Origin of the sequence: Dactylosporangium sp. CS-033363 (assembly GCF_050942475.1) — a bacterium.
Taxonomy (GTDB): domain Bacteria; phylum Actinomycetota; class Actinomycetes; order Mycobacteriales; family Micromonosporaceae; genus Dactylosporangium.
The window spans coordinates 9505806-9618192 of the sequence record NZ_CP192032.1; the positions used below are offsets into that span (position 1 = coordinate 9505806).

Sequence of the window (112387 nt, forward strand, 5' to 3'; positions counted from 1 at the left end):
GGAAGGCGGTGAGTGACGCGGCCTCCTCGTCGACCTGCCGCCGTACCGAATCCGGCAACTCGGAAAAGGCCTCCCAGGACAACGCCCCGTTGCGAAACGCCCAGGTCCCCGCGACCTGACCGTCGACCAGGAACGTCCCGATGGACTGCGGCATCCGCACGTGGAACACCTTCGAGCGGTGCTCCTCGGGCAGAATCAAGGACCGCCGCGCGTGTACGAGCAGAGCCGCGTCCCAGGTCGGCAGGAAGCGCACCGGCGCCGGGGTGTCCGGCGAGGGCAGCGGCAGGTCCGGCAGGTCGACCAGCTCGCGCCCGCGCGAGTCCCGGAACGTCCGCAGCGCCATCCCGGCCAGCACCCCCGCGATCACCGCGGGCGGCAGGCCGGCCCAGTCCGCGATCTCCTTGGGGTGCGCGGGCCCGAACCCGGTGAGGTACCGCCGCACCAGCAGCTCCCGAGCGGCGGAAACGTCGATGGCCGGGGGTCCCAGCCAGTCCTCGGCCAGCCCGTAGATGTCCGCCCGCCGCCGCTCCCACGTCCCCGACGGCGGCACCCGCACGAGCTCCAGCTGGACGTGCGCCATCTGCCGCACCTCGGCGGGCAGCTCGGTCCGCCGCAGCGGCCCGCCCCGCAGCCGCTCGACCACGAGCGCGAGCGCATCGACCCCCAGCACCGGCGGCCGGTACTCCCGCACGCCCACCGCGAAGGGCCAGTAGTCCGCCCGCGAGACGAGGTGGATGGTGCCCCGCAGCAGCGTCGCCTGCACGACCGAGCGCTCCTCCAGCATCCGCGTCAGCGCATCGCGGGAGAAGCCGGCCACGCGTGACCACAGCCCGATGTACATCGACGGCGCGTACTGCGCCTGCAGGCCCCCCATCGCCTCCAGCGCGGCCGGCACGCTCAGGGCGGCCCGCGCGAGCAGCAACTGCCGGGCCAGCAGCGCGCGGTTCAGGTCGCGCCAGGTCAGGACGGTCATGCGGCGTCGGCCAGCGCGGCCTTGACCGATGCGACGGCCCCGTTGTAGGTCATGCCCCGCTCGCGCAGCAGCCGCGCCCCCGGCCCGCGCTCCTCCTTGAGCACGCCCAGCAGCAGGTGCTCGGTGCCGATGTACTTGTGCCCGAGCGACAGCGCCACCCGCAGCGACAGCTCCAGGGACTTCTTGGCCCCGTTGTTGAACCGGGTCGGCAGCTTCGAGCGGCGGAACAGGAAGCCGCCCCGCTCCCCCGGCTCGGCCCGCTCCAGCGCGCCCTTGCCGAACGTGCTCTCCACGCTGGCCCGCACGGCGTCGAGGTCGATGCCGATCGAGCGCAGCGCCGCCGCGTCGTCCCCGCCCGCGACCGCCGCCCGCACGTCGGCGTGGGTCACCCCGGCCGCGTCGAGCACGGTGCGGGCGATCCCGCCGTCCTCCAGCAGCATGGCGAGCACCAGGTGCTCGGTGCCGATCACGGCGTGGCCGAGGTCGTCGGCCTCGCTCTTGGCCAGGCGCACCACGGCGCGGGCCCGGTCGGTGAACCGCTCGAACATCTACCCGTCCCCCTTGGTTGCACTGCGACCGGCGTGCTTCTTGTGTACGGCCTGGCGCGTCACATCGAGCGCGTCGGCGATCTCCTGCCACGACCAGCCCTGCCGGCGCGCGTTGTCGACCTGCAGCACCTCGAGCGCGTCGGCGAGGCGGCGCAGCGCCACCGCGGCCCGCAGCCCGATGCGCGGGTCGGCACTGGCCGCCGCCTCCGCGAGGTCGTTTGCCTCCGTCATGCGTCAACCGTAGTTGACAGCGCCCGGAGTGTCAACTGGAGTTGACGCCATGGCGGATGGGCCGGCCGCGCACCAACACGCCTACCGTGGCGACCATGAGCGAACTTCCCGTCATCGACATCTCCGGGCTGGTCGGCCGGGGCGAGGACGAGCGCGCCGCCCGCGAGATCGAGGCGGCCTGCCGCGCCAGCGGCTTCTTCTACATCACCGGGCACGGCGTCGCCCCGGAGCTGCTCGCCCGGCTCGACGCGGCCGCCCGCACCTTCTTCGCGCTGCCGGAGGCGGAGAAACTCGAGGTCGCGATGGCCCGCGGCGGGCGGGCGTGGCGGGGCTTCTTCCCGGTCGGCGCCGAACTGACGTCGGGGGTTCCGGACCGCAAGGAGGGCTTGTACTTCGGGCGGGAGGCACCCCCCTCGCCGCTGCCCCTGCACGGGCCGAACCTGTTCCCGCCCCAGGTGCCGCACCTGCGGGACACGGTCCTCGAGTACATCGACGCCCTCACCAGCGCCGCCCAGGCCACGCTGCGCGGCGTCGCCCAGAGCCTCGACCTGCCGCCGGACTACTTCGCCGCGGGGTACACCCGCAACCCCACCGTGCTGTTCCGGATCTTCCACTACCCGCCCAGCCCGCCCCGCGCCACCGACTGGGGCGTCGGCGAGCACACCGACTACGGGCTGCTCACGCTGCTGCTGCAGGACGACAACGGCGGGCTGCAGGTGCGCGGGCCCGGCGGCGACGACGCGTGGATCGACGCGCCGCCCGTCCCCGGCACGTTCGTGTGCAACATCGGCGACATGCTCGACCGGATGACCGGCGGGTGGTACCGCTCGACGCCCCACCGCGTGCGCAACACCAGCGGCAACGAGCGCCTGTCGTTCCCGTTCTTCTTCGATCCGGACTTCGCCGCCGAGGTGCCGCCGCTGCCGGGGCGCACCGGCACGGGACACACCCATCGGTGGGACGGGCAGGATCTGCGCGCGTTTACCGGTACGTACGGGGATTATCTCGTGGCAAAGGTGGGCAAGGTGTTCCCGGAGCTGTTTGCGGACGTCAACGAGGACGGCCGGGCACCGTTACCCCGGCAGGGTGTGGATCGGTAGACCTCCGGAGCGTCCACCAGCGGGTGGCACGTTCACGGGAGCAAACCTGTCCGCGGTGTTCGTAGCGTATGAGTCACCACACCGCGTACAGGAGGCGACGATGACCACCCCGACCCCCACCACGACCCGCAAGCTGACGCGACTCGACAGCGAGCAGGGCATGCTGGTCTTCCTGGCTGCTCTCGTGAGCGTGATCGTGATCGCGGTGATCGCCGTCGGCGGCTGACGAGGCCGCCGGCGGCGATCGCCGGCAAGACCTCGGACAGGAGCCGCGTGCTACAGCTCGAAGACCGCCCCACCGGGGAGAGCGCCGGGCTGAGCTCCCTGCGGCGGCGCCGCCGGGACCCGAAGTGGGCCCGCTCGCTCGTCGTCACCGGCGCGATCATGATGCTGCTGGCCGGCGGCGCGTTCGTCGCCAAGGACCTCTTCGTCGGCTACGTGACCGGCAACGTGCGGCAGGACGACCTGATCGTCCCGGCGGCCGAGCAGGAGGGCCGGCACGTCACCATCAGCGGGGCCAAGACCATCCTGCTCGTGGGTACGGACACCCGGCCCGACCAGAGCCCCACCGAGGCGGTCCGGTCCGACTCGATCATCATCGTGCACGTCCCGGCCGACCACCGCTCGGCCTATCTCATCTCGATCCCCCGCGACACGTGGGTGCGGATCCCGCCCTTCACGAACGGCAAGGCGCGGTACTACGGCGGGCACGACAAGATCAACGCGGCCTTCGCGGTCGGCGGCCTGAAGCTCACCGGCCGCGACCAGCGCCGCTACGGCATGACGCTGCTGGCCAACACCATCGAGGACAACTGGGACCTCGGCTTCGACGCCGCCGCGATCGTCGACTTCGCCGGGTTCACCAAGGTCGTCGAGGTGCTGGGCGGCGTGGACATGTACGTCGACCAGGAGACCCGCTCCGTGCACATCGGGCACGACGCCAAGGGCGAGACCAAGGTCCCCTACCTCCAGCGGTTCAACGCCTCCGGCGGCACCGACCTGATCCCGATCGCCGGCGTCACCCCGCAGACCTACCACGTGGGCTACCAGCACCTGGAGCCGTGGCAGGCGCTGGACTACGTGCGCCAGCGCGACACGCTGCCCAACAGCGACTACGACCGCCAGCGCCACCAGCAGCAGTTCATCAAGGCGCTGTTCCGCGGGATCGCCAGCCGCGACACGCTGACCGACCCGGCCCGGGTCAAGAAGATCCTCGACGTCGTCGGGCAGTCCATGACCATCGACTCCGGCGGCATCGACCTGCAGGACTGGATCTTCGCGATGAAGGGCATCGGCGGCGACAACCTGCTCACCGTCAAGACCAACAACGGCACGTTCCACGAGTCGGCCGAGCAGCCCGGGGCCGAGGCGCTGGACGACACCACCCTGGACCTGCTCGAGGCGGTGCGCACGGACACGGTGCAGGAGTTCGTCACGGCTCACGTGGACCTGGTGAGCAACTCCTGACCCAGCCGTGCCAGGATCGGCTCATGTCGCGGATCGTGGTCACCGGAGCCAACGGCAAGACCGGCCGGGTCGTCGTCGCCGACCTGCTCGAGCACGGCCACGAGGTGATCGCCACCGACGCCGTCGGCCCGGCCGGCCACCTGAGCATCCCCGAGCTGGGCGTGCCGCTGCTGGTCGCCGACCTGACGGAGTACGGGCAGGCGTTCGAGGTCCTGCAGGGCGCCGAGGCCGTCGTCCACCTGGCGAACATTCCGGCGCCCGGGATGTACACGCCGGCCACGACCTTCAACCGGAACACCGCGATGAACGCCAACGTGTTCCTGGCGGCCCAGGCGGCCGGGCTCGGGCGCGTGGTGTGGTCCTCCAGCGAGACCACGCTGGGCCTGCCGTTCGACACCCCGCCGCGCTACGCACCGGTGGACGAGGAGCACTTCCCGCTGCCGACGACGACGTACGCGCTGTCCAAGGTGGTCGGCGAGACCCTGGCCCGGGAGATCTCGGCCTGGAGCGGCATCCCGTTCGTCGGCCTGCGGCTGTCCAACGTGCACGTGCCCGCGGACTACGCGGCGGTGCCCGGCTACTGGGCCGACCCGCACGCGCGCAAGTGGAACCTCTGGGGCTACGTCGACGCCCGGGACGTGGCACAGGCGTGCCGGCTCGCGCTCACCGCGCCGGTGGAGGGCGCGACGTCCTACGTCATCGCGGCCGCCGACACCATCATGGACCGCCCCTCGGCCGACCTCATGCGCGAGGTCTTCCCAGGCGTGCCCGTCACCAGGGAACTCGGCGAGTTCGAGACGCTGCTCGCCATCGGCCGGGCGCGCGATGTGCTCGGCTACGCGCCGGCCCACTCCTGGCGCGATCACGTCGCACCCTGAGTCCGCGACAGGAGCTCCAGCAGTACCGCCAAAGCCGCCGGCGAATCGAGCGCCGCCCTCGCCAGCAGGGTGAGGTTGTGCTGCTCGCCGTCCGGGCTCACCAGCACGCCGGCGGCCGCCGGATGGACCCGCCGCCAGCCCAGCGCGGCGAGCGCCGACTCGGCCACGACCACCACCGAGGGGGTCCCGTCGAGCTCGTCGGGCTCGGCGGGCGGCTCGGGCTGGGCCGGCCAGTTCGCCGCCACCAGCTCGTCCATGCGGGTCAGCAGCACCTCGACCACCTCGGCCGGCCCGATCGGCGGGCGGCGCAGCAGCGTGCCCACCTGGTCGGTGATGGCCCGGGCCTGCCGGTCCAGCCAGCCCGGCCACTCCTCGCCCGGCACGGCGGCGAACGTGGTCCACTGCCCGCTGTCCCGGCGCAGGACCTGCCGGGCCAGCTCGCGCTCCAGGTCGGGGGCGAGCGGCCCCAGCGGCAGCGAGTCCACCACCCGCAGCGCCACGTGGGCCGGCGACAGCGACGCGATCGCCCCGGCCAGGCTCGGGTGGCGGGCCATCAGCGCGGTCCGGGTGTCGTCGTCCAGCGCGGCCACCACGGCCCCGGCCCGCACCGCCTCCCGCCAGCCCGCGTGCAGGTCCTGGACCCCGGCGCTGGTGCGCTGCCAGACCTGCTCCTCGACGTCGAAGGCGAGGTCGGCGAACTCGAACGCGGCCAGGTCGGCCTTGACCACGGCCCGGGCCGCGGTGTGCATCCCGGACGCGGAGGTGGCCGCCTGGTCGGCCTTGCGCTCCAGCGCCGCGGCGAAGTCCCGGGTGGCCCGGGCGATCGTCTCGGCCCGCGGTGAGGGCAGCACCGCGAGCGGGTCCACCGCCTCCTCGTAGAGCGCGCGCAGCCGCACCACCAGGTGCGCCCGCCGGTGGTCGACGACGGCGAGCTCGTGCGCGACGAGGGCCCGCACCTCGTCCACCGTCAGGCACTGCAGCAGCGGCAGCCCCACCAGCAGCAGGCGCCGCCGGCGGCTGGCCCACGACCGGATCAGCCCGAACCCGGTCAGCAGCACGGCGTCGGGCCGCGCCACGCCGACCCGGGCGGCCACCTCGGCCACCAGCGCCAGCAGCTCGGCCTGGGTGGCGGCCGGCACGCCGGGGTACAGCGGCTCTGCGAGCTCGCGGCCCCCGTAGCGCATCAGCAGCCACCGCGCGCGCCAAATGCTGATATTGCCGGGCAATCCGCTTCTGGGTTCTTCCACGACGGCAACCGACACAGCGAGCCATCCTCACGACGGCGCCGGGAATGGTCAACGAGGGCGGCCCACGCGCCCGGGGTGAAACCCGAAAGTCACCCGGATCTGCGCCGATAAGGCATGCAGTGACCCGGGGGTGAGATGTACCAGACGTTCAGGCCGCTTCTGGACGCGCTGAAGGAACGCGGTGCCGACGCGCAGGCCGTCGACCGCGCGGCCGAGGAGGCCGAGCGCACCGGCCGGTCGATCCGTGCTGTGCTCATCAACGACCACGTCGTCACCGAGGAGCAGCTGACCGAGGCGTCGGCCGACGCGTACGGGATCGCCACGCTCGACCTGGTCGGGCACCCGATCGATCCGGCCGCCGTCACCAAGATCCCGATGGCCCTGGTGCTCAAGCACCGCGTGCTCGGCATCGCCCTCAACGACCGCGAGATCACCGTCGGCATCACCGACCCGGGTGACGTGCTGGCCCTGGATGACGTCCGGGCCGCGACCGGCCTCACGGTGCGCCCGGTGGTCGTCGCCCGCTCCGAGCTGCGCAAGATCATCGACCGGCTGAAGCGCGAGGAGAACGACCTCGGCGAGGTCGCGGAGAGCCTGCGGGCCGAGGCGACGCCGGCCGTGTCGAACCTCGCCTCGCTCAACGAGGACGCGCCGATCGTCCGGTACGTCAACTCCCTGCTCGAACAGGCGATCGTCAACCGGGCCTCGGACCTGCACCTGGAGCCCGGCGAGCACAACATGCGGGTCCGCTACCGGATCGACGGCGTGCTGCACGAGGTCGACACGGTGCCCAAGCACGTGCAGTCGGCCCTCATCTCCCGCCTGAAGATCATGTCCAACGTCGACATCACCGAGCGCCGGGTGCCGCAGAACGGCCGCATCACGGTGGAGATCAACCAGCGCGCGGTCGACCTGCGCACCGCGACCCTGCCGACGGTCTGGGGCGAGAAGATCGTGCTGCGGGTGCTCGACACCAGCGGCATGGACCTGAAGCTGTCCAAGCTCGGCTTCAGCGCGGCCAACTACGAGCGCTTCTCGACCTCGTTCAACAAGCCGCACGGGATGCTGCTGGTGACCGGGCCGACGGGCTCGGGCAAGTCCACGACGCTGTACGCGACGCTGGCCGAGATCAGCAAGCCGACCGTCAACATCATCACCGTCGAGGACCCGGTCGAGTACCGGCTGCCGGGCGTGAACCAGGTCCAGGTCGACAGCAAGGCCGGCCTGACCTTCGCCGCCGTGCTGCCGGCGATCCTGCGCTCCGACCCCGACGTGGTGCTCATCGGCGAGGTCCGCGACCGCACCACCGCCCAGCTCGCGGTCGAGGCCGCGCTCACCGGCCACCTGGTGCTCTCCACGCTGCACACCAACGACGCGCCGAGCGCGGTGACCCGGCTCGTGGAGATGGGCATCGAGCCGTTCCTGGTCGGCTCGTCGGTGGACTGCGTGCTGGCCCAGCGGCTCGCCCGGCGGCTGTGCGACTGGTGCAAGAGCGAGTACCCGCCCACCGAGGCCGAGCTCATCGGCGCCCGCTGGCCCTACGACGTGCTCGGCACCCCGGAGACCCTGTGGCGGCCGGTCGGGTGCCGGTCGTGCGCGAACACGGGGTACCGCGGCCGGATCGCGCTGCACGAGGTCATGCCGGTGTCGCCGGACATCGAGAAGCTCGCCATCGATCGGGCCTCGGCGCACGAGATCCAGGCCGTGGCCTACCGCGAGGGCCTGCTCGACCTGCGCGTGGACGGCCTCATGAAGGCGGCCGAGGGCCAGACCTCGATTCCCGAGGTCGTGCGCGTCGCGGTCTGATGATTCCTCAGTTCGCGCGCGCGGCGGCCGATCCGGGAAGGGAAGTCCCTTACCCGCAAGGAGCCCGCGTGACACAAACCATCCCCGGCGCCGCCACCTCCCGCGCCGCGACCAGCGACGAGCGCGCCTCCCTCGACGCGATGCTCGTCTCGCTGGTCCGGGTCGGCGGCTCCGACCTGCACCTGACGGTGGGGGCACCACCCACGGTCAGAATCAACGGCGGTCTGCGGTACCTCCCGGGCTACGACGATCTCACCCGCGACGACTGCGCGATGCTGGCCCGCGCGGCCGTCACCAACGACGCCCAGTGGCGGCAGTTCCTGGAGGTGCAGGAGCTCGACTTCGCGTACGCCATCGAGGGTGTCTCGCGCTTCCGCGTGAACCTCTACAACCAGCGCGGCTCGTTCGGCGCGGCGTTCCGGGCCATCCCGCACAACATCAAGCCGCTGGACCAGCTCGGCGTACCCGAGCAGGTGGCCCGCTTCGCGCACCTGCACCGCGGCCTCGTGCTGGTCACCGGCCCGACCGGCTCGGGCAAGACCACGACCCTCGCGGCGATCCTGGACCTGGCCAACCGGACCCGCTCCTCGCACATCGTGACCATCGAGGACCCGATCGAGTTCCTCCACGAGCACAAGCGCAGCCTGGTCAACCAGCGCGAGGTCGGGGCCGACACCCAGTCCTTCGCGCTGGCCCTCAAGCACGCGCTGCGCCAGGACCCCGACATCATCCTCGTCGGCGAGCTGCGCGACCTGGAGACGACCTCGACCGCGCTCACCGCGGCCGAGACGGGCCACCTGGTGCTGGCCACGCTGCACACGCAGAGCGCGGCCCAGACCGTCGACCGGGTCATCGACATCTTCCCGCCGCACCAGCAGCAGCAGATCCGCGCGCAGCTGTCCAACGCCCTGCAGGGGGTGGTGACCCAGGCGCTCGCGCCGCGGGCCGACGGGCAGGGCCGCACGATCGTCAGCGAGATCCTGTTCGCCACGCCCGCGATCCGCAACCTCATCCGCGAGGGCAAGAACCACCAGATCCCGTCGTTCATGCAGTCCAGCGGCAACGACGGCATGCTCTCGTTCGACCAGCACCTGGCCGAGCGGGTCCGCCAGCAGCTCATCACCTACGAGACGGCACTCGAGCTCAGCCACTCGGCCGAGGAGTTCCGCCGGCTCGCGGGCCGGCAGTAGCTCTCCGCCGGGGCACACCGAAGGGTGCAGGAGACATGGTCGCCACCAAGACGTACGAGTACCAGTCGATCGACCAGGCCGGCAAGCGCGCCAAGGGCAAGATCGAGGCCTCCAACGAGCTGGCCGCGGCCCAGGCGCTGCGCCAGCAGGGGCTGACCCCGCTCGCCATCACCAGCGCCGACACGCTCATGAAGCGCGATCTGCGGGTGCCGGGGCTGGGCGAGCGCACGACGCTCAAGGACCTGTCGGTGTTCGCGCGGCAGTTCGCCACGATGACCCAGTCGGGCATGTCGCTGCTGCGCTCGCTGGCCGTGCTGGAGGACCAGGCGCCCAAGCCGTCGCTGAAGAAGGCGCTGGGCGAGGTGCGGCTGGACATCGAGGGCGGCACGTCGCTGTCCGGGGCGCTGGGCAAGCACCCGAAGGTGTTCCCCACGCTCATGGTGGCGATGATCCGGGCCGGCGAGACCGGCGGTTTCCTCGACAGCGCCCTGGATCGCATCGCGACCAACTTCGAGAAGGACGCGGCGCTGCGGGGAAAGATCAAGAGCGCGCTCACGTACCCCGTGATCGTGCTCGTCTTCACCGCGGTGATGATCAGCGCCGTCCTGATCTTCATCGTGCCCATCTTCGAGAAGATGTTCAAGCAGCTCGGCGGGGAACTGCCGCTGCCCACCCGGATCATCGTCACCGCCAGCCACACGCTGTTCTGGCTGGGGCCGCTGCTCATCGTGGGCGGCATCGTGATCACCGTGGCGTTCCGCCAGATCATGGCCGGCAATCCGGCCGTGCGGCTGTGGTTCGACAAGGTGAAGCTCAAGCTGCCGGTCTTCGGGCCGCTGTTCACGAAGATCGCGCTGAGCCGCTTCTCGCGCAACCTGGGCACCCTGCTGGGCGTCGGCGTGCCCGTGCTGCAGGCCCTCGACGTCGTCGGGGCCACCACCGGCAACTCCGTCATCAGTACGGCCATGTCGGACCTGCAGCAGGCAGTCCGGGAGGGTCGCCCCATGTCGTCACAGCTGGGCCAACACAAGATCTTCCCGCCCATGGTGGTCCAGATGGTGGAGGTCGGCGAAGAGAGCGGCCAAATCAGTCAGATGCTCGAAAAGGTTGCCGATTTCTACGACCGAGAGGTCGACAGCGCGGCAGAGGCGCTGACCGCGTCGATCGAGCCGATCATGGTGCTCGTCATGGGTGGCGTGGTCGGCGGCATGATCGTCTGCCTGTACCTGCCGATGTTCTCGATCTACCAGAACATCCAGAGCAACTGAACGGCAACGGAATCCGTAGCGCCGCCGCACCAATCGATTCCGTTACTGAGTACACCGCACCACCCACCCGCATCACCGGCGCCAGGCAGCGGAGCCTCGCCGCCACCACCCGAACACCCCAGGCCACTGGAGCAGGAGGCTCTTCATGACCAAGACGCTGCGCAGGATGCAGGAGAAGCGTGCCGCCGGCGACGGCGGGTTCACGCTCGTCGAGTTGCTCGTCGTCGTCGTGATCATCGGCGTGCTCGTCGCGATCGCGGTGCCGATGTACCTCAACTACCGCAAGGGCGCCGCCAACAAGTCGGCCGAGTCCGACGTGCGTGCCGCCGTCAGCGCCGTGGAGCAGTTCTACACGGAGAACAACAACAAGTACCCGTTCTCCGGCTCCAGCACCGCCGACAAGCTCGTCTTCGGCCTCACGGAGAGCAGCGCGTCGGTCACCGGCGACGGCACTCAGACCGCGACGCTCTCGCCGGGCAACAGCATGCAGTACAAGAACAACGGGGCCTCGTACCGCATCTGCGGCATGAACTCCGACGGCAAGACCATCTACGTCTACGACTCCTCGGTCGGTGGCTCGGTCAAGAAGGCGGCGGCCCAGGCCGACCTCGCCGCCTGCATCGCCAGCGCCACCCCGTAACACCGTCCGCGACGACGGCCCGCACCCGGCTGGTTCTCCGGGTGCGGGCCTCATCCGACTCGAAAGGAGAGCCGGCATGGCGTTCGTCCTCGTCGTCGCCGGCGTGCTCGGCCTGGCGGTCGGCTCCTTCCTCAACGTCGTCATCCACCGGGTCCCCCGCGGCGAGTCGCTCGTCCGCCCGGCCTCGCACTGTCCACAGTGCACGGCCCCGATCCGGCCCTGGCACAACGTGCCCGTCCTCGGCTGGCTCGCCCTGCGCGGCCGGTGCGCCGACTGCGGCGCGCGGATCAGCGTCCGGTACCCCCTGGTCGAGCTCGGCACCGGCCTGCTCTTCGCCGCCGTCGCCGCCCGCTTCGCCGGCACCAGCCCGCTGATGCTCCCCGCGTGGCTCTACCTGGCCGCGATCGCCGTCGCCCTCGCGCTCATCGACCTCGACGTGCTGCGCCTGCCCAACGCGATCGTGCTGCCCTCGTACATCGTGGCCCCGCTGCTGCTCCTGCCCGCGGTCGTCGTCGAGCGCGACTGGCCGGCCGCCCTGCGCGGGCTGCTCGCCATGGCCGCCCTGTGGACCTTCTACTTCCTGCTCTCGGTGGTCTACCCCGGGGGCATGGGCTTCGGGGACGTCAAGCTGGCCGGCGTCCTCGGGCTGTACCTCGGCTTCCTCGGCTGGTCCACGCTCGCCGTCGGCACCCTCGCCGCGTTCATCCTAGGCGGGGTGGCCGGTCTGGCGCTCATGGCCCTCGGCCGCGCCGGGCGCAAGACCGCCCTGCCGTTCGGCCCGTCGATGCTGGCCGGTGCGCTGCTGGCGCTCTTCGCCGCCGCGCCGATCACCGACTGGTACACCAACCTCCTCGTCCCCGCCTGAGCCCGGCTTTTCCCGAAGGAGCACGATGGCTGCAGTCAACCTGATCGGGCTGGACATCGGCACGGTGTCCATCCGCGCGGCCGAGACCAGCAACAGCAAGGACGGCCCGGTCATCAGCAACTTCGGGCACATCCTGCTGCCGCCGGGGGCCGTGCAGAACGGCGCGGTCCAGGACGAGCCGGCCGTCACCGCGGCGCTGCGCCAGCTCTGGTCCACGTTCAAGTTCAAGAGCCGCAAGGTCGCCCTCGGCGTGACCCACCAGCAGGTCGTGGTCCGCGAGACGACGGTGGCCAACCTGCCGGCCAAGGAGATGCGCAAGGCGCTGCCGTTCCAGGTCCGCGACGCGCTGCCGCTGCCGCCCGAGCGCTCGCTCATCGACTTCTACCCGCTCGAGGAGGCCACCGGCGACACCGTGCGCGGCCTGCTCATCGCCGCGCCCAAGGACCCGGTGATGGCCGCGATCCGCGCCGTCGAGGCGGCCAAGCTGCACGTGGTCCACGTCGACCTGGGCTCCTTCGCACTGCTGCGCGCCGCGTCCCGCCTCGACGAGCAGGTCGAGGCGCTCGTCGACATCGGCGCCCACGCGACCAGCGTCGTCGTGCACCACGACGGCGAGCCGCTCATCGTGCGCACCATCCCCCGCGGCGGCAACGAGATCACCAAGACCGTGGCCGACCGGCTCGACCTGCCGCTGCAGGAGGCCGAGGAGCTCAAGTGCCGCGTCGGCCTGCGCCCGGACACCGACCCGGCGAGCGCGTCCGCCCTGCGCGAGTCCGTGCGCCCGCTCATCAACGAGATCGGCAGCTCCTTCGCGTACCTCACCGCCGGCGGCCGCCAGGCCCGCGTGAGCCGCCTCGCCCTCTCCGGCGGCGGGGCGATGCTGCCCGGCCTGCTGGAAGCCCTGCACGAGCAGCTCGGCGTCGAGGTGATCGCGGTCGACCCGGTGATGCGCGTCCGCGGGCTGCGCCGGGTCCGCCACGGCAGCCTCGAACAGGTCCGCGCTTCGGCCGCGATCGCCGTCGGGCTCACGCTGGGGGCGTCATGACCGACCACCGCACCTCCGTCGGCGCTTCGGCCGCGACCGCCGTCGGGCTCACCCCCTTCCGCGCCTCGGCCGCGGCCGCCGTCGGGCTCGTCCCTGGGGGCGTCATGACCGACGATCGCACGCCCGCCGCGACCGCCGTCGGGCTCGTCCCTGGGGGCGTCATGACCATCTCCGTCGGGCTCACGCTGGGGGCGTCATGACCGACGATCGCACGCCCGTCCGCGCCTTGGCCGCGACCGCCGTCGGGCTCGTCCCTGGGGTCGTCATGACCATCTCCGTCGGGCTCACGCTGGGGGCGTCATGACCGACGATCGCACGCCCGTCCGCGCCTCGGCCGCGGCCGCCGTCGGGCTCGTCCCTGGGGGCGTCATGACCATCTCCGTCGGGCTCACGCTGGGGGCGTCATGACCGACGATCGCACGCCCGTCCGCGCCTCGGCCGCGGCCGCCGTCGGGCTCGTCCCTGGGGGCGTCATGACCATCTCCGTCGGGCTCACGCTGGGGGCGTCATGACCGAGGACCGCACGCCCGTGTGGAAGCAGGAGTCCGGCTGGAAGGAGCCCGAGGGGCGGCTGACCGGCATCGTGCTGCCCTCCTTCGAGGACCCCGAGGCCGAGCCGCTGGACGAGTTCGAGCGCGACCGCCGGGCCCGCGCGGCCGAGGCCTTTCCCGCCGCTCCGCTCGGCCCGCCGGTCCCGGTCGTGCCGTCCGGTCCCCCGCCGGCCTGGCCGCCGGTGGAGCCCGCGGCCACCGAGCCGCCGGTCGCCGCCACCGAGCCGCCGACCGCGGAGCCGGCCCCGCCGCGGCGGGAGTTTCCGCGCTTCATCCGGGGCGAGTTCGTGCTGCCGGCCGAGGACGCGCCGCAGCCGGAGACCGCCACGCTCGCGCCGCCACCGCCATCGCCGTTCGAGGGCTTCGACCCGCTGACCGCGCCCGTCGACGTCCTGGAGGCGCGGCTGCACCCGGCGGCCGCGACCGCGACCGAGGGGCTGCACCCGGCGGCCGCCGTCGCGCCCGAGGGGCTGCGCAACGCGCTGCCCTCGTGGGCCATGCCGCCGTCGCCGCCCGCCCCTCCCCCGGCCTCGAACTGGGAGCGCATGCCGGCGGCCGACCTCCCCCGGGAGCCACGCGCGGTCGCGTCGGCCGCCGTCGAACCGCCACGACCCGGGTTCGCCGCAGGAGAGTCGCCGCGGCCCGGGTTCGCCGCGGTCGAACCGCCATCGCCTGGGTTCGCCGCCGTCGAGTCGCCGTCGCCTGGGTTCGCCTCAGTCGAGCCGGTCACGGCGCCGCCCGCGAGCGTCTCCGAGCCGACCTGGCAGCCGGTCCTCGAGGAGCCGACCGATCAGTTCCCGCGCGTCCAGGCCACCTCGCGCGACGTCCAAGCCCCACCGCGCGACGTCCACGCCTCCTCGCGCGACGTCCAGGCCCCACCGCGCGACTTCCAAGCCCCACCACGCGGCGTCGAGGCCCCACCGCGCGACTTCCAAGCCCCACCAAGCGGCGTCGAGGCCCCACCGCGCGACGTTCAGGCCTCCTCGCGCGGCGTCGAGGCCCCAGCACGCGACTTCCAAGCCCCACCGCGCGGCGGCGAGGCACCGGTGCGCGCCGGGCAGGCCGAACCGCGCGGCGGCGAGGCGCCGGCGCGTGGCGTTCAGGCCGAATCGCCCGCCGCGCAGGAGCGGGCGCCGTTCGCGCGGATGCCGGTCGTACAAGAGCAGCAGCCGGACGCGGTGGAAGAGCCCGCCGCCGTCGTGCCCGCGGTGCCGCCGCCGCCCGTGGCGGTTCCCGAGGCACAGGCGCCCCGCAAGGCAGGCCGCGAGGGCGCGCCGCATCCCGCGTTCCCGGACGCGACCGCGCGCACGTTCCGCATCCTGCCCATCGCCGCCGATCTCATGCCGCTCGAGATCACCGGGACGCGGCACGTGCGGCGGGTCCGGCGCGGGGTCATCACCGCGGCGGTGCTGGTCGTCGCGCTCGTCGCCGGCTGGTACGGGTACGCCGTCCACGAGCACTCCAAGGCCGAGGACGACCGGCAGGCGATCCTCGACACGAGCCAGGACCTGACCCGGCAGAAGCACAAGCAGTACGACGAGCTGACCCGCATCCAGTCGGAGTCCGGCCAGATCGACCAGCGGCTGCAGCAGGTGCTCGCGTACGACCTGTCGTGGTCGACGATGCTCGCCTCCCTGCGCGAGACCGCCGCCGCCAAGAACGTCAAGCTCTCCGGCATCACCGCCGCGCTGAGCCAGGAGGCGCTCACCGCCAAGGCCGAGGGCGAGATCATCGGCACCGTCACGCTCACCGGCAAGGCCCCCTCGAAGGACGCCGTCGCCGCGTACGTGGACGCGCTCGTCGGCGTGGCCGGCGTGGCCAATCCGTTCCCGACCGACGCGACCCAGGAGAACGACGGCGTGTCGTTCACCATCCGCGTCGACATCACCAAGGCCGCGCTCGGCGGCCGGTTCACCAGCGCCGCGCCGTCGGCCAGCCCCAGCGGGAGCAAGTGATGCGACACGATCGGCTGTGGCTGCTCGGCGGCGCCTTCTTCGCGCTCGTGGTGGTCGCGTTCGGCTTCCTGTTCTTCATCCGGCCCAAGCAGCAGGACACCGACACCATCACCGCCGAGGCGGCCGACGCCCAGCTGCAGGTGGACAAGCAGCGCCGCGAGCTGGCGACGCTGGCCAAGCAGCACGACAACATCGACGAGTTCAAGGCCACGCTGGCCAAGGACCAGGCCGCCCTGCCCGACGCCGACCGGGCCTCGGACTTCCTGCGCGAGCTGCAGGACGCGGGCGAGCTGACCGGGGTGACGGTGAGCGGCGTCTCCGTCGGCAGCGCCGTGGACCTCAAGGCGCTCGTCGGTTTCCAGGTGTACGCCCTGCCGGTCTCCCTCACCGTCGCCGGCCCGACGGCCAAGATGAACCCGTTCCTCGACCAGCTGCAGGTCTCCCAGCCGCGGGCGGTGCTCATCTCCAGCGTCAACTTCGCCCCGTCCACCTCGACCAGCGCGGACAAGTCGAACGTGACCATCAACCTCCAGGCGTTCTACGCCCCGGCGAGCTAGCGGGCCCAGACGATGCAGCGACCGCCGCGGGACGAGGGCTTCACGCTCGTCGAGACGCTCACCTCCATCGCCATCATGGGCGTGGTGATGACCGCGCTCACCACGTTCTTCGTGTCCACCACGAACACCATCAACAAGGAGCGCGGCCTGCAGATGGCCATCCGCCTGGCCAGCGACGGCGTCGAGCTGGTCAAGTCGCTGCCGAGCACGTCCCTGGCCCTGGGCCGCAGCATCACCGACGCCACGAAGCAGCTCACCGGCAACCCGGCCGGCCTCAACCTGACGTCGATGGCCCCGGTCTTCGACCCGAAGCTCAAGAACCTCACCGACGTCAGCAGCGCCACCCCGACGCTGAAGTTCTCCGAGGTGGTCCCGATCAACGACGCCGTGTTCACCCGGCGCTGGATCCTCGGCTCGTGCGCGATGAACCCGGCCGTCATCACGGGCGCGTCCTGCGTCCTGCCGTCGCTGCTGAGCATCGCCAACCCGCTGCCCTACTACCGGGTCATCGTCGCCATCACCTGGCAGAACTCGCGGGCCTGCGCCGGCGGCGAGTGCTCGTACGTCACCGACACCCTCGTCGCCGCCAACACCACCGACCCGGTCTTCAACCCGAGCGCGACCGCCCCGAAGCCGCTGCCCGACAACCCCGGCAACCAGACCGGCGAGGTCGGCGTCCCGATCAGCCCGGTGACCCTGACCGCGAGCAGCTCGTACCAGCCGATCACCTGGTCGGGCGACCAGCTCCCGCCCGGCATCACCATCAGCGATGCGGGCGTCATCAGCGGCACCCCGACGGCTGCCGGCACCTACGTGGTCACCGTGACCGTGAAGGACCAGATCAGCACCAACGACGCCTCGTTCAACTGGATCGTCGTACCGCAACCGACGCTCCCGGTCCCGGACCAGACCTGGGACGCGGGCGCGGCGGTGTCGTACCAGGTGCCGGTCGTCGGCGGCACGGGGCCCTACACCTGGTCGCTGTCGACCACGCTGCCGACCGGCCTGAAGTTCGACACCAAGACCGGCATCATCAGCGGCTCCTCCACGGTCAACGGCGCGGCCGCGGCGACCCCGGTGACCGTCAACGTCACCGACGCGTTCGGGCAGAAGGCGACGAAGACGTTCGTCTGGAACACGAAGGTCGCGGTGCAGTTCCCCAACGCGAGCTACCCGATCGAGCTGACCCAGGGCGTGGCGTACTCCGGCAACGTGTCCGGGTACGGCGGAACTCAGCCCTACAAGTGGTCGGCCACCAACATGCCGGACGGGCTCGTGCTGTCGTCCGCCGGCGCGGTGAGCGGGAAGGTGACCAACGGCACGCGGTACCTCGTGACGCTCACCGTCACCGACGCCAAGGGCGTGAGCAACTCGCTCCTCGTGCCGGTCAAGGTGACCGTGAACTCCGGGCTGCGGGTCACCACGCCGACCCTGGCCGCGCCGGACAAGTCCAGCCCGAAGGGCACCTCGCTCACCTTCAACCCGGCGGCCACGGGCGGCACCGGGGCACTGACCTGGGCCGCGACGGGCCTGCCGGCCGGGTTGGCGCTGAATGCGGGTACCGGCGCCATCACCGGCACGCCGAGCACGGCCGGAACCTCCATCGTGGTGCTCACGGTCACCGACAGCGCCACCCCGGCCAAGGGCACCTCCACCTTCGCCTTCACCTGGACGATCACATGAGCCTGCGCGAACGCACGAGCCTGCGCGAACGCACGAGCCTGCGCGAACGCATGAGCCTGCGCGAACGCATGAGCCTGCGCGAACGCATGAGCCTGCGCGAACGCATCCGGCGCTCGGCCCGGCCCGGCGACGACCGCGGCGTGACCCTGGCCGAGCTGGCCGTCACCACCGGGATCATGTCGGTGGTCATGGCCATCTTCACGACCGCGATCGTGCAGCTGTTCACGGCCGGGAACAAGAACGAGCTCGTCGCGACGACGCAGGCCCAGCTCAACAACGCGTTCCTGCGCCTGGACCGGGAGCTGCGCTACTCGGCCGGCTTCAGCACGCCGCGGACCGACGGCGACGGCAACCAGTTCGTCGAGTACGTCAACACCGGCACGGCCGGCGGGACGCCGGAGTGCGCCCAGCTGGAGCTGTTCAAGGCGAACGGGACCCTGCGCCGCCAGGTGTGGGCGCTGGACGGGTCGCCGACGAACACGTGGGCGGTGCTGGCCAACAGCGTCGACGCCGGGCAGAGCAAGCTCACGCTGCTCAAGCCGACCGAGAACACCGCGTTCCAGCAGCTGCGGGTGGTGCTCGTGGTGGTCACCAACCCGGGCCGCGGCCAGACGACTGCGAACTCCGACGTGACGTTCACGGCGCTGAACAGCAAGGCCAGCACCGACCCGAACACCATCTGCCCGAAGGCGAGGTCGTGATGCTCCGGACGCTCCTGCGGGCCGCGCGGCGCCGCGGCGACGACGGGTCGCTGCCGCTGGCGATGATGCTGACCCTGGTCGGCACCTCGCTGTCGACGCTCATGGTGCCGATTCTCATCAACCAGCTGCGCGACACCGCCGAGACGGAGAGCCGGGCCAAGTCGGTGCACGCCGCGCAGGCCGGCATCGAGGTCGCGATGGGCCGCATCCGGGCCGCGACCGTCGCGCTCACCAGCGTCACCGGCGACCCGTCGAAGCTCTGCCCGGCCGACTTCCGCGGCGACGTGGGCGGCGGGGTGCCCGGCAGCTACCGCGTCACGGTGCAGTTCCAGAACGACAAGCAGGAGGTGATGCCCTGCACCCTGACGTCGGCGCCGGCCTTCGCGGTCATCACCTCGACCGGTGCGCCGAACGCGGCGCAGCTCGACGACAAGGGGATCGCCCGCAAGCTCACCGCCACCTACGTGTTCCGGACCACCAACGCCAACATCGAGGGCGGGCTGCTGAAGTTCCTCGGCGGGCTGTACTGCCTCGACGCCGGTTCCGGTTCGCCGGCCGTGGGCACCAACGTCACCACCCAGCCGTGCAGCAGCGGCAGCGCGCGGCAGACGTTCGCGTACACGAAAAACCTGACCCTGCTGCTGGTCTCCTCGAAGACCGCGGCCAACCCGCAGGGCATGTGCCTGGACTCGGGGGTGAGCCCGGTGTCGGGCGTGCTCCTCACGTTCCAGGTGTGCGGGACGCCGGTGATCCCGTACAACCAGCGCTGGAACCTCGACGACAGCTCCCGCTTCCAGAGCACCAAGTCCGACGGCAGCAACCTCGGCGGCCTGTGCTTCCACGCCAAGTCGGCCAGCACGGCGGGCGCGTTCGTGGAGGTGACGACGTGCGGAACCGCCGACAACACGCGGGTCTTCGCGCCGGAGGCCTCGGTCGGCGCCGGGGCCGCCGGCCCGCCCGCCCAGCTGGTCAACTTCAAGCAGTTCGGCCGGTGCATCGACGTGACGAACTTCAACGTGACGCTCGGGTACATCATCGTGTGGCCGTGCAAGCAGGCGCCGAACCAGAGCAGCGTGGGCTGGAACCAGCGCTGGGTCATCCCCGACACCGGCACCGGGCTCGGCAGCATCAAGGGGCAGATCAAGACCAACGACACCTCGATCACCAAGGGGTACGTCTGCCTGACGACCGCCGACCCGGCCCCCGCCGAACCGCACCTCGTGACGGCGAAGGCGTGCCCGGCCCTGACCGACGACACGGCGCTGTGGACGGTGTCGTACCAGGAGACGACGTACGGGGCGAGCTACGTCATCAAGGACTACAAGGGCAACTGCCTCTCCCCGACGAACCTCGACGACCCCAAGCTGCCGGCGGCCGACATCTTCAAGGGCAGTACGACGGTCAGCAAGCTCACCGTGGCCGCGTGCGACGGCTCGAAGCTGCAGAAGTGGAACGCGCCCGCGAACATCGAGGACCCGACGCCCCTGAAGAACATCGGGGAAAACTAGGGGCTCCGTGGGGGCATCGTCCGGATGGCACGTCTCCCGGTCCGGACGAGGCTCTACAGGCATGAGCATCACGGTGGGGGCGCCGCGGGACGAGGTGTCGCTGGGGCGCCAGGCGGGGATCGGGCTCGGCGCGGCTGTGGCGTACCTGACCGTGCGCGGCGCCGTGAGCGCGACCGACGGGCGCGCGCAGTCCAACGCGGACGCGGTCGCCGGGCTCGAACGCACGCTGGGGCTGCGGGAGTTCGTCGCCGCGAACCAGTTCGTCGCGGGCGCGGCCGAGTGGCTGTACACGTGGGGGCACTGGCTCGCCGCGGCCGCGGTGCTCGTCTGGCTGGCCCGGCGGCATCCGGCGCTGTACTACAGGGCGCGCGACACCATGCTGCTCACCGCGGGCGTCGCGGTGTTCGCGTTCGTCGTCTTCCCGGTCGCGCCGCCGGACCAGGGCGGCGGGCTCGCCTCGCTGCCGTCGCTGGACGCCGGGTGGGACGTGGTGCTGGGCCTCGCCGTCGCGGCGGCGGCCCGGCCGGTGTGGCTGCGCGCGGCGGGCGGGGGGCTCGCCGCGCTGATGGCCTGGTCGGTGGTGCTGACCGGGCACCACTATCTGCTCGACGTGCTCGCGGGGGCGGCGCTGGCCGGGGCGGCCTGGCTGTTCGTGCTGGTCCGGCGGCGGCCGAAGGCGCTGCGGGGGTACGCCGGATGGGACGGACTGGACCTGCACAAAACCGACAACGCGGCGTAGCGGTCGCGACTACCCTGTGCGCATGGATCACCTCAGCACGGAGTACACGGGCTTTCCCGCCGATGTGATCCCGCTGCAGTACCAGGCGCTGCTGCTCACCGACGAGCGCCGCATGAAGGCCTTCGCCGACGCGATCGAACGGGCCGTACACCCGGGGATGCACGTGCTCGACCTCGGCGCCGGCACCGGCGTGCTGAGCTACTTCGCGGCGCGCGCGGGCGCGGTCGTCACCGCCATCGAGCGCGAGCCGCGGGTGTTCGCCACCGCCCGGTCGGCGCTGCGGGCCGCGGTCGGCGACGCGGTGCGCATCGTGCACGCCGACGCCCGCGACTACCTGCCGGATGAGCCGGTCGACCTGGTGATGTGCGAGATGCTGCACGTGGGGCTGCTGCGGGAGCGCCAGGTCGAGGTGATGGGCGCGTTCAAGCGGCGGTACCTGCACCACGTCGGCGGCCCGCTCCCCCAGTTCCTGCCCGAGGCGTGCGTGCAGGCGGTGCAGCCGGTCGAGCAGGACTTCACGTACATGGGGTACACCGTGCCCGCGCCGGTGTTCCAGCTGCCGGAGAGCCGCCAGCCGCGCACCGTCGAGGCCGCTCCCCCGCAGGTGTTCCAGCAGTTCTTCTACGCCGAGCCGCTGCCGGCCCGGTGCGCGGCCGACCTGACCTTCGTGGCCGAGCGGCCGGCGCTGGTCAACGCGGTCCGGCTGCTCACCAAGAACCTGCTGACGCTGACGTACGAGCCGTCGGGCAGCGTCGACTGGACGATGAACTACCTCGTCGTGCCGGTGAGCGAGCCCGTGGAGGTGCTCACCGGCGACGAGGTGCGGGTCCGGTTCGCCTACGCGCCCGGCGACGAGATCCCGGCGCTGACCGACGACCTGCGCGTCTCGGTGCCGGCCCACGCGCGCTGAGCGCCGGTCGCGATCAGGAACAGCGCCGCGGCGTAGGTCGACATCACCACGAGGTCCCGGCCGGGGAAGTCGAGCCCGGCCGCCCCGACCCCGATGAGCAGGTCGGACACGAGGAACAGCGCGCCGCCGAGGCCGATGCGCACGGAGACGCCGGTCGCCGCGCACGCCATACCTACCAGGGCGAGGCTGTACCCGAGGATGGGCCCCCGCAGCGCGCCCAGCTGACCCCAGAGCGCGGCGTTGACCCCGGCCCACAGCAGCGCGTAGACGACGATGGCGAGCGCCTTCGGCCGGTCGTGCCTCAGGAACGCGACGAGCAGGGCGATCTGGGTGCCGAGGAACGCGACCATCCCCGGGATCAGCTGACCGGGGATCAGCAGCACGACGTCGCCGATGGTCGCGAACACGAGCGCGACCGTGACGGGTCCGGGCCTCATGAGGTACCAGATGAGCAGCGGCGCCATCAAGGGCTTGGCGATCCACTGCAGGACGTGCACATTGGTCGCCACCCCGACCAGCTCGACGGCGACGGCGAGCCAGAAGAGCTTGAGCTTGATGCTCTGGTTCATGAGGCGGGCTGCCAGCCGGGGCGGCCGAACACGAACCGCAGCCGGTCGCGCAGGCGCGTCGCGGTGCGCACGTCGTGCCAGATGGCCGCATATTCGTGGGTCGCGACGCGCAGCGGGTTGTAGGTGCCGATGTTCTTCGTCAGCCCGTACTGCACCCGGGCGCGCTCCGGCTCGAACGAGCCGAACATCCGGTCCCAGATGATGAGGATGCCGCCGTAGTTGCGGTCCAGGTACTCCCGATTCGCGCCATGGTGCACCCGGTGGTGCGACGGCGTGTTGAAGAACCACTCGATCGGCGCCCACATCCGGTTGACCCGCTCGCTGTGCAGGAAGAACTGGTACGCAAGGCTGATCGACTGCTGCAGGAACACCATCCACGGCGGAATCCCGATCAGCGGCAGGAACAACCAGAACGGCGTCGCGGTCATCGGCGTCCAGCTCTGCCGCAGCGCCGTGCTGAGATTGAAGAACACCGACGAGTGGTGCACCACGTGCCCGGCCCAGAACACGCGGACCTCGTGGTGCAGGCGGTGGAACCAGTAGTACGCGAAATCGTCCGCGAAGAAGAGCACCGCCCACGTCCATGGACTGTGCGGATCCATCTTCAACGGCGTCAGCACATAGAGCCCGGCAAACGCGAGGGCCACCAGGATCTTCCACGGCACGCCGATGATCTGGCTGCCCAGCCCCATCGACAGACTCGTGGCGGTGTCACGGACCTCGTAGCCGCGCTCCTCGTCATCGGGCAGGAACCGGTACGAGACCGCCTCCATGATGATGAGCAGCAGAAACGCCGGCACGGCGTAGAGGACGGCGGGAATCATACGGCGGCTCCGGGGGTGTTGACGGGGGCGTTGAGCAGCGTCTTGGCCTGGGCTTCCGCGGCAGCGGCGTCGCCCGTGTCGATGTACGCCCCGAGCCGGCGGTGCCCGGGGATGTCGAGCAGCTCGGCGGTGCGGTGCGCGGCGGGCACCCGCCCGACGGCGAGCGCCCCACCGACGAGACTGTTGAACGCGAGCAGGTACGCGGTGTTGCCACTGCCGCGCAGAACGGCCCGCCACAGCGCGATGTTGGCGGCACCCATGCGCTCGAGGTCGGGGGCCTCGTGCGCGTACTGCTCGATCGCCTCGTAAACGGCGTCCTTCTCCGCCGCGGTGCCCCGTTGCGCACACAGCCGCGCGGCGTCGGCGCCGAGGCAGGCCCGCATTTCGAGGACGTCGCGGACCAGGTTCTCGACCGGGAGGCGGTCCTGGGCGCCGGCGGCCATGGCGAGGTCGAGGCCGGCGTGCTCGCGCCAGTCGAGGACCTTCGTCGCGCCGCCCTGCGCCACCCGGACCAGGCCGAGCTGCTGGAGCCTTCTGAGCGCTTCCCTGACCGCGTGGCGGTTGACCTCGAAGATGGCGGCGAGCTCGCGCTCGGAGGGGAGGCTGCCCTCGGGCGCATAGTCACCGGCCAGGATCGCGTCCCTGACCTGGGCGAAGACGTGGTCGGAGACTGAGCTGCGGCTGGCGGGCACGAACTCCATGCCGCGCAGTCTGCCACCCATCAACTGGTTGGACCAGTGCCCGCAGAGGCCAATTTGGCCGTCCGTCGGACCACGTGCGGTCTTGAGGGGGTGTGGGTGGAGCGGAGCTCCCCCACCTGCTCCTGGAGGCACAGCCTCAGTCGTTGGCGGTCAGCTCGTCGACGATCTTCTGGGCCGTGGTGGCGTGCTTGGCGTAGGCGCTGGCGAAGGCGCTTCGCTGGACGGCCTGGGCCGCGCCCGTGACGCTCATTTTTTCCCAGCCGCTGACCTTCTGCAGCTTCGTGTAGAACTTGGCCGAGGCGAAGGCCGGGTCCATGAGCTGCTCCGGGGTGCCCCAGATGCTCACGCGCTGCTGGAAGATGCCGACCGAGTCGTAGTTGGTGCCGGTGCCCTCGTGCGGGAGCTTCAGCGACGCGGGGACCTTGGGGTTGGCCAGGTTCTTGAGGTAGGTCTCCTGCAGGGCGGTCGCGATCGCCACGACCATGGCGCGCTCCGGCAGGTTCATCTGCTTGGCGACCTCGACCACGATGTAGGCGTTGTTCGTCTGCGCCTGGGTGAGGCCGGCGACCGGCTTCGGGACGAGGGACTGGCCCGGCAGCGCGGCCTGCGCGGCGCCGCGCGCGGCGTTGGCGCGGGCGTGCGTCTCGTAGAACTTGGCGGTGTCGAAGCTGGTGTCGTCCGCGACGGGAGTCGGCTGCTCCGGGAACACGGCCCAGGACACACCGACACTGATCAACGAGGCGACGAGGCTGACCACGGCCAACAGCATCATTCTGCTCACGTGCAGACGACGTGCGGCCGCGCGCCTGCGCCGGGGGGTGGCGCCACGCACCGCGACAGCTTACGAACGTGGCGCCCGTACCGAAAGGTGGGATCTCGACCCTTTAACAAAACCTAAGGAAGATTAAGAAGTCCCCGGCGTTTGAGCAGCGGCTCGATCAGCGGGTCACGGCCGCGGAACGCGCGGTACACGTGCATCGAGTCGGCGCTGCCGCCCCTGGCCAGGAGGCCGTCGCGGAACGCGTCGCCGCTCTCGCGGTTCAGGCCGCCACGCTCCGTGAGCCAGTCGACGGTGTCGGCGTCGAGGACCTCGCTCCAGATGTACGAGTAGTAGCCCGCGCTGTACGCCGCCCCGCTGAAGATGTGGGCGAAGTAGGGCGTGCGGTACCGCGGCGGCACGAAGGGCGTGGCGACACCGGCGCGCTCCAGGGCCTCGGCCTCGAACGCCATGACGTCGGTGACCGCCTCGGCCCCCTCGGCGGTCAGGGTGTGCCAGGCGAGGTCGAGCAGGGTGGCGGCGAGGTACTCCGTGGTCGCGAACCCCTTGTTGAACTGCTCCGCGGCCTGGAGCCGGTCGACCACCTCCTGCGGCAGGCGGTCGCCGGTCACGTGGTGGCGGGCATAGTGCTCCAGCACCTCCGGCCAGAGCATCCACACCTCGTTGACCTGCGACGGGTACTCCACGAAGTCCCGCGGCACCCGCGTGCCCGCGAACTTCGGGTACTGCACCGCCGAGAACAGCGTGTGCAACGCGTGCCCGAACTCGTGGAAGAGGGTGCGCACCTCGTCCAGCGTGAGCAGCGTCGGCTCGCCGTCCGGGGCCCGGTTGACGTTCAGGTTGTTGCACACGACGGGCGAGGTGCCGAACAGGCGCGACTGGGCCACCAGCGCGTTCGCCCACGCCCCGCCGCGCTTGGAGGCGCGGGTGAAGAAGTCGCCGATGAACAGGCCGAGCGGCGCCCCATCGTGGTCGAACACCTCGAAGACGCGCGCGTCCGGGTGGTACGCGTGCAGGTCGGGCCGCTCCTTGAAGCTCAGCCCGTAGAGCTGACCGGCGGCGAAGAAGACGCCGTCGCGCAGGACCCGCTCGAGCTCGAAGTACGGCCGCAGCTCGCTCTCGTCGATGGCGTAGCGCTCGCGGCGCAGGCGCTCCGTGTAGTACGACCAGTCCCACGGCTGCAGCGTGAACTCGTCGCCGATGACCGCCTGCAGGTCGTCGGCCTCGGCGGACGCGTTGGCCATGGCCGGCGGGACGAGCTTGGCCAGCATCTCCTGCACGGCCGCGACCGAGCGCGCGGTGTTGTCCGAGATGTTGTACGCGGCGTGGTGCTCGTAGCCCAGCAGCCGCGCCCGCTCGGCCCGCAGCCGCACGATGCGCAGCACCAGGCCGGTCGTGTCGTTGTCGCCGCCCGCGCCCCGGCCGATCGAGGCGTTGTGCAGCCGCTCCCGCAGCGCCCGGTCGTGCAGCGCGGCCAGCTGGGGCTGCGCGGTCGGGAGGATCAGATTCAGCGCGTACTGCCCGTCGAGCCCCCGGTCCTTGCCCGCGACCGCCGCGGCGGCGACGGCGTCGGCGGACAGCCCGTCGAGGGCCGCCTCGTCCTCGACGATCACGGCGCGGGCCTTCATCTCGTCGCGCACCAGGTTGCCGTAGTCGGTGGCGAGCCCGGCCAGCTCGGCGTTGATCGCGCGCAGCCGCTCGTGCTGCGCCTCGGACAGCTCGGCGCCCGCGCGCACGAAGTCGGTGTGGTAGCGCTCCAGCAGCCAGGCGGGCTCGGGCTCCAGGCCGAGCTCGTCGCGCCGTTCGTAGAGGTCCTTGACCCGCGCGTACAGCCCGGCGTCGAGCATGATCGCGTCACTGTGCGCCGACAGCCGCGGTACGACATCCGCTTCTATGGCTTGAAGCTCTTCCGAACTGTGCGCGCTGGTCAGCGTGAAGAACGCGGCGGACACGCGCTGGAGCACGCGTCCCGAGCGCTCCAGCGCGACCAGGGTGTTGTCGAGGGTCGGCGCCGCCGGGTCGGCCACGATCGCGGCGACCTCGGCACGCTGCTCCTGCATGCCTCGCTCGAAGGCCGGCAGATAGTGCTCGAGCTCGATCCGATCGAAGGGCGGCAGCTGGTACGGCAGGTCGCTCGCCGCGAAGAACGGGTTGTCCGTAGTCACGTACCGACTGTATCGACCTCTGCTCCCCGGAAGGGCCCCGTGTAGCTGGCGCGCAGGCGGAGGCGGGTGGGGCTGGTGTACTCCTCGATCGCGTGGGCCAGCCAGCCCGCCGTCCGCGCGATGCCGAAGATCGCCTCGCCGGCCCCGCGGGGCATGCCGGCCAGGTGGGTGAGCAGGCCGAGGGCGAAGTCGACGTTCATCGGCGGCAGCGAGTGGTGCGCGGCCTCCCGCAGCAGCGCGTCGGCCACCGCCAGCCGGGGATTGCCGGGCATCGTGCGGCGCAACCGGTCCAGGAGCGCCTCGCCGCGCGCGTCGCCGCCCTTGTACACCGCGTGCCCGAACCCGGAGATCCGCTCGCCCCGCCGCAGCCGCTCCCCGATCGCGTGCGCGGCGCGGTGCGGCTCGTCGATCTCGGCCAGCAGCGCCTCCACGCCGAGCGAGGCGCCGCCGTGCAGGGCCCCGCTGACCACCCCGAGGCCGGCGGTGACCACGGCGTAGGGGTCGGCCCGCACGGACGCGGCGACCCGGGCGGCGAGGGTGGACGAGGCCAGCTCGTGGTCGGCCAGCAGCACCATGGCGAAGCGGAGCACGTCCTCCAGCCGGTCGTCGGCGCCGTCACCGGCGAGCTTTCTCCACAGCCGCACGTGCAGCTCCGGTACGAGCGGGCGGCGGGGTTTGCGGGCGCCGGGATCCGGGAGCGCGTCGACCATGCCGCCGAGGATCGCGGTGCCGGTCCGCTGGACGGCGGCCGGCTCGAAGTTCAGGCGCACCGGGTCGGCCGCGGCCATGGCGGCCACGATGACGTGCAGGCGCTCCAGGGGCAGCACTCCCGCGGGCAGGCCGCGCTGCGCGTCCCGGGCGGCGGCCAGGCCTTCCGGGCGCGCCGCGAACGGCGCGCGCTCGCCCGGCTCCGCCTCGCCGGTCCACAGCCAGGCGGCGACGTCCTCCAGGCGCCAGGTGGCGGCGAGCTCGATGGCGTCGCGGCCGCGGTAGTAGTGCCGGTCCTCGCCCAGCATGGTGATCGCCGACTCGATGACCAGGTCGGTGGTGCCGGCGCGGCGGCGCGGCCTTCCCCGGCGGGCGAGGGCCTCGATCTCGGCGGCGTCGAACACGCTGCGGCCGTCGGTCTTGCGGCGGGTCAGGACGCCGCGGCTGACGTACGCGTACAGCGTCGCCTGCTTGACTCCCAGCCGCTCGCACGCCTGCTCGACGCCGATCCACTCGCTCATTGCCCACCCAACACCGTATGTTGATTTTCGTCAACGTTGACACAAATCACGCACGAGAGTCAACCTTGACTCATGTCAACCTCAGTCAAGCCCCGAATCCACTTCCTGGACGTCACCAACCGCGACGGGGTGCAGACGGCCCGGACCGGGCTGTCGAAGTTCGGCAAGACGATGGTGAACTTCTACCTGGGCCGGCTCGGGGTGGCCCAGTCGGAGATCGGGTTCCCGTTCCTGTTCCACGAGGTGCCGTACGTGCGCGCGCAGACGGCCCTGGAGCGCGCGGGCGCGTTCGGCTCGCTGCGGCTGTCCGGCTGGTGCCGCGCGGTCGCGGCCGACGTCGAGCGCTCGGCCGGCCTCGGGCTGCGGCACTACAACCTGTCGATCTCGACGTCGGACCAGATGCTGCAGAACAAGTTCCGCGGGAGACTCGACCGCGGCGCGCTGATCCGGGAGATGACCGCGGCGGTGCGCGCGGCCAAGGACGCCGGCGCGGAGACGGTCGGGGTCAACGCCGAGGACGGCTCCCGCACCGACGAGGGGTTCCTGACCGAGTTCGCGCTCGCGGCCAGGGAGGCCGGCGCGGACCGGCTGCGCTACTGCGACACGATCGGCGGCGACACGCCCGGGCGCATCGGCGAGCGGTTCGCCAAGCTGGCCGGCGCCACCGGCATGCCGATCGAGACGCACTGCCACAACGACCTGGGCATGGCCGTGGCCAACTCGCTCGCGGGGGCGTTCGGCGACCTCGCCGCCGGGCAGGACGCCTGGATCAACACGTGCGTCAACGGCATCGGCGAGCGCTCCGGCAACGCCGACCTGATCTCCTGCATCCTGGCCCTGCGCCACGGCTTCGGGGTGCCGGAGGGCGCGGAGATCGGCGACGAGCTCGACCTGACGTGGGGGCGGCGGTTCGCGGCCTGGGCGTCGTACGCGTTCGGCCAGCCGCTGCCCAACAACCAGCCCGGCGTCGGGCCGAACGCGTTCGCGCACGAGTCCGGCATCCACGCCGACGGGGCGCTGAAGGACCACCGCAACTACGAGCTGTACGACGAGGAGCTGCTCGGGCCGTACCCGTCCGAACGGCACGCGCGGGCGGGCCGCATCGTGCTGACCGGCGAGTACGGCGGGATGGCGGGCTTCCGGCACGTCATGGACGACCTCGGCGTCGAGGTCACGGACGAGACGCGCACGTTCGAACTGGTGCAACTGGTCAATGCGAGCACGGGGCGGCCGCTGACCGACGACGAGCTGCGGCTGATCGCGGCCCACCCGCAGGAGCTTTCCCTGTTGTACCCCGGGCTGCTGTGACTACAGCATCGCGTGCCGGACGATCCAGCCGAGGCGCAGCGTCTCCTCGTAGGAGAACTCCAGCTCCATGATCTCGGTGAAGCGGCGGTCGACCTGCAGCGGCGTGAACCGGTGCACCGCACACTCCATCCACACCGGGATGCGGGAGGCGGGGTTGGCCAGGACGGCGAGCTTGCCGCAGCGGCGGGCGTTTCCCATGCCGGACAAGCTATCCAGGGCCCGTGCCGGCACCCACCCGGACACCTGGGGCCGGGGCATACACCAGATGGTGTACGCCCCGGTGTCACCGCCGAGACGACGACCGCGGGACCGCGCGTCCCTAGCGTCGGTGGCATGACGAAAACCATGCAAGGCGTACTGCAAGGAGTGCTGATCGGGCTGGCGACCGCGCTGCTCGGCGTCCTGCTGACCCAGGTGCACACCGATGGGCTCCTGGTGATCGGCCGTGCGACGGTGGTCACATGCAACCGCTGACCCGCACCGCCACGGCCGCGTTCGGCGCCGTCACCGTCCTGGGCGTGCTCAGCATGGCCGCGGCCGGCGGCGCCGGGCTCGCCGACCCGGGGCCGATCAGCCTGGCCTGGGCGCTGTTCGGGCTGCTGTGGCTGCAGCGGCGCTTCCCGCTCACCGGGCTCGGCGTGGGCGTCGCGACCATCCTGGCGCTGCGCGTCTCGCACCTGACCGACACCGGCTGGCTGTGGCCGGCGACCTTCCTCTACGTGCAGGCCGCCCTGGTCCGCGGCGCGCCGGTCATCGTGTCCATCGCGTCCGTGCACGCGCTCACCGCGTTCAACCTCGACTGGACCACGCTCAGCCACTCCGCGCGCACGGCGGTGGCGAGCGTCGGCACGGACGCGCTGTGGTTGTGCGCGGCGATCGCGGTCACGCTGTCGTACCGCAACTGGCGCCGCTTCCAGGCCGAGTCCCTGCAGCGCCTGCGCACCGAACTGGACGAGCAGCGCACGGCCGAACGGCTGCGACTCGCGCAGGAGGTGCACGACGCCGTTGCGCACACGCTCACCGTGGTCGGTGTCCATGTGAACGTGGCCGCGGACGCGCTGGACAGCGACCCGGACGAGGCGCGGGCGGCGCTGCGGCTGGCCCAGGACATCCGCCGGCGGGCCATGACCGACCTGTCCGCGCTGGTGGGCGTGTTGCGCACGGGCGACGGGATCGCGCCGCCGGTCGCTCCCCCGGCGCTGGAGGACCTGGTCGCGGGCGTCCGCGCGGCGGGGCTGGACGCCACGCTGCAGGTCGACGGGGATCCCGATTCGGTGCCTTTGCCGGTACGGCTTGTCGCTGCCGCCATCGTCCGCGAGGCCCTCACCAACGTGGTCAAACACGCCGGGGCGGGACACGTCGCGGTGGAGGTCCACTATGGACCGTCCACTTCGGTGCGCGTTTCGGACGACGGACGCGGTTCGACGCGCGGGCGCGCGGGCGACGGCGGGCCGGATGGCGCGGCCGAGCGTGGCTTTGGCGCTTCGTCCGGCTCCGGCTCCGGCTCCGGCTCCGGACAGCGTGGGCACGGGCTCACGGGGCTGGCCGAGCGGGTCGCGGCGCTCGGGGGGACGTTCAGCGCGGGGGCGGGCGAGGGGGGCTTCGCGGTACACGCGAAGATTCCGGCATGACCGTGCGCGTGCTGCTCGCCGATGACCAGGCCCTGGTCCGCGCCGGGTTCGGCAGTCTGCTGCGGCGCACGCGCGACATCGCCGTCGTGGCCGAGGCCGGCACCGGCGACGAGGCGGTGCGCGCCGCGCGGGAGCACCGCCCCGATGTCGTCTTGATGGACATCCGCATGCCGGGCCTGGACGGGATCGCCGCGACCGCGCGCATCTGCGGCGATCCCGCGCTCGCGGGGACGCGGGTCATCGTGCTCACCACGTTCGAGACGGACGAGTACGTGTTCGCCGCCCTGCGCGCGGGCGCCAGCGGCTTCCTGACCAAGGAGGTCGAGCCGGACGAGCTGCGCCGGGCGGTGCGCGTGGTGGCGGCCGGCGAGGCGCTGCTGTCGCCCAGCGTGACGGCGCGCGTGGTGACCGAGTTCGCGCGGCGGCCCCCGGGCGGCGGCGGGCGGAGCCTGGACTTCCTGACCGCGCGCGAGGTCGAGGTGGTCCGCCTCGTCGCCGGTGGACTGTCCAATGAGGAGATCGCGCGCACGCTGTACATCAGCCCGCTGACCGCGAAGACGCACGTCACCCGCGCGATCGCCAAGGCCGGCGTGCGCGACCGCGCGCAGCTGGTGATCTTGGCGTACGAGTCCGGACTGGTTCGCCCGAACGACGCATGATAGTAACGTTCGGCTGATGCGTCACCGCCGTTCGGACGACTCACCGGATCGCGATCGCAACTCACCGTATCGAGCGACGCTGTCGGCCAATCCGTGACTTTCCGGAAACGCACAGTTCACTGGTTCAGCCTGACAGGACGCCGGACGCGGGTGATGATTTGCCGGTGACGAGCCAACTCCGCGTGATGTCGATCTATGAGGGCTTCTTCTCCGGGGGTGCCCGGGCCCTGCACACCACGGTCGTGGCCGGCCTGCACACCGCGGGGAGCCATCACCATTCGGTGCTGAGCATCTATGGCGCCATGCGCCGCGAGACCATCCTCCAGCGCATGGAGGACGACGCCAGCTATCGCTCACTGAGCGCAATCGGCGTCGACGTGCGCTCGCTCGGCCGGCGCATCGGGGGCGACACCGCGGCCCGCAAGACGTTCAGCCAGTCCGAGATCGCGACCGCGTTCGCGCACGCCGAACGGGCGGACATCATCCTGTCGCTCAAGGAGCAGCCGCTGCGGCTGGTCAACCTGCCCGGCTTCCCGCGCCGCCCGGTCGTCGTCTGCCTGCACCGCTCCGACCCGGAGAACCAGGGCGCCGCGCTCGCCGACTTCAAGACCGCGGTCGCCGACGGCCGCATCGCCGCCGCGATCTGCTGCGCGGAGTCGACCCGCGCGGCGTACGAGCGGGCAGGTATTCCCTCGCGCCTGCTCAAGGTCATTCCGAACGGCGTGGACCTGTCCCGCTTCCAGCCCGTGCCCGCGCGCCGGCGGGCCGCGCTGCGCCGCTCGCTCGGCGTGCCGGCGAAGGCCGAGGTCGTGACGCTCGCCGCCCGCTACGACCCGATGAAGAACGTGCCGCTGTTCCTGGCCTCGGCCCGCCGGTACCTCGAGCGCGAGCCCAACGGCCACGTCCTCATGTGCGGCGCGGGCATGACCACGGCCAACGTGGAGCTGTGCGGCCTGCTCAACGACCTGTTCGCCGACGAGCCGCGGTTCCTGTCCCGGCTGCACCTGCTGGGCATCCGCCGCGACATGGAGGCCGTGTACGCGGCCAGCGACGTCGTCGCCCTCACCTCCACCAGCGGCGAGGCGGCCCCGCTGTGCCTCATCGAGGGCGCGATGTGCGGCGCCGTGCCGGTCTCGACCGACATCGGCGACACCGCGCTCATCGTGGCCGGCCACGGCCTGATCACCGCCCCGGACCCGGACGCGATCGCGGCGGGCTGGTCCGAGGCGGTCGACCGGCGCGCCGAGTTCACGCCGCGCCTGCTGGGGAGCCGTGAGCGGTTCAGCCATACGCGGATGATCGCCTCGTACGCGTCCGTGATCGACGCTGCCCGCCAGGACCTCGGCCTGCGGGTGGGCTGACTTCCGGCCGCTTCTTCGCGCACGTTCGTAGCGCGCACGTTCGTAGCGCGCACGTTCGTAGCGCGCACGTTCGTAGCGCGCACGTTCGTAGCGCGCACGTTCGCGGCGCGCACGTTCGCGGCGCGCACGTTCGCGGCGCGCACGTTCTGTTGTGCGCGTTTGTGTGCACGGTTTTGGCGCACGTTTTGGTGTGCGCGTTTGTGCGCGCGTTTTGGTGTGCGCGTTTCACCACACGGCGCGCAGGTCCCGGCGTAGCGCCGGCCAGGTCGTGGCCAGCAGCGCGAGGTACGCCGGGACCAGCACCCCGGTCGCGACGAGCGCCCACCAACCGTGTCCGAGCGGCCCGGCCGTCACCGCGGCGGCCAGGCCCGAAGCGGCCAGTGCGACAAGCGCGCGCAGTCCGTGTCCGACCAGTGCGCCCACGCGCAGTCCGGTCGCCCGCCGCAGCCAGAGCAGCGCGATCGGCCACGACAGCGCCGCCCCGGCCGCGAACCCGGCCGCGACCCCGAGCGGCCCGCCCAGCGCGCCCACCGCCATGCACACGATCAGGAGCGGCCGCGTGACCAGGCACGACCGCAGGTTCGCGCGCGCATTGCCGGTGGCGAGAAACAGCCAGTCGCACACGTACGCCACGGTCTGCAACACCCCACCGACGGCCAGCCACCGAAACAGCGGTGCACTCGGCGCCCACTGCGCACCGAGCACGGTCGTGAACAGCGCGGGCGCCGCGACCGCGCCGGCCGTGAACAGCGTCCCCGCCGCGAACACGAGCGCCGCCTGCCCGCGCAGCGCGAACGCGAGCAGTGCGTCCCCCCGCAACCGGCTGAGCACGGGCAGCGCGACCCGCGCCAGCGGCTGGTTGAGCTGGTTCAAGGGCAAGAGCAGGATTTGGTACGCCCTGTCGTACGCCCCCAGCGCCGCCGCCCCGAACAACCGCCCGACGACCACGGAGTCCGCGTTGCGCGAGGCGCTCCCGAGCAGCGAACTGAGCATGACGGGCACCCCGAACCGCAACAGCGGCAACGCCTCGGCCACCCCCGCGCGCGACAGCCGCGGCCAGAACCCGACCGACCGCGCCAGCGCGAGCGCGACGGCGAGCGCGAAGAACAGCTGTTGCGCAACGAGCGCCCAGACACCCGCCCCCCGCCAGGCCAGCACCGCGGAGAGCACGAGCGACCCCGCGACCGCGCCCAGCTCGGCCCGCGCCAGCAGCCCGAACCGCAGCGCCCGGGTCGCTTCCACGCGCAACTGCACCGTGCACCCGCCGATCACCACCACGAGCGCGAGCACGCGCAGCACCGCCGCGAGGTGCTCCTTGCCGAACACGTCCGCAACGCTCGGCGCGGCGACGAAGATGCCCGCGTACAGCAGCCCTCCGAGCGCGGCGTTGCACCAGAACAGCGCGTCCCGCTGCCGCCGGCTCAGGGCCGGCGCCTGCACGGCGGCGTAGAACAGGCCGAGGTCGCGCACCACCTCGCCGGTCCCGACGACCACCCCGGCCATGGCGAGCAGCCCATACTCGGCGGGCGCGACCAGCCGGGCGAGCAGCACGACGCCGCCGGCCTGCAGGACCGCTCGGGCGAGCTGCCCACCGACGGTGGCAAGCGCACCACGCGCGGCCGCGCGCCCGAGCCCCGCCGCCTCCTCCTCCGCAGCGAAGCCTTCCCCAGCGACGACGACTTCCCCCGCGACGACAGCTTTCCCGGCGACGACGGCTTTTCCGGCGACGACGGTCCGCGGCTCGGCGGTCACCGGCCCGCGCCCGCGCGACCGAGCGCGCAACCGCTCACGCCTCCACCCGCGCGACCGAGCGCGCAACCGCCCACGCCTCCACCCGCGCAACCGCTCACGCCTCCACCCGCGCGACCGAGCGCGCAACCGCCCACGCCTCCGCACATGCCTCCGCCCGCGCGACCAACCAGGCCTCCGCCCACGCGACCGCCCACGCGACCGCCCACACGACCGCCCACGCGACCGCCCACGCGACTGAGCGCGCGACCGAGCGCGCCTCCGCCCGCGCGGCTGTGCGTTGCGGCGTCTTGTGGGTCAGCGGTCACGGAGGCGTGCTTCCAGGAACGCGGCGAACACGGGCGTGAGGGCCTCGATCGAGAAGCGCGCCCGCGCGCGGGCATTCGCGCGAGCTCCGAGGTCGGCGCGAAGTGCCGGGTCAAGGCAGCGGCGCAGCGCGGCGGTCAGCGCGACCGCGCGCCCGGGCGGGACGAGCAGCCCGGTGTCCCCGAGCGCCCACCGGTTCGGCCCGACGTCGGTGGCGACGACCGCGACGCCGGCCATCATCGCGTCGACGAGCTTGGCCGGGAGCTGCGCGAGCCCCCACCCCTCGGGCCGGGTCGGAAGGGCGACCACATCGGCCGCCCGGACCAGGCGCTCGCCCTCGGCCAGCGACGTCGCCCCCGTCCAGCGCTCCCACGGTCGCGCGTCGTCGGGCGCCTCGGCCGTGACGGTGAGCGTGACGCCGTCGCCCTGCAGCTCCGCGACCGCGCGCCGCAGCTCCTCGAGTCCCTTGTGCGGCCGCGGCGTGCCGGCGAACACCACCGACATCCCCTCCCGCGCCCGGCCGTCGGACCGCCCGGCGGGTCCTTCGGCCACGAACGCATGCCGTACGTGCGGAATCAGCGCGCCCCCGTAGCGCGCGCCGAGCAGTGGATTGCTCACCGTGCACGGCAACCGCCGCGCGAGTGCGCGCAAAGCGTGCAGCCGGACCCAGTACCCGGGCGTCCGCGCGGCCAGCGACAGCCGGTCGCGGCGGGGTTTGCCGAAATGCCGTACCTCCAGGTCGGGGTCGTCGATGTCCACCCACAGCGGCCGCCGTCCCCTTGCCCGTACGGCCAGCCCGAGCGACTCCGCGAGCGGTTTGACCGCCACGAGCGCGGCCGCCCCGCGGGCCCGCACGGCCAGCCCGGCCGCGGTCGTCCTCGTGCACGCCGCGGCGAACTCGGTCCCGGCCAGCGGCGCCCAGATCGACTCGCCCCGCACCGCGGCCACGCCGGCGGTCCATCCGGCGGCGCGGGCGAGCGACCAGAGGCAGTACGCCCGCGCCAGGGAGTTGTTCGCCAGGTCCGGCGCGACGATGAGCAGGTGCCGGTCCGGGTCAGTCATAGAACGGCGCCGTGCGGTGCAGGGCCAGTTCGGCGAGCTGGCGCGGGGACGCGTTGAGCCAGCCCAGCAGCGCGAACGCGGCTCGCCGGGCCGGCCGCTGCCCGGGGAACTTCAGCGCCACGTAGCGCTCGCGGGCCAGGAAGCGGCGCTGGGCGAGGGTGAGGCGATCGCGGTACTTGTCGCGGTACAACGCCAATCCGCTCGCCCGGTGCGGCCCGCGCGACGAGAGGTGGCCGTGCCCGCGGCTGTGCTGGATGACGAGCCGCTCGGGCACGACCACGTGGTGCAGCCCCGCGTCCAAGGCGCGCACCAGGAGGTCGAGGTCGTTGTTCACAATGAGCAGCGGATCGAACCCGCGCAATGCTCGAAACGCCGCCGTGCGCACGACGAAGTTGCTGCCCGTCAGGCCCGGGTTGTGGTGCAGGCAGTCCGCGGCGCGCAGGCGGCGCGGAAGCGTGCAGCCGGGCCGCCGCTGCTCACCGCGCTGGTACCACGTCCACGCGGCGGCCAGGTCGCCCCCGGCCGCGAGGAGGCGCTCCAGGAACGTCGGCGCCCACTCGTCATCGTCGTCGAGAAAGGCCAGGTGCGACGTGTCGGCGTGCAGCGCGCCCCGGTTGCGGGAGGCGCCGGCGGTGTGCGAGGCGACGCGGACGTACCGCACCCCGAGCCGCCCCGCCGCCTCCTCCGCGCTGCCGGTGTCGTCGACGACGACGATCGCGACCGGCGGCACGGTCTGCCGGCGCACGGACGCGACCGCGCGCTCGAGGTCGCCCGGCCGATCGTGGGTGGGAACGACGACGGTGACATCAGGCATGCGACAGCCCCCGCCAGCGTCCCCCGAGCCGCCGCTCCCGCCGCCGCTTGAGAAATCGCGCCGCCCGATAGATCCGCGCGTACCAGCCGGGAGCGACAAGAATCAGCAGGACACCGGCGGCGACGATCCAGAGCCCGTGGCGTACCGATGCGAAAACGTCCTTGAAACGCAGGTCGCGGCGCACGATCTGGACGACCGCGACGCCCGCCTCCGCCCGCGCCCGAGCGGCCGCGTCGACCACGGACATGGCCCCCGCACGCAGCCGAAAGTGCAACAGCCCGGCCGCGGACGCGCATCCGGACTCGGCCGAAAGCGCACTGCACGCATCGAGCACCCCGGTGTACAGATCGAGCACCCGGGGCGTGAAAGTGCCGGTGATGGATGCCCGCCGCTGCAGGTAGAAGTAGGCCGGCCCGGCGACGAACGCGACCGCGCGCGCCTTGCGCAGCAAACGCGCACAGACGGCCACGTCCTCGTACAGCCGTCCAGGCGGAAACTCAATGTCGTCGAACAGCGACCGGCGGATGAGCTTGTTCATCATGAACGCCCGAATGCGCTGGAACAGAAACTCCTCGACCGCCGCCGGCCCGTCCCACACGACGCTCGCGGTCCGCCGCATCATCGGCCGATCGGCCGCGCCGTCCTCATGCACCGGCACCATGTCGGCCACCACGATGTCCACATCGTCCGTGGCCGCGCCGACAAACCCCTCGAGCAGATCGGGACTGACCCAGTCATCGCTGTCGACAAACCAGACAAAGTCCCCACCGGCCGCCGCAAGCCCGGTATTGCGCGCCACGGACAGTCCGAGATTGACCGGATGGCGCAGCACGCTGACCGGGAACGGCGCCTCGCGCAACAACGCCGCCACCACCTCCATGGAGGCGTCGGTCGAGGCATCGTCGACGACAATGAGCGCAACGCTCACCCCGTGCGGCACGCGCAACGCGAGCAGCGCGGCAATGGACCGCCCGACATGCCGCTCAACGTTGAACACAGGCATCACCATCGACACCGCGAGGGTCACGGCCGCACCTTCCCGTAAAGCTCGTAGTACGCCGCGACGGTCCGCCGAATATCGAACGACGCCGCAGCAATCCCCCGCGCGGCCACCGACAGCGCGGCCCGCTCACCCGGTCCAAGACGCGCAACACGCATGAGCGCTTCGGCCAGGCCGACCTCGTCGCGTGGCGGCGCGAGCAGACCCGGATCCGCGCACAACCGCGCACAGTCCCCGACATCGGTGGCCACGACCGGAACGCCGAGGGCGAGCGCTTCGAGCCCGGCCATCGGCAGTGCCTCGCCGTACGCGCTGGACAACACCAGCGCGTCCGCACCCTGGAGCACCCGGCCCGGCTCCTCGACCGGCCCGAGCAGCTCGACATGGTGCTCGAGCCCCAACCGCGCGATCAGGCCGGTCAGCTCGCGGTTGTCCGGCGTGACCCCACTGCCACAACACCGCAGCTCGTACCGCGGATGCCGCCCCACCACCCGCGCAAACGCCCTGAACAACGTCGCGTGGTCCTTCATCGGATGCCACCGCGAAAGCGACACGAACACCGGCCGCTCGCGGGCGACACGAACACCCGGCAGCGCGACACCGTTCTCGATGAGCACCGTGTGCCGCGGCGGGTACCCGGCGCCGGCCATGTACGCCTCGGCCTGCCGGCTGCACGCGACCGAGTACGCGAATCGCCGCGACAGCCGGGCCATGACCCGGGCGAGACCGCGTGAACGCGCACGATCGCCGGCCCCGAGCCCGGTCGTATGCACCGTGCTGACCCGCACCGGCCGCCCCGGCAGCAGCGCGACAGCGAGGTCGGACTGCAGCAGATGCGCATGCACGACATCAGCCCGATGCGCGGCGACGGCGATCCGCACCCGCCGCAGCAGCCGGTCGAGCCGCCACGTCGCCGGATCGAGCCCGAGGTGGTCGACCCGATCGGCGACAGCGGCCAGCCGACCGGAAAGCACGCCGGGCGCCCCGAGCACGACGACACCGGCGTACGTGCCCGCCGGCCGGTGGGCGACCAGCGCCTCGATGAGCGTTTGCGCACCCCCGGTGTCGGCGACGTTCACAACATGGACCACGCGCAGATCGCTCACCGCGCACCGGCCAGGGCGTCGGGGTGGACGGCGGTGCCGAGGAGCCACTCGTACGCCTCGGTCAGGGCGGCCGCCTGGGCCTGCGGGGTGTGCTGGGCCGCGAACGCCTCCTGCAGGCGCGGCCGGGTGGCCTGGCCGGTGCGCAGTACCAGGTCCAGTTCGGCCGCCACGAGTTCCGGGGTGGTCAGGCTCGGGTCGAGGCCGAGCGAGTCCAGTGCCGGGATGCTGCGGGCCACCAGCGGCAGCCCGGCCGCGCCCGCCTCCAGCAGCGCGAGCGGGCAGCTCTCCCAGGCGGCCGTGTGCAGGTAGGCGTCGGCCGAGGCCAGCCGCTCCCCCACCTCGTCCGGCGGCAGCCATCCGGTGACCGTGACGCCGTGGGCGCGCAGGTGTTCCTCGAGCTCCGGATCGCCGCCGCCGACCCAGGTCCAGCGGGCCTCGACGGCGAGCAGCGACTTGACGCGCAGCAGGAACAGGGGGTCCTTCTGCGCCCCGACCCGTCCGACGGTGACCACACCCGGAGTCGGGGCGCCGTGATGCGCGCGGGGTGAGCGAACGCGCGTCGTGTTCGGCACGTGTACCGCCGCCAGCCCCAAACCGGCCGCCAGATCGGCCTCGCGCGGACTGACGCAGACGGCCAGGGCGGTCCGGCCGGCCAGGAAACGCTCGGCCCGGCGCACCGCGCGCACGAACCCCGGCGGCGTCGTTGCCGGATCGCGCTCGAAGGCGAAGCAGTGCGGCGTGTACGCGATCGGCGGGCCACCCGGCACCAGCGCGAGCCGTCCGACCAGCCCGGCCCACGACGAGTGCAGGTGCACGACCTCCGGCCGCGCCACCGCGACCGCGCGGCGCACGGCCCGCGCGAGGCCGAGCAATCCCCGGCCGCCCGCATGACTCACGGCGAAGTCGGCGGCGGTGGCCGTCTCGCTGCCGGGCCGTACGCGTCCGAGCAGATGGTGCTCATATTGCGGCGTCGACCGGGCGAACTCGGCGATCGCGGCCGCCGTCCCGCCGCCCATCGCCTCGGTCACATGCAGAATCCGCAGCGCGTTCATGCGCACTCCCGGCCGCGCGAGGCGACAGGCAGCCCGACCGAGGCGCTCATCGCGCGCAAGGCGACAAGCAGCCCGACCGAAGCGCTCATCGCGCGCAAGGCGACAGGCAGCCCGACCGAAGTGCCCATCGCGCGCGAGGCGACAAGGCGCCCCGGCGAACTGCTCACGCCGTGCGGGGTAGGACGCAACATCGAACGGGCGCTCATCCGCACTCCTGGCTACTCGACGTGAAGTGCAGCGGCCGCACGAGGGGCTGGCGCAGAACGTGCAGGTCGCCCTGGGTGTACGGCTCGCGCAGGTGCAGCGTGACCGTTCGGGTCGCGCCGCGGGGCAGTTCGACGTCGATGAGGTACGCGGGATGGCCGCGCTCCTCGCCCGGTGTGAACATGACCCGGCGGCCGTCGATGGTCGCGGCGCGCAGCAGGGCGCCGCGGGTGGCCAGGTAGCTCAGGTGGAGGCGCTGGTCGCCGGGGCGGATCGGGTACGCGTGCTCGTCCAGGCGCTGGTTGACGTACGGCGTCAGGCCGGCCGGGGCATGGTTGGTCAGAGCGATGGTGACCGTCACGTCGCGCGCGTCGCCGCAGCCCGTGCGGCGCCACGTGACGGTGCGGTCCAGGTAGTAGTCGAGCTTGTTGGCGCCGGCGTTGACGACCACGACGCCGGAGTACGGGGCGGCGGTCTCCTCGACCTCGCCGGCCAGCGGCGTTGCCTCGATCAGGTGCTGCACGGTTTGGTCCGCGCTCCACGCGAGGAGGCGGCGTTCGGTCGCGCCGCGGCGAGCCGCCTCCGCGAGGGGGCGCAGGCGGGCCGGGTTCAGGCCGCCGCCCAGGATGCGGGCCTCGATCGCGCGGGCCAGGCCGATCAGGTAGTCCTTGCGCGCCGCCTGACCGGCGGGGGTCGGGTCGGCGTACCGGGCATAGATGGTGCTCTGGGTCAGCGCCACGACGTTGCCGGCGTCGACCCGCTCGCCGCCGGGTGCGGTCGCGGGGCCGGTGACCGTCAGGAGGTACGACAGGGCCGTTGGATCCACCGCCAGCGCGCCGTCGATGCGTTCGCCGTGCTCGCGTTGCCACATGGCCGCCCAGATGCGCGCCGCGTACGGGAAGTGCGGGCTGGTCGTACTGTTGATGATGTAGTCGGTGCTGCGGGTCTCGCGATAGCGCGCGTCGTACTCGGGGCCGAGGTCCAGGCCGGTCGGCACGTTCCACAGCGCGCCGTCGGGGGCGAACTCGCGGAAGCGCACGACGCCGTGGTCGGCCTCGACGATGGCGAAGGCGCCGGGGATGCCGCCGATGCCGCGGGCCTGGGCCTCGTTGAGGAAGCCGATGAAGTACCGGCGCGGGCCGTCGAAGCCGAGGACCTCCGGCGCGACGCGGGCCCAGCGGTCCGCCCCGTCGAGCGCGGGCGCGGCGGTGCTCAGCAGGCCGGCGACCTCGCCGCGCGCGGCGTCCACCGTGGACAGCCAGGTGTCGTGGGGCAGACCGTCCACCGTGGATTGAACCGCTTTGACTGTACCGTCGGCGCGACGCACAGCCGCCGCGACGTCCTCGACGCCGCGCAGGTCAACGCCGCCGGCCGTGGTGCGCGCGACGTCGGAGAGGGTCGCCAGGTCGGCGGTCAGGGCGCCGAGGGTGTCGGCCGCGGCGCTCAGACCGCGGACGGTGCGGAGGGGGGCGCCTGCCCACGGTACCGACGAAGCCAGAGACCACACCGGATCACTGGTCAGCGCGTGGGCGCGCGCGGCGTGGAGCCGCAGGTCGTCGGCGGCTGCGGTCAGGGCGGGCAGGTCGCCCCGGCCCGCGGCCGCGCGCGCATCGGTCGCCGCGGCGCGCACGTCGCCGAGCTCACCGCGGGCCAGCCAGCCGGTGATCGCGATCCACAGCGCCGCGGCCAGCAGCAGGCCGAGCGTCACCAGGGCCCAGAAGCGCACGGACCGCACGCGGGGCCGCAGGACGTTCCACAGCCGGCCCGCGCCGTGCCCGAGCCACGCCCCGGCGGACGACAAGGCGATGCGGGAGCCGCCATCGGACACGCGCGGGCGCGCGACGTCCCACAGGCGAGCGGCCCGCTGCCAGGACCGGGCCAGCGCGGACGTCGTCGCGGTATGCGGGACGCGCGGGCGCGCGACGTCCCACAGGCGAGCGGCCCGCGGCCAGAGTCGCGCCTGGGCGGAAGCCATCGCGACGCGCGGGCGCGCGGCGTCCCACAGGCGGGTTGCGCGCTGCCAGACCCACGCCCGGGCGAGTGTCATCGCGACGCGTGGGCCGCGACGTGGGCGGTGCGGCGGAGGCGGGCGACCGTGACGAGGCCGGCGCCGCCGACGATGAAGGCCAGGCCGGCGGCGGTGTAGGCGAGCGCGCCGGGGCCGGTGACGGGCAGGCCCGTGATGCCGCCGACGGTGGCTGCGCTCGGGGGCGCGGCGGCCACGGTGACGGCGACCGAGAGCGTGGTGCCGGAGGTCTGGCCGGTCAGCAGGATGGGGAGCTGCCCCGTGAAGCCGGCCGGGACCTGGATGGTGGCCGAGGCGTCGCCGTTCGCGTCGGCCTGGACGATGGCCAGGTGCGTGCCCGCCTCGTTGCGCGCGCGGGTGGCGGCCGCGAGGTCGATGGTGGCGTCGAAGCTGACCCACTCGAAGGGGTTGAAGCCGTGGCCGGTGACGATGACGGTGCCGCCGGCGACCGGGTTCTGGTTGTCGACCGTGGCACTGCTCGGCAGCGGCTGGGGCTCGACCAGGGTCGAGGACGGCGACGGGTTCGGCTCGGCGTGGGCGGCGGCGCCGAGCGCGGTCGCGGCGGCCAGACCGGCGAGGGCCGTGCCGGCCGCTTTCAGGCAACGCATCGTGGAGGGTCCCTTCGGTTGTTTCGCTAGTACGCGCCGCGGCCGGCGAGCACGGAGACGGTGGTGCGGGCCAGGATGGCCAGGTCCAGGGCGAGGCCGCGCTGCTGGACGTAGTGCAGGTCGAGGCGCACCCGCTCGGCGTAGGCGATCCCGCTGCGGCCGGAGACCTGCCACAGGCCGGTGATGCCCGGGCGTACCGCGAGCAGCAGGTCGCCGTGCGCGCCGTAGCGGCCGAGCTCCTCCGCCGTCACGGGGCGCGGGCCGACCAGGCCCAGGTCGCCGCGCAGGACGTTGAGCAGCTGCGGCAGTTCGTCGAGGCTGGTGCGGCGCAGCACGCGGCCGAGCGGCGTGACCCGCGGGTCGGCGACGAGCTTGTGGTGCTCGGCGTACTCCGCGGCCAGATCCGCGCGCCCCATCGCCAGCAGCGCCTCGGTCGCGGTCGCCCACGGGCGGTCCGGGCCCGTGGAGTGCGACCACCACATGGTGCGGAACTTGAGCACGGCGATCGGCCGTCCGCCGCGACCGAGGCGATGATGTCGGTACAGCACGGGCCCCGTCGCATCGCCCGCCTTGACCGCCGCCGCGATCAGCACCGCCAGCGGGGCGAGCAGCAGCAGGAGCACGGCCGCGCCCACCAGATCGAGGACGCGCGCCGCCGGATAGGGCCGGGCTTTCCGCACACACGGACCGTATCAGCTCAAACACGTTGCGTTATGCATAAACGCCACGAAACCGGACGTACCCCATTATCGTGACGGACGTGAAGCTGGATCTGCGCGCGTTCCTGCTGCGGTGGCGACTCGTCGAGCTCGCGGCCGGCCTGTGCGCGCTCGGCCTGCTGCTGCGCGCCCGCGCGTGGCTGCCCGCCAAGTACTTCTACGACGGCGACTACATCGCCGCGCTCAACAACGGCACGACCGGCATCCATCCGGACGCGTACTACCGCTCGATCGCCGGCTTCTACGCGCACCTCGGCCTCGACGGGCATCCGCGCCTGACCGGCGTGCTGCAACTCGCGCTCATGGTCGCCGCGATCGGGCTCGCCCTGCGAAACGCCAGGCGGTGGAGCACGATGGCGGTGGCGTTCGGCGCGATCGTGCTCGGCGGTGTGTACCTCACGCAGTACTCGAAGGACGCCGTCGTCCTGCTGCTCGTCCTGCCCATCCTCGTCGTCCTGCGCGTGCCCGAATGGACCCCCGCCGCGCCGTTCGTGGCCGCCGGCGCACTGACGCTGTACGGCGCGCTGTTCCGCTCGTACTGGCTCGTCATCGCCGCACTGTTCGTCACCGCCCACGTCGCGCTGCGGCGCGGCCGCCGGCCGGTGCTGCTCCTGCCGACCGCCGCCGCGATGTTCGTGATCGCCGCGGCCGGCACGCTCGTCGTGCGTCACGACTCGCTCGACACGTTCCGCGCGGCCGCGAACGCCGGGCGGGGCGGCTCCCCCGACGCCGTCACGCTCATCGCGCCGTTCCTCGATGCGCCGCACTCGATTTCGGCCGGGCTCGCGAACGCCCTGCTCACGTTCGGGGCACTGCTGGTACCGGTGCCGCTGCTCCTGGCCGGTGGGTGGATGCACGTCTTCGGCGCGGTGCTGCTCGGCGCGCTCACCGTGCGCACGTTCGCGGCGGCCAGGAACAGCGCCGGCGACCGGGCGCTCGGAGTCGCGGTCACCCTGCTGCTCGCGTTCGTGGTCACGCAGGCGCTGTTCGCCCCGGATTACGGCTCCCACCTCAAGCACCTGACGCCGATGCTGCCGCTCGCGATCTTCGCGCTCTCGAGAGCCGACGCGAAACGCTACGCGTACGCGCGGAGCACGGCGTGAGCCTGCGCGTCGCGGTCATCGGCGCCGGGCCCGCCGGGGCCACCGCCGCCTACTGCCTGGCCAAGGCCGGCGTCGAGGTCGACGTGTACGAGGCCTCCGGCGGCGTCGGCGGCCTGGCCCGCTCGGTCGACCTGTGGGGACAGACCGTCGGCCTCGGCCCGCAGCACCTGCTCAGTGCCGACCCCCGGGTCAACGAGCTGTGGCTGGAGGTCATCGGCGGCGACTACGAGATGGTGCAGCGCCGGACCAGGACGTACCGGGGCGGGCGGCTCCACGACGACCCGCCGCGCCGGCCCTGGCAACTGCTGCGCCCGCGGACCGTCGTGTCGTTCGCGCATCCGCGCAGGGGGCCCGGCGAGGTGTACGAGCGGATGTGCGACTTCGTCGAGAAGCAGGGCGGGCGCGTCCATGTGGACACTCCCGTTGCGGGCCTCGAGCGGGACGAGTCGCGGGTCACGGGTGTGCGGTTGAACAGCGGCGAGGTGCGCGAACACGACCATGTGGTGTCGTCGATGCCGCTGCCGGTGCGCGCCGGGCATACGGTCATCGTGTACCTGCACACCACCGCCGAGTCGGTCTTCCCCGACACCTGGATCGATGTGCGCGATCCCGACCTGAGCGTCGCGCGCATCACGAACTTCGACAACTGGGTGCCGACGGCCAAGCGGGGCGAGCGCGAGACGGTGCTCGCGCTCGAGTACGCATGCGACGGCGACGCGTGGCGCTGGGACGACGCGCGGTTCATCGCGCTCGGCCGCGAGGAGATCGTCCGTTCGGGGCTGGTCGGCGCGCACGAGATCCTCGATGCCGAGGCCCTGCGGGTGCCGAAGAGCATCCAGTGGTACCGGATGAGCCTGCAAACAACGGCCGCCGAGTCACACCTGCGCGAGTTGTCCGGGCTGTCCGTCGTGTCCAGCCCCGGCCATCAGGCGCGCGGGATGCTGCTGGGCCTGCTGGCCGCCGAGAACATCGTCGAGGACGCGGGCCACGACCTGTGGACGGCCGCCCCGCTGCCCTTCCCCGCCTCCCACATCACCGCGACCGGCCTGGTCCTCGCCTAGGCCTTAAGACCCAGGCGGCGGAGAGCGCTCTCCGCTCGCGCCTTAAATTCCGCTCATCTCTGTCCGTTTTGCGCGGTTAACAGGCATCCGGCACGCTGCACGTATTGACGGCCCGGCCGACCCGGCGCAACATGGGAGAGCGCTCTCCCAGAGAGCGCAGCCGGACCGCCACCGGCGAACGGCACCCGCACACACCCCTGGGAGCTGCATTGAGTACAAGACGTCTCAGAAGAATCGGGATCCCCATCGGGGTCACGACCGCCGTCGTCGCGTCGATGGTCGTCGGCGCCTTTCAGCTGACCTCGGCCAACGCCGCCACCGCCACCCTGCTGTCGCAGGGCAAGCCCGCGCTCGCCTCCTCCACGGAGCTGGGCGAGTCGCCGGCCGCCGCCGCGTTCGACGGCAACAACGCCACCCGCTGGAGCAGCCAGTGGAGCGACCCGCAGTGGATCCGGGTCGACCTCGGCTCCACCGCGACCATCTCCCAGGTCGTGCTGCAGTGGGAGGCCGCGTACGCGAAGGCGTTCCAGATCCAGACCTCGCCCGACGGCAACGCCTGGACCAGCATCTACAGCACCACCACCGGCCCCGGCGGCACGCAGACCCTGAACATCACGGGCTCCGGCCGCTACGTGCGCATGTACGGCACCCAGCGCGCCAACGGCTACGGCTACTCGCTGTACGAGTTCAAGGTCTACGGCACCTCGGGCACCACCCCGCCGGCGACGGACGGCCCCGGGTACGTCATGGCCAACCCGCCCGTCACCGGCGTGGTCCCGTCGACGGCCACCCCGCCGCCCACCAACCCGCCGACGACGCACCACGAGTTCCAGGCGAACTGCTCGGTGAGCCGCAGCAACCTGCCCGACGACCCGATCGTGTTCTACGGCCTGCCGGGCGCGTCGCACTCGCACACGTTCATGGGCAACACGACCACCAACGCGAACACGACGCTCGCCTCGCTGCAGGCCGGCGGCACCGCGTGCATCACGCCGGGCGACAAGACCGCCTACTGGATGCCCACCCTGCTCAACGGTGACCAGGCCGTCCAGCCGGTCGGCCGCCAGGTCATCTACTACAAGAGCGGCGTGCTGGACTACCGGTCCGTCCGCCCGTTCCCGGCCGGCCTGCGCTACGTGGTCGGCAGCCCGTCCTCGACGCTCGACGAGTTCAAGAACCACCCGGGCCACGTCGAGGGCTTCGAGTGCGGTGACATCACCAACCAGTGGGACATCCCGGCCAACTGTGTCGCCGGCAGCCAGCTCAACGTCCGGTTCCAGGCCCCCAGCTGCTGGGACGGCCTGCACCTGGACACGCCGGACCACAAGTCGCACATGGCCTACCCGGTCGTGGGCGTCTGCCCGGCCGACCACCCGGTCGCCGTGCCGATGATCGAGTTCAAGATGGCCTGGCCGGTCAGCGGCAACATGGCCAACGTGCACTTCTCCAGCGGCCGTGGGTACTCGTTCCACTACGACGTCTACAACGCGTGGGACGCCCCGACCCTGAAGGCCCTGTCCGACCACTGCATCAACGGTGGCCTGCAGTGCGACCCGCGCGGCTTCGACCAGTACAAGCCGGACCGCGGCGCGGCGCTCAACGAGAACTACGTCCTGCCGTAAGCGCATTTGCACAAGGGCCCGCCTTTCGCACGAAAGGCGGGCCCGCTTGTGTCTATCCGTTGCAGTCGAGCGCGCTCAGCGCCGACGTGATCATCCGCTTGTGCTCCTGCAGCGTCGGCAGCGTCTCCCGCGCGAACTGCACCAGGTCCGCGTTGTCGCCGTGGGCCGCCTCGTTCTCGAACAGCCCGACCGCGCCCACGTGGTCGAGGTACTCGGCCGGCACGTACGCGCAGTCGAACAACAGCCCGTCCAGCCGCGACCACGCGTTGAGGATGTTCTGCTGCGCCGAGTCGGGCAGATCCGGCGTGCTCATCCCGTTCGCCTTGGCCAGTTGCGCGAGCTTGGTGCCGGCCTTGTTGTGGTCGCTGATCATCCGCGTCCCGAACTCCTGCACCGCCTCGGACTGCGCCCGCGCCTTGGCCAGCGAGCCCCCGGCGACCTCGAAGTTTCCGGCGTACCCCGCCGCGGTCACGAACTGCGAATCCTGCGCGGACAACGGCGTGGAAGCCGACGGGTCCACGGGCGTGGGCAGCCCCGGGTCCACGGGCGCCACCGACGGCGGGTCCGTCGGCACCGGGTCCGTCGGGTCGTCCGTGGGCGCCGCCGAAGCCGGCACCGTCCCGAGCACGACGGCGCCGACCACAGCGGCGGCAAACATCGGCAATCGCATGACAACCTCCCGCTAAAAGCGATCCTGGTTGTCCCATAACCGCCGCACCCGCCGCCAAAACCGCTTCGACGGTTGCAAAGCACCAGGTCAGGGGCGCGTCCTCAGCGCGTTCACGACCGTCGTGAGCTCAGCGACCAAACCCGCCACAGTTGTACCGTCGTTGCCGCCGATGGTCACCGCGCGCAGTTCGGCCGGCTTGGGGAGTTTGGCCACGATCTCCGGCAGCCGGTCGATGAGCTGGGCCTGCAGGCTCTCCGGCGACTGCGCGTTGGCGACGTCCGCGCGCAGGCGTTCGCGCTCGATCTCCAGCAGCGCCTGTTCGTGGCCGTTCACCGCGCGCGCCGCGGACAGGGCCAGTTCGGCGTCGGCGGACAGGCGGGTCAGTTCGGCCTCGCGCTCGATGCGCAGGCGGCCGATCTCGGCCTCCTCGGCGGCGAGTTGGCGTTCGAGGGCCAGGGCGTGCCGGTTGGTCGCGTCCTGGAGGTCGGCGAGCGCGCGGGCGTCCTCCTGCTCGCGCTGGGAGCGGCGCAGCGCCTCGCTCGCCTCGCGGTCGAACTCGTGGGAGGCGCTCTGGGCCCGCAGGTCCGCGAGCTCGCGGTCGCTCGCGATGCGCTGGGTCTCCCGTTGCCGCTGGGCCGTGAGTTCGCGTTCGGCCACGGCCTCCTCGGCGGCGAGTTCGGCGAGGCGGGCGATGCGGCCCTGCTCGCTGCGGTACGGCTTCTGCAGGTTCTCCCACAGCCGCGAGGAACTGACCACCGCCTCCTTGATCTGCACGGTGACGATCCGCAGGCCGAGGCCCTCGTCGGCGCCGCCCGAGCCCTCCGCGACCGCGCGCAGGCGGGCGGTGAGCTCCTCGATGATCGGCTGCTTGTCGCTGAGCACGTCGGCGACGCCCAGGGTCGAGACCTTGTCCTTGATCGCGGCCTCGGCCTGCTCCTTGAGCTGCAGGTTGACCAGCCGCATCGGGTCCTCGGGGTCGCCGAAGTCGAGCCGCCGGTACGCGGTCGAGAAGTCCTGGATGAGCCACTGGACGTACGCCTGGACGAGCACGCCCTGCAGTTCGCGGCAGATGCAGTACGCGTTGATCAGGATGGTCTGCATCGCGCCCGGCACGACGAGGTAGGAGTCGGTGGCCGGGTTGTACCGGAAGGAGACGCCGAGCCCGACGTGCAGCGGCTCGGCCCGCCCGCGCCGCGTGTGCACGACGAACGCGTTCGGCGGGACGAGGACGGTCTTCCAGCGCCCGAACCCGGTGACGCGCACCTCGACGGCGTTCGGCGTGGGCTGCTGGTGCTGCTCGTCGCCGCCGGCCCGCTGCCGTTGCGGGGGTCCGGCGGCGGAGGCCGGGCTGAGGCGCTTGGAACGCAGGTCGGACTCGAGCCGCTCCTGCTGCCTGACGACCTGGTCGAGATAGGTGTTGGTGTTCGACATCCGCCGCTCCTCATGGGGGTCCGCAGTGGACGGTGCGGCCCCAGTCTTGCAAGCGGATCCAAACGATTTTGTACCGTCAGGTCGCGGTCGGCCGCGGCCCGTTCGTGGTCGCCGGCGGGCGGCTGGACGGGGTCACCGGCTCGGCGCCGACCGTCAGGGTGACGGTGCCGTTCTTGGCCACCTGCTTGCTCGCCCGCGGGTCCTGGGAGAGCACGTGGTTGACCTGGTCCGGATCGTCCGTGGTCTTCTTGGTGGTCTTGATGTTGCCCGTGAAGCCGTTGTCCTTGAGCTTCTGCTTGGCGTAGTCGATGTACAGCCCGCTCAGATCCGGCATGGTGATGTACTCGACCTTCGGGGCCGTCGTCGCGCCCCGGGTCTCGTTCGCCGTGTTGTCCGTCTGGTACGGGTCGATGCTCCCCGCCCCGCCCGCGCCGTTCCCGCCGTCGGCGCCGTTCGGGCCCGGGTTGGCGGAGGCCTGCGGGGCCGGGGACTGGCTGTTGGCGGCGGGCTTGTCCTTGTCGCCCAGCCCGACGAGGTACACGGTGGTCCCGGCGCCGGCCAGCGCCAGCAGCGCGATGACCACGAGCATGGCGTTGAGCCAGTTGCGGCCCTTGCGCGGGGACGCGGCCGGCCGATCGTCGTACACGGGCACGACCCGGCTCGACGGCCCCGGCGAGACCGGCATGTTGGCGGGCATGGGCGGCGGCGGCACGTACCGCGGCACGGCCGGCATCGCGACCGGCTGATGCCCCGGCGGCATGTGCCCAGGAGGCGGCGTCGAGGGCTGCACGACGGGATATCCGCCGGTTTGGTACACCTGGCCCCGCGGCGGGCCCGAAACGGGCATCCCCGACGTGGGTACCCCGGAAACGGGCATCCCGGACGCAGGCATCCCCGACGCTGGCATCCCCGACGCAGGCATCCCAGAAACGGGCGGACCGGACACGGGCGCGCCGTACCCACCGGGCGGCGCGGACGAAGGCGCAACCGGCGGCGCGGACGCGGGAGCAACCGGCGGCGCCGACGAGGGCGCGACCGGCGGCGGCATCGAGAAACCGGCGTTGGCGGCCGCATCCCGATCCGGCCACATGATCCCGGGATCGGTGCCCGGCTGCTGCGCCGCGCCCGCTGGGGGCTGAGCCGCGAAACCCTGCGCCGCGGCCGGATTGGCGTCCTGATGAGCCGGAGGCGTATGAGGCGCATGCATCGCAGAAGCCGCAGCAGCACCCGCCAGCGGGCTCACGTCAGCAGCCGGGGAAGCGACCGGAGCCGAGGCCGGAGCCGGGGTGGAAGGGCCCGTGGCCATCGAGGCGTACGGCGCGGCCGCAGCAGCCGCGGCCGGCCACAGCGGCGCACCCTCCCCGGTACCGTCCGAAGGCCGCGCCGACAGCGAAAGCAGGCACCCCTCGGCCACCACGATCTCGGGCTGCTCGGTGATCGTCGGCGCGATGTTCAAGGTCCGGTGCAGCATGGTCGCCACCAGCGGAATCCGGCTCCCGCCGCCGACCAGCAGTACGCCCGCCACGTCGTCCGGCGCGATGCCGGCCTGCCGGATCAGCGCCGCGGTCGTGAACACCGTGCGCTCCAGCAGCGGCTTCGCCGCCGCCTCGAACTCGTCGCGGGTCAGCTGGGCGTCCACGTTGAGCGGCGCCGGCATCTGCAGGACGACGGCCGGTGCCCGCGAGAGCATCTCCTTGGCCACCCGCGCGTCGTGCCAGAGCATCCGCCGGTGCCGCAGCGACTCGGGGTCCTGCGCGTCCGCGAGGCGGGTCCAGAGCTCGGGGTCGTTCGGCGAGTACCGCTCCCCCAGCCACCGCACGATCGTCGCGTCGATGTCGAGCCCGCCGACGTCGTTCAGCCCGTCGACCGCGACCGCCTCGAAGCCGGCCTCGCGCCGCACGACCACGCTGGCGTCGAAGGTGCCGGCACCCAGGTCGTACACGACGAGGGCCTTGCCGACCGGCACCTGCTGGTCGAGCACGGCGGTGAAGGCGTGCGCGGCCGCGACCGGCTCGGGCACGAGCAGCGCGGCCCCCAGCCCGGCCCGGCGGGCGGCCTCGGCGAGCACGGCCCGGCGCTGGGTGCCCCAGCCGGCCGGGTGGGCGATCGCGACGGCGAAGTCCTCGGACCCGGCGACCCGCTTGGCCTCGGCGAACACGAACCGCAGGACGGCCGCGACGAGGTCGGCCACGGCCACCTCGCGCGCGCCGAGCAGGATCGAGGGCTCGTCGATGTGCTGCTTCGGGTTCGGCTCCAGCCCGGCCGGATCGAACCGCGCGTGATGCAGCGCGTCCCCGCCCACGACAAGGTCAGAGACGCCCACGGCAGCGCCGGACCCGCCCGCGGCAGCGCCGGCTCCGGACGCGGCAGCGCCGGCTCCGGACGCGGCAGGGTCGGACCCGGGCGCGGCGGAGGCCGGGCCCGGCTTGGTCGGGGCGAAGACGGCGGACGGGAGCAACGGGTTGGCGTCGAACAACAGCGGCCTGACCCGGCCGTCGGGCCACCGCATCAGAGCTACCGTGTTCGAGGTGCCGAAGTCGATCCCGAGCCCGAAGGCCGGTGACATGGCCTCATCGTAGTTCGCGAACGCCCGGCCCTACGATCACGTTTCGGACGGTGCGGGTCGCAGTTCGGACAGCTCTTCGTACGCCGCAAGGGTGGCCGCCGTCCGCTCACCCACCTCGGCGAGGGGGTCGGCGACCAGGGTCTCCCCCGGCAGGTCCCCGGCGAGCAGCACCCGCGCCCGCGCCGTGGCCAGCTCCCGCCGCTCGTGGTGATCGAGCGAGGCCGCGAGCCGCCCCAGCGCCGCCGTCCGCGCCGCGAGCTGGGCGTCCAGATCGCGAAGCCGATCCTCGGCCGCCTCGATGCGCTCGTCCAGCTCGTCGAAGAGACAGCCGCCGAGCGACGCGCGCGGGCGCCCGGCGGCGAGGTCCGCGCGGGTCGCGCGCAGCTCGTCGAGGTTCGCGCGCAGGCTGACCCGGGCCGCGATGAGCCGAGCCACGTTGTACCGCGTGATCTCCAGCGTCGGCCGGATGTCCGCCGGCTCGGCCATGGCCCCGAGCGCCGGCCAGCGCAGCCGCACCTCGCGGAGGGCCGCCTCGGCCGCCTGCCATTCGGGGATCGCCGCGCCGCAGATGCGGACGCCGCCCAGCCCGTACCGCATGAAGGCGCCCACCACCAGCAGCAGCGCCCCGGCCCCGAACAGCGCCGCGACCACCCCGGCCGGGAACAGCGCGAGCCCGAGCGGCGGGATCAGCCACGGCCAGCGGGGCACGGCGCGGCGCGGGTCGCGGACCACGCAGACCGCCGTCCGCTGCCGCTGCTCGTGCCGTCCCATCGGCACATCATGCCCCACGAACGCCGGGTTCACATCGAAGGCTCACACTGTGCCACCCCCGGCTTCACCCGACGCGGGTGAGGGTGACGCGGAGGGTGACCGTGAGCCCGAAGATCCCCCGGACGGAGGGGCCGAAAGTTCCCAATACGCGTCCAGCGCCGCCCCGGTACGGCCGGCCACCTCCCCCAGCCCGTCCGGCTCGACCGCGTCCGGGCGCGCCGCGACCAGCTCGGCGCGGCGTACAGCCTCGCGGGCCTGCTCAGCCCGGCGTACCCGCTCCGCGTGCTCCCCCGCGGCCGCGCCCAGCCGCCGCAACGCCGCGACCCGCCGCCCGAGCTCCCCGGCGACCTCGGCCCGCCGCGCGTCGACCTCGGCATACAGCGTGCCGGAGGCGTCGTCGCCCGGCAGGTCGCGCGCGACGCCGCGCAGCTCCGCCGCGGCCCGGTCGAGCTCGGCCCGCCGGTCCAGCAGCTCGGCCAGCCGGTACCGCGCCCGCGCCAGCTCCGGCCCGATGTCCCGCGGGTCGGCCGGCGCGCCCAGCGTGGGCCACGCCGCGCGAATCTCCTCCGTCAGCCGCTCGATCTCGGCCCACTCGCCGAGCGCCTGCTCGGGGATGGCGATCGAGTCGGCGTCGTACTCGTACTCGTGCTTGGCCAGGACCCGCCAGATGAACCCGAGCCCGAACAGGATCGCGACCGTGAGCAGCGCCAGCCCCGGCGAGTAGCTCAGCAGGACCAGGCCGAGCAGCGGAAACAGCCACCAGAGGCGCAACGTGAGCGGTTCGGCTCGGTGGGGCTCGCGGGGCATGGGATCGATCGTGAGGTACCGATGCAAGCATTGACTTTTAGTTAACTTTATTTATCGTTGTGCCTCAATAGGACTCTGTCTTGTCTGGAGGCAGTGCATGACATCCCGACTCCGGATCGCCCTGGCGGCCGCGGCGGTCCTCGTGACCGCGGGCGGCATCGCGGCGATCACGACCCCGGCGCAGGCCGCCGGCTCCCTGAACGCGACGCTCAGCTACGACTCCGACTGGGGCAGCGGCTACCAGGCGAAGTACACGATCACGAACGGGACGGCCGCCACCGTCTCGACGTGGAAGGTGGAGTTCGACCTGCCGTCGGGCTCGACGCTCGGCAGCTACTGGGACGCGCTGATGGCCCAGAGCGGCACGCACGTGACCGCCAACAACCGCACCTACAACGCGCCGCTCGCCCCGGGCGCGACCGCCAGCTTCGGGTTCCTGGTGTCCGGCTCCGGCAAGCCCGCCAACTGCAAGCTCAACGGCGCTTCGTGCGCGGGCGTTACAGACACGACCGCGCCGTCGGTACCGTCCAGTCTCCGCGTCACCGCCACGACGTCCTCCAGCGTGAGCCTCGCCTGGAACGCGTCCACCGACAACGTCGGCGTGACCGGCTACGACATCTACCGGGGCGGGACGCTGGCGGCATCGGTAACGGGCACGAGCGGTACCGTATCCGGTTTGTCCGCTTCGACGGCCTACACCTTCACGGTGAAGGCCCGCGACGGCGCCGGCAACGCCTCGGGCGCCAGCAACCAGGTCAGCGCGACCACCCAGGCCGGCGGCGGGGGCGGCGGAGGCGGCGGGGGCACGACCCTGGCCACCGCCCCGTACGTCGACATGGGCGCCTGGCCGACGCCGACGCTCACCGACATGGCGACCGCGGGCAACCTGAAGAACTTCACGCTCGCGTTCGTCAACAGCGCCGGGTGCAAGGCGTCGTGGTTCAACGCGTACGACCCGCGCGCCGCGTGGGCCAAGGACCAGATCGACGCCGTCCGCGCCCGCGGCGGCGACGTGAAGATCTCCTTCGGCGGGGCGAGCGGCATCGAGCTGGCCCAGGCGTGCTCGACGCCGGCCCAGGTCGCGGCCGAGTACCAGGCGGTCGTCGACGCGTACAGCCTCAAGTACATCGACCTCGACATCGAGGGCGCCGCGGTCGCCGACCCGACCACGATCGCCCGCCGCTCGCAGGCCCTCGCGCTGCTGCAGGCGGCCCGCCCGAACGTGAAGATCTCGCTGACCCTGCCGGTGCTGCCCGAGGGCCTCACCAGCGACGGCGTCAACGTGGTCCGCTCCGCTCGCGACGCCGGGGTCAACCTCGACCTGGTCAACGTGATGGCGATGGACTACCAGCGCAGCAGCGGCGACTACGGCAACTTCGCGGTGCAGGCCGCGCAGTCGACGTTCACGCAGCTCAAGGGCCTGTACCCGAGCAAGACCGACGCGCAGGTCTGGCGCATGCTCGGCGTCACCCCGATGCTGGGCAAGAACGACGACGGCGGCACGTACGACCAGAACGACGCGCGCCAGCTGGTCTCGTTCGCCCAGACCAACCACCTCGGGATGCTCTCCTTCTGGGAGGCCACCCGCGACCGCAACGCGTGCAACGGCGCGCTGTACATGTGCACGAACATCCCGCAGTCCCCGTACGAGTTCTCGAAGATCTTCGCCGCGTACACCGGCTGAGGCTCCGCCGCGGCGGGGCGATCCAGGTCGCCCCGCCGCGCACCGCCGCGACTCAGCCGTAGGTCGGCTTCTGCGGCCAGCCGGCCGGCGAGTCCTCCCAGTCCTCCTGCCGCCCGTACGCCGTGACGTCGAGGATGTTGTTCGAGAACAGCAGCCGGTCCACGCCGCGCTGGGTCGTGTTGTACGTGCGGTAGACCTCGTCCCCGTCGCGCAGGAACACGGTGAGCATGAAGCCGCCGCCCGCGTCGCAGTCCTCGGCGAACGCGGTGCCGCGCGAGGAGACGAACGGGATGCTCCAGCCCCGCTCGGCCTTGTACTTCTCGATCTGCGCCAGCGGCATGTTGGACACGTTCGTCCAGCTCACACCCTTTTCGGCCAGGCGCGGCAGGGCGGTCGGCGGGATGTTGTCGGTGAACGCGGTGCAGCCCGGGCAGTAGTGGTCCGGGCCGTTGTCCATGAACTGGTACACGACGAGCTGGTCGCGCCCCTCGAACAGGTCGACCAGCGTGCGCGGGCCGTCCGGGGTGTCGAACGCGTACTCCCCGAAGCGCACCATCGGCAGCCGCCGGCGCCGCGCGGCGATCGCGTCGAGCCGGCGGGTCGCCTCCTTCTCGGCCGTGAGCAGCTCGTCGCGGGCCTGCCGATATTCCTCCGTCGATACGATCCGTGGCTTCTCCATGCGCCCGATTCTGCCCGCGCGCCTTACGATCGGCACCGTGAAACCGAAGACGATCGAGCGCACCGCCGCGCAACCGCGCACGATCGGACGCGTCGGCGCCGCGCAACCGCGCGTGATCGAGCACGCCGGCGCCGCGCAACCGCGCGTGATCGAGCACGCCGGCGCCGCGCAACCGCGCACGATCGAGCACGCCGGCGCCGCGCAACCGCGCACAAGCGAGCGCGCCGCCGTGGCTGGGCGCTGAAAAGTGTTATGCGCGCCGGTCGGGGCCGGTCTGAAGACGGCGTGCGCGTGATGGAACGGTCCGATGCGGACCTCGTGGAGAAGGCCCGCGGCGGCGACCGCGCGGCGCTGGAGGCGCTCGCCCAGCGGTACCTGCCGCTCGTCTACACCGTCGTCGGCCGGGCCGCCGACGCGGATCTCGACGTCGACGACATCGTGCAGGAGACCATGGTGCGGCTCGTGGCCGGGCTGCCGTCGGTGCGCGAGGCCGAGCGCTTCCGCGCGTGGGTGGTGACGATCGCGCTGCGGCAGGTGACCGATGCGCGCGGCGCCGCGCGGGCGCGGCGGCTGCTCGCGGCCGAGCCGGGCGAGCTGGCCGAGCGGCCCGACCCCGGCTCGGACTTCGTCGGGCTGTCGATGCTGCGCGAGGCGCTCACCAACGAACAGCGCGAGGTGGCGGCGGCGACGCGCTGGCTCGACGAGGGGTACCGGCAGCTGCTGTCGCTCTGGTGGCTCGAGGTCGGCGGGCACCTGACGCGGGCCGAGGTCGCCGCCGCGCTCGGCGAGCCGCCCGGGCACGTGGCGGTGCGCGTCCAGCGGATGAAGGAGCAGCTCGACACCGCCCGCGCCGTCGTGCGCGCCGTGCACGCGCGGGCGCGCTGCGCCGAGCTCGACGCGGTGCTCGAGGGCTGGAACGGCGAGCCGGATCCGTTGTGGCGCAAGCGGATCGCCCGGCACCTGCGGGACTGCGACACCTGCGGCGGGACGCGCGGACGCCTCATCCCGCCCGAGCGGCTGCTGGCCGGCCTGCCCCTGCTCGTACCGCCGAAGTCGCTGCTCAAGTCCAAGGCGCTGCTGCTCAAGGTGCTCGCCGGCGCCGCCGTGGCGATCGTGGGCGCGGTCGCGTTCGTCGCGCTCCCGCACCAGAGCCCGGCCCCGCCGCCCGCCGCGTCGTCGGAGAACAATGCGGTGGTCGCGGAGGCACCGGCGGTACAACAGGGGCTCGGAAGCGTTTCACCAACGCCTGCGAAAAGCGCTCCCGCGCAGCCGTTCACGGACAAGGTGCCGGCGCTCCCGCGCGTCGTGTCGGCCAAGGACGTCGGCGCGGTCCGGCAACATTCGCGCATCGCCGGGCGGGACAACGGACAGAGCACGAAGTACAACGAACGCTCGGTCTGGGTCTTCGACGACACGACCCTGCAGAACCCGTGGGGCTTCCTGTCCAGCACGAGCGCGGCCACGAAGGACCTGGACGCGAGCGACGGCATCGACCTGAGTGCGGACGCGCCGGCCGACCTGATCCCGCACACCCAGGCCGAGCGCGACTTCGAAAAGCAACACGACAAAAGCGGCGGTTGTACCGCCCAATCGGACCCGTTCTGCGGCTCCTCCTTCGCCTACTGGCCCGGCCCGGTGATCGCCGACCCGGCGCGCGGGCGCGTGCTCGTCTTCTACGGCAAGCTGTGCCGCGGCGGCGGCGAGGGCACCCCGTGCTCGGGCCCGCTCGGCAAGGGCCTCGGCACCGGCGTGGCCGCGGTCGACATGAACAAGGGCACCGTCACCCGCCTGACCGCGGCGAACGGCCCGGCGGTCACCAGCGTCGAGGGCGTGGACCGGACCATGTTCTTCCCCGACGGCCAGGGCTGGAGCTCCGCCGCGCTGGTCGTGGACAACGCGGTGTACGCGTACGGCGCCTGCACGTACCAGGGCTGCCACCTCGCCAAGGTGGCGCTGACGGACATCGCCGACCGCGCGAGGTGGACGTTCTGGACGGCCAAGGGCACCTGGTCGCCGGACCCGGGCGCGGCGGCGAACACGATCGCGGCGGGCGCGGCCGGCGAGACGGTCTTCTACGTCCCGGCCCTGAAGGCGTGGATGAACGTCCTGCTCGCGTACGGCTCGACCACCGCCCAGTTCCAGGTCGGCGGCTCCCCGTCCGGCCCCTGGTCCAAGCCGCAGACCCTGGGCCAGACCATGGCCGGCGCATACGCCATGTTCGGCCACGTCGAATACGCGCAACGCGACGGACTCGTGCAGTACCTGACGTACTTCCACCCCGAATCGGGCGCCCAACGCCTCTACCGCGTGGAGTTCGCGACCGGCTAAAGCAGCTAACCGAACAGTCCGGTGAGCACCAGCGCGTAGAGCAGCGACTCGACCAACCACGCCGCGTACAGCAGGGCCGGCGCGGGAGGTGCGACCGGGGCGGGCGGCAGCGACACCGTATCCCGCACACGCTCGCGCACCCGCGCGGCCGCCCGTTCCATCGAGAGCCGCAGCGCCCCCGAGAGCTGGTGCCCGGTCCGCTCGTCGCCGGACAGGAAGCGCGGCAGCAGCGGGTGCTCGCCGCGCGCGGTCACGACCAGGCCCGCGCCGTGGTGGTCGGTCTCGATGGTCACCGCGCCGTGCCGGTCCGCGCGGACGGCGTGCACGTCCGACCAGACGAGCAGCCGCGCGCCGATGCTGCCGACCACGCTGAGCCCGGCGCCGTTCCAGCTGACGCGCGGGCGCAGGAACAGCCGCCACCCGGACAGGCAGGCGATCGCGACGATCGGGGCCGTGACCGCGACCGCGCCCCAGTACGGCAGGGCCGGCAGCAGCCGCGACAGGATGACGAGGAAGGGCCAGGAGGAGGCGACCACCACCGCGTAGCCGGAGAAGCGGTTGTGCCGGTGGGTGTGCACGGTCTCCGGGTCGGCCGCGACGTCCTCCGGCCGCAGCGCCAGGATCTCCTCGGGCCGCAGCGGCAGCCGCGCCGGGTCCGGAACGCCCGTCAGGTCGTCGAACTCGGGGTCGGGAGCCGGGCCGCCGTAGGCGGGGGCGAAGCGTCCGCTGCGCGCCGGGCCGCGCGGGACGAGCAGCTCGCCGTCGATCGCGACCGCGCACCAGTGCCGCTGGGCCGGGACGCCGAACAGGATGCCCGGGCGGATCTCGTCGGCGCCGTGCCGGGCCAGGGCGAAGAACTCCATCAGCGCGGGCTCGCCCGGCCGCGCGTCGGTGGCGTAGACGGCGACGCGGCCGCCGAGCGCCCAGACGTACACCTCGGTGGCGGGCTGCTCCCCCGCGAACAACGCGCGCGCGGCCGCCGAGCGCTCCCGCGCGCGGGCCAGGCACCCGGCGGCCAGCCCGGCGCTCAGCACGGCGAGCGAGAGCCAGCCGCTCGTGTCGTACGGCTCGCTCACCAGCTGGTAGAGCCCGTCCCCGGCGACCAGGACGGCCACCCGCGAGCCCACCGGATGCTCGTCGGAGTCGCCGACGGTGACGCGCACGGTCGCGGCGCCCGGCAGCCGCACCTCGAGGGTGTACTCGTCGGGGTGCGCGGTGACCTCGGCCGTCACGCGGTCGGCGGCGGCCAGGCGCCCGTCCGCGTCCGACTGCGCGAGCAGCGCCGACCCGGCAATGCCAAGAGCCAGCAGCAGCAGCGGTACCGCCAGCAGCCGCCACCCCAGCCCGTAGCGCGGCAGCGACGCGGGCGCCGGCGGCTTGCGGTGCGAGGTGGTCGCCGCCCACATCTCGGCGGCGCCGCCGAGCCCGGGCGGGGCCAGCCGGGCGGCCACGAAGGCGAGGACCGCGAGCGCCGCGTCCGCGCCCGTGAGCCAGGGCGGGGAGGCGAGGTCCGGGTGCGCGACCTGCCAGATCGCGTCGGCGGTGAAGAACAGCGCGGCGAGCCAGGCGGTGACCGGCAGCGAGACGAACGCGACCACGGGCAGCGCGGCGACGAGGCCGAAGAGCAGCCCGTCGAGCCAGTCCGGGCCGCACGGCGCGGCGTCGGAGCACTCGACCGGCGGGTCGAACGCGATGTGCAGCGACAGCACCGCGATCGCGGCCACCACGACGAGCAGCGCGCGGGCGCGGCGCCAGCGCACGGGGCGCACGGTCCACCCGAAGACGTCGGCGGTCAGCAGCGGGGTCATTTGCCCGCCATTCTTCCCCAGCGCGGCCCGCCCATGCCGGCAAGGGGTCGGGCGGTCACCCTGCAAGAGAGCGGGTTCCGTGGGCATCAAGGCCGATTTGTACCCGTGGACCAGTCGCGATGTTCCCTGTAACGTCCTGCCGTGAAAGCGCTCTCTCGCATTTGTGGCGCGTCACCCCCGCCTCGCGATGCTCGCCCCATCGTCGCCATGGGTCGCGGTTGCGCGCCACCGGAGGAAAGTAGGTCGCGTTTCATGCCATTGGTTCCCTCCGGCCAGGCGTCCGCCAGGTCTGCCGGCACGACCGGACGCCGCCGCGGCCGGTGGTTCGCCCTCGGGGCGGCCGTGCTGCTGACCGCGGTCGCCGCCGTCTCCACCCCCGGCGCCGCCGCGGCCGCGCCCGCCGGTCGCGGGTCGTCCGGCCAGCCCGACTTCGGGCCGAACGTCAAGATCTTCGACCCGTCGATGACGGTGGAGCAGATCAAGGCGACCACGGACGCCGTCCTGGCCCAGCAGATCGACAACGAGATGGGCACGCAGCGCTACACGCTGCTGTTCAAGCCGGGCACGTACGGCACGCCCGAGCACCCCCTGATCTTCCAGGTCGGGTACTACACCGAGGTGGCCGGCCTCGGGCTCAACCCCACCGACACGGTCATCAACGGCCACGTCGACGTGTACAACCGCTGCCTCGCGGCGGACAACTGCATCGCGCTGGTCAACTTCTGGCGGTCGATGTCCAACCTCACCATCAACGTGGCCGGCGAGTCCGGCTGCCGCTCCACCGGTGAGTTCTGGGCGGTGTCGCAGGCCGCGCCGCTGCGCCGGGTGAAGTTCAACGGCAACGCCACCTTCATGGACTACTGCACCGCCGGTCCGCAGTACGCCTCCGGCGGCTTCATGTCCGACTCGGTGACCAGCACCCTGACCAACGGGTCGCAGCAGCAGTTCCTGGTCCGCGACAGCAACATCGGGACCTGGTCGAACGCCGTGTGGAACCAGGTGTTCTCCGGGGCCGTGGGCGCGCCCGCGCAGCAGTTCCCGAACCCGCCGTACACCACGCTGGACAGCACGCCGGCCAGCAAGGAGAAGCCGTACCTGTACATCGACGCCAAGGGCAAGTGGAACGTCTTCGAGCCGGCGTTGCGCAAGAACAGCTCGGGCGCCAGCTGGGTCAACGGTCCCACCCCGGGCCGCTCGATCCCGCTCTCGGACGTCTACCTGGCCAAGCCGTCGGACTCGGTGCTGCAGATCAACCTGCAGCTCGCGCTGGGCAAGCACCTGATCTTCACGCCCGGCGTGTACAACATCAACAGCTCGATCCTCGTCTGGCGCCCGGACACCGTGGTGCTCGGCATGGGCATCGCCACGCTGACCGCGGTCGGCGGCGCGGTCCCGATGTGGATCGCCGACAGCAAGGGCATCTCGGTCTCGGGCATCATGATCGACGCCGGTACCGTGAACTCGCCCGCGCTCATGCAGGTCGGCACCAAGCTCGGCGGCGCGCTGAACCTCGGTGACGCCAACGACCCGACGGTCCTGCACGACGTGTTCTTCCGCGTCGGCGGCCCGCACGTCGGCAAGGCGGACGTGAGCCTGGAGGTCAACTCCGACCACGTCATCCTCGACGACATCTGGGCCTGGCGCGCGGACCACGGCGTCGCGGGCTCGGTCGGCTGGGACATCAACACCGGCCGCAACGGCGTCATCGTCAACGGCGACGACGTCCTCGCGACGGGCCTGTTCGTCGAGCACTACCAGCAGTACAACGTGATCTGGAACGGCGAGCGCGGCAAGACGATCTTCTTCCAGAACGAGCTCCCGTACGACCCGCCGAACCAGGCCGCGTGGCAGCACGACGGCGTGCTCGGCTGGGCCGCGTACAAGGTCAACGACAAGGTGAAGACCCACGAGCTGTGGGGTGGCGGCGCCTACATCTTCACGAACGTCGACCCGACCATCCACGCGGCGCACGGCTTCGAGGTCCCCAACCGCCCGGGCGTCAAGCTCCACGACATCCTGACGGTGAACCTCTCGGCCGGCACCATCGACCACGTCGTCAACGACACGGGCGCCCCGGTGGCGACCGAGACCGGCGTCGGCGTGCCCAGCTACGTCACGAGCTACCCGGCGAGCTGACCACCGCTTTGTGAGTTCTCCGCGCAACAAGAACGGCGCCCGGCTCTTCGGCCGGGCGCCGTTTCACGTATCAGAGAATGAATCGCCTGTCGGCGAGTGGGCCGGCGATCGAGGTGCCGGGCTCCGCCGGCAACCAGAACACATCGTCCGACGCGTCCTCTGGCTCGACGTTGACCTGGTTTTCCCGGACGTCACTGCTGAGCACCGCGCTATCCATGCCGACATCGGTACCCCTTGTGGGTGACCGCAAACGCCCTGAGCTGTGACGAAACGCTCAAACGGTAAGGCCCGCCAGGCGATCTTCCGCGTTACCGGCCACGGCGCGGATCCGGATAAATGCGGATAAAGGCGAGCATGTCGTGACGCGCCGGCGCCCGACATGTCGCCTATATCCGCATGGAATACACGAGGACCTCCGAACCCGGCCCGTAGTCCGAGGTCCGCTTCTCCAGCGTCAGGCCGGCGTTCGCCGCGACGCGCTGGGAGGCCAGGTTGTCCGGGTGGATGATCGCGATCACGCGGTCCGCCCCGAGCGCGTCGCGCGCCCAGTCCCGGCACGCCCGCGCCGCCTCCGTGGCCAGGCCCGTGCCCTGCAGCGCCGGCACGACGTGGTAGCCCAGTTCCAGCTCGTCCACGCCGTCGACGCGCTGGACGGTCAGGCCGCAGTCGCCCGCGAAGACGGCGCCGGCCCGCAGACGCAGGGTCCACAGGCCGTGGCCGTCCTCGCGGTACCGCCGCCGGTTGCGCCCGATCCATTCGAGGGTCTCCGGCCGGGTCTTCGGCCGCGGGTAGAACCGCATGACGTCCGGGTCGCCGAGGAGCCGGTCCAGGTCGTCGAGGTCGTCCGGGGACATCTCGTGGAACGTGAGGCGGGCGGTGCCGGGCGGGGTCACTCGACGTACAGGTTGATCACCGCGCTGATCGGCAGGGCGACCATGACGAGGAGGAAGGCGAGCAGGGCGGCCGCGCCGGTCTGCTGCTGGGCGTGGATGGTCTTGAGGGTGCACTCGCCGGTGAGCACGAACCAGTCGATCAGGTACCGGGCGACGTACAGGCCCACGTAGGCGATGCCGAGGGCGGCACCGAAGCCGGCCAGGCTCTCGGGCCACGTGGTGAAGTCGCCGGCGATCGAGCCGTACAGGATGAGGCCGACGGCGGTGAGGACGCCCGCGGATTCCAGGCCCTCGGTGACGCCGCCCCGGACCATGGCGAGGCGCAGGTTGCCGTGGGCGACGAGGCCGTGCAGGTAGAACGCGATCACCAGGCCGGCGATCCCGGCCACGGTGAACACGGCCGTCGAGGTGAGCGACGTGCGCAGGTTGGGCGCCTGGCCGATGAAGGTGGCCCGCACGACCAGCGCCAGGCCGAGGTAGAAGCCGAGGCGGACCAGGCCGACGGAGAGCGGCACGGTGTTGAGCGCGCCGAGCGGGGTCGCGCGGGTGCGCAGGATCATCCAGTCGGTGATCCAGAAGCCGAGCACGGCCAGCAGCGTCGCCCACAGGATGCCGCCGCCGACCCAGGCCAGCGAGTTCCAGTTGGTCAGGTCCTGGCCGACGAGGCTGGACACGCCGATGACCTGGACGGCGACGAAGCCGACCCGCTGGACGAGGTACCCCCAGTTCGACCGGGCCCACAGCTCGTCGTGGTCGTCGAAGGAGGTGACGGCGTTGAGCAGCCACCAGCCGCCGCCCACGCCGAGGATCACGATGAGCACCTGGAGCACCGCGATCAGGTCGGCGGTACCGTTCATGCCGTCTCCTAGTAACAGAACTTAAAAGCCACTGTGGTCGATGGTGTGCGGAACGAAGTGGCTCAGGTTGTCGGTGATCAGCCCGGCGCTCTCGCGGATGCCGAGCCCGGCCGGTTCGCCGTCGATCATCCAGACGCCCAGAACCGGGTGCCACTCGCCACCCCGGGGGTCGGTGTAGGCAGGCAGCGGGGCGAAGGACTGGCACACGAACGGGCCGCCGTAGTCGCCGGACGTGCTCGTCCTGGTGACGCCGTCCACGATGATCGAGACGTTGGCGCCCTCGCGGCCGAGCAGGGGCTTGCGCACGTAGGACGTCATCCACTCCGGGCGCTCGGACTCGAAGTACGCCGGCAGCAGGAGGTCCTTCTTCTCCGGGTCGTCGCCGAAGAGGTGCCACAGCACCGCGAGGAGGCCCTTGTTGCTCCAGAGCATCTTGTACGGCGGCTCGATCCAGACCGTACTGTCGCGGCGCGGGTCGCTCATGTCGCGGAAGCACTGCTTGGCGAACTGCTCCTGGAGCATCCACTCCCACGGGTACAACTTGAAGAGCACGTCGATGTGCTGGCCCTCGGGGTCGTAGAACCGGTCGCCGGCCTGCACGTCGCCCGCGCCGATCTCGTCCATCCAGAGGAACTTGACGCGGTACCCCTGCGGCTCGAGCGCCTGCCGCGCGGTCTCCATCATGTACTCGGTGTTGAACAGGTCCTCGCCGCTCTCCTCGGACCGGTCGCACGCGAAGTGCACGGTCATCGGGTTGAGCAGGTGGGTGCGGGCCTGCCGGAGCCGGCCCAGGTTGCGCTGCCAGGCGGCGACCAGCGCCTCGTGGATGCCGTTCCACTGGTCCTTGCCCTGGCCGGTCTGCTGCATCCAGTACCACTGGGCGACCGCCGCCTCGGGCAGGGACGTCGGGGTGTCGGCGTTGAACTCCAGCAGCTGCGGCAGGCCGGAGAACTCGCCCGCGTAGCGGATGTCGAACCGGCCGTAGATGCTCGGGCTGAAGTCGCCCTTGCTGCGCCCGCCCGGCTCGGTCTCGTCGTCCCACCAGGTGCGCTTGATCTGGTCCCAGGCGAACTCGGGGATGCCCAGCAGCTGGAACATGTTGTGGTCGATGACGAAGTCGCCGGCCGCGACGCACATCTCGAACAGCGTCGCGGCGCTCGCCGTCAGGGTGTCGATCTCGCGCGAGGAGAAGTCGTAGAACGGCCCCTCGCGCCAGTACGACATGGTGCCGCCGTCCGGGGTCGGGGTCTCGCTGAACACGATCCCCTGCGAGGCGATCTGCTGCCTCCAGTCCGGCCGGACGGCGCCCTCGGCGATGCGGCGCACGTCAGCTCCCCGAGCTCTTGCCGCTGCTGCTGCCGAAGCCGCCCGAGCTGACCTTGCCGTTGCTCACGTGCCCGGTCGCGGGCAGCCCGGCGTTGCTCCGCCCGACCGAGTCGGTGGAGGACACGCGGCTGCCGCCACCGCCGAGCCGGTAGCCCGGCGAGCGGCCCCGGCCGTAACTGCCCGTGTAGTAGTAGTGACCGGGCGAGCCGTCGTCGCAGCGGTAGTCGGGCACGACAACGCCGTTCTGATCCGCACAGTACGTCTGCTTCTCACGGCCGCATGCCGCCAGACCGCCCGTCGCCGCCAGCGCCGCCAGCGCGAGATAGCTCCGGCCCAGTGGCACCGACTTGGATCGCCTCATCGTCCGCTCCCTCAGGTGTGCCTTAGCACGGTAAATGACCTTCGCAAATCGCGCGAGGGGACGAGCCGTTCCGCAACCTGGTTGGCACCCCCGTCCTAGCGTGAGACACGTGAGCAACTGGCTTTCGCCGCCGCCGAAAGTCCATTTCGCCGGGTTCTGGCAGGAAGAATTCGGTCTCGCGATACTCACGGCATCGACCCGCCACGATGTTTTGTCTTCGTCGAGGAGATCTGATGCGATCACGGCTCCGCGCCGTGGTGGTCCTGCTGCTCGGGCTCGGGTGTCTCGCCGCCGCGCCCCAGCCCGCCCAGGCCGCCACCTCCCAGCCCTGCGACATCTACGGCGCCGCCGGCACGCCGTGTGTCGGGGCCCACAGCACCACCCGCGCCCTCTACTCGGGGTACGGCGGCCGCCTCTACCAGGTCCGCCGCGCCTCCGACGGGGCGCTGCTGGACATCGGGCTGCTCGCCGCCGGCGGGTACGCCGACGCCGACGCCCAGGACGCCTTCTGCACCGGCACCGCCTGCGTCGTCACCGTCGTCTACGACCAGTCGCCCCGCCACAACGACCTGACCATCGAGGGCCCCGGCACCGCGGGCGGCCAGGACGTCGGGGCGAACGCCGCTGCGCTGCCCGTGACCGCCGGCGGCCACCACGTGTACGGCCTGTACTTCAACGGCCGCACCGGCTACCGGCACCGCGTCGGCGCTGGGGTGGCGACCGGCGGCCAGCCCGAGGGCATGTACATGGTCGCGGCCGGGGGTCACGTCAACGACCAGTGCTGCTTCGACTACGGCAACGCCGAGGCCGAGATCGCCGACACCGGCAACGGGCACATGGACGCCGTCTCGCTGACCACCCGCTGCGTGAAGACCCCGCCGTGCACCGGCGCGGGGCCGTGGGTGGTGGCCGACCTGGAGAACGGGCTGTACCTCGGCAGCGGCCCCAACCCGGCCAACCTGGGCAACGCGACGCCGTTCGTCACCGCGCTGCTGAAGAACGACGGGCAGCACACGTTCGCGCTCAAGGGCGGCGACTCGCGCACCGGCGGGCTGAGCACCTGGTGGAACGGCGCGCTGCCGCCCGGCGGGTACCAGCCGATGCACCTCGAGGGCTCCATCGTGCTCGGCACCGGCGGCGACAACAGCAACCGCGCGATCGGCTCGTTCTTCGAGGGCGTGATGACGGCCGGGTACCCGACCGACGCCGCCGACGACGCCGTGCAGGCGAACATCGTGGCGGCCGGCTACGGCGGCGGTGCGAACAGTCCCGCGCCGGCCGCCCCGCTCACCGGTCCGGGCGGCAAGTGCGCGGACGGGCAGGATGCGAACGGTCCCGGCGTGGCGGTACAACTGTGGGACTGTCAGGGCAGTGCGGACCAGCGCTGGATTCACGGGTCCGACCAGTCCGTCTCGGCGCTCGGGCGCTGCCTGCACCTGGTGGGCAACGCGACCGGCAACGGCACCAAGGTCGAGCTGGCGGACTGCGCGGGCGGGGCGTACCAGCGGTGGGTGCAGCAGGCCGACGGCTCGCTGCGCAACCCGGTCTCCGGCCGCTGCCTGGACTCGCCCAGCGGCGCCACCGCCAACGGCACCAAGCTGCAGATCTGGGACTGCAACGGCCTGGCCCCGCAGAAGTTCGCGGTCACCGGCGGCGGCCCCGTCACGGGCCCCGGCAGCAAGTGCGCGGACGTGGCCGGCGACGACACCGGCGCCGGCAACGCGGCGGTACAGCTCTGGGACTGCCAGCCCGGCGCGCTCGACCAGCACTGGCTGCGCGGTGCGAACAGTTCGCTGCGCACCCTGGGCCGCTGCCTCGACGTGGTGGGCGGCGCGACCGCGAACGGCGCGAAGGTGCAACTCTTCGACTGCAACGGCGCGGGCGCGCAGAACTGGGTGCAGCAGGCGGACGGCACGCTGCGCAACCCGGCCTCGGGCCGCTGCCTGGACTCGCCCAACGGCGCCACCGCCAACGGCACCAGGCTGCAGCTGTACGACTGCAACGGCTCGGCCGCGCAGCGCTTCACGGTGAACTGACGACGACTGTTTACTCTTGTCCGGATGGTACGGGCCGGTCTCACACGCGCACATGTGTGCACCGCCGCGCTCGAAATGGCCGACGAGGTGGGCATCGACCACGTGACGATGACCGCCCTCGCCCGCCGGCTCGGCGTGGCGGTGCCCAGCCTCTACGAGCACGTCCGCGGAGTGCCGGACCTGCTCGACGCGGTCGCCGGGCTGGCCACGAACGAGCTCGCCGACCGGCTGGGCGAGGCGCTGCGGGACCGCACCGGCCGCCCCGCGCTGATCGCCTACGCCACCGCCCTGCGCACCTGGGTGGTGGCGCACCCCGGCCGCTACGCCGCGACCGTGCGCCCGCTGACCGACCCGGCGGGCGCCGCGGCCCAGGCCCGGATCGTCCAGGGCTGCGCGACCCTCCTGCGCGGCTACGGCCTCGACGAGACGCGCGCCGTGGACGCCGTCCGTTTCGTGTACTCCACGATGCACGGCTTCCTGCACCTCGAAACGGACGGCGGCTTCCACCACGCGCGCGACCTGGACACCAGCTGGTCCCTGATCCTCGACGCCCTGGACCGCGCCCTGACCACCTGGCCGCCCGCTCGCTAGGCTCGCCTCATGCAGGAGTCTGGCCGCCGGCACCCGGATCGACCTGGTCGGTGCCCTGCAGGACGCCGTCACCTGGCACGGTGGTCCCATGCCGACGGGCGTCAACGCACCCTGACCGCCTAGCGGGCGCGGACGGTCAGGAGGCCGGCCAGGTCGACGTCGGCCGGGCGGCCGCCGTAGCCCGAGTCGGCGATGAGGCGGGCGCCCAGCACGGCGCTCCAGAACGTGCGGACCTCCACGGCCGGCGGGCGGTCCACGGTCCAGCCGCGGCGGTCCAGCAAAGCGAGCAGGTAGTGCTCGGCCTGGCGGAACAGGATCGTGAGGTACAGCTGCGCGGTGGCGTGCAATTCCGGGCGCTCGCGCGCGATCGACATCGCCTGCACGGCCCGTGGGATGGACGGCAGGGCGAGGGCCGTGCGGGCCAGGGCGGAGCGGAACGTCTGCGGCGTGCGGCTGCGGCGGCCGAGCGATTCCAGCCGGGCGGCCTCGCGCAGCAGGGTGGACAGGGCGGCGTGCACGAACAGGCCGTCCTTGGAGCCGAAGTAGTACGTGATCTGGTGCGGGTATGCCTCGGCGGCGCGGGCGATGGTGGCCACGCTCACGCCGGCCAGCCCGTGCTCGGCGAAGAGGCCGGCCGCGCACTGCAGGATGCGCGCGCGGGTGCGGCGGCCGCGGGCCCGGGCCGGTTCGCTGATGGACATGGGATATTTGTATACGGTACAAGTAGGGGATGGACATTGTGGTCACCGGGATGGGGGCTCTGTCACCGCTGGGCGGGGACGTCGAGGCGCTGTGGCAGGGGCTGCTCGCCGGACGGTCGGGCGTGGGGCGCATCGATCACCTGCTGCCGAGCGGGGTGATGGACGAACTGCCCGTGCGGATCGGCGCGACCATGGCCGTCTCGCCGGACACCCTCCTGACGCGCGTGCAGGCGCGGCGGATGGACCGGTGTGAGCAGGCCGCCCTCGTCGCGGCGCAGCAGGCCTGGCAGCACGCGGGCGCGCCCGAGGTCGACTCCGAGCGGCTGGCCGTCGTCATCGGGACCGGGATCGGCGGGGTGAGCACGCTGCTGGCCCAGGACGACCTGCTGGAGGAGAAGGGGCCGGGCAAGGTCTCGCCGCTGACCGTGCCGATGCTGATGCCCAACGGGCCGGCGGCCTGGGTGAGCATCGAGTTCGGCGCGCACGCGGGCGTCTACACGCCGGTGTCGGCCTGCGCCTCGGGCGCGGAGGCGATCGCGCTCGGCGCGCGGCTGATCCGGCTCGGCGAGGCCGACATCGTGATCGCGGGCGGGTCGGAGGCGGCCATCACGCCGCTGACGCTGGCCGGGTTCGCGCAGGCGCGCACGCTGTCCAAGCGCAACGACGAGCCCGAGCGCGCGTCGCGGCCGTTCGACACCGACCGGGACGGGTTCGTGATGGGCGAGGGCGCCGGGATCGTGATCCTGGAGCGCGCCGAGCACGCGGCCGCGCGCGGGGCGACGGTGCACGGGCGGCTGGCGGGGGTGGGGGTGACCTCGGACGCGTACCACATCACGGGGCCGGACCCGAGCGGCGCCGGTCAGGTCCGGGCCATCCGCCGCGCGGTCGCGGACGCCGGGCTGTCCGCATCCGACGTGGCCCACGTCAACTGCCACGCCACCTCGACGGTCGCCGGCGACCTGGGCGAGGCGGCGGCGATCCAGCGGGCCCTCGGCGACGACGTGGTGCTGACGGCGCCGAAGTCCGCGCTGGGTCACCTGGTCGGCGCGGCGGGGGCGGTGGAGAGCATCGTGACGCTGCTGTCGGTGGCCCACGGCGTCGTGCCGCCGACGCTCAACCTGGACAACAAGGCGCCCGAGGTGACGCTCGACGTGGTGTCGGGCGCCCCCCGGGACCTGCCCATGCGCGCGGCGGTGTGCAACTCGTTCGGCTTCGGCGGCCTGAACGTGTCGCTCCTGTTCACCGCCTGACGCTCAGCTGACCTGCGTCTGCGATTCCAGCTCGGTCAGGCGCACCGTGCACAAGCCGCCGCGCTCGGACTGCACGTCGGTCACGGCCAGCTGGGTGCCCGGCGTCAGGATGAACTCCTCCTCGCCGGTGAAGGCCGAGTACCGGCGGATACCGACGGCGCGCAGCGGCACGACCTCGAACAGGGTCCGCTTGCCGCTGCCGCCCATGAACGACCGGGCCACGCCGATGCTGGACGTGCACGACGACACGCCCCACCAGGTGACGGTCTGCCCCATCGGGTACTGCCGGCGCAGGTCCATCCGCACGCCCCGCCAGACCGGCTCGCGGCGCGCGGGCAGGCGCGACACGGCCGAGAAGAGCAGGCGCAGGTACGGCAGGTACGGCTCCAGCCGGCTGCGGTCGGGATCGCGCAGCGTGGCGTTGATCTGGCGGTAGAACGCGGACTCACAGGTGTACAGGTAGAGCGCGGCCGCCTCGTCGGCGCTCAGGCTGCCCTCGTGCTCGCGGGACGCGCCGAACGCCTGCGACGCCGCGACGTGCCCGTCCAGCCCGCGCAGGACCCCGGCCGCGGGCGCGACGGCCTTGCGGAAGTCCAGCAGCGGCGTGTCGAAGACCCCGGTGATCACCGGCAGCGCGAGGCCCTCGTCCTTGACGCTTTCCAGGCGCTCGAGGTACAGCCGATGCAGTTCCATCGTCGAGGCGATGAACGCGCCCATCCGCTCGGCCGCGGGGTCCTGGTGCGCGTTCCAGCCGGCGCTCGGCAGCCAGTCGATCTCGTCCGCGCCGAGCGAGCGCAGCGCCTCGTTGACGGTGGCGAAGTGCTCGTTGTCGCAGAAGATGTCGCCCTGCGCGGCCGGGTTCGGATGGTCGATGTGGCGGACCTCGACGCCCGGGTACTTTTTCTGCAGCCGGGTCACCAGCGACTTGAGCCCGCGGGCGTGCGCGCCCCACCAGGCGAAGACGACCCCGCGGTCCTCCTCGGCCGCGTCCTGCTTGGCCCGCAGGATCTCCTCGACGATCCGCTCCACGACCGGGCGCCAGAAGCCGGTGTGCGCGTCGGTGCCGCGGTCGGCGTCGGCGCTGGCGGTGAGCGAGGCGTTCAGCAGCAGGACGCCCTGCGTGAGCATCGAGGAGAACCACTCGGGCGGCGGCACGGTGTCGTGCTGTTTGAGCAGTGCGCGAATGTCCGCGATCGGCGTCTTCTTCGGGATGCCGTACTTCCACATCGCCGCCGCCTTGATGATGCAGCGGATGCTCACGACGCGGCCGAACTGGCTGTCCGCCCAGTCGTGGAACGTGTTGTCGAACATGGCGATGCCCGTCGCGCTCTCCGGGCGCGGGTACGGGTTCTGGCCGAAGACGACGACCTTCCACTTGTGCGGCGGGTTGGGCTTGAGCGCCTGGAAGGTGAGCTCCCGGACCGGCACGATCTGCGGGCTGCGCTTCGGCCCGATGAACTCGGCCGCCTCCGGCTGCGCCTCGATGACCGGCCGCAGCAGCGGAAGCCACGCCTCGCCGCCGCCGTCGAAGAGCTCGGTGAGGCCAAGCGGGTCGTCGGTGTCGCTCAATGTACCCTCCCTCGAGATCCACTGTGGACACCGCACCGTACCGGGTGCGCCCGGCGACACCGAAACTGGAGTGAGCATATGACCGTGCGAGTGGTACTCAGCGACATCAACGCGAAGGTCGTGCAGTCCTGGATGTCGGCGTTCGCGGACGAGCCGGACGTCGAGATCGTGAAGGGTTCGATCCTCAACCAGCACGTCGACGCCTGGGTCACGCCGACCAACTCGCACGGCATCATGAGCGGCGGGGTCGACGCGGTGATCCTGCGGCACCTGGGGCCGGGCATCCAGCTGCGCGTGCAGCGGGCGATCCGCGACCAGTTCGGCGGGGAGCTGCCGATCGGGGCCGCGGTGTGCGTGCCGTCGGGGGCGGCGAACCCGAAGTACCTCATCGCCGCGCCGACCATGCACGCTCAGGCCGAGAACGTGCGGCACACGCTCAACGTGGCGCTGGCGTGTGCGGCGGCCTTTCAGGCGGTACAAATGCAGCCTGGAATTTCGTCGGTGGCGCTCGTCGGCATGGGTGCGGCGACCGGCCAGGTGCCGCCGCAGGTGTGCGCGAACCTCATGTGGGCCGGGTACACGCTGTTCCGGGAGAGCGCGTTCGACGACTACGCCGAGCTGCGCGCAACAGTGAGCGAGCAGCTCGGCGACATCGAGTCGCGGCCGGCCACCGAGCGGGTGCGGATCACCCCGCCGGCGGCCCGGCGTCGTCGCTGACCGTTCAGCCCTCGCCCAGCACCGGCTCGTGGAGCGGATAGCCGCGCGCGACCAGCCGTTCCACGACCTGGTGCCGGGTGAGCGACAGCACGTGCGTCTCCACCTCGGCCTCGGACAGCAGCTCGTTGTACGTATCGCGCACGACCCGCTCGACCTCGCCGGCCGGGGCGTCCGGAAAACGCTCCTGCACGATCGTGATCTCGCGTTGCAGCGCCGTTTCGATGTCGCCGAGATGGGCGACCCCGTCGTGCTCGGACATGTCAGCACCTCCTTGTGCGCATCGGGTTACCCGTAACTTCCACGACTCGAACACAAGTGAGCAGCGGCGCCGGGGCCGGACCTTGACAGGCTTCGAAATGTTGCCCGACCCTCGGCGCAACATTTACATCCGGCCTGCCCCAACCGGATCCCTCCGGAAGGAGAGCCCTGGTGAAGATCCGCCTGCCGCTCGCCCTCGTCGCGGTCGCCGCCCTGCTCGCGGGGGCGGGACTGCAGATCCTGCACTCCCCCGCCGCCGTCGCGGCCAGCGCCGGCGTCGAGGACGAGGGCGCGAACTGCGCGGTGCCGGCCCTGCCCGACGCCGGTTCGCTGCCGACGAACGCGAAGCTGCCCGATCCGTTCAAGAAGCTCGACGGAACGCGCATGGCGAACAAGTCCGAATGGACGTGCCGGCGCGAGGAGATCAAGCGCCTGGCCGAGAAGTTCGTCTACGGCGAGAAACCGGCAAAGCCACAAAGCGTCACCGGTACCGTGTCCCGCACCTCCATCACCGTCAACGTCTCCAACGCCGGGAAGTCGGCCAGCTTCTCCGCCGCCGTCGACGTGCCCAGCGGGACCGGCCCGTTCCCGGCGGTCTTCGTGCTCGGCGGGTTCGGCGCGGACACGGCCGCCATCAAGGCCGCGGGCGCCGCGGTCATCACCTACGACCCGTACGCCGTGGGCAAGGAGGGCACGCCGCGCACGAACAAGCAGGGCGCGTTCTACTCCGTCTACGGCGCGAACAGCAGCACCGGGCTGCTCATGGCCTGGGCGTGGGGCGTCAGCCGGCTCATCGACGTGATCGAGCAGTCCGGCGGGAGCGTCCTGCGCGGCGACGCGACCGGCGTGACCGGTTGCTCGCGCTTCGGCAAGGGCGCGTTCGTCATCGGCGCGTTCGACCAGCGCATCCAGCTCACCATGCCGATCGAGTCGGGCAGCGCGGGCGTGCCCATCTTCCGCGGCATCCCGGGCGAGGGCGCGCAGAGCCTGAGCAGCGCGTACGGCGAGCAACCCTGGCTCGGCGACGCTTTCGGAACGTTCACGGGCAGCCCGGCGCGGCTCCCGGTCGACACCCACGAGATGGTCGCCATGGTGGCGCCGCGCGGGCTGTTCATCATGGACAACCCGCACATCGTCAACCTCGGCCCGAAATCGGCGAGCGTCGCGGCCCTGGGCGGCGCGGAGGTCTACAAGGCCCTCGGCGCCGGCGACAGCATCACCTACTGGTCGGACATCCAGGACGGCAACCACTGCGCGAACCGGCCGGAATGGCGCACGCCCTTGCAACAGAACATCCAGCGGTACCTGCTGAAGTCCGGCAGCGCCGCCGGCTCGTTCCACGTCTCGTCGAAGGCCTCCGGCAACCTCGCCGAATGGCGCGACTGGACGACGCCCTCCCTCGGGGGCGGGTCCGCTTCGCCCACGCCGTCAGCTTCGGCCTCTCCGTCGGCATCGGCTTCTCCCTCCCCCTCGGCCTCTCCTTCCTCCGGGGGTCCGGCCGGCGGCTGCACCGCCACCGTTTCGCTCAACCAGTGGAACGGCGGCTTCGTGGCGACCGTGCGCGTGACGGCCGGGTCAACCCAGATCAACGGGTGGACGGTCAGTACGACACTGTCGCCAACGTTGACGATCACCAATGTGTGGAACGCCGCGCGGAGCGGGAGCAGTTTCAGCAACGTGCAGTACAACGGCACGGTTCCCGCGGGTCAGTACACCGAGTTCGGCTTCCAGGGCACCGGCACGGCCACCGGCCTGACCGGCACCTGCTCGGCCCGGTAGCGCACGTCCGAGGGGCCCGGCGGTACACCCGCCGGGCCCTTCGCCGTACCCGAGACTTCGACGTTCACCTATTGAAAGTTTCCGACGACCGTGAACTAATCGACGAAGGTCTTTCCCACAAGGAGGCAGCGTGTCGGTACGAAGGCTCGCCCTGCTCACCGCCCTCGCCCTGGTCGCCACGGCCCTGATCGGCTCGCCGGCGCAGGCCGCGACCGTGACGTACGGCCAGGACGTGTCGGGTCACCAGGGCAACGTCAACTGGTCGGCGCAGTGGAGCGCCGGCTCGCGGTTCGCCTACATCAAGGCGACCGAGGGCACGTACTACACCAACCCGTACTTCGCCCAGCAGTACAACGGCTCGTACAACATCGGCATGCTCCGCGGCTCGTACCACTTCGCGATCCCCAACGGCGGCGGCGGCGCGGCGCAGGCGGACTACTTCATCGCGCACGGCGGCGGCTGGTCCAAGGACGGCAAGACCCTGCCGGGCGCGCTCGACATCGAGTACAACCCGTACGGCGCGACCTGCTACGGCCTGTCCCAGTCGGCGATGGTGAGCTGGATCCGCGCGTTCCTGAACCAGTACCACACGCGCACGGGCCGGTGGGCGGTCATCTACACGACCACGGACTGGTGGAGCACGTGCACCGGCAACTACAGCGGCTTCTGGGCCAACTCGCCGCTGTGGCTCGCGCGGTACAGCAGCAGCCCCGGCACCCTTCCCGCGGGCGCGCCGACGTGGTCGTTCTGGCAGTACTCCAGCAGCGGCCCCTTCGCCGGTGACTCGAACCAGTGGAACGGCGCGCTGGACCGCCTCCGCGCTCTGGCCTGCAACGGCGCCTGCTGAGCTTCGGCCTTTTTCGCTCCGCTTCGGTCAGTTTTCGAGAAGCGGGCCCATGGCGGGCCCTCCTAGCATGGGAAACGTAACGATCAAGCAACCGCGAGGAGCGCCCGCCATGGCCCGCAAAGCGACGACCCAGACCTTCACCGACGACGAGCGCGCGGCGATGAAGGAACACGCCGCCGAGGTCCGCGCCTCCTCGTCGCGCCGCGGCTCCAAGGCCGACAAGGCCGCCGAGGACGCCAAGGCCCTGCTGGAGAAGATCGCCGAGATGTCCGAGGGCGACCGCACGATCGCCGAGCGCGTCCACGCCATCATCACCGAGACCGTGCCGGACCTCGCCCCCAAGCTCTGGTACGGCATGCCGGCCTACTACAAGGGCACGAAGTCCATCTGCTTCTTCCAGCCGGCGACGAAGTTCAAGACGCGCTACTCGACCCTGGGCTTCAACGACGACGCCGCCCTGGACGACGGCGACCTCTGGCCGGTCGCGTACGCCCTGCAGTCCCTGACCCCGCAGGTAGAGGCCCGCATCGCGGAACTGGTCAAGCGCGCAGCGTCCTGACCACCTGCCGGCACGCCTCCAGCACCTCGCCCGGATGCGACAGATGCACCTCATGCTGCGCACCGGGCCAGCTGAGCAGCGGCGCGCCGAGCGCTTCGGCAAGCCGCTGATGCGCCCGCCGCATCCGCGCGGCGGGCTTGCGATCGGCGGTCACCACGGCGGCGGGCCGCTTCGGCAGCTCGTCCTCGCGGAAGCCCTGCGCGAGCGCGCCGAGCCCCTTCGCGGCGCGGCCGAGCTTCTCCAGGTCGACGTCGAGCATGCGCTCACGCGCCGCCCTGATCGCCGGCGGCTCATCGCGCTTCCGGATCGACCGCTCGATGGCCCTGCGCATCAGGGCGGGGATCGCTCGCCCGGCCAGCGGTACCCGGCTGAGGGCGAGCACGACGCGCATGGTCCGCTCCACCTGAGCCGCCGCGGGCGCGTCGTTGACGGGCGACGGGTCGAGCAGCACCAGGCCGGCCACGTCCTCGGGATGGTCGCGGGCGAGCAGCAGCGCGACGGCCCCGCCGAGGCTCTGGCCAATGACGACGACCGGCCCGAGGCCCGCCTCGCCCAGCATCGCGTGCAGGTCCGCGGCCGCCCCGGCGAGCGGCGCCTCCGGCCGGTCGTAGAGGATCACGCGCACGCCGGGGTCGGCGGTGAGCCCTTCCACGAGGCCCGGGAAGAACCCGTCGACCGCCTCGGCCCCGCCGGGCAGGAGCAGCACGGCGGGTCCGGCGTCACCGCGTACGTCAACCATCAACCGATGCTATTTGAGTGGTGCCGGTAGCGACGGATGAGCTCGAGGAAGATCCGTAGCTTCGCAACATCCGCGGGCTTCGGCGGGTCCGGGTTGAAGTGCATGACGTTGTTGCGCACCTGCCGAATCTGATTGAGCCGTGCGATGAACTGCTCCTGATCCAGCCGCCAGCCCAACTGCTTCCAGCAGTCCGCATTGGCCAGGACGGCCTTGTACTGACCGATCGTCATTGCCTCGAACCCCCTGAAACCGGACCCGCAAGCGCTCCGGACGGTGTCCTCGTCGAAGGTGTTGACAATCAGCTGGCGCAGTTCCTGGTCCACTTCGCCGATGAGGAAGAACGGAGTGGCCGTGTCGTCGTACTTCCGCACCACATCGGTGGCGGTGATGATGCCGCCGATCTCACCATCGAAGTCGCGAACGAAGATGAACTCCTCCTGCTGCAGAGTGGAAAGAACGTCGAGCAAGCGCCGGTCGTAGTCGAACACCTGGGCCGGACGGATGGCGTCACTCACGGTGGCACCGGCGTCGAGGTGCTTGGCCTCGGCGATCGACTTCCAGGAGATGGCCCCGTGCAGCGTGTGCGGGCTGGCCAGGACCGCGACTTGTGAATAGTCGTTGATCTGCAGCATCGTGATCACCTCCTCGAACGAGGCGGTCGGTGCGACCCAGGCCAGGCTCGGCTCGGCCGGCAACAGGTTCCCCAGCTTCAGCCCGATGTCGACGCTCTCCTCGTCGTCCGCGCCCTCGACCTCCGTCTCGGCCTCGTCGGCGGGGGTGGCGGCCGTCTCCGTCGGACGCTCCGGCACTTGGAGGAGGCGCACGGTGCTGTCGAGGTCAACTGCCCGGAAGTCCGGTGCGGTGGTCAAGTTGTGGTTGGCGAGGTCGGCGCTGACTTGAGCACTGGCGGTCTGGTCGCGGTCGGTCAGATCCCAATGCTTGATCATCTGGCGCACGGTCAGGGAAATGGGCTCGCCGGCCGTCGCCTTCGTGTGGGCCCACTCCAGGAATCCGAACCGGCGACGCACCCGGTCGTCCTTCTGGGTCGGGGCCGCGCTGTCCGCGCTGACCTCGTCGGCGACGGACTTGAGCAGCCGCTGGCGGAGCATGTGCAGGGTCGGCCCGTCTCGGCCGACCCGCCACACCGACCATCCGGGCACGGCGCTGATTCCGGCGGCGGCGGCACCGGCCGCGGACGGGGTGTTGAACTCGCGCCCGTCGCGCAGCCGGAGCCGGCCGCGCTCGGTCACGGTCGCCTCGTGCGGGGGTTCGCCGATGCGCTGGTGGTAGAAGAGGTCGTCGCCCGGTTTCAAAAGGCCGGCCTCGATCAGGTCCATGATGCGGACCCGCCGGCCGTCGAGCAGGTGTTCCCGGCGAGAGCGTTCCGAGGGCATGCGGTTTCACTCCAGGTTGGGTGAGCGGTGGGCGCGCTTGACGACTTCTTCGGGCGAGAGCGGCGCTTTCGGGTGGTACGTCAGGCAGAGCGGGGTGCGAACCTTGAGGAACGAGAAGCCCTCGCCGGCCGCGTAGAACTGGCCGCTGCCGAGCAGGCCGATGTCGGGCAGCCGGCCGCCCTTGGCCTGGGCGAGCTCGCGGGCCGCGTCGATCTGGGCCGGTGAGTTCAGCAGGCCGAAGAACTGCGTCGTCGCGTTGCCCGAGATCTGGTTGTGCAGGCCCTTCGGCGCCTGGGTGGCGAAGACCAGGCCCAGCCCGTACTTGCGGGCCTGCGAGGCCAGCGTGATCGTGCTCGCCGTCGAGGCGGTCGCGCCGGTCGCCGGAGCGAGGGTCTGGGCCTCGTCCATGATGAACAGCCCGCCGAGCGGCCGGTCGCCGGCCGGGTGGCGCTTGAGCCAGGTGAACAGCGCCATCTGCAACTGGTTGACGAAGCCCTGCCGCTCCTGGTCCGACATCAGCCCGATGAAGCTGATCACCGAGACCCGGGCGCGCTTGCCCGGCGCCGGGGTCAGCAGCGCCGCGGGATCGGCCGACGCCCCCTTGCCGCCGAACAGCGGATCGTTGACCATCGCGGCCTTGAGCGTCTCCGCGAGGTCGTGCGCGAGCTTCCCGGCCCGGCTCATCCGGCTGACGTCCTCGGGCAGGTCGGCCAGGAAGTCCGTGAAGCCTTCGAGCCCGACGGTACCGCCACGCGCGTACGCCTGCAGCGCCTCGGTGAGCACCGCCTTGCCCTGGGCCGCGAGTTTCGTCGTCCCGCTGACACCCGCCCGCGGCGCGAGCGCCTCGACGGCCGCGCGGATCGCCTGATCGAACTCGTCCCGCGAGTCCCGCACGGGCGTGAAGTCCGGCAGCGGCTGGAAACTGAGCGGGCGCCCGCCGCTGACCCCGGGCGTCCAGACGACGACGTCGGTGTGCTCGAGGTAGTCCCGCGCGCGCTCGTCGTCGCCGGGCCCCCAACCGGCGGGCGGCTCGGGCCACGCATCGCCGAGCCGGGCCAGGTCGTTGTTCGGGTCGAGCACGATCGACGAGACGCCCTGCCGGGCGCACTCCTCGACCAGCCGCCGGATGAGCACCGTCTTCCCGGACCCGGACCCCGCGAAAATCACCGTATGCCGCCGCAGCGACTCCAGATCGATCATGAACGCGGCCTCGTCCTGCAACACCCGCCCAAGCCGAATCGTCCGCCCGTCCCCCTCCGACTCCGGCACGGCCACTTCCGAAATGCGCAGATTGGGCGCGTCCGGTTCCGGCACAGGCACGTCGGCCATTTCGGGCGACGACGCTGGTGGCGGCTGCGGCGCCGGATCGGACACCGGTACCGCTGTCTCGCCAGACTCCCCGAACAGCTCACGGAATAGGCCCGTCCTGCTCGCGGGCCGCCGGGACACCAGCCACTCGCCGTGCGCGGCGTGCGGCGTCGCCTGCATCTGCTTGAGCGCGGCGAACACCTTGAGATCCTCGTCGTCGATCTTGTGCCAGATGCCGCCCTCGTACAGGAACTTGTTCACGGTCTCGGCGGTACGCGGACCGGTAGGCCAGTCACCGCGCCGCAGCACCACCAACTTGCGCTGCGGAACCGCGCGGTCGAGGCCGGTCGCCGTGCAGGCGTCTTTGATCCGGGCGATGACAGCGCGGGCATTGTCGTGGGCGATGGCCCGGAAGCCCCAGTGCGCCTCATTCTCAGTCGTCTCGTCGAGCACCTGAACCAGGCGCGCGTGGAGGGCCGGTTTCGCGCTCGGTGGTGCATCCTGTTTGTAGACAACACCGGTGGGGGCGTGCTCTTCGATCCAGGCGTGGAGGCCGGCGGCGAGCAGCGGCGGCATCGCGACGTCCTCGCCGTGCTTGTCCAGGGCCGCGCTCACGTCCACCTCCCGCAGGAGCCGCTCGAACTTGGCGTCGAGCTTCGTGAGATCGGAGTCCTGCGTGCCGTTGCCACCGGGCTTAGGACCGGGCGTCGGCTGATCGGCGAAGCGCCGCAACTCGGTGATCTCGTCCGCGTCGAGACAGCGGCGGATGTGCTGATCGACCCGGCGTAGCAGGATGCGTGGCGTGAAAAACCGCGCCTCGTCGAATGCCTCCGGACGGATTGGCCAGGTTGGGTATTCGGGCGACACGTGATACGCGCCGAAGACCTCGGCGAACCGCACCTCCACGATCTTGCGGGCGATCTCGGCGTGGTCGATCCGGTCGGGTAGCAGCGTCTCCCGGAATCGTTGGATGACCGGGCTGGGGGCGCTGCGCTTCAGCAGCTCCCACGTGTCCGGGAGGCAGGACATCACCACGACGGTGCGATGCGTGATGTCGCGCAGGGTCAGCAGTCCGTCGGCGACCAGGCCGACCGCCGCCGCCTGGCCGAACTCCAGGCTCTCGTCACGATCGAAGAACTTGATGGCGCTCTGCGCGAACAGCGTGTCCAGCTGGTCGATCGCGATCACGCTGGGGCTCAGTGTCAGCGCGATGAGCCGCGAGATGTCGCGGACGACCTCCTGCGGCCGGCGGACTTGCGGGGTAAAGCCCCAGTCCGCGCGGTCCTCCGGCTCGGTCGGCTCGGAGATGAGGTGGGCGAGGCCGATGTCCTGATGGTCGAAATCGAGCGAGCCGTACAGCACCAGCGCCCGGGCCGTGTCCTGGCACTCGCGGCCGACGTCCTGGTTGTACCCGCGCAGCCCGGCGATGAAGGCGTCCATGTGCGGCCGGGTGAGCGGCGCGTTGCCGACGATCGCGTCCCGGGCTTCCGGCGAGATACCCAGGTACGGGACGAGCCGGCGCAGGAACGTCTTGAGCTGCGTTCCCAAGCCGAGCGCATCGCTGCGGGCCAGGCCGCCGAGGATGCCCTGGACCGTGCTCTCCCAGAACGTCCGGCCACTGATCATGTTGACCAGGAAGAAATAGCCGCCACCGTCGGCGCGCTGGATTCTCTCCCGCAGGGCGCCGAGCAGGTGAGTCTTGCCCGCGCCGGCGCGCCCCTGGAGGGCCACGCCGAGCGGGGTGACGGTGTCGTCGCGCCGGGCCCGGCCGACGCCGCTGAGGATCTCCCGGACCGCCCGTTCGTGCAGCTCGGGCACGTCGTACGGCGAGGGCCGCCAGATGTCCTCCGGCGTCGGCGCCGGGTTGAAGTGCAGGGCTTCGAGAGCGGCCCGCTCGGCGGCGGGAATCACGGCCGGCCGATCGACAGCGCGTGGCTCGCCTCACCGCCGATGTCGATGGCGGCGTCCCGGTCACGTGCGGTGAGCGCCTTGGTGTTGGCGATGGGAATGATCCGCACGCCGTCCTGGTCGAGTAGCGACATCAGTGCGGCGTCGACCTCGGCCCGGGCCAGAGCGGGCAGCTTGTCGCGGAGATCGGCGAGGCCGACCCACTCACCCGGCCGCCCGGCCAGCGCCGCGTACGCCTTGCGGACCTGCGACTCCGCGTCCGCACTGTCGATGACCTCGACCTCGTCCTGAGTCTGCTGGCGCCGGAAGAACTCGCCGTGCCCCATCTGCAGCTGCTCCAACGACCGGCCGACGTTGCCGAGCAGCGTCAGCAGCGTGCGGACGGCCGACTTCGATTCCTTCGGTGGCGCCAGCAGATGCAGCCTCCGCGCCAGTCCCCAGCCCTTCTCGGTGAGTTCGTGGGAGAACGGCGTGTGGGACCGGTCGGTCTCCACAAGGCCGAGCTTCACCAGCTTGGCGTTGTCCGCACCGGTGAGGGAGAACCCGGCGAACTCCTTCAGGTCGGCGTTGTCCATCGGCCGTGCCTCGGACATCAGCACCACGAGGGCAAAGATCTGGTTCGGCGAGAGCTTCGGCAGGTCCGGGTCATGCGGCGGGAGGTGCGGCTTCGGTGGTTCCGGCTTGTCCAGTTGCTTCCGGCCCTCGGCCGTGATGGTGAACAGGAGTGACCGGCCAGCACGGCCGACCTCCACCAGACCGAGCTCGACCAGCCCCCCGGAGCTCTTGAGCTCGCCACCACCGAGCGCCTTCAGTTCCTTGTTGGTGAGCGCGCGACCCTCAGAACTCAGGATCGTCAGCGTCTTGTTCTGGTTCTCGCTCAAGCGGACTTCGGCGGGCACGGTGCCTCATTTCTGTGGGAGGGGGGTGCGGCGAAGCAACAGCAGGTCCCGGATCATCAGGGCGGTCGCCTGCGGATCGGTCAGGACCTGGTCGTTGGTGAAGCGCAGAACGTCATGGCCGAGCACCTGCAGCTGGGCGTCGCGATGCCGGTCGTCCGCGTACTTCCAGCGCTCCCGATGGTCATCGCCATCGACCTCGACCACGAGGCCGTCGCCGGGCCAGAAGAGGTCCACGCGGTACGCCTTGCCGAGGACGTGCCACTCCAGCACCTCGTTCCAGCACCGCCCGCGAGCCCAGTCGTGTGGCGCGAGGGCCCGTTCCAGCGCCTGCTCGGCGGCGCTGTCCGCGCGCGGCAGGCCGGACAGCGGCGGGTACGTCAGCAGCGGCGGCTCCGGGCCTGCAAAGGGTCCGGGCTCCGCGGCGAGCCGGTTGAGGTACTCGGGCAGCGCGACCCGGAGCGAGGGGATCCGATCCACGTTGCGCAGCGGCGGGCCGGCGAGCCAGACCGTGAACCGCCCGTGCTCGGCGAGCCACTCCGCGGCCGCGGCCAGCGCGCGTTCGTCGTCCGCGGTCAGGCCGGCCGGCACGTCGATGAGGACCGCCGTCGACGTGCGGTCGTAGGCGTCGCAGATGATGCCGGCGAGGCCGCGCGCCCGTACCTCGGAGGGAAACCGCGGCCGCTCCTGCGCCGGATCGCCGCGCAGGGCCCGTTCCGCGGTGGCCGCGAGGAACGGCCCGAAGCGATCCGAGCGGGCCGCGACCGTGGCCGCGAGCAGGCGAACGGCGGCGAGGCCGAGTTCGGAGGGCCCGTCGAGGTGCTCGGCGCCGGGCAGCCAGCGCGGGAACAGCCGGAGCGCGGCCTGATCCAGGGCGTCGAGGAAGGCGGCGACGTACGCTCCCACGCGCAACCCCGCCGCCGGGCGGAACCGGACGACGGCCGGCGCGTCGGGCGGCAGCGGATCGAGCGCCACGCCGAGCAGCGCGGGATCGACGCCGGCCAGGTAGGTGGCCTGGCCCGGCGGCGGTCCGGCCCACCACCGCTCCCCCGGGGTCACGGTCGTCAACCGTACGCGGGGGTACTGATGACCACAGTCGGCTCTTCACCCGAGCCATTCCGGGTTCCGCGCGGCCCGGCGATACCTCGCGCGCATCGCCGGTTGCCGAAGTGGTCATTGTTCGGGCGGCCGCCGCGAAGTGGACTTGCGTCAGCAATCGCGAGTCACATGGGAGATGGAATGGGTCTGCTCGATGGCAAGGTCGCGGTCGTGACCGGTGCCAGTGAAGGTATCGGCTTCGCCACCGCGAAGCGCTTCGTGCAAGAAGGGGCGCACGTCTACATCACCGGGCGCCGCAAGGCCGAGCTCGACGCCGCAGTCGTGAGCATCGGCGCCACCGGCGTGCAGGGCGACGCCACCAACCTGGCCGACCTGGACCGGCTCTACGCCACCATCGGCGCGGACGGGCGGCGGATCGACGTACTGTTCGCGAACGTGGGCGGAGCGAGCATGGCGCCACTGCACGACGTGAGCGAGGACGACTTCGCGCACGCGACAAGGCTCAACCTCGGCAGCGCCCTGTTCACCGTGCAGAAGGCGCTGCCCCTGCTCAACGACAAGGCGTCCGTCATCCTCTGCTCGTCGACGCTCGGCAGCCGGGGCATTGCCGGGGCCGGGTTGTACGCCGCGGCCAAGGCCGGTGTGCGGTCGTTGACGCGCACCTGGGCCGCCGAGCTCAAGGAGCGCGGCATCCGGGTGAACGCGCTCGCGCCGCACACGACCGAGACGCCGATGGTGCGGGGGAACGCTCCCGCCGGTACCGACGCCGATGCATTTTTGGCCATGCTGGCGGCGGGAGTGCCGCTCGGGCGCGTGGCCGACCCGGCCGAGCAGGCGGCCGCGGCGCTGTTCCTGGCCTCGGGCGAGAGCAGTTACATCACGGGCATTGAGCTGCTCGTCGACGGTGGGGTCAACCAGCTCTGACCGCGCCCGCGACCGCGCGGGCGGTGGCGACGAAGCCGGCCAGGGCGTCCGAGCGGGAGTTGTGCGGCCAGGCGAGGACGATGCGGTTGGCCGGGACGCCCTGCACCGGCACGGCCACGACCGACGCGCCCAGGCGGCGGGCCGCGCTCGCGCCGGTGAGGACCACGAGCTCGCCGAGGGCGACGCGGTCGAGGAGCTCGTCGTGGCCGACCGGCGGGGGCTGCGCGCGGTAGCGGGCGTCGGCCTCGAGGTCGGGCAGCGTGAGGGCGGTCCGGGCGGCGAGCGGGTGGGCGGCCGGCAGCAGCGCGACCGGGGTCTCGTCGAGCAGGTCGGCCGAGTCGAGCGCGTCGAGGTCGTCGCTGCTGCACATGAAGGCGGCGTCGGCGTTCCCGGCGCGCACGGCCGCGCCCTGTTCCGTCGTGAAGAGCACCTCCACGTGTACGGCCTGTGCCTCCCGCCGGTACGCCGCCAGCACCTCGGCGAGCAGGCCGACGTCGGTGCCGGCCGGGGCCGCGAGGATCAAGCGGCGCGGGCGGGCGGCGCGTTGGGTACGGCTGACGGCTCCGTCGAGAGCGTCGAGAACGCGGCTGCTCTCCCGCAGGAACACCTCGCCGGCCGGGGTCAGGTCGACGCGGCGGCTGGTGCGCTCGAACAGCCGGACGCCCATCCGGCGCTCCAGGCGGCTGATCGCGCGCGACAGCGGGGGCTGCGCGATGCCCAGCTTCTCGGCGGCCCGGCCGAAGTGGCGGTGCTCGGCCACCGCGACGAAGTACACGAGGTCCCGGACCTCCGGACGATCCATGCGTCCGAGCGTACCGAGCACGACGGCGACGGCCGGAGCCCGCGCGCAGCGGACCCCGGCCGTCGGTGTGCGTTACGACACGGTGATGTTCACCGTCGTCGTCTTGTTGTTGCGGATCTGCACCGGCTGGGCGTGGGCGAAGTCGGCCCCGCCGATCCAGCCGCTGCGGCCGTCGTTGGTCACCCAGCGCAGCTTGACGTTCTGCGGCGCGATGTTGGCGATCGTGTACGTGCCGGCCGGCTGGCCCTCAGGCGTGTACCGGCCGCCGATGAACTGCACCGGCTCGCCGGTCACCGAGCTGAACGCGGTCACCAGGACGTCCGCCTGGTGGCCGTTCGCGTCCCGCACGATGCCGGTGACGGTGCCGCCGCCGGTGCGCATCTTGAGGTTGGCCTTGGCCGTCTTGCCGGCCTTGACCGTCACCTTCTCCGCGTCGTGGCGGTCGACCGCATTGCCCGACCAGCGCCACTGGTACCGCCCGTACGCGGACTCCACCGGCCAGGCGTACGGGCCGACGCCGCTGATGGTGTACGTCCCGTCCGCGCCCGCCGACACCGGGCAGTCCCCGGAGCCGCCGAAGGTCGAGCTCAGCGCCACGACCCAGACGCACGCGTACGGCAATGGCGCGCCGGTCGCCGCGTCGGTCACCTTGCCCTGGATCGTGCCGGCCTTGTCGAAGCGCACCTTCGGCAGCTGCAGGTTGTCCCCGACCGCGACGGTGAACTGCGCCGCGGTGTCCCGGTCGCCGGTGCCGCCGCCGTTGCCGAGCCACTGCAGGCCCAGCGCCGTGTCGCGCGGCTTGGCGATCACCGAGTACGCGCCCGGCTCGAGCGGGCCGATCACCACGGAGCCGGTCACCGGGTCCGGCTGCCAGTCGGAGCAGAAGCCGTACTCCGACCAGGAGAACACGTCGCCGACCCGCGCGGCCTGCACGCAGCCGTCGGTGGCCGCCCCGCCGTCGCGCTTGACCATCCGGGCGGTGATCGAGGCGCCGCGGCGCATCGCGGCGTCGTAGGTCGTCGTCTGCCCGGCGGTGACGGTCACCGCCGCGTTGGGAATGTTGAAGTGCTGGCGGTCGTCGATGTTCACGTCGAAGTTGTACTGCCCGATGAACACGTCGTTCAGGACGAGCTCGGTGCCGTCGGCGCAGTTGCCGAAGCTCGACGTGCCGAAGTACCACGCGCAGAAGCCGGAGATCGGCGCGCCCGACGTCGCGTCGTGGGCCACGAACCGCACCGTGCCGGTGGGCAGGAACTGCTCGTCGACCGCGGTCACCCGTCCGTCGGTCACCGCGAACTTCTGCGCGGCGTCCGGGTCGAGCTTGCCGTGCGCGTACTGCGTCACGGAGTTCGGCCCGGAGAACCCGACGATGTACTCGGCCAGCAGCAGGTTGTCGATGCGGTACCGGCCGTCGGCGTCGGTGGTCCCGTAGGAGTACAGGCTGTAGTCCTGGGTGCGCACCGACACGCTGGCCCCGGCGGCCGGCGAGCCGTCGGCGTTCGTGAGCCTGCCGCCGATCGAACCGGTCGGCAGCACCGTGTCGTGCAGCTCGACCGTCTGCCCGGCGGCGAGCTGGATCGGCGCCGCCGTCTCGAAGGTCAGCGCGCCGCCGTTCCACTGGCTGAACGCGTTCTGCACCCCGAACTGCAGCTTGTACGCGCCGACCGGCAGCTCGAACCGGTACGTCCCGTCCAGTTGCAGGCTGCGCGAGTCGATGTAGAAGTTCTCGGGCGAGGAGTTGGCGGTCACCGAGCCCGTCGCCGGGGTGCCGTCGCGGTTGAGCAGGTTGCCGGTGATGAACCCGGTCGGGAGCAGCTGCTCGTCGACGACCACTGTGGCTCCCGCGCCCACGGTGATCGGGTCGGCCCAGCCGTAACTGGTCTTCTGGTGCGCCCACTGGGCGAACCCGCCGCCGTCCGGCCGGAAGCTCATCCGGTAGTCCGCGGCGGCCATGTTCGGGATCGTGTAGGCGCCGTCGGCGTCGGTGGTCGCCGAGCCGGTGGAGCTCATGTCGTTCGTCTGCGCCCAGACGAACGCGCCGGCGGCGGGGTGCCCGGCGGCGTCGGTGAGGTGACCGGTGATGGTGGATGTGCCGGTCGCGGCGAGCGCGGGGCTGATCGGAACCAGGGTGAGGGCGGCGATCGTGACCGTCAGCGCTGCGGGGAGCAGCGGACGGCGCAGGGCATGCTGACGCATGTGCGCTCCTGATGAAAAGGGGTGGAGGTGCGGCGCTTCGCCGCGCGCCGCTCGCACATGATGCACCAGAATTCCGGCGCCGTGGGGGCACCGGCCATCGACCTGCCTAAACACCTTCCGTCGTCCGCGCTCGATGGCCCGGGGCCGCTCGAGCGAGCCCCGGGCCGTACGACATGAACGCTTATGGCACGTTCGTCGGGAGCGGGATGGTCACCGGCATCGTGGGATGGCGCGTCGGGCGCGCCGTCGGCCGTCCGGTCCTGGTCGCGGTCGGCGTCGCCGTCGGGGTGCGGTGCGGCGGCCGCATGGTGGGCCACCTGGTGGGCCGCATCGTGGGCCGCATGGTCGGGTGGTGCGGCGGGCGGTGCGTCGGCCGCATCGTCGGCCACGGGCCGGGTCCGGGCCGGTGCGTCCAGGTGGGCGTCGGATGGACCACCGGCACGTCATTGCTGTTTCCGGTACCGCACGCAAGCCCGTCGACATTCATGGCGGCCATCCCGCGGTGCGTGCGCAACGTGGGCAACGCGTCGCGGGCGAACGCCATCAGCCGCGCGTTCTGCCCGTCGGCGACCTCCCGTTCGAACAGCCCGACGGTGGCCACGTGATCGGCGTACGCCGCGGGCGCATACGAACAGTCGAAATCGGCCCCCTTCAGCCCCGACCAGATCTCGATGATGTTGCGCTGCACGCTGTCGGGCGACTTCGGGACACTGGCGCCGAGATCCTCGGCGAGCGCGGCGAGCTTGTCGCCCGCCTTCGTATGGTCGGCGACCATTCGCTGCCCGAACGACCGCACCCCCGAGTCGGCCGCCCGGTCGACCGCGAGCCGGCCGCCCTGGACCTCGTAGGCACCACCGTGCCCGGCGCCGTCGAGGAACGCCCTGTCCATCGACGACAGATCCCCCGCGGCCGCCTGCGCGGGCGCGGCCGCGGCGGTGGTGGCGGCGGCGAGTACGACCGCGGCGGCACAGGCCTTGACACTGAACGGGACGCGCATGACGGCGCCCTCCAATCATGGGATGGAGCAGATGCCGCCACCCTCAGTAACCGATTGGCTACACAAATAACGTGCCGCTCGGTTGCAAAACCCCGCCGCCGCGAATCAACCGGTCACTCGGGCATCTGCCGCCGCACCCGCTTCTCGATGCGCTTTCGCAGGTAGCCGGTCGTGTGCTTCAGGCTCCAGCCGGTCAGCAGGCTCAGCAGGCTGAGCGCCCCGCCGACGCCGATGAACACCCACTTGACCCAGCCGGGCATGAAGTCCAGGTACTTCGCGTCGGGTTTGGCCACGACGACGACCGTGGCGGCCAGCACGAGGGTGCCGACGGCGACGATCCACGCCATCCGGCCGCGCACCTTGCCGGCCACCATCATCTCGATCAGCGCGTCGATGCGCTTGGAGTCCGTCTGCACGGGCACGGGCGCGGGAACCACCGGCGCCGGCTCGGCCGCCTCCGCCTTCACGGCCGCCGCCGGCTTGTTCTTGCCGGCCGGCGGCGCGGTCTTGGCGACCCGGTTCGCGTGCCGGGCGGCCGCGCGCTGCTTGCTCTTGAGCTTCAGGATCTCGTCGGTGAGGGCCTCGATCTGGTCCTGATGCCCCTTGCTCGTCTGTTCCGCGTTGAAGCGCGCACTGTCCACGTCCGACAGCAGCAGGGTCAGCCTGGCCGCCTGCTCCTCCAGCTCGACGATCTTCGCCCGGAGCGGTTCGAGGATCGCGTCGTCGCGGTTGTCGAGAATCCGCATCAGCGACTCCTGCGTGAGCAGGTCCGGGTTGCCGAGCGTGAGGTCCATCAGCGCATCGCGGGCCGACTCGGAGTAGCGCAGGTAGATGAAGTCGGCCTCGGGATTCTTCCGTTGCCGGGTGAACTCGTCGATCTTGGAGAGGTACGCGCTCCACAGGAATTCCGTGGGCTGCAGCGCGGCATAGCAGTGCGCGATCACCTGAGCCCGCGGGAACGAGGCGTCCACCTTGATCGGATTCTTCAGCCACACCGTCGTCTGGAACCGGCTCTCCACCATCGCGAGCGGAACCTCGCGGTGCTTCGTGCCGAAATGCAGCCGGGCCGCCCGGACGAGGCCGGAGCTGGTGGTCACGAACAGGGCCGCGCACCGCTCGAGCGAGCGCATTGTCGCGCCGCGCCGGAGCCGGTAGACGCTCGTGATCGAATCGATGTCGCGATCGACGGCGGTCTCGCGCATCTTGGGGCCGATGGTCTGCCGGATCACGGTCCGGAAATCGTCCTCGTCGGTCTGGTACTGGTATTCCTCGTACGTGGGCTTGTCGACCACCTCGACGCCGAGCGCCGTGACGAGATCGGGCAACTCGTCCGACAGCCGGAACACGTCCCGGTCGGTGAGTTCGGGACGGCTGAAGATGTACCGCTCGACCTCCTGAATCTGCTCCGCCCGGCGCGCCGAGCGCATCGTCATGGCGATCGCGTACAGGATGTCCTGCATCTCCTCGATGGTGTGGGCGAAGCAGCCCAGCTTCGCCTTGGCGCTCTTGGCGAGCTCGAGCGTCGGCAGCGTGGCGTTCTTGAACTCCTCGCCGGACAGCCCCAGCGCCCGGAAGAGCACGCGCGTGTCGAGGTAGACGGTGGCGTTCTCGAAGGGCTTGATCACCTCGTCGCCCTGGTAGAGCGACGACGAGAGCATCATGCCCTGCACCCAGGCGATGACGTGCTCGGCCAGCGGATCGTCGTCGTCGATGAGCTGGCGGATGAACAGCGCGAGGGCCACGTCCAGCTCGTCGGCGGCCGGCTCCGGCGGCTCCGGCTCCACGAGCTCGTCGTCGAGCACGTCGGCCGCGTCGCCGTCGGGGACCGGCTCGGGATCGGCCGGGACCACCTCCTGACCCGGGTCCGGATGGGCCGTGCCGATGCGCTCACGCAGGATGTTGACGCCGTGCGTCTCGACGAACCGCAGCAGCGCCGCGGTCGCCTGCTCGTCGGTGACGGTGATGGTCCGCTGCGCCGCGTATTCCCTGAACGTCCGCAGGAACACCCGCTCTTTTCGCTCGAACTCACTCGTCGCCTTGTCGAGCCCGTTGGGCGGGCCGCCGACGAAGTCGATGGACTCGGCCGTACCGACGACCATGTTCTTGCGCCGCATGCGGTCGACGATGCTGCGAATCGCGCCCTCGGGCACATGCAGGCCGAACTGCTGGCGAATCGCGGTGCTGAGCGGGGCGTACCCGTCCGCGTGGCCGCCGAGGCCGGCCAGTGCGTGCGACACGAACGGCACGAAGTTGTCCATGTACGTCGTGCGGTTCGTGTCGGAGTTGACTTGGAGGATCGCCAGCGCCACGAGTTTCGACGCCGCGGACGACACCGGTGGAACTGCAGTCAACTGAGCCTCCAAGCGGCCTTCGAGACTAACGGCAAACGCAGCGTAGCCGAGCGTTACCCGGCACCCATCGGTTGCTCTGCCAATATCGACTCGGCTGACTGGTGGAAGCGGCTGCGCCGACCGTTGTCACGCGGATGCGGGCGGCTCCACTGCTGCCGCGTAGGCGGGGTGCAGTTCCTGCCAGCGCGCCCGCGCGTCGCAGCGTTCGCGGCCGGCCAGGTGGGCGCCGAAATCCTCGAGGTGGATCTGCACGCCCGCGCCGTACGCCGGGAGCAGCCCCACCGGCACGCCGCGCTCCTCGAAGGTCACCACGGTGCCGTCGCCGTCGGCGGTCAGGGTGGCCTCGATGACGTGCTCCTCGCCGCCCTCTGCGTCGCGGGTGGTCACCGCCAGGCGGTGCGGCGGTTCGCACACGTCGACGCGGCCGGTGCCCTGCCACTCGCTGGCGAAGAACCGCGCCCGGAACGTGCCGCCCAGCCGCAGGTCGCCGGCGAACTCGCCGAGCCAGCGGCCCAGCCGGGCGGGGTCGGTCAGCGCCGACCACAGGTTGTCGACGGTGCCGTCGAAGCGGTCCTGGACGCGTACGACGCCCTTGCCGTCGGCGGTGTGCAGGGTGCCCAGGATGCGGGTCTGCGTGGTCATGCGGTGCTCCTTCGCTCGCGTTTGCCCCGGGCGACCTCGGTGTGCAGGGCGTCCATCCGCTGCTGCCACAGGGCCCGGTATCGACTCAACCAGTCATCGAGCTCGGTGAGGGGCTCGAGGCGGAGGCTGTAGACGCGCCGCTGCGCCTCCGGGCGCACCTCGACGAGGCCGGCCTCGCGCAGCACGCGCAGGTGCCGGGACACGCCCGGCCGCGCGATCGGCACCAGGCCGGCCAGCTCACCCGCGGAGGCCGGGCCCCGCGTCAGGGCATCCAGGATCATCCGCCGGTGGCCGTCGGAGAGGGCCTGCAGCACAGCTTCCACGCTTATGTATGTATCAAGCCGGGTACGTAACCGTCAAGGTACACAAGCGCGAGGTTATGATCGACACATGGTGATCTCACGGGATGTGCAGGCGGGCGACGGGCGGACGCTGCGGGCGTACGACAGCGAGGGCGGCGGCCCGGTCGTGTTCTGGCACCACGGCACGCCGCACACCGGGGCGCTCCTGGCCCCGCAGCTCGCCGCCGCGCAGGAGCGGGGCCTGCGCATGGTGACGTACGCGCGGCCGGCCTACGGCGGGTCGACGCCGCGGCCGGGGCGGGACGTCGCGTCCGCCGCCGCCGACGCCGCGGCCGTCGCGGACGCCTTCGGGGTCGAGCGCTTCGCGGTCATGGGCGCGTCCGGCGGCTCCCCGCACGCGCTCGCCTGCGCCGCGCTGCTCCCCGGCCGGGTGACCGCGGCGGCCACGTTCGCCGGGCTCGCGCCGTACACGGACGAGTCGTTCTTCGCGGGTATGGCCGACGACCGTGCCCTGCGCGCCGCGCTCGAGGGTCGCGAGGCGCGCCTGCGCCACGCGGAGCACGCGGAGTTCAACCCCGCGGTCTTCACCGACGCGGACTGGGAAACCCTGAAGGGCCCGTGGGGCGCCCTGGGCGAGGACGCGGGGCGGGCCGCCGAGTCCGGCCCCGGCGGACAGGTCGACGACGACATCGCGTACGTGTCACCGTGGGGCTTCGATCCGGCGAGCATCGCGGTACCGGTGCTGATCGTCCATGGCGACCAGGACCGGATGGTGCCCGCCGGCCACGCCGCGCGACTCATGGCGCTGGTGCCGGCCGCGACCCGCTGGCCACGGCCGGACGACGGCCACGTATCGGTCATGGCGGCGTACGGCGCCGCACTGGACTGGTTAGCGTGATCTTGGCAGGCAGCACTTCTTGTACTTGTTGCCGGAGCCGCACCAGCACGCCCCGTTGCGCTCCGGCGGCCAGCTGATCCGTGCGGTCAGGCCCTTCGCGTAGCCCGCCCGCGTCTTCGGGTCGGCCAGGTCGCCGTCCTTGCCCGCGAATCTGGCCAGCCCGTCGACCGACGCGGTCAGAAGGGCCTTCCCGGGTGTACTGACCAGCTCGCGCTCCAGCCGCGCCCGGTGCTCGTCCCAGTCGGCGCCGAACGCGTCGGTCAGCTTCACCAGGCGCTCGAACTCCGCCTGCGGGAAGAACAGCAGCTCGCCGGCCTCGGCGGTGGGACCGGCCTGGGCCAGCTTGCTCTCCAGCCGCTCGGCCAGGTTGTCGTTCGCGTCGTGCTGCCGCCCGATGGCGTGCCGGATCCGATGCCGCTGCTGCAGCAGGAAGAACAGCAGCCCGGCGTCCTCGGGGTTGCGCGGCTCGGCGGTACGCTCGCCGAGCGCCTCCTGCACCGCCTCGGTCAGCCACTCCTCGGCCACGAGATGCCGCCCGCCGACGGCAAGGGCGGCACTGAGGTAGGCGGCGGCATCGGGGTACTGCCCGAGCAGCGGCCGCAGCGGCTCCAGCGCGGCCATCGCCTCGTCCTCGCGCCCGGCCCGGAACAGGATCCGGGCCCGCAGCGCCCGAGCGGAACCGGCCTCGCTGTCGTCCCGCGTCGCGTACGCCTCGACGGCCCGATCGACGTACCGCAGCGCCGCGTCGAGCTTGCTCCGGCTCTCCGCGATCTCAGCGGCAAGCACCAGGGCGAGCCCGGCGTCCTGCGGATCGGCCAGCCGCCCGGCATCGACGGCCGCGACGAGCTCGGCCGCGACCCCGAGCGGATCGGCGGCACCGAGCGCAGACTCCCGCAGCTCGCGAAGGTCCGCGCTGGTGAGGTCACCTTTTGTCAGCACACCCGTCACGCTACTGCGCCCGCTTGCCCGCCGCTGTTGATCTGCGTCTCAATCGCATTGCCCGGGGGTGCTACACAGACAGGGGTGAGGGCAGTCGTGTACGACCGCTACGGACCCCCGGACGTCCTGCGCCTGGACACCGTCCCCGTCCCGACCCCTTCGGCCGGCCAGGTGCTCGTCAAGATCGCGGCCACGTCGATCAACCTGAGCGACTGGGAGACCCTGCGCGGCACGCCGTTGTACTCCCGGATCGGCGGCCTGCGCACCCCCGCCCGCCCGACGCTCGGCTCGGACATCGCGGGCTGGGTCGCCGCGGTGGGCCCTTCCGTGACCGGCTTCAGCCCCGGCGACGAGGTGTACGGCGACAACCTGGCGCTCAAGGGCGGGTTCGCGGAGTACGCGGTGGCCCCTTCGTCAGCGCTGGCCCTGAAGCCTCCGGGCCTGACCTTCATCGAGGCGTCCACCATCCCGCAGGCGGGCGTGATCGCCCACCAGGGAACGGCCGGCGTCACGCCCGGCCAGAAAGTCCTGATCAACGGCGCGGGCGGCGGCTCGGGCGCGTTCGCCATCCAACTGGCCAAACAGCTCGGCGCCCACGTCACCGGCGTGGACAACTCGGGCAAACTCGACTTCATGCGCTTGGTGGGCGCCGACGAGGTGCTCGACTACCGGCGCGACGACTTCACCCGCCACGGCCCGTACGACCTCATCCTCGACCTGGTGGCGCACCGGTCGGTGTTCGCGTATCGCCGGGCCCTGGCCCCGGGCGGCCGCTACCGGTGCGTGGGCGGCTCGGTGTCCACGCTGCTGCGGGTCCTGACGGTCGGCTCGCTGGCCGGCCTCGCCACGGGCCGGCGGCTCGGGGTGCTCGCCGTGCGGGAGGGACCGGCCCATTTCGAGCCGGTCGCCCAGCGGTGCGTGGCGGCGGAACTCAAGATCCACGTGGACCGCGTCTTCACGCTCGACGAGGTCCCGGCGGCCCTCACCCGGGTCGGCGAGGGCCACGCGCTGGGCAAGGTCGTCGTCAGCGCACCGTGACCCGCGCCGCACCCGGCCGGCTCGCCGGCGCGGCGCCCTCCGCCCGGGACCGGACCAGCACGGCCGCGGCCACCAGCAGCCACAGCAGGTCCCAGCCGGCGATCGCCCACAGCGCGAGCGGCGCGGGCGGGCCACCGGAGCCGGCCATCGCCGGGATCAGGACCAGCAGGGTGTACAGGCCGAGCGCCAGCGGCAGCCACCGCGCGGCTCCGGACCACGCACCCGCGCGGGCGACCACCGCGCCGGCGACGACCAGGCCGGCCCCGGTCAGCAGCGGCGAGACGGCGAACAGCACGTCGCCGACGTCCGCACTGTGCGGCCAGACGACCTCGGCCGCGGCGATCGCGAGTTGCCCGGCGGCCGCGGCGGCGAGCCCGATGCGCCCGGCCCGGCCCAGCGCCCCGGCGGACGAGAGCGCCAGGGCGGCGACGGCCGCCAGCTCGCCGAGGTGGATGACGGTCTGCAGGAGCCAGCCCAGCCGGGGCTCCCAGCCGGCGACGGCCGAGCCGCCGGCGTACACGACGGCGAATGCGGTGATCAGCAGGGCGGCGACGGCGCTCGCCCGGGTCCGGTCCATCCGAGGCTCCTTCGGTTCGAAGTGATGCGCTCACCCTCGCCCGCCACGCCGGCCCCGGACCAGGGCGCAGACACCTGAACCACAACAGGTGCAGGCACCCTTGTGAGCCGGACCGCGCCTTGCGAGCATCGCCGCATGACCCGATTCCGGATGCAGCGGTGGCCGGCGGCGCTTCTGGCGCTCGCCGTGCTCGTCGCCGCCGCGTCCGGGCCGGTGTCGATGGGCCGCGAGCCGCTGTTCGACACGGTCCTGTATCCGCTCAACGCGGTGGCCCTCGCGCTCGCCGGCGCCTTCATCGCGTCGTACCAGCGCGCCAACCCGCTCGGCTGGATCCTGCTCGGCATGGGCACCGTGGCGGCCTGGGTCGAGTTCGCGGAGGGGTACGGCAAGCATCCCGGATGGCCGGCCGCCGACGTGATCGAGTGGCTCGGCAACTGGACCAACATGCTCGGCATCGGCTGCACCGCCATCGTGCTCACCCTGTTCCCGACCGGGCACGGGATCGGCCGCGGCCGGCGCGCGCTCGTGTGGGCCGGCGTGGTGTCGGCCGCGCTCATGGCGGCGGGCGCCGCGCTCGGCCACGACAACGACCCGATGTACCGCTCCGGGCGCAACCCGCACGCGATCGCCGGTTTCGGCTCCGTGTACCTCGCCGGCCAGATGCTGTTCAGCGCGACGCTGGTGAGCGCGATCGCCGTGCTGGTCGTGCGGTACCGCCGGTCCACGGGCATCGAGCGGCAGCAGCTGAAGTGGGTGACCTACGTGGTCGTCCTGCTCGCGATCGCCGGCCCGCTGGCCATCTTCCTGTACAACGACAGCGTCGCGGTGCAGCTGGCCATCGCCGTCGTCGTCACCGCCCTGCCGGCCGCGATCTGCGTGGCGATCCTGCGGTACCGCCTGTACGACATCGACGTCATCGTCAACCGGACGGTCGTCTACGGCCTGCTCACCGTGCTGCTCGCCGCCGCCTACCTGAGCACCGCGTACGTCATCGGCGCCCTCGTCGGCGGCCGCGGCTCACCCTGGGCGACCGCGGGCGCCACCCTGGCCGGCGCCGTCGCGTTCCGGCCGCTGCGAACCCGGATTCAGCTGGCCGTCGACCGCCGCTTCCGCCCGGCCCGCTACCAGGCGTTCGCCCGCATCGACGCGTTCATGGCCGGCCTGCGCGCGGGCACGGCCGACCCGGAGGCCCTCGAGGACCTGCTGCGCTCCGTCACCGGCCAGGAAGAACTGCGGCTGCGGTACCTCGAGCCGGGCGACCCGGACCCGGCCGGCGAGCCCGGCGGCCAGCACCCCGCCGGCGAGCTGGGCGACCCCGACCCCGCCGGCGAGCTGGGCGACCCTGACCCCGCCGGCGGGCCCGGCGGCCAGGTGCACCGGATCGTCGAACGGGCCGGCACGCCGCTGGCGGTGCTCGGCTACGCCGCCGGAACGCCCGACGACGCCGTGCGGCTGGTCGTCGAGGTGGTCGAGCGGGCCGGCCTGGCGGTCGAGATCGGCCGCCTTCGGGTCGCCCTGCGCCGGCAGCTGACGGAGGTGGAGGCCTCCCGGGCCCGGATCGTGGCCGCCGGATACGAGGAGCGCCGGCGCCTGGAGCGAGACCTGCACGACGGAGCCCAGCAGCGGCTGGTCAGCATCGGCCTGGCGCTGCGCAACCTGCAGTTCGCCACCGCCGACCAGGCCGCGCGCCAGTCCCTGGACGCCGTCGTGGCGGAGCTGAGCACGGCGATCGCCGAACTGCGCGACCTGGCGCAGGGCATGCGCCCGGCCCAGCTCGACGACGGCCTCGACGCGGCGCTGCGCGAACTGGCCGCCCGCACGCCCCTGCCGGTCACCGTCCGCATCGGCCCGGACCGCTACCCCGACGACGTCGAGGCGACCGCCTACTTCGTGGTCTGCGAAGCCCTCACCAACGCGGTGAAACACTCGGGCGCCCGGGGCATCGAGCTGACCACCGGCCGCCGCGACGGCCGGCTCCTGCTGACCGTGCGCGACAACGGCACCGGTGGCGCCGAGCCGGACCGCGGCTCCGGCCTGCGCGGCCTGGCCGACCGGGTGGCGGCCCACGGCGGCCGGCTGCTGGTCGAGAGCCGCTCGGGCGCCGGCACCACGATCACCGCGGAGCTGCCATGCGGGTCGTGATCGCCGAGGACCAGGTGCTGCTCCGCGACGGCCTGGTGCGACTGCTCACCGACCGCGGCCACGAGGTCGTCGCCGCCGTGGGCGACGCCGAGGCCCTGACCGCCGCGACCGGCCGGCACCGCCCCGACCTCGTGGTGGCCGACGTTCGCATGCCCCCGACGTTCACCGACGAGGGCCTGCGGGCCGCCCGAGAGATCAAGCAGACCCACCCGGAGGTCGGCGTCCTCGTCCTGTCGCAGCACGTCATCGCCACGCACGCGGTGGCCCTGGTCGGCCGCCCGGGCTTCGGCTACCTGCTCAAGGACCGAGTCCTCGACGTCGAGGAGTTCCTGGCGGCCGCCCACCGGGTCGCGGCCGGCGGTTCCGCCCTCGACCCCCACGTGGTCGCCTCCCTGCTCGCCACCCGCCGCGACGACCCCCTGGCCGTCCTGTCCGAGCGCGAACGGCACGTCCTCGCGCTGATGGCGGAGGGCCTCAACAACCCGGCGATCGCCCGCCGCCTGGTCGTCAGCGAACGCACCGTCGAGGGCCACGTCCGGCACCTGCTGCTCAAACTCGACCTCACCGAGTCCGACGACGGCCACCGGCGGGTGCTCGCCGTCCTGGCCTACCTACGCCACCCCGGCCCCGCATGACGACAAGGCGATCCGCAGCGAGACGGGCCTCGCCGGCTTCGAGGGCACCCTTGGCGGCCTGTGCGCCCCTGCGGGACCGCTCAGCCCCGCGCGGCCTGACGCCTGAGTTGTAGCTCGTGAGGGGGTGCGGGTGGAGGCGGAGCCTCCCCCGCCTATCCAGGAATAGAGTGGGGCGGGCGGGACTCGAACCCGCGACCAAGGGATTATGAGTCCCCAGCTCTAACCTGCTGAGCTACCGCCCCGAGCGTCGCAAGCTTACCGAGCCGCGCAAGTGCAATGCCGCCCCGGAACAGGGCGGGGCGCGAAAAAGGCCTCCGAGGAGGCCTGAAGTCCGTCGAACTGGCTCCCGCGATAGGACTCGAACCTATAACCTGCCGGTTAACAGCCGGCTGCTCTGCCAATTGAGCTACGCGGGATCGTGCATCCCCTCTGTTCGAGGGCGACCGGGAAAGAGTACAGCACGACTCGGGGGGTCTTCGCCACCGGGTATCCCGAACGGGTGGGTGAGGGCGGGCGACAAGATCGATGTGTCGGGCCGGCTGTGGGCGGGTATGTCAACACCAGGCGGCGCACTGTGCACAAATGACCCAGCGCCGTGAGAAGGAGGTCGTCGCCATGCGCGGCAAGCTACTGTTCCTCGGCGGTCTGGCCGCGGGCTTTGTGCTCGGTGCCCGGGCCGGTCGGGAGAAGTATGAGGAGCTCAAGGCCACTGCTCTGAAGATCAAGGAGAGCCCGACGGTCCAGGAGGCCGCCGGTGTTGTCCAGGAGCAGGCGACGCGGCTCTACAACGACGGCAAGACCAAGGTCACCGACAAGCTGGCGAACAGCCGGTTCGCGGAGACCGAGGTGGGGCAGCGGCTGCTGAACACGCCGCCGAACCCCGCGCTGGAGCGGGACCTCGCGACGACGAGCACGCCGTCGTCGGGGACCAGCTTCTGACCAAGCGACACGCGAAGGGCCGGCCCGCATCGGGCCGGCCCTTCCATGTATCAGGACGACGTATCAGGACGACGACGAGAAGGCCGCGTCGAAGGCGGCCGAGGGCGCGTCGAACGCCAGGCGGCGCACGAACTGCAGGGCCTCGGGCGCGCCGACGAGGCGGTCCATGCCCGCGTCCTCCCACTCGATCGAGAGCGGACCGCTGTACCCGATGGCGTTCAGGGCCCGGAAGCAGTCCTCCCAGGGCACGTCGCCGTGGCCGGTGGACACGAAGTCCCAGCCGCGGCGCAGGTCGGCCCAGGGCAGGTGGGACGCGAGCCGGCCGCGGCGGCCGTCGCCGGTGCGGACCTTGGCGTCCTTGCAGTCCACGTGGTAGATGCGGTCGGCGAAGTCGAGGATGAAGTTCACCGGGTCGAGCTCCTGCCACACGAAGTGCGACGGGTCCCAGTTGAGGCCGAACGCGGGGCGGTTGCCGATGGCCTCGAGGGTGCGCTTCGCGGTCCAGTAGTCGTACGCGATCTCGCTGGGGTGCACCTCGTGCGCGAACTTGACCCCGACCTCGTCGAACACGTCGAGAATCGGGTTCCAGCGGTCGGCGAAGTCCTGGTAGCCGGCCTCGATCATCGCCGGGGGTACCGGCGGGAACATGGCCAGGGTGTGCCAGATCGACGAGCCGGTGAAGCCCACGACCACGTCGACGCCGAGCTTGCGCGCGGCGCGGGCGGTGTCCTTGATCTCCTCGGCGGCGCGCCGGCGGACGCCCTCGGGCGAGCCGTCGCCCCAGATCCGCGCGGGCAGGATGTCCTGGTGCCGCTGGTCGATCGGGTGGTCGCAGACGGCCTGGCCCACGAGGTGGTTGGAGATGGCCCAGACCTTCAGGTTGTGCTTCGCGAGCGTCTCGAGCTTCCGGTCCACGTAGGACTCGTCGGCCAGGGCCTTGTCGACCTCGAAGTGGTCGCCCCAGCAGGCGATCTCGAGGCCGTCGTAACCCCATTCGGACGCCAGGCGGCAGACCTCCTCGAACGGGAGGTCGGCCCACTGGCCGGTGAAGAGCGTGATTGGACGCGCCATGCTGACGATCCTCCGAGATGAAGGGTTCAGGCGCGAGGGAGACCTGCGGATGTGCACGAGCGGAAACTGCAAGTGGGTTGCGCCCCCACGAGGCCAATCGTAGAGGTTCCCCGCCCGCCCGGACAACGCCGCGCCTGGCCCCGGCCGGTGTCGGCGTCACCGGCCGGGACCGCGCCGCGCTGAACTGCCCGGGCGGGCGGGACCCGAAGGACGAGCCGGTCGGCGTCTCGGCTCATCCAACGTCTAGGACATCAGCGAGAACTCATCGATATCGAACAGCGAGCCGCTGCCGCCGTGGCAGACGAGGTACAAAACCGTGGAGGTCGAGGCCGTGAGCGGAATCGCGGCCTCCCGGAACGTGTCCCATCCGCCGGTGTTCGGCACGCTCAGCGTCCCCAGCAGCGCCCCGGTGGGCGAGCCGGCCCGGAACTCGATCGTCCCGCCGGCGCCGCCCGAGGAGTAGCGCACCCGCGCACCGGCGAGCGGCGAGAGCGTCACCCCGCCGTACGAGGCCCAGTCGTTGTTGTCGATGTAGCCGGCGGTCTGCCCACCGGTCGCGCCCGCGTGCCCGGCCGGCTGCATGCCGCTCGTCGACGTCCAGCCCTCGCCCTGCTTGGTCACGGCGGTGCGGGCGACCGTGAACTGGTCGACGTCGAACAGCGAGCCGCCGGTACCGCGGAAGACCAGGAACAGCGAGGTCGAGGACGAGGAGGACAGCGTCGTGAACACGTCCCGGTACGACTCCCAGCCCCCGGTGCCGGGCACGGCCACGGATCCGAGCAGCGTCCCGGTGACCGACCCGGCCCGGAACTCGATGGTGCCGCCCGCACCCGCGGAAGCGACGCGAACCGTCACACCGCGAGCGTTCGCAAGGGACACGTTGTTGTACGACGCCCAGTCCCCGTTGTCGATGAACCCGGCCGTCCGGCCACCGACCGCCGGCCCGTGCGAGGCGATCTGCACGCCGCCGGTCGAGGCGTAGGACTCGCCCTGGACCACGGACGAGGAACCGGTCGGCACCGAGCAGTCGGCATCGACGCGCTTCGCGGTGTACCGGACGGCGCCGAGCAGCAGCGCCGTGAACGACGGATCGGTGTAGCTCTCCTCCGTGTGCCCGAACCCGGTGTAGAAGGAGCGTCCGGCGTCGATGGTCTTGCACCACGTGATCGGGTGGTCGCCCATCGTCCCGCCGGAGTACGACGACTCGTTGAGCGATGCGAGCACATGCGCGCTGCTGCGCGGGTTGGACTGGTAGTTGTACCACTCGTCGGTGCGCGTCCAGGTCGCGCCGAGATGCGCGGTCGCCGGATGCGCGCGGTCCTCCACGGTGACGCTCGCCTGCTGGATGGCCGGGTGCGACGAGAACCAGGCGCCGACCAGCGTGCCGTAGAACGGCCAGCCGTACTCGGTGTCCGCGGCCGCGTGCACGCCGACGTACCCGCCCCCGCCGCGGATGTACGCCTCGAAGGCCGACTGTTGCGCGTCATTGAGCACATCGCCGGTGGTCGACATGAAGACGACCGTCTGGTACTGCGCGAGGTTGGCCGCCGTGAACAGTCCGGCGTCCTCGGTGGCGGTGACGGTGAAGTTGTTGGCGGAACCGAGCGCCTGAATGGCGGCGATGCCATTCGGGATGGACGAGTGGCGGAACCCGGCCGTCTTCGAGAAGACCAGCACCTTGTACGGCGCGTCGGCCGCGCAGGCGGGCGCGGCACTGAGCACGCTCGAGAGACCGATGAGGCTTGCCGTAGCGGCGGCGAGCCACGAGCGGATGGTCATGACAGTTCCTCACGATCGAGTCGTTGCGGGTCTGCGCGCGCCGCCGCGCTGTCATGTCGTATGCGGTTGTCCGGGCCCGGCGCGGCGCCTGGTTGACGCCGCGCCGGAGCTCCGGTCTTGCTCTCCCCCGGGCCTGGTACCCCCACCCGCGGGGCGCAACCGCGGGCAGTCCCTCGCCACCGGACCCGGCGAAGAAGTCTCAGCCTCGAATCCCCAGCAGGTGCTCCATCGCCAGCTGGTCGAGGCGCTCGAACGCCATGCCGCGCGCGGCCACGGCGTCGATGTCGATCTCCTCGGCGCGCAGCTGGTCGAGGGTCTCCCCCGGCAGCAGCGTCGGCACCGAAAGCTCGTCCACCCGCGCGCCGGCCAGCGCGGCCGACACCTCCGGATCGTCGCGGAACGTGCGGACCTTCTCCCGCAGGATCAGGTAGTTGCGCATGCAGGCCGCCGCGGTGACCCAGACGCCCTCGGCGTCCTCGGTGCGTGGGGGCTTGTAGTCGAAGTGCCGCGGGCCGGCGTACGCGGTCGGGTAGCCGGAGCTGTTCTCCAGCACGTCGACCGTCCAGAACGCGCCGCGCAGGTTGCCCGCCCCGAAGCGCAGGTCCTGGTCGAAGCGCGGCCCGTGCTGGCCGTTCAGGTCGATGTGGAAGAGCTTGCCGTGCCACAGCGCCTGCGCGATGCCGTGCGCGAAGTTCAGCCCGGCCATCTCCTCGTGCCCGACCTCCGGGTTCAGCCCGACCCGCGACGGCTCGTCGAGCGTCGAGATGAGCGCGAGCGCGTGGCCGATCGTGGGCAGCAGGATGTCGCCGCGCGGCTCGTTGGGCTTGGGCTCGATGGCCAGCCGGATGTCGTACCCGCGCTCGCGGATGTAGGCGCAGATGGCGTTGATGGCCTCGCGGTACCGGTCCAGCGCCGCCCGCATCTGCTTGCCCGCCCCGGACTCGGCGCCCTCGCGGCCGCCCCAGAGGACATAGGTCGGCGCCCCCAGCTCGGCCGCGAGGTCGATGTTGCGCAGCACCTTCTGCAGGGCGTAGCGGCGCACGGCGCGGTCGTTGGCGGTGAACGCGCCGTCCTTGAAGACGGGGTGGCCGAACAGGTTCGTGGTGGCCATCGACACGACCAGGCCGGTGTCGTCGAGCGCCTCGCGGAAGCGCGCCACGACCTTGTCCCGCACGGTGCCGTCGCTGCCGAACGGGATCAGGTCGTCGTCGTGGAAGCTGACGCCGTACGCCCCCAGCTCCGCCAGCCGGTGCACGGTCTCGACCGGATCGAGCGCCGGCCGCGACGCCGCGCCGAAGACGTCCTGGGCCTGCCAGCCCACCGTCCACAGCCCGAACGAGAACCGGTCAGCCGGTGTAGGGGCGTACGGGTCGCTCATGCCGAGTCCTCCGCTTCGCTCCGGCCCCGACATGTCAAACTGAGCCCCTGGTGAACGGCCTCGACGCTCCGCTTTGAGCCGCTCACGCCACGCTCACCCAGGACGAGTCCGATCGTGCGACAGCGTCCAGTACGAGCTGGACCTGAAGAGCGTCCTCAAAGGACGGTGTCGGGTCCGCTCCGGTCGCGATCGCCTCGATGAAATCGCGCATCTCGTGCGTGAACGAGTGCTCGTATCCGATGATGTGCCCCGGCGGCCACCAGGCGCCGAAGTAGGGGTGCTCGCCCTCGGTCACCAGGATGCGCGACCAGCCCTGCTCGGCGCCGGGGCGGGTCGCGTCGAAGAACTCCAGCTCGTTCAGGCGCTCAAGATCGAAGGCGAGGCTGCCGTACTCCCCGTTGACCTCGACCCGCAGCCCGTTCTTCCGCCCGGTCGCGAAGCGCGTCGCCTCGTACGTCGCCACGGCGCCCCCGTCGAGCCGGGCGATGAACAGCGCGGCGTCGTCGACGGTCACCTCGCCGGTGGCCGTGCCGGCCGAGGCGGACAGTCCGCTCGAGGCCTCCGGCAGCGGCCGCTCCTTGATGAACGTCTCGGTCAGGCCGGACACGCCCGTGATGCGCTGGCCGGTGACGAACTGGGTCAGGTCGATGATGTGCGCGCCGATGTCGCCGAGCGCGCCCGAGCCGGCCTTCTCCTTCTGCAGCCGCCAGACCAGCGGGAAGCTGGGCTCGACGATCCAGTCCTGCAGGTACGCGGCGCGGACGTGGCGGATCGCGCCCAGCCGCCCCGCGGCGATCATGTTGTGCATGAGGCTCACGGCGGGCACGCGGCGGTAGTTGAAGCCGCAGGCCGAGCGCACCCCGCCGGCCCGGGCCTTGACCGCCGCGGCGACCATCGCCCGGGCCTCGTCCACGGTGTTCGCGAGCGGCTTCTCGCACAGCACGTGCTTGCCCGCCTCGAGTGCGGCGATGGCGATCTCGGCGTGGCTGTCGCCCGGGGTACACACGTCGATGACGTCGATGTCGTCCCGGGCGATCAGCTCGCGCCAGTCGGTCACCGCCTCGGCCCAGCCGAGCCGGGCCGCGGCCTCGGCGACCTTGGCCTGATCACGGCCGCAGACGGCGACCATGCTGGCCCGCGCGGGCAGGTCGAAGACCCGGTTCACGGTGCGCCACGCCTGTGAGTGCGCGGCGCCCATGAAGGCGTATCCGACCATGCCGACGCGCAGCTCCTGACTGGACACTGGCGGTTCCTTTCTCGACAAGAACAGTGGTTCAGGACTTGAAGCCGAGCGGCAGGTACTTGTCGACGTTGTCCTTGGTGATCGTCTCGGACTGCAGGACGATCAGCTTCGGCACCTGCAGCTCGACCAGGTCGCCCATGCCCTTGCCCTGGGCCGCGAGGCGGGCCAGGATGATCGCCGACGAGGCCATCGACGGCGGGTACGTCACGGTCGCGGTCAGCACCGTGTCGCCGGACTTGATGTGGTCCATCGCGTCGCGCGAGCCCGCGCCGCCGACCATGAAGAACTCCTTGCGGCCGGCCTGCTGAATCGCGGCGAGCACGCCGACGCCCTGGTCGTCGTCGTGGTTCCACAGCGCGTCGAGCTTCGGCGCGGCCTGCAGCAGGTTCGCCGCGGCGGCCTGGCCGGTCTGCACCGTGAAGCCCGCGGCGACGCGGTGCTTGACGCTCAGGCCGTAGGTCTTGAGCGTGTCGGCGAAGCCCTTCGACCGGTCCTTGGTCAGCTGGAGCTCGTCGATGCCCGGAATCTCGCCGATGACCGCGTCGGTCTTGCCCTTGAGCTTCTCGCCGACGTAGTGCCCGGCGGCGACGCCCATGCCGTAGTTGTCGCCCTTGATGAGGCAGAACGACGCGGCCGAGTCGGAGAACTCGCGGTCGAGGTTGATGACGATGATGCCGGCGTCCATGGCCTTCTTGCCGACCGCGGTGAGCTGGGCGCCGTCCTGCGGCAGCAGCACGATCGCGTCCGGCTTGCTGGCGATGAGGGTCTCCAGCGCGGCGATCTGGGCCGGGGCGTCCTTACCGGCGTCGACGGCCTTGAGCGTCACGTCGGAGAACTTCGCCGCCTGCGCCTTGGCGTTGGCGGTGATGGCGCCGATCCAGCCGTGGTCGGCCGCGGGGGCCGAGAAGCCGATGGTGACGGCCTTGCCGGGGGCCTCGCTGGCGGCGTTGCCCTCCTTGGTGTTGGTCTGCGGCTCGCTGTCCTTGGTGTCGTTCGACGTGCAGCCGGCCAGCAGCGCACCGGCGCCGAGGGCGGCCCCGCCGAGCAGGAGCCGGCGGCGGGACATGTCGCTCATCGCGACCTCCAATTGGGGTGTTTTTGGGTGTGGGGAACGGAGCTTCTGTCCCGGCGTGGACGGAAGCTTGGGTTTTTCGAGAGAAGCTAGGACGCTTTTCGGCGGCGCCAGAGCGAGATGATCGGGAACGCCTGGATGAGCACGGCGACCACGATGATGCCGCCCTTGATGATCCGCTGCAGGTCGAGCTGCAGGTTGTTGATCACGAACAGGTTGGTGATCTGCGTGAAGATGAGCACGCCGAGCAGCGAGCCGACGATGGTGCCGCGGCCGCCGGTCAGCGCCGTGCCGCCGATGATGGCGGCGGCGATCGCGTCGAGCTCGTAGAGATCGCCGTGCGTGTTGCTGCCGGACGTGGTCTGGGAGACCACGATCAGGGCGGCGATGCCGCAGCAGATGCCCGACAGGACGTACAGCAGAACGGTGTGCAGCCGCACGTTGATGCCGGCCAGCCGGGCCGCCTCGGCGTTGCCGCCGATGGCGACGGTGCGCCGGCCGAACGTCGTGCGGTTGAGCAGGACCCAGCCGAGCGCGACCACGACCAGGAAGATGATCGCCACCACGGGGACCCCCAGGACCTTCGTGGTGGCGAAGCCGTTGATGAACGCGTCGTGGTTGATCTGCGTCTGCGAGCCGGAGATGCTCTGCGCGAGCCCGCGGGCCGACAGCATCATCGCGAGCGTGGCGATGAAGGGAACCAGCCGGCCGTACGCGATGAGACCGCCGTTGACCAGGCCCGCGCAGGCGCCGACGGCGATCGCGGCGAAGATCATGGAGAAGGCGCCGTAGCTCTGGGTGGCGACCGTGGTGCACCAGACGCTCGCCAGGGCCAGCAGCGCACCCACCGACAGGTCGATGCCGCCGCTGATCATGACGAAGGTCATGCCGATGGTCAGCACCCCGATGCTGGAGGCCTGGGTGAGCACCGTCAGCTCGTTGCTCCACAGGCGATCGGCGTCGAGGAAGATCTCCGGCTTGGTGATCATGCCGATGATCAGCAGCAGCAGGAGCACGCCGATCAGGGCCAGGTTGCGCTTGGTGTGGTCCGCGTTCTCGCGGTTCCACCAGCTCTGGGCGGTCACGCGGGGCGGGTCGTGGACGTCCACCGGTTCAGTGGCGGTGCTCATGCGGCGGTCCCTTCGGGGGTGGTGCTCGAGAGATCGGCTCCGTCGAGCAGCGACCCGGCCATGACCAGGTCGAGCACGGTGTCTTCGTCGAGTTCGCCGGCGGGGGCCTCGCGCACGACCCGCCCCTCGCGCATGACGAGCACGCGATCGGCGAGACCGAGCACCTCCGGCACCTCGCTGGAGACGAGCAGCACGCCGACGCCCTCGTCGGCGAGCCTGCGGATGACCTGGTAGAGCTCGGCCCGCGCGCCGACGTCGACACCGCGGGTCGGCTCGTCGAGCAGCAGCAGCTTGGTCCCGCCGAGCAGCCAGCGCCCGACCACGACCTTCTGCTGGTTGCCGCCGGACAGGGTGCGCACCGGGCGGCGCACGTCCGCGGGGCGCAGGTCCAGCCCGCGGGTGACCTCCTCGGCCGCGACCCGCTCGCGCCCGGCGTCGGTGAACCCGCCGCGGGCGTAGCGCGTGAACCCGGCCAGCGTGACGTTGCGGTAGATCGGCTCACCGAGCAGCAGCGCCTGGCTCTTGCGCTCCTCCGGGGCCATCCCGATCCCGGCCCGCACGGCCGCGTTGACGCTGCCCTTGCGCAGTTTCCTGCCGAGCATTTCGACGGTACCGCCTGATGGACGTCGAGCACCGTAGATGGACTCGAGCACCTCCGAGCGGCCGGAGCCGACGAGTCCCGTGATGCCGACGATCTCGCCGCTGTGGACCTTGAGCGAGACGTCCGTGAATCGGCCCGGCAGGGTCAGGTTCTCCACGACGAGCACCGTCGGCGACCCCTCCTTGCTCGCCGGCCGCTCGGGGAACACGTACTCGATGGTGCGGCCGGTCATCCGGCTCACCAGCTCGCGGTTCGGGGTGGTCTTGGCGTCGAGGTTGGCGGCGGTGGTGCGGCCGTCCTTGAGCACCGTGACCCGGTCGCCGATCTCGCGGATCTCGTCGAGGCGGTGCGAGATGTAGATGACCGCGATGCCCTGGGCGGTCAGCCCGCGCACGATGCGGAACAGGTTCTGCACCTCGTCGTGGGCGAGCACGGCGCTCGGCTCGTCCATGATGAGCAGCCGCGCCTCGCGCGACAGCGCCCGGCCCATGCTCACGATCTGCTTCGCGGCGGCGGGCAGCTTGCCGACCTCGCGGGCGACCGGGATCTCGGGGTGGCCGAGCCGGGCCAGGATCGCGGCCGCGCCCTTGCGCATGGCCCGGCGGGCGACGAACCCGCCGTTGCTGGGCTCGTGGCCGAGGTACATGTTCTCGGCGACGCTGAGCCCGTCGACGAGGTCGAGCTCCTGGTAGATGGTGGCGATGCCGGCCTTCATGGCCGCCTGCGGGTTGGCGAAGCCGATCGGCTGGCCCTGCCACTGGATCTCGCCCGAGTCGGGGTTGTGGACCCCGGCGAGCACCTTGATCAGGGTGGACTTGCCGGCCCCGTTCTGGCCCAGCAGGCAGTGCACTTCGCCTTCCCGGACCTCCAGCTGCACCCCGTCCAGCGCGCGAACGCCGGGGAAGGTCTTGACCACGTCGGTCAGGCGCAGCACGGTTTGCGTTGGTTGTGCCGGTTGTACTGTCATGATGGCCGTCCATATGCGAGTTCGCTGGCCAGCACCGCGGCGCCGACGACGCCGGCGCGGGGGCCGAGCTCGGACAGGACGACCGGCAGGTTGCCGGTCGCAAGGGGCAGCGAGCGCCGGTACACCACGCTGCGAATCTCGGCGAGCAGAATGTGCCCGAGCCCGGCCAGCCCCCCGCCGATCACGATCATCGACGGGTTGATGAAGCTGACCAGTCCGGCGAGCACCCCGCCGACGCGCCGTCCGCCGTCGCGGATCAACCGGATGCAGGTCACGTCGCCCTCGGCCGCGCCGTCGGCGACGTCCTTGGCCGTCACCGACCCGCCCGCCGCGAGCCGGTCCGCGAGCGCCGGCGACGCACCGCTGCGCGCCGCCGCCGTGGCGTCCCGGGCGAGCGCGCCGCCGCCGAAGAGCGCCTCCAGGCAGCCGACGTTCCCGCACGAGCAGACCGGCCCGTGGCTGTCGACCTGGATGTGCCCGATGTCGCCGGCGCAGCCGTCGGTGCCCCGGTACACCTCGCCGTTGAGGTATATCCCGCACCCGATGCCGGTCCCCACCTTCAGGAACAGGAGGTTGTCGACCGAGTGCGCGACGCCGCCGTACCGCTCGCCGATGCTCATGATGTTCACGTCGTTGTCCACGACGACCGGGCAGTTGTGCTCGCGGCCGAGCACCTCGCGCACCGGGAACCGGTCCCAGCCGGGCATGATCGGCGGCGAGACGGGCACCCCGTCGCGGAAGCTGACCGGCCCCGGCACCCCGATCCCGATCGCGTTGAGGCGCTCGTACGCCCCGTCCACCCGGAACTTGTGCAGGATCTCGTTGACCCGCTGCAGAATGACCTTGGGTCCCGAGCGGATGTCCGCCGGCTCCCCGTACGCGGCCAGCGGCTCCAGCCGCCCGTCGGTGATCTCGACGTCGATCGAGCTGGCCCCCAGGTCGACCGCGGCGAACCGCAGCCCGGGGTTGAGCTCGACCAGCGTGGACCGGCGCCCACCCCGGCTGGCGGCGGGGCCGGCCTCCCGGATGAGCCCGGTGGCGACGAGCGCGTCCAGGTCGGACAGCAACCGCGGCCGCGGCACCTCCAGCCGGTCGGCGAGTTCCGCCCGCGACAGCGCGCCGGTGTCCCGCAACAACCGGAGCAGGCGCGACTGAACCGGACTGTCAATGGCGCTGACCGTGTTCATTGAAGGCACCCCCTCGTCAGGTCGCAGTCCTCCGGGCGCACCGCGACATGCGGCTACACCACCACACCGCCCACACGCGGATGATTGCGGACCCGTGTGGCCCGCGTTACACCCGTGTTGCGACGAGACTCTAGGCCCCGTCAGACCCCGCGTCCATACCTTCTGGCGCCCGTTACCAAACTTTTGCTGATTCCAGCGGAAGTTCGCCCACTCCCGAATGGAAGCCCGTTTCCGCAGCTCAATGCGGGCGCGACGAGATCATCCGACGTCTCCGAAACCACCACAAACCGCCCACAAGAACTTTGCGGTACGGCAACCAAGCGACACCGAGTGAGCGCTCCCATACCGAGCGCCGTGCGGCTCGCTCAGCTCAGCAGCAGCTTGCCGAGCCGCCGCCCCGCGATCCACAGGCCGCCCGCCGCCATTGCCACCAGGTAGGCCGCGTGCCACAGCAGGGACCACGAGACCAGGCCGAGGCAGATGCCGCGGACCAGCTCCACGCCGTGGTAGAGCGGCGTCAGCTCGATCAGCACCCGCGCCGCGAGCGGGTAGCCCTCCGGCGGGGCGAAGGTGCCGCTGAACAGGAACAGCGCGAACTGCCCCACGTTCACGTAGTCGAAGTCCTGCCACGAGCGCAGGAACGTGGCCAGCCCGAGCCCCAGCCCGCCGAACGCGAACCCGACCAGCAGCGCCGCCGGCAGCGCGGCCAGGGCCCGCAGCGGCGTGGTGAGCTCGAGCGCCACCATCACGCCGAGGAACGCGGCCGCGTAGAACGTGCCGCGCGCCATGGCCCAGAGCAGTTCGCCGGCCGCGAGCTGGGTCGGCGTCACCGGGGTGGCCAGCGTCGCGTCGTACAGCTTCAGGTATTTGAGCTTCCCGAAGAAGTTCATGATGGTCTCGGCGAGGGCGCCCGTCATGCCCGAGGCGGCCAGCGTCGCGGGCGCCACGAACTCGGCGTAGGACACCAGGTGCCCGCCCCCGACCGGCACGTCGCCGATCAGCGCCCCGACGCCCACGCCGATCGAGAACAGGTACAGCAGCGGCTCCGCGAACCCGGCCACCAGCACCAGCCAGTACGAGGCGTGCCGCGCGGCCGCCAGGTTGCGGCCCGTCACCGCCAGGGCGGCCCCGACCCGCCCGTACACCAGCGCCGTCACCATCGCTCAGTCCTCCAGCCGGCGGGCGAAGCCGCGCACCGCGAGCAGGTAGCCCGCCCCGACGAACGCCAGCAGCACCGCCACGTGCGGCCACACGCCCCAGGCCGGCGCGGTGCCCAGGGTCGCGGCGCGGCAGAGCTCGACGCCGTGCCACAGCGGCGACACGTAGGCCAGGCCCCGCACCACCGGCGGCAGCCCCTCGACCGGGAAGAAGACCCCGGCGAACAGCGACATCGGCACCACCACGAGCCGGAACAGCACCGCGAAATACCCGTCGCTGGGCACCTTCGCGGCCAGCGCGAACGTCGGCGCGGCGAACGCCAGCCCGGTCAGGATCGCCGGCCCGAACGCCGCCGGCGCCCACCACGAGTGCAGCGCCCCGAACGGCAGCAGCACCAGCAGGAATGCGGCCGTGGCCAGCCCGACCCGCAGGCACACGTACAGCAGGTGCCCCCGCACGATGTCGCCCGCGGTCAACGGCGTCGCCCGCATCGCGTGGTAGCTGCGAATCCAGTGGAACATCGAGAACACCGGCCAGGACGCGTCGTTCATGGCCACCTGCAGCGCCGTCGAGGCGAGCAGCCCCGGCCCGATCCAGTCCAGGTACGGCGCGCCGAGCCCCGACGGCCGCGCGTCGACGTACCCGCCGACCGTGATGCCCATCGCGACCAGGAACATCGCCGGCTGCGCGAACGAGCTCAGCGCCGAGGAGCGCCAGAGCCGCCGGTAGTAGGCCAGGTGGTATTCCAGCGCCGCGATCGTCCCCGTCATTCGATCAGCGTCCGTCCGGTGAGGTGCAGGAACACGTCCTCCAGCGAGCCGCGGCGGACCAGCGTGCTCGCCACCCGCAGGCCCCGGGCGGCGATGCGGGCCAGGGCCTCGTCGCCGTCGTCGGTGTAGACCAGCACCCGGTCGGGCAGCACCTCGACCCGCTCGCCGATCCCGTCGAGCTTGTCCGGGTCGCCGCCGAAGCGGACCTCGACGACCTCGCGGGTCGAGTGCCGCTCGATCAGCTCGCGCGGCGAGCCCTCGGCGACGATGCGCCCGGCGTCCATCACCACGAGCCGGTCGCACAGCTGCTCGGCCTCGTCCATGTAGTGCGTGGTCAGCACCAGGGTGACGCCGCGCTGTTTCAGCCGGAACAGCCGCTCCCACACCAGGTGCCGGGCCTGCGGGTCGAGCCCTGTCGTCGGCTCGTCGAGCAGCACCAGGTCGGGCTCGTTGACCAGGGCCCGGGCGATCGTCAGGCGGCGCTTCATGCCCCCGGAGAGCGGGTCGACCTTGTCGTCGGCCCGGTCGGTCAGCTGCACGAAGTCGAGCAGCTCGCGGGCCCGCTCCCGGGCGATCCGGCGCGGGATGCGGAAATACCGCGCGTAGACGACCAGGTTCTCCAGCACCGTGAGCTCCGGGTCGAGCGTGTCCAGCTGCGGGCACACGCCGAGCCGGGCGCGGATCGCCGGCCCGTCCCGCGCCGCGTCGAGGCCGAGAATGCGCAGCTCACCGCTGGTCGGCCGGGACACGCAGCCGATCATCCGCATGGTCGAGGACTTGCCCGCCCCGTTGGGCCCGAGGAACCCGAACGCCTCGCCCGGCGCCACCCGGACATCGATGCCATCGACAGCCGTGAAATCCCCGAATCGTTTGACCAGCCCAGTCGCCGCGATCAATGCCCCGTTCTCCACCACGCCCCGACCATAGCCCGGGGGTACGACAGTTTTACGATGCCCCGGTGCGCCTCAACCCGCGCTGGCTCGGGCTGGCCGCCTCGACCCTGCTGGCCGTCAGCGGCTTTCTGGCCGGCAAGCCGCTCCCGCACGACGCGGCCTGGGTCACCGGCGTCTGCGTGTGGTTCGTCGCGCTGATCGCCCTCGGTTACGCCTGGTGGCAGCTGCGCGACCAGCGCGAGGGGCTGCTCGTCACGGCCGCGCTGTGGAGCCTCCCGCTGCTGGTCGCGCCGCCGATGGGCGCGCTGG

105 protein-coding genes and 2 tRNA genes (3 of these 107 cut by a window edge) are annotated in these 112387 nt (G+C 71.8%); 46 read left to right on the plus strand and 61 right to left on the minus strand.

Annotation, left to right across the window (positions count from 1 at the left end; translation table 11 throughout):
* Window positions 1–16, plus strand: partial view of a hypothetical protein gene (locus ACQPZ4_RS43785; RefSeq protein ID WP_433050218.1) — the 3' end only. Its footprint begins 611 nt before the window's first position; 16 of the gene's 627 nt are visible here — the last part of the coding sequence; its start codon lies off the left edge, out of view; it ends in the stop codon at window positions 14–16.
* On the opposite strand, the gene ACQPZ4_RS43790 is transcribed toward ACQPZ4_RS43785, so the two are convergent.
* The 3 genes in view from ACQPZ4_RS43790 to ACQPZ4_RS43800 are tightly spaced (each overlapping or abutting the next) and all read right to left on the minus strand, a layout consistent with a single transcriptional unit that may run on beyond the window.
* Window positions 1–973 carry the 5' portion of a winged helix DNA-binding domain-containing protein gene (locus ACQPZ4_RS43790; RefSeq protein ID WP_433050221.1) on the minus strand. The gene continues 8 nt to the left of window position 1, outside the view, so the window shows 973 of its 981 coding nt (coding positions 1–973); its start codon is at window positions 971–973; its stop codon lies off the left edge, out of view. The genes ACQPZ4_RS43785 and ACQPZ4_RS43790 overlap by 24 nt on opposite strands.
* Entirely contained in the window at window positions 970–1521 is a 552-nt protein-coding gene (locus ACQPZ4_RS43795; RefSeq protein WP_433050223.1) for a Clp protease N-terminal domain-containing protein, read from the minus strand. Before ACQPZ4_RS43795 ends, ACQPZ4_RS43790 begins: the two co-directional genes overlap by 4 nt.
* Window positions 1522–1752: a helix-turn-helix domain-containing protein gene (locus ACQPZ4_RS43800; RefSeq protein ID WP_433050226.1), complete on the minus strand. Its 231-nt coding sequence runs from the start codon at window positions 1750–1752 to the stop codon at window positions 1522–1524.
* Between the two features lie 95 nt (window positions 1753–1847).
* Here ACQPZ4_RS43800 and ACQPZ4_RS43805 point away from each other — a divergent pair, with 95 nt between their 5' ends.
* From ACQPZ4_RS43805 to ACQPZ4_RS43820, 4 genes are all read left to right on the plus strand, one after another.
* Window positions 1848–2852 carry an isopenicillin N synthase family dioxygenase gene (locus tag ACQPZ4_RS43805; RefSeq protein WP_433050229.1) on the plus strand — a complete coding sequence of 335 codons (1005 nt, stop codon included), beginning with the start codon at window positions 1848–1850 and terminating at the stop codon, window positions 2850–2852.
* A gap of 100 nt (window positions 2853–2952) precedes the next feature.
* Window positions 2953–3078, plus strand: coding sequence for a hypothetical protein (locus tag ACQPZ4_RS43810; protein WP_433050232.1), 126 nt, complete (start codon window positions 2953–2955; stop codon window positions 3076–3078).
* Window positions 3079–3125: 47 nt separating this feature from the next.
* A complete protein-coding gene (locus tag ACQPZ4_RS43815) occupies window positions 3126–4319 on the plus strand; it encodes an LCP family protein (protein WP_433050235.1) in 1194 nt (397 codons plus the stop codon).
* 23 nt (window positions 4320–4342) lie between these two features.
* Window positions 4343–5197 carry an NAD-dependent epimerase/dehydratase family protein gene (locus ACQPZ4_RS43820; protein WP_433050238.1) on the plus strand — a complete coding sequence of 285 codons (855 nt, stop codon included), beginning with the start codon at window positions 4343–4345 and terminating at the stop codon, window positions 5195–5197.
* On the opposite strand, the gene ACQPZ4_RS43825 is transcribed toward ACQPZ4_RS43820, so the two are convergent.
* Window positions 5182–6381: a hypothetical protein gene (locus tag ACQPZ4_RS43825; protein WP_433050241.1), complete on the minus strand. Its 1200-nt coding sequence runs from the start codon at window positions 6379–6381 to the stop codon at window positions 5182–5184. The genes ACQPZ4_RS43820 and ACQPZ4_RS43825 overlap by 16 nt on opposite strands.
* A gap of 198 nt (window positions 6382–6579) precedes the next feature.
* Between ACQPZ4_RS43825 and ACQPZ4_RS43830 the strand changes: the two genes are divergently transcribed.
* The 14 genes from ACQPZ4_RS43830 to ACQPZ4_RS43895 all read left to right on the plus strand — a co-directional run bounded on the left by ACQPZ4_RS43830 (window position 6580) and on the right by ACQPZ4_RS43895 (window position 21862).
* On the plus strand, window positions 6580–8250 hold the full coding sequence (locus ACQPZ4_RS43830) for a GspE/PulE family protein (protein WP_433050244.1): 1671 nt from the start codon (window positions 6580–6582) through the stop codon (window positions 8248–8250).
* Between the two features lie 68 nt (window positions 8251–8318).
* Window positions 8319–9440, plus strand: a complete 1122-nt coding sequence (locus ACQPZ4_RS43835) for a type IV pilus twitching motility protein PilT (protein WP_433050247.1) — start codon at window positions 8319–8321, stop codon at window positions 9438–9440.
* Between the two features lie 35 nt (window positions 9441–9475).
* Window positions 9476–10708 (plus strand): type II secretion system F family protein, encoded by a 1233-nt coding sequence (locus ACQPZ4_RS43840; RefSeq protein WP_433050250.1) that lies wholly within the window; start codon window positions 9476–9478, stop codon window positions 10706–10708.
* Window positions 10709–10853: 145 nt separating this feature from the next.
* Window positions 10854–11348 carry a prepilin-type N-terminal cleavage/methylation domain-containing protein gene (locus tag ACQPZ4_RS43845; RefSeq protein WP_433050253.1) on the plus strand — a complete coding sequence of 165 codons (495 nt, stop codon included), beginning with the start codon at window positions 10854–10856 and terminating at the stop codon, window positions 11346–11348.
* Window positions 11349–11424: 76 nt separating this feature from the next.
* Complete coding sequence (locus ACQPZ4_RS43850; protein ID WP_433050256.1) at window positions 11425–12213, plus strand: prepilin peptidase; 789 nt, start codon at window positions 11425–11427, stop codon at window positions 12211–12213.
* A gap of 25 nt (window positions 12214–12238) precedes the next feature.
* Entirely contained in the window at window positions 12239–13258 is a 1020-nt protein-coding gene (gene pilM, locus ACQPZ4_RS43855; protein ID WP_433050259.1) for a type IV pilus assembly protein PilM, read from the plus strand.
* Window positions 13255–13458, plus strand: a complete 204-nt coding sequence (locus ACQPZ4_RS43860; protein ID WP_433050262.1) for a hypothetical protein — start codon at window positions 13255–13257, stop codon at window positions 13456–13458. The genes pilM and ACQPZ4_RS43860 overlap by 4 nt, the downstream gene beginning before the upstream one ends.
* A gap of 308 nt (window positions 13459–13766) precedes the next feature.
* The gene (locus tag ACQPZ4_RS43865; RefSeq protein WP_433050265.1) at window positions 13767–15764 is read left to right on the plus strand and encodes a hypothetical protein; all 1998 of its coding nucleotides are present in this window, start codon (window positions 13767–13769) and stop codon (window positions 15762–15764) included.
* Window positions 15764–16321, plus strand: a complete 558-nt coding sequence (pilO, locus tag ACQPZ4_RS43870; RefSeq protein WP_433050268.1) for a type 4a pilus biogenesis protein PilO — start codon at window positions 15764–15766, stop codon at window positions 16319–16321. Before ACQPZ4_RS43865 ends, pilO begins: the two co-directional genes overlap by 1 nt.
* Window positions 16322–16333: 12 nt before the next feature.
* Entirely contained in the window at window positions 16334–18004 is a 1671-nt protein-coding gene (locus ACQPZ4_RS43875; RefSeq protein ID WP_433050271.1) for a putative Ig domain-containing protein, read from the plus strand.
* Window positions 18001–18705 carry a hypothetical protein gene (locus tag ACQPZ4_RS43880; protein WP_433050274.1) on the plus strand — a complete coding sequence of 235 codons (705 nt, stop codon included), beginning with the start codon at window positions 18001–18003 and terminating at the stop codon, window positions 18703–18705. The genes ACQPZ4_RS43875 and ACQPZ4_RS43880 overlap by 4 nt, the downstream gene beginning before the upstream one ends.
* Complete coding sequence (locus tag ACQPZ4_RS43885; RefSeq protein WP_433050277.1) at window positions 18705–20213, plus strand: ricin-type beta-trefoil lectin domain protein; 1509 nt, start codon at window positions 18705–18707, stop codon at window positions 20211–20213. The genes ACQPZ4_RS43880 and ACQPZ4_RS43885 overlap by 1 nt, the downstream gene beginning before the upstream one ends.
* 61 nt (window positions 20214–20274) lie before the next feature.
* Window positions 20275–20952 carry a phosphatase PAP2 family protein gene (locus tag ACQPZ4_RS43890; protein WP_433050280.1) on the plus strand — a complete coding sequence of 226 codons (678 nt, stop codon included), beginning with the start codon at window positions 20275–20277 and terminating at the stop codon, window positions 20950–20952.
* 22 nt (window positions 20953–20974) lie between these two features.
* Window positions 20975–21862: a methyltransferase domain-containing protein gene (locus tag ACQPZ4_RS43895; protein WP_433050283.1), complete on the plus strand. Its 888-nt coding sequence runs from the start codon at window positions 20975–20977 to the stop codon at window positions 21860–21862.
* Here the strand turns inward: ACQPZ4_RS43895 and ACQPZ4_RS43900 are convergent.
* The 6 genes from ACQPZ4_RS43900 to ACQPZ4_RS43925 form a co-directional block, all read right to left on the minus strand.
* The gene (locus ACQPZ4_RS43900) at window positions 21790–22431 is read right to left on the minus strand and encodes a lysoplasmalogenase (protein ID WP_433050286.1); all 642 of its coding nucleotides are present in this window, start codon (window positions 22429–22431) and stop codon (window positions 21790–21792) included. The genes ACQPZ4_RS43895 and ACQPZ4_RS43900 overlap by 73 nt on opposite strands.
* Window positions 22428–23255, minus strand: a complete 828-nt coding sequence (locus tag ACQPZ4_RS43905; protein WP_433050289.1) for a sterol desaturase family protein — start codon at window positions 23253–23255, stop codon at window positions 22428–22430. The genes ACQPZ4_RS43900 and ACQPZ4_RS43905 overlap by 4 nt, the downstream gene beginning before the upstream one ends.
* Window positions 23252–23956, minus strand: coding sequence for a FadR/GntR family transcriptional regulator (locus ACQPZ4_RS43910; protein ID WP_433050292.1), 705 nt, complete (start codon window positions 23954–23956; stop codon window positions 23252–23254). The genes ACQPZ4_RS43905 and ACQPZ4_RS43910 overlap by 4 nt, the downstream gene beginning before the upstream one ends.
* Before the next feature lie 136 nt (window positions 23957–24092).
* The gene (locus ACQPZ4_RS43915; RefSeq protein WP_433050295.1) at window positions 24093–24728 is read right to left on the minus strand and encodes a hypothetical protein; all 636 of its coding nucleotides are present in this window, start codon (window positions 24726–24728) and stop codon (window positions 24093–24095) included.
* Between the two features lie 122 nt (window positions 24729–24850).
* Window positions 24851–26899, minus strand: coding sequence for a M3 family metallopeptidase (locus ACQPZ4_RS43920; protein WP_433050298.1), 2049 nt, complete (start codon window positions 26897–26899; stop codon window positions 24851–24853).
* Window positions 26896–28128, minus strand: coding sequence for a citrate synthase (locus tag ACQPZ4_RS43925; RefSeq protein WP_433050301.1), 1233 nt, complete (start codon window positions 28126–28128; stop codon window positions 26896–26898). The genes ACQPZ4_RS43920 and ACQPZ4_RS43925 overlap by 4 nt, the downstream gene beginning before the upstream one ends.
* 72 nt (window positions 28129–28200) lie before the next feature.
* Here ACQPZ4_RS43925 and ACQPZ4_RS43930 point away from each other — a divergent pair, with 72 nt between their 5' ends.
* Window positions 28201–29436, plus strand: coding sequence for a homocitrate synthase/isopropylmalate synthase family protein (locus tag ACQPZ4_RS43930; protein ID WP_433050304.1), 1236 nt, complete (start codon window positions 28201–28203; stop codon window positions 29434–29436).
* Here the strand turns inward: ACQPZ4_RS43930 and ACQPZ4_RS43935 are convergent, their stop codons facing one another.
* Window positions 29437–29634, minus strand: a complete 198-nt coding sequence (locus tag ACQPZ4_RS43935; RefSeq protein WP_433050307.1) for a hypothetical protein — start codon at window positions 29632–29634, stop codon at window positions 29437–29439. It lies immediately after the preceding gene.
* 135 nt (window positions 29635–29769) lie between these two features.
* On the opposite strand from ACQPZ4_RS43935, the gene ACQPZ4_RS43940 reads away from it, so the two are divergent.
* The 4 genes from ACQPZ4_RS43940 (at window position 29770) to ACQPZ4_RS43955 (ending at window position 33087) form a co-directional block, all read left to right on the plus strand.
* Entirely contained in the window at window positions 29770–29910 is a 141-nt protein-coding gene (locus ACQPZ4_RS43940; protein WP_433050310.1) for a hypothetical protein, read from the plus strand.
* The gene (locus tag ACQPZ4_RS43945) at window positions 29898–31067 is read left to right on the plus strand and encodes a sensor histidine kinase (protein ID WP_433050313.1); all 1170 of its coding nucleotides are present in this window, start codon (window positions 29898–29900) and stop codon (window positions 31065–31067) included. Before ACQPZ4_RS43940 ends, ACQPZ4_RS43945 begins: the two co-directional genes overlap by 13 nt.
* Window positions 31064–31726, plus strand: a complete 663-nt coding sequence (locus ACQPZ4_RS43950; RefSeq protein ID WP_433050316.1) for a response regulator — start codon at window positions 31064–31066, stop codon at window positions 31724–31726. The genes ACQPZ4_RS43945 and ACQPZ4_RS43950 overlap by 4 nt, the downstream gene beginning before the upstream one ends.
* Window positions 31727–31890: 164 nt before the next feature.
* On the plus strand, window positions 31891–33087 hold the full coding sequence (locus tag ACQPZ4_RS43955) for a glycosyltransferase (protein ID WP_433050319.1): 1197 nt from the start codon (window positions 31891–31893) through the stop codon (window positions 33085–33087).
* Window positions 33088–33312: 225 nt separating this feature from the next.
* Here ACQPZ4_RS43955 and ACQPZ4_RS43960 read toward each other — a convergent pair whose 3' ends face one another.
* From ACQPZ4_RS43960 to ACQPZ4_RS43985, 6 genes are all read right to left on the minus strand, one after another.
* Window positions 33313–34839 carry an oligosaccharide flippase family protein gene (locus tag ACQPZ4_RS43960; RefSeq protein WP_433050322.1) on the minus strand — a complete coding sequence of 509 codons (1527 nt, stop codon included), beginning with the start codon at window positions 34837–34839 and terminating at the stop codon, window positions 33313–33315.
* 294 nt (window positions 34840–35133) lie between these two features.
* Complete coding sequence (locus ACQPZ4_RS43965; RefSeq protein WP_433050325.1) at window positions 35134–36204, minus strand: glycosyltransferase family 4 protein; 1071 nt, start codon at window positions 36202–36204, stop codon at window positions 35134–35136.
* A complete protein-coding gene (locus tag ACQPZ4_RS43970; RefSeq protein ID WP_433050328.1) occupies window positions 36197–37018 on the minus strand; it encodes a glycosyltransferase family 2 protein in 822 nt (273 codons plus the stop codon). The genes ACQPZ4_RS43965 and ACQPZ4_RS43970 overlap by 8 nt, the downstream gene beginning before the upstream one ends.
* Window positions 37011–38045, minus strand: a complete 1035-nt coding sequence (locus tag ACQPZ4_RS43975; protein WP_433050331.1) for a glycosyltransferase family 2 protein — start codon at window positions 38043–38045, stop codon at window positions 37011–37013. Before ACQPZ4_RS43975 ends, ACQPZ4_RS43970 begins: the two co-directional genes overlap by 8 nt.
* Complete coding sequence (locus ACQPZ4_RS43980) at window positions 38042–39109, minus strand: glycosyltransferase (RefSeq protein WP_433050334.1); 1068 nt, start codon at window positions 39107–39109, stop codon at window positions 38042–38044. The genes ACQPZ4_RS43975 and ACQPZ4_RS43980 overlap by 4 nt, the downstream gene beginning before the upstream one ends.
* 11 nt (window positions 39110–39120) lie before the next feature.
* Window positions 39121–40176, minus strand: a complete 1056-nt coding sequence (locus ACQPZ4_RS43985; RefSeq protein WP_433050337.1) for a glycosyltransferase family 4 protein — start codon at window positions 40174–40176, stop codon at window positions 39121–39123.
* On the opposite strand from ACQPZ4_RS43985, the gene ACQPZ4_RS43990 reads away from it, so the two are divergent.
* Window positions 40153–40407, plus strand: coding sequence for a hypothetical protein (locus ACQPZ4_RS43990; protein ID WP_433050340.1), 255 nt, complete (start codon window positions 40153–40155; stop codon window positions 40405–40407). The genes ACQPZ4_RS43985 and ACQPZ4_RS43990 overlap by 24 nt on opposite strands.
* Here the strand turns inward: ACQPZ4_RS43990 and ACQPZ4_RS43995 are convergent.
* Genes ACQPZ4_RS43995 through ACQPZ4_RS44005 form a run of 3 tightly spaced genes read right to left on the minus strand, consistent with a single transcriptional unit; the run spans window position 40379 to window position 43694 of the window.
* Window positions 40379–42427 carry a DUF4012 domain-containing protein gene (locus ACQPZ4_RS43995; protein ID WP_433050343.1) on the minus strand — a complete coding sequence of 683 codons (2049 nt, stop codon included), beginning with the start codon at window positions 42425–42427 and terminating at the stop codon, window positions 40379–40381. The genes ACQPZ4_RS43990 and ACQPZ4_RS43995 overlap by 29 nt on opposite strands.
* Entirely contained in the window at window positions 42424–43014 is a 591-nt protein-coding gene (locus ACQPZ4_RS44000; protein WP_433050346.1) for a hypothetical protein, read from the minus strand. The genes ACQPZ4_RS43995 and ACQPZ4_RS44000 overlap by 4 nt, the downstream gene beginning before the upstream one ends.
* A gap of 26 nt (window positions 43015–43040) precedes the next feature.
* Window positions 43041–43694: a sugar transferase gene (locus ACQPZ4_RS44005; RefSeq protein WP_433050349.1), complete on the minus strand. Its 654-nt coding sequence runs from the start codon at window positions 43692–43694 to the stop codon at window positions 43041–43043.
* A gap of 80 nt (window positions 43695–43774) precedes the next feature.
* On the opposite strand from ACQPZ4_RS44005, the gene ACQPZ4_RS44010 reads away from it, so the two are divergent.
* The 3 genes from ACQPZ4_RS44010 to ACQPZ4_RS44020 all read left to right on the plus strand — a co-directional run bounded on the left by ACQPZ4_RS44010 (window position 43775) and on the right by ACQPZ4_RS44020 (window position 47519).
* Complete coding sequence (locus tag ACQPZ4_RS44010) at window positions 43775–44836, plus strand: hypothetical protein (protein ID WP_433050352.1); 1062 nt, start codon at window positions 43775–43777, stop codon at window positions 44834–44836.
* The gene (locus ACQPZ4_RS44015; RefSeq protein WP_433050355.1) at window positions 44833–45897 is read left to right on the plus strand and encodes an FAD-dependent oxidoreductase; all 1065 of its coding nucleotides are present in this window, start codon (window positions 44833–44835) and stop codon (window positions 45895–45897) included. Before ACQPZ4_RS44010 ends, ACQPZ4_RS44015 begins: the two co-directional genes overlap by 4 nt.
* A gap of 275 nt (window positions 45898–46172) precedes the next feature.
* Window positions 46173–47519 carry a DUF1996 domain-containing protein gene (locus ACQPZ4_RS44020; RefSeq protein ID WP_433066946.1) on the plus strand — a complete coding sequence of 449 codons (1347 nt, stop codon included), beginning with the start codon at window positions 46173–46175 and terminating at the stop codon, window positions 47517–47519.
* 52 nt (window positions 47520–47571) lie between these two features.
* Here the strand turns inward: ACQPZ4_RS44020 and ACQPZ4_RS44025 are convergent, their stop codons facing one another.
* The 5 genes from ACQPZ4_RS44025 to ACQPZ4_RS44045 form a co-directional block, all read right to left on the minus strand.
* A complete protein-coding gene (locus ACQPZ4_RS44025; protein ID WP_433050358.1) occupies window positions 47572–48189 on the minus strand; it encodes a DUF4142 domain-containing protein in 618 nt (205 codons plus the stop codon).
* A gap of 87 nt (window positions 48190–48276) precedes the next feature.
* A complete protein-coding gene (locus ACQPZ4_RS44030; RefSeq protein ID WP_433050361.1) occupies window positions 48277–49620 on the minus strand; it encodes an SPFH domain-containing protein in 1344 nt (447 codons plus the stop codon).
* A 76-nt stretch (window positions 49621–49696) separates the two neighbouring features.
* The gene (locus tag ACQPZ4_RS44035; RefSeq protein WP_433050364.1) at window positions 49697–52186 is read right to left on the minus strand and encodes an Hsp70 family protein; all 2490 of its coding nucleotides are present in this window, start codon (window positions 52184–52186) and stop codon (window positions 49697–49699) included.
* A gap of 36 nt (window positions 52187–52222) precedes the next feature.
* Window positions 52223–52957, minus strand: coding sequence for a hypothetical protein (locus ACQPZ4_RS44040; RefSeq protein ID WP_433050367.1), 735 nt, complete (start codon window positions 52955–52957; stop codon window positions 52223–52225).
* Between the two features lie 42 nt (window positions 52958–52999).
* The gene (locus tag ACQPZ4_RS44045; protein ID WP_433050370.1) at window positions 53000–53764 is read right to left on the minus strand and encodes a hypothetical protein; all 765 of its coding nucleotides are present in this window, start codon (window positions 53762–53764) and stop codon (window positions 53000–53002) included.
* Window positions 53765–53861: 97 nt separating this feature from the next.
* Between ACQPZ4_RS44045 and ACQPZ4_RS44050 the strand changes: the two genes are divergently transcribed.
* A complete protein-coding gene (locus ACQPZ4_RS44050; RefSeq protein WP_433050373.1) occupies window positions 53862–55448 on the plus strand; it encodes a cellulose binding domain-containing protein in 1587 nt (528 codons plus the stop codon).
* 52 nt (window positions 55449–55500) lie between these two features.
* On the opposite strand, the gene ACQPZ4_RS44055 is transcribed toward ACQPZ4_RS44050, so the two are convergent.
* On the minus strand, window positions 55501–56127 hold the full coding sequence (locus tag ACQPZ4_RS44055; protein WP_433050376.1) for a DUF899 family protein: 627 nt from the start codon (window positions 56125–56127) through the stop codon (window positions 55501–55503).
* Between ACQPZ4_RS44055 and ACQPZ4_RS44060 the strand changes: the two genes are divergently transcribed.
* Both ACQPZ4_RS44060 and ACQPZ4_RS44065 read left to right on the plus strand, forming a co-directional pair.
* The gene (locus ACQPZ4_RS44060) at window positions 56126–56371 is read left to right on the plus strand and encodes a hypothetical protein (RefSeq protein WP_433050379.1); all 246 of its coding nucleotides are present in this window, start codon (window positions 56126–56128) and stop codon (window positions 56369–56371) included. The genes ACQPZ4_RS44055 and ACQPZ4_RS44060 overlap by 2 nt on opposite strands.
* A 50-nt stretch (window positions 56372–56421) precedes the next feature.
* Entirely contained in the window at window positions 56422–58455 is a 2034-nt protein-coding gene (locus ACQPZ4_RS44065; RefSeq protein WP_433050382.1) for a sigma-70 family RNA polymerase sigma factor, read from the plus strand.
* Between the two features lie 5 nt (window positions 58456–58460).
* Here ACQPZ4_RS44065 and ACQPZ4_RS44070 read toward each other — a convergent pair whose 3' ends face one another.
* Window positions 58461–60263: a PH domain-containing protein gene (locus tag ACQPZ4_RS44070; protein ID WP_433050385.1), complete on the minus strand. Its 1803-nt coding sequence runs from the start codon at window positions 60261–60263 to the stop codon at window positions 58461–58463.
* Window positions 60264–60515: 252 nt separating this feature from the next.
* Between ACQPZ4_RS44070 and ACQPZ4_RS44075 the strand changes: the two genes are divergently transcribed.
* Entirely contained in the window at window positions 60516–62399 is a 1884-nt protein-coding gene (locus ACQPZ4_RS44075; RefSeq protein WP_433050388.1) for an adenylyl cyclase, read from the plus strand.
* A gap of 70 nt (window positions 62400–62469) precedes the next feature.
* Here ACQPZ4_RS44075 and ACQPZ4_RS44080 read toward each other — a convergent pair whose 3' ends face one another.
* The 5 genes from ACQPZ4_RS44080 to ACQPZ4_RS44100 all read right to left on the minus strand — a co-directional run bounded on the left by ACQPZ4_RS44080 (window position 62470) and on the right by ACQPZ4_RS44100 (window position 65836).
* The gene (locus ACQPZ4_RS44080) at window positions 62470–62616 is read right to left on the minus strand and encodes a hypothetical protein (protein ID WP_433050391.1); all 147 of its coding nucleotides are present in this window, start codon (window positions 62614–62616) and stop codon (window positions 62470–62472) included.
* Window positions 62617–62785: 169 nt separating this feature from the next.
* Window positions 62786–63292 (minus strand): GNAT family N-acetyltransferase, encoded by a 507-nt coding sequence (locus tag ACQPZ4_RS44085; RefSeq protein ID WP_433050394.1) that lies wholly within the window; start codon window positions 63290–63292, stop codon window positions 62786–62788.
* Window positions 63289–64149, minus strand: coding sequence for a hypothetical protein (locus tag ACQPZ4_RS44090; RefSeq protein ID WP_433050397.1), 861 nt, complete (start codon window positions 64147–64149; stop codon window positions 63289–63291). The genes ACQPZ4_RS44085 and ACQPZ4_RS44090 overlap by 4 nt, the downstream gene beginning before the upstream one ends.
* Window positions 64150–64170: 21 nt before the next feature.
* Entirely contained in the window at window positions 64171–65475 is a 1305-nt protein-coding gene (locus ACQPZ4_RS44095) for a glutathionylspermidine synthase family protein (RefSeq protein ID WP_433050400.1), read from the minus strand.
* Window position 65476: 1 nt separating this feature from the next.
* Window positions 65477–65836 (minus strand): hypothetical protein, encoded by a 360-nt coding sequence (locus tag ACQPZ4_RS44100; protein ID WP_433050403.1) that lies wholly within the window; start codon window positions 65834–65836, stop codon window positions 65477–65479.
* A gap of 233 nt (window positions 65837–66069) precedes the next feature.
* On the opposite strand from ACQPZ4_RS44100, the gene ACQPZ4_RS44105 reads away from it, so the two are divergent.
* Both ACQPZ4_RS44105 and ACQPZ4_RS44110 read left to right on the plus strand, forming a co-directional pair.
* On the plus strand, window positions 66070–67872 hold the full coding sequence (locus ACQPZ4_RS44105) for an arabinofuranosidase catalytic domain-containing protein (RefSeq protein ID WP_433050406.1): 1803 nt from the start codon (window positions 66070–66072) through the stop codon (window positions 67870–67872).
* 24 nt (window positions 67873–67896) lie between these two features.
* Window positions 67897–68463 (plus strand): TetR/AcrR family transcriptional regulator, encoded by a 567-nt coding sequence (locus ACQPZ4_RS44110; protein ID WP_433050409.1) that lies wholly within the window; start codon window positions 67897–67899, stop codon window positions 68461–68463.
* A 119-nt stretch (window positions 68464–68582) separates the two neighbouring features.
* Here the strand turns inward: ACQPZ4_RS44110 and ACQPZ4_RS44115 are convergent, their stop codons facing one another.
* Window positions 68583–69164, minus strand: a complete 582-nt coding sequence (locus ACQPZ4_RS44115; RefSeq protein WP_433050412.1) for a TetR/AcrR family transcriptional regulator C-terminal domain-containing protein — start codon at window positions 69162–69164, stop codon at window positions 68583–68585.
* A gap of 29 nt (window positions 69165–69193) precedes the next feature.
* On the opposite strand from ACQPZ4_RS44115, the gene ACQPZ4_RS44120 reads away from it, so the two are divergent.
* The gene (locus ACQPZ4_RS44120; RefSeq protein ID WP_433050415.1) at window positions 69194–70414 is read left to right on the plus strand and encodes a beta-ketoacyl-[acyl-carrier-protein] synthase family protein; all 1221 of its coding nucleotides are present in this window, start codon (window positions 69194–69196) and stop codon (window positions 70412–70414) included.
* A 3-nt stretch (window positions 70415–70417) separates the two neighbouring features.
* On the opposite strand, the gene ACQPZ4_RS44125 is transcribed toward ACQPZ4_RS44120, so the two are convergent.
* On the minus strand, window positions 70418–71983 hold the full coding sequence (locus ACQPZ4_RS44125) for an ADP-ribosyltransferase domain-containing protein (RefSeq protein WP_433050418.1): 1566 nt from the start codon (window positions 71981–71983) through the stop codon (window positions 70418–70420).
* A gap of 84 nt (window positions 71984–72067) precedes the next feature.
* Between ACQPZ4_RS44125 and ACQPZ4_RS44130 the strand changes: the two genes are divergently transcribed.
* On the plus strand, window positions 72068–72700 hold the full coding sequence (locus tag ACQPZ4_RS44130; protein ID WP_433050421.1) for a macro domain-containing protein: 633 nt from the start codon (window positions 72068–72070) through the stop codon (window positions 72698–72700).
* A gap of 4 nt (window positions 72701–72704) precedes the next feature.
* Here the strand turns inward: ACQPZ4_RS44130 and ACQPZ4_RS44135 are convergent, their stop codons facing one another.
* The gene (locus ACQPZ4_RS44135) at window positions 72705–72959 is read right to left on the minus strand and encodes a three-helix bundle dimerization domain-containing protein (protein ID WP_433050424.1); all 255 of its coding nucleotides are present in this window, start codon (window positions 72957–72959) and stop codon (window positions 72705–72707) included.
* 170 nt (window positions 72960–73129) lie between these two features.
* Here ACQPZ4_RS44135 and ACQPZ4_RS44140 point away from each other — a divergent pair, with 170 nt between their 5' ends.
* The 3 genes from ACQPZ4_RS44140 to ACQPZ4_RS44150 all read left to right on the plus strand — a co-directional run bounded on the left by ACQPZ4_RS44140 (window position 73130) and on the right by ACQPZ4_RS44150 (window position 76143).
* Window positions 73130–74737 carry a glucuronyl esterase domain-containing protein gene (locus ACQPZ4_RS44140; protein ID WP_433050427.1) on the plus strand — a complete coding sequence of 536 codons (1608 nt, stop codon included), beginning with the start codon at window positions 73130–73132 and terminating at the stop codon, window positions 74735–74737.
* A 130-nt stretch (window positions 74738–74867) separates the two neighbouring features.
* Window positions 74868–75584: a lysozyme gene (locus ACQPZ4_RS44145; protein WP_433050430.1), complete on the plus strand. Its 717-nt coding sequence runs from the start codon at window positions 74868–74870 to the stop codon at window positions 75582–75584.
* A gap of 109 nt (window positions 75585–75693) precedes the next feature.
* On the plus strand, window positions 75694–76143 hold the full coding sequence (locus ACQPZ4_RS44150; RefSeq protein ID WP_433050433.1) for an iron chaperone: 450 nt from the start codon (window positions 75694–75696) through the stop codon (window positions 76141–76143).
* On the opposite strand, the gene ACQPZ4_RS44155 is transcribed toward ACQPZ4_RS44150, so the two are convergent.
* The 5 genes from ACQPZ4_RS44155 to ACQPZ4_RS44175 form a co-directional block, all read right to left on the minus strand.
* Window positions 76124–76882, minus strand: a complete 759-nt coding sequence (locus ACQPZ4_RS44155; protein ID WP_433050436.1) for an alpha/beta fold hydrolase — start codon at window positions 76880–76882, stop codon at window positions 76124–76126. The genes ACQPZ4_RS44150 and ACQPZ4_RS44155 overlap by 20 nt on opposite strands.
* Entirely contained in the window at window positions 76882–78219 is a 1338-nt protein-coding gene (locus tag ACQPZ4_RS44160; RefSeq protein ID WP_433050439.1) for a hypothetical protein, read from the minus strand. Before ACQPZ4_RS44160 ends, ACQPZ4_RS44155 begins: the two co-directional genes overlap by 1 nt.
* Before the next feature lie 63 nt (window positions 78220–78282).
* Window positions 78283–81495, minus strand: a complete 3213-nt coding sequence (locus tag ACQPZ4_RS44165) for a helicase HerA domain-containing protein (protein WP_433050442.1) — start codon at window positions 81493–81495, stop codon at window positions 78283–78285.
* A complete protein-coding gene (locus ACQPZ4_RS44170; RefSeq protein WP_433050445.1) occupies window positions 81492–82391 on the minus strand; it encodes a hypothetical protein in 900 nt (299 codons plus the stop codon). The genes ACQPZ4_RS44165 and ACQPZ4_RS44170 overlap by 4 nt, the downstream gene beginning before the upstream one ends.
* A 6-nt stretch (window positions 82392–82397) precedes the next feature.
* On the minus strand, window positions 82398–83447 hold the full coding sequence (locus ACQPZ4_RS44175) for an endonuclease domain-containing protein (protein WP_433050448.1): 1050 nt from the start codon (window positions 83445–83447) through the stop codon (window positions 82398–82400).
* Window positions 83448–83627: 180 nt separating this feature from the next.
* Here ACQPZ4_RS44175 and ACQPZ4_RS44180 point away from each other — a divergent pair, with 180 nt between their 5' ends.
* Window positions 83628–84371, plus strand: a complete 744-nt coding sequence (locus tag ACQPZ4_RS44180; RefSeq protein WP_433050451.1) for an SDR family NAD(P)-dependent oxidoreductase — start codon at window positions 83628–83630, stop codon at window positions 84369–84371.
* Here ACQPZ4_RS44180 and ACQPZ4_RS44185 read toward each other — a convergent pair.
* From ACQPZ4_RS44185 to ACQPZ4_RS44210, 6 genes are all read right to left on the minus strand, one after another.
* Window positions 84358–85173 carry a LysR family transcriptional regulator gene (locus ACQPZ4_RS44185; protein ID WP_433050454.1) on the minus strand — a complete coding sequence of 272 codons (816 nt, stop codon included), beginning with the start codon at window positions 85171–85173 and terminating at the stop codon, window positions 84358–84360. The two genes, ACQPZ4_RS44180 and ACQPZ4_RS44185, sit on opposite strands and share 14 nt — an antisense overlap.
* A gap of 72 nt (window positions 85174–85245) precedes the next feature.
* The gene (locus ACQPZ4_RS44190; RefSeq protein WP_433050457.1) at window positions 85246–87369 is read right to left on the minus strand and encodes a carboxypeptidase regulatory-like domain-containing protein; all 2124 of its coding nucleotides are present in this window, start codon (window positions 87367–87369) and stop codon (window positions 85246–85248) included.
* A gap of 181 nt (window positions 87370–87550) precedes the next feature.
* Complete coding sequence (locus ACQPZ4_RS44195) at window positions 87551–88366, minus strand: DUF4142 domain-containing protein (RefSeq protein ID WP_433050460.1); 816 nt, start codon at window positions 88364–88366, stop codon at window positions 87551–87553.
* Between the two features lie 113 nt (window positions 88367–88479).
* Window positions 88480–90699: a hypothetical protein gene (locus ACQPZ4_RS44200; RefSeq protein ID WP_433050463.1), complete on the minus strand. Its 2220-nt coding sequence runs from the start codon at window positions 90697–90699 to the stop codon at window positions 88480–88482.
* Window positions 90700–90843: 144 nt separating this feature from the next.
* Window positions 90844–91359 carry an SRPBCC family protein gene (locus ACQPZ4_RS44205; RefSeq protein ID WP_433050466.1) on the minus strand — a complete coding sequence of 172 codons (516 nt, stop codon included), beginning with the start codon at window positions 91357–91359 and terminating at the stop codon, window positions 90844–90846.
* Window positions 91356–91682, minus strand: coding sequence for an ArsR/SmtB family transcription factor (locus ACQPZ4_RS44210; RefSeq protein WP_433050469.1), 327 nt, complete (start codon window positions 91680–91682; stop codon window positions 91356–91358). Before ACQPZ4_RS44210 ends, ACQPZ4_RS44205 begins: the two co-directional genes overlap by 4 nt.
* A 67-nt stretch (window positions 91683–91749) precedes the next feature.
* Here ACQPZ4_RS44210 and ACQPZ4_RS44215 point away from each other — a divergent pair, with 67 nt between their 5' ends.
* Window positions 91750–92559 carry an alpha/beta fold hydrolase gene (locus ACQPZ4_RS44215; protein WP_433050472.1) on the plus strand — a complete coding sequence of 270 codons (810 nt, stop codon included), beginning with the start codon at window positions 91750–91752 and terminating at the stop codon, window positions 92557–92559.
* Here ACQPZ4_RS44215 and ACQPZ4_RS44220 read toward each other — a convergent pair.
* Window positions 92551–93498 (minus strand): SEC-C metal-binding domain-containing protein, encoded by a 948-nt coding sequence (locus ACQPZ4_RS44220; protein ID WP_433050475.1) that lies wholly within the window; start codon window positions 93496–93498, stop codon window positions 92551–92553. The two genes, ACQPZ4_RS44215 and ACQPZ4_RS44220, sit on opposite strands and share 9 nt — an antisense overlap.
* A gap of 84 nt (window positions 93499–93582) precedes the next feature.
* Here ACQPZ4_RS44220 and ACQPZ4_RS44225 point away from each other — a divergent pair, with 84 nt between their 5' ends.
* A complete protein-coding gene (locus ACQPZ4_RS44225; RefSeq protein ID WP_433050478.1) occupies window positions 93583–94536 on the plus strand; it encodes an NAD(P)-dependent alcohol dehydrogenase in 954 nt (317 codons plus the stop codon).
* On the opposite strand, the gene ACQPZ4_RS44230 is transcribed toward ACQPZ4_RS44225, so the two are convergent.
* On the minus strand, window positions 94523–95113 hold the full coding sequence (locus tag ACQPZ4_RS44230) for a hypothetical protein (RefSeq protein WP_433050481.1): 591 nt from the start codon (window positions 95111–95113) through the stop codon (window positions 94523–94525). The two genes, ACQPZ4_RS44225 and ACQPZ4_RS44230, sit on opposite strands and share 14 nt — an antisense overlap.
* Before the next feature lie 135 nt (window positions 95114–95248).
* On the opposite strand from ACQPZ4_RS44230, the gene ACQPZ4_RS44235 reads away from it, so the two are divergent.
* On the plus strand, window positions 95249–97255 hold the full coding sequence (locus tag ACQPZ4_RS44235) for a histidine kinase (RefSeq protein WP_433050484.1): 2007 nt from the start codon (window positions 95249–95251) through the stop codon (window positions 97253–97255).
* Entirely contained in the window at window positions 97243–97890 is a 648-nt protein-coding gene (locus ACQPZ4_RS44240; protein ID WP_433050487.1) for a response regulator, read from the plus strand. Before ACQPZ4_RS44235 ends, ACQPZ4_RS44240 begins: the two co-directional genes overlap by 13 nt.
* A gap of 168 nt (window positions 97891–98058) precedes the next feature.
* Here ACQPZ4_RS44240 and ACQPZ4_RS44245 read toward each other — a convergent pair.
* Window positions 98059–98132: transfer RNA gene (locus tag ACQPZ4_RS44245), tRNA-Ile, on the minus strand.
* A gap of 98 nt (window positions 98133–98230) precedes the next feature.
* Window positions 98231–98306 (minus strand) — tRNA-Asn (locus ACQPZ4_RS44250).
* Between the two features lie 199 nt (window positions 98307–98505).
* Here ACQPZ4_RS44250 and ACQPZ4_RS44255 point away from each other — a divergent pair.
* On the plus strand, window positions 98506–98829 hold the full coding sequence (locus tag ACQPZ4_RS44255) for a hypothetical protein (RefSeq protein WP_433066949.1): 324 nt from the start codon (window positions 98506–98508) through the stop codon (window positions 98827–98829).
* 63 nt (window positions 98830–98892) lie between these two features.
* Here the strand turns inward: ACQPZ4_RS44255 and ACQPZ4_RS44260 are convergent, their stop codons facing one another.
* From ACQPZ4_RS44260 to ACQPZ4_RS44310, 11 genes are all read right to left on the minus strand, one after another.
* Complete coding sequence (locus ACQPZ4_RS44260; protein ID WP_433050490.1) at window positions 98893–99900, minus strand: sugar phosphate isomerase/epimerase family protein; 1008 nt, start codon at window positions 99898–99900, stop codon at window positions 98893–98895.
* Between the two features lie 243 nt (window positions 99901–100143).
* Complete coding sequence (locus ACQPZ4_RS44265) at window positions 100144–101679, minus strand: ThuA domain-containing protein (RefSeq protein WP_433050493.1); 1536 nt, start codon at window positions 101677–101679, stop codon at window positions 100144–100146.
* 199 nt (window positions 101680–101878) lie between these two features.
* Window positions 101879–103057 (minus strand): xylose isomerase, encoded by a 1179-nt coding sequence (gene xylA, locus ACQPZ4_RS44270; RefSeq protein WP_433050496.1) that lies wholly within the window; start codon window positions 103055–103057, stop codon window positions 101879–101881.
* An 82-nt stretch (window positions 103058–103139) separates the two neighbouring features.
* Window positions 103140–104273, minus strand: a complete 1134-nt coding sequence (locus ACQPZ4_RS44275; protein WP_433066951.1) for a Gfo/Idh/MocA family protein — start codon at window positions 104271–104273, stop codon at window positions 103140–103142.
* A 58-nt stretch (window positions 104274–104331) separates the two neighbouring features.
* On the minus strand, window positions 104332–105375 hold the full coding sequence (locus ACQPZ4_RS44280) for a substrate-binding domain-containing protein (protein WP_433050499.1): 1044 nt from the start codon (window positions 105373–105375) through the stop codon (window positions 104332–104334).
* Window positions 105376–105461: 86 nt separating this feature from the next.
* The gene (locus ACQPZ4_RS44285) at window positions 105462–106502 is read right to left on the minus strand and encodes an ABC transporter permease (protein ID WP_433050502.1); all 1041 of its coding nucleotides are present in this window, start codon (window positions 106500–106502) and stop codon (window positions 105462–105464) included.
* Complete coding sequence (locus ACQPZ4_RS44290) at window positions 106499–108070, minus strand: sugar ABC transporter ATP-binding protein (RefSeq protein WP_433050505.1); 1572 nt, start codon at window positions 108068–108070, stop codon at window positions 106499–106501. Before ACQPZ4_RS44290 ends, ACQPZ4_RS44285 begins: the two co-directional genes overlap by 4 nt.
* Entirely contained in the window at window positions 108067–109257 is a 1191-nt protein-coding gene (locus tag ACQPZ4_RS44295; protein ID WP_433050508.1) for an ROK family protein, read from the minus strand. The genes ACQPZ4_RS44290 and ACQPZ4_RS44295 overlap by 4 nt, the downstream gene beginning before the upstream one ends.
* A gap of 365 nt (window positions 109258–109622) precedes the next feature.
* Window positions 109623–110417 (minus strand): ABC transporter permease, encoded by a 795-nt coding sequence (locus ACQPZ4_RS44300; protein WP_433050511.1) that lies wholly within the window; start codon window positions 110415–110417, stop codon window positions 109623–109625.
* Window positions 110418–110420: 3 nt separating this feature from the next.
* Complete coding sequence (locus ACQPZ4_RS44305; protein WP_433050514.1) at window positions 110421–111185, minus strand: ABC transporter permease; 765 nt, start codon at window positions 111183–111185, stop codon at window positions 110421–110423.
* A complete protein-coding gene (locus tag ACQPZ4_RS44310) occupies window positions 111182–112099 on the minus strand; it encodes an ATP-binding cassette domain-containing protein (protein WP_433050517.1) in 918 nt (305 codons plus the stop codon). Before ACQPZ4_RS44310 ends, ACQPZ4_RS44305 begins: the two co-directional genes overlap by 4 nt.
* 44 nt (window positions 112100–112143) lie before the next feature.
* Here ACQPZ4_RS44310 and mptB point away from each other — a divergent pair, with 44 nt between their 5' ends.
* A protein-coding gene (gene mptB / locus ACQPZ4_RS44315) for a polyprenol phosphomannose-dependent alpha 1,6 mannosyltransferase MptB (protein ID WP_433050520.1) crosses the window boundary here: on the plus strand, window positions 112144–112387 show its 5' portion. It continues 1091 nt past the right edge of the window; the window shows 244 of its 1335 coding nt (coding positions 1–244); its start codon is at window positions 112144–112146; its stop codon lies off the right edge, out of view.

Coding starts and splice junctions, on each gene's coding strand:
- ACQPZ4_RS44065 (WP_433050382.1), top strand. CDS start 56,422: ATGGAACGGTCCGATGCGGACCTCGTGGAGAAGGCCCGCGGCGGCGAC.
- ACQPZ4_RS43990 (WP_433050340.1), top strand. CDS start 40,153: ATGCAGAATCCGCAGCGCGTTCATGCGCACTCCCGGCCGCGCGAGGCG.
- ACQPZ4_RS44040 (WP_433050367.1), bottom strand. CDS start 52,957: ATGGGACGGCACGAGCAGCGGCAGCGGACGGCGGTCTGCGTGGTCCGC.
- pilO (WP_433050268.1), top strand. CDS start 15,764: ATGCGACACGATCGGCTGTGGCTGCTCGGCGGCGCCTTCTTCGCGCTC.
- ACQPZ4_RS44230 (WP_433050481.1), bottom strand. CDS start 95,113: ATGGACCGGACCCGGGCGAGCGCCGTCGCCGCCCTGCTGATCACCGCA.
- ACQPZ4_RS44115 (WP_433050412.1), bottom strand. CDS start 69,164: ATGTCCATCAGCGAACCGGCCCGGGCCCGCGGCCGCCGCACCCGCGCG.
- ACQPZ4_RS43860 (WP_433050262.1), top strand. CDS start 13,255: ATGACCGACCACCGCACCTCCGTCGGCGCTTCGGCCGCGACCGCCGTC.
- ACQPZ4_RS44160 (WP_433050439.1), bottom strand. CDS start 78,219: ATGGACCTGATCGAGGCCGGCCTTTTGAAACCGGGCGACGACCTCTTC.
- ACQPZ4_RS43880 (WP_433050274.1), top strand. CDS start 18,001: ATGAGCCTGCGCGAACGCACGAGCCTGCGCGAACGCACGAGCCTGCGC.
- ACQPZ4_RS44110 (WP_433050409.1), top strand. CDS start 67,897: ATGGTACGGGCCGGTCTCACACGCGCACATGTGTGCACCGCCGCGCTC.
- ACQPZ4_RS43800 (WP_433050226.1), bottom strand. CDS start 1,752: ATGACGGAGGCAAACGACCTCGCGGAGGCGGCGGCCAGTGCCGACCCG.
- ACQPZ4_RS44070 (WP_433050385.1), bottom strand. CDS start 60,263: ATGACCCCGCTGCTGACCGCCGACGTCTTCGGGTGGACCGTGCGCCCC.
- ACQPZ4_RS43850 (WP_433050256.1), top strand. CDS start 11,425: ATGGCGTTCGTCCTCGTCGTCGCCGGCGTGCTCGGCCTGGCGGTCGGC.
- ACQPZ4_RS44180 (WP_433050451.1), top strand. CDS start 83,628: ATGGGTCTGCTCGATGGCAAGGTCGCGGTCGTGACCGGTGCCAGTGAA.
- ACQPZ4_RS43845 (WP_433050253.1), top strand. CDS start 10,854: ATGACCAAGACGCTGCGCAGGATGCAGGAGAAGCGTGCCGCCGGCGAC.
- ACQPZ4_RS44215 (WP_433050472.1), top strand. CDS start 91,750: ATGGTGATCTCACGGGATGTGCAGGCGGGCGACGGGCGGACGCTGCGG.
- ACQPZ4_RS43895 (WP_433050283.1), top strand. CDS start 20,975: ATGGATCACCTCAGCACGGAGTACACGGGCTTTCCCGCCGATGTGATC.
- ACQPZ4_RS43950 (WP_433050316.1), top strand. CDS start 31,064: ATGACCGTGCGCGTGCTGCTCGCCGATGACCAGGCCCTGGTCCGCGCC.
- ACQPZ4_RS44280 (WP_433050499.1), bottom strand. CDS start 105,375: ATGAGCGACATGTCCCGCCGCCGGCTCCTGCTCGGCGGGGCCGCCCTC.
- ACQPZ4_RS43940 (WP_433050310.1), top strand. CDS start 29,770: ATGACGAAAACCATGCAAGGCGTACTGCAAGGAGTGCTGATCGGGCTG.
- ACQPZ4_RS44155 (WP_433050436.1), bottom strand. CDS start 76,882: ATGGTTGACGTACGCGGTGACGCCGGACCCGCCGTGCTGCTCCTGCCC.
- ACQPZ4_RS44000 (WP_433050346.1), bottom strand. CDS start 43,014: ATGCGTTGCCTGAAAGCGGCCGGCACGGCCCTCGCCGGTCTGGCCGCC.
- ACQPZ4_RS43885 (WP_433050277.1), top strand. CDS start 18,705: ATGCTCCGGACGCTCCTGCGGGCCGCGCGGCGCCGCGGCGACGACGGG.
- ACQPZ4_RS43915 (WP_433050295.1), bottom strand. CDS start 24,728: ATGATGCTGTTGGCCGTGGTCAGCCTCGTCGCCTCGTTGATCAGTGTC.
- ACQPZ4_RS44240 (WP_433050487.1), top strand. CDS start 97,243: ATGCGGGTCGTGATCGCCGAGGACCAGGTGCTGCTCCGCGACGGCCTG.
- ACQPZ4_RS44135 (WP_433050424.1), bottom strand. CDS start 72,959: ATGTCCGAGCACGACGGGGTCGCCCATCTCGGCGACATCGAAACGGCG.
- ACQPZ4_RS44035 (WP_433050364.1), bottom strand. CDS start 52,186: ATGTCACCGGCCTTCGGGCTCGGGATCGACTTCGGCACCTCGAACACG.
- ACQPZ4_RS43875 (WP_433050271.1), top strand. CDS start 16,334: ATGCAGCGACCGCCGCGGGACGAGGGCTTCACGCTCGTCGAGACGCTC.
- ACQPZ4_RS44205 (WP_433050466.1), bottom strand. CDS start 91,359: ATGACCACGCAGACCCGCATCCTGGGCACCCTGCACACCGCCGACGGC.
- ACQPZ4_RS44075 (WP_433050388.1), top strand. CDS start 60,516: ATGCCATTGGTTCCCTCCGGCCAGGCGTCCGCCAGGTCTGCCGGCACG.
- ACQPZ4_RS44235 (WP_433050484.1), top strand. CDS start 95,249: ATGACCCGATTCCGGATGCAGCGGTGGCCGGCGGCGCTTCTGGCGCTC.
- ACQPZ4_RS44020 (WP_433066946.1), top strand. CDS start 46,173: ATGGTCGTCGGCGCCTTTCAGCTGACCTCGGCCAACGCCGCCACCGCC.
- ACQPZ4_RS43820 (WP_433050238.1), top strand. CDS start 4,343: ATGTCGCGGATCGTGGTCACCGGAGCCAACGGCAAGACCGGCCGGGTC.
- ACQPZ4_RS43925 (WP_433050301.1), bottom strand. CDS start 28,128: ATGAGCGAGTGGATCGGCGTCGAGCAGGCGTGCGAGCGGCTGGGAGTC.
- ACQPZ4_RS43795 (WP_433050223.1), bottom strand. CDS start 1,521: ATGTTCGAGCGGTTCACCGACCGGGCCCGCGCCGTGGTGCGCCTGGCC.
- ACQPZ4_RS44045 (WP_433050370.1), bottom strand. CDS start 53,764: ATGCCCCGCGAGCCCCACCGAGCCGAACCGCTCACGTTGCGCCTCTGG.
- ACQPZ4_RS43840 (WP_433050250.1), top strand. CDS start 9,476: ATGGTCGCCACCAAGACGTACGAGTACCAGTCGATCGACCAGGCCGGC.
- ACQPZ4_RS43805 (WP_433050229.1), top strand. CDS start 1,848: ATGAGCGAACTTCCCGTCATCGACATCTCCGGGCTGGTCGGCCGGGGC.
- ACQPZ4_RS44055 (WP_433050376.1), bottom strand. CDS start 56,127: ATGGAGAAGCCACGGATCGTATCGACGGAGGAATATCGGCAGGCCCGC.
- ACQPZ4_RS43945 (WP_433050313.1), top strand. CDS start 29,898: ATGCAACCGCTGACCCGCACCGCCACGGCCGCGTTCGGCGCCGTCACC.
- pilM (WP_433050259.1), top strand. CDS start 12,239: ATGGCTGCAGTCAACCTGATCGGGCTGGACATCGGCACGGTGTCCATC.
- ACQPZ4_RS44300 (WP_433050511.1), bottom strand. CDS start 110,417: ATGGTGACGGCGCTGGTGTACGGGCGGGTCGGGGCCGCCCTGGCGGTG.
- ACQPZ4_RS44120 (WP_433050415.1), top strand. CDS start 69,194: ATGGACATTGTGGTCACCGGGATGGGGGCTCTGTCACCGCTGGGCGGG.
- ACQPZ4_RS44025 (WP_433050358.1), bottom strand. CDS start 48,189: ATGCGATTGCCGATGTTTGCCGCCGCTGTGGTCGGCGCCGTCGTGCTC.
- ACQPZ4_RS43970 (WP_433050328.1), bottom strand. CDS start 37,018: ATGCCTGATGTCACCGTCGTCGTTCCCACCCACGATCGGCCGGGCGAC.
- ACQPZ4_RS44185 (WP_433050454.1), bottom strand. CDS start 85,173: ATGGATCGTCCGGAGGTCCGGGACCTCGTGTACTTCGTCGCGGTGGCC.
- ACQPZ4_RS43865 (WP_433050265.1), top strand. CDS start 13,767: ATGACCGAGGACCGCACGCCCGTGTGGAAGCAGGAGTCCGGCTGGAAG.
- xylA (WP_433050496.1), bottom strand. CDS start 103,057: ATGAGCGACCCGTACGCCCCTACACCGGCTGACCGGTTCTCGTTCGGG.
- ACQPZ4_RS44285 (WP_433050502.1), bottom strand. CDS start 106,502: ATGAGCACCGCCACTGAACCGGTGGACGTCCACGACCCGCCCCGCGTG.
- ACQPZ4_RS43985 (WP_433050337.1), bottom strand. CDS start 40,176: ATGAACGCGCTGCGGATTCTGCATGTGACCGAGGCGATGGGCGGCGGG.
- ACQPZ4_RS44105 (WP_433050406.1), top strand. CDS start 66,070: ATGCGATCACGGCTCCGCGCCGTGGTGGTCCTGCTGCTCGGGCTCGGG.
- ACQPZ4_RS44150 (WP_433050433.1), top strand. CDS start 75,694: ATGGCCCGCAAAGCGACGACCCAGACCTTCACCGACGACGAGCGCGCG.
- ACQPZ4_RS44090 (WP_433050397.1), bottom strand. CDS start 64,149: ATGAACGGTACCGCCGACCTGATCGCGGTGCTCCAGGTGCTCATCGTG.
- ACQPZ4_RS44100 (WP_433050403.1), bottom strand. CDS start 65,836: ATGAGGCGATCCAAGTCGGTGCCACTGGGCCGGAGCTATCTCGCGCTG.
- ACQPZ4_RS43825 (WP_433050241.1), bottom strand. CDS start 6,381: ATGCGCTACGGGGGCCGCGAGCTCGCAGAGCCGCTGTACCCCGGCGTG.
- ACQPZ4_RS43965 (WP_433050325.1), bottom strand. CDS start 36,204: ATGACTGACCCGGACCGGCACCTGCTCATCGTCGCGCCGGACCTGGCG.
- ACQPZ4_RS44060 (WP_433050379.1), top strand. CDS start 56,126: ATGCGCCCGATTCTGCCCGCGCGCCTTACGATCGGCACCGTGAAACCG.
- ACQPZ4_RS44305 (WP_433050514.1), bottom strand. CDS start 111,185: ATGACGGGGACGATCGCGGCGCTGGAATACCACCTGGCCTACTACCGG.
- ACQPZ4_RS44190 (WP_433050457.1), bottom strand. CDS start 87,369: ATGCGTCAGCATGCCCTGCGCCGTCCGCTGCTCCCCGCAGCGCTGACG.
- ACQPZ4_RS44195 (WP_433050460.1), bottom strand. CDS start 88,366: ATGCGCGTCCCGTTCAGTGTCAAGGCCTGTGCCGCCGCGGTCGTACTC.
- ACQPZ4_RS43935 (WP_433050307.1), bottom strand. CDS start 29,634: ATGGGAAACGCCCGCCGCTGCGGCAAGCTCGCCGTCCTGGCCAACCCC.
- ACQPZ4_RS44050 (WP_433050373.1), top strand. CDS start 53,862: ATGACATCCCGACTCCGGATCGCCCTGGCGGCCGCGGCGGTCCTCGTG.
- ACQPZ4_RS43930 (WP_433050304.1), top strand. CDS start 28,201: ATGTCAACCTCAGTCAAGCCCCGAATCCACTTCCTGGACGTCACCAAC.
- ACQPZ4_RS44030 (WP_433050361.1), bottom strand. CDS start 49,620: ATGTCGAACACCAACACCTATCTCGACCAGGTCGTCAGGCAGCAGGAG.
- ACQPZ4_RS43810 (WP_433050232.1), top strand. CDS start 2,953: ATGACCACCCCGACCCCCACCACGACCCGCAAGCTGACGCGACTCGAC.
- ACQPZ4_RS44260 (WP_433050490.1), bottom strand. CDS start 99,900: ATGGCGCGTCCAATCACGCTCTTCACCGGCCAGTGGGCCGACCTCCCG.
- ACQPZ4_RS44290 (WP_433050505.1), bottom strand. CDS start 108,070: ATGACAGTACAACCGGCACAACCAACGCAAACCGTGCTGCGCCTGACC.
- ACQPZ4_RS43830 (WP_433050244.1), top strand. CDS start 6,580: ATGTACCAGACGTTCAGGCCGCTTCTGGACGCGCTGAAGGAACGCGGT.
- ACQPZ4_RS44265 (WP_433050493.1), bottom strand. CDS start 101,679: ATGACCATCCGCTCGTGGCTCGCCGCCGCTACGGCAAGCCTCATCGGT.
- ACQPZ4_RS44275 (WP_433066951.1), bottom strand. CDS start 104,273: ATGGTCGGATACGCCTTCATGGGCGCCGCGCACTCACAGGCGTGGCGC.
- ACQPZ4_RS43890 (WP_433050280.1), top strand. CDS start 20,275: ATGAGCATCACGGTGGGGGCGCCGCGGGACGAGGTGTCGCTGGGGCGC.
- ACQPZ4_RS44080 (WP_433050391.1), bottom strand. CDS start 62,616: ATGGATAGCGCGGTGCTCAGCAGTGACGTCCGGGAAAACCAGGTCAAC.
- ACQPZ4_RS43910 (WP_433050292.1), bottom strand. CDS start 23,956: ATGGAGTTCGTGCCCGCCAGCCGCAGCTCAGTCTCCGACCACGTCTTC.
- ACQPZ4_RS44295 (WP_433050508.1), bottom strand. CDS start 109,257: ATGAACACGGTCAGCGCCATTGACAGTCCGGTTCAGTCGCGCCTGCTC.
- ACQPZ4_RS44255 (WP_433066949.1), top strand. CDS start 98,506: ATGCGCGGCAAGCTACTGTTCCTCGGCGGTCTGGCCGCGGGCTTTGTG.
- ACQPZ4_RS43995 (WP_433050343.1), bottom strand. CDS start 42,427: ATGACACTCGCCCGGGCGTGGGTCTGGCAGCGCGCAACCCGCCTGTGG.
- ACQPZ4_RS43905 (WP_433050289.1), bottom strand. CDS start 23,255: ATGATTCCCGCCGTCCTCTACGCCGTGCCGGCGTTTCTGCTGCTCATC.
- ACQPZ4_RS43900 (WP_433050286.1), bottom strand. CDS start 22,431: ATGAACCAGAGCATCAAGCTCAAGCTCTTCTGGCTCGCCGTCGCCGTC.